This is a genomic window from Oceaniglobus ichthyenteri, assembly GCF_003057885.1.
Lineage (GTDB): Bacteria > Pseudomonadota > Alphaproteobacteria > Rhodobacterales > Rhodobacteraceae > Oceaniglobus > Oceaniglobus ichthyenteri.
The window spans coordinates 1-115,343 of the sequence record NZ_QAGK01000007.1 but is presented as its reverse complement, the minus strand read 5'-3'; the positions used below and the strand labels follow the sequence as shown (position 1 = coordinate 115,343).

Sequence of the window (115,343 nt, the reverse complement as noted above, 5' to 3'; positions counted from 1 at the left end):
AGTGGCAAATACAGGTTTTGCCCAACGGGGAATACGCTCTGATTGGAAATCACGCACCACACGAAACACCGCCACCAAAGCGATCGTGGCAGCGAAAGACATCTGAAACCCCGGCTCGGTTAAACTTTCCGGGCGCAGTATCAGAACGATCATCGCCGCGACCGCCACCGCGCGCAATGTCAGAGCGCGGCGATCAAGTATCACCGCAACCAAGATCACGCTGACCATGATAAAGGCCCGTTGTGTGGCCACATTCCCCCCCGAAAGCGCAAGATAGACCGCCCCCGCCATCAAAGCGCCGCCCGCCGCGATCTTTTTCACGGGCCAGCCCAGGGCGACTGCGGGGATCAGCACCATCAGTGTTCGCAGGACTCCAAACACAAACGTCGTCAATAATCCCATATGCAGCCCGGAAATGGCCAACAAATGCGCCAGGTTGCTTTCGCGCAGTGCGGTGAGTGTGCTGCGCGCCATGCCTGATCTATCGCCGGTGGTAATCGCGACGGCAAAGGCGCCCGCCTCGCCGGGAAGTTTCGCGCGCACCTCGCGGGCGATTGCGGTGCGCCAACGGGCGACGTTTGGAGTGGTGGATGCGGGCGCCAACGCGATGAGCGGCGTACGCGCATATCCGACCGCACCGATACGTTTGAACCACGCCATGCGTTGAAAATCAAAACCGCCGGGTTCAACCGGGCCACCGGGGGGCGACAAATGCGCCGTGATGGCAACCCGTTTTCCCGGAATCGGAACCGTGCCAACGACATCGGGTTGCAGCGATATCCGCACCCGAAAAGGCACACGTTCGGGGCGCATATCTTCAAGCACCACATGATCGAGGGTCAATCGCACACGATCACTGCCAGAGCGGTCAATCGCCACGATCCGCCCTTCAACCGGACCATAATATCGAAAGGTCAATTGCGCCTCAGCCACCAGATATGTGCGCACACCGGCCATCAGAAACCCGACAAGAACGAGAAACAGCGCAAGTGCGATCGGGCGGGTGGTTACGCCGTGCCGGAATGCAACGCCCCCCAAAAGCAATGCGCAGACAACAATCGCGCCCCAGATGCGCAAATCAGGTTCGCGCATGAGCGAAAAGTAAACCCCGATCCCGATGCCCATGCACACCGGAACCCAAGGAAACAACGCCCCACGCTGTCGGTCGATCACGGTGTTCACCCACTCCACGACCGGCGTCACCCTTGTTCTCCTTGGATTATTTCACTAAACCATGCCCAATTCTATTCCCCACTTGGTTTCCAAAAGGTTAACGCGCATGTCCACGCCCGCGGCCCAAAGCCCTGTTGTCACCCGTTTTGCCCCCTCGCCCACCGGTTTTTTGCATATCGGCGGCGCGCGCACGGCATTGTTCAACTGGTTATATGCGCGGGGACGGGGCGGGAAATTCCTGTTGCGAATCGAAGATACCGATCACGCCCGCTCGACCCCAGAGGCGACCGAGGCGATTCTGACCGGGCTCAGGTGGATGGGCCTGGATTGGGATGGCGACGTTGTCAGCCAATCGGCGAACGCCGCCCGACACGCGGCAGTCGCCCACGAAATGTTGGCCAAGGGCACGGCATACAAATGTTTTTCAACACAAGATGAGATTGCGGCATTTCGCGAACAGGCCCAGGCCGAAGGCCGCTCCACGCTGTTTCACTCACCTTGGCGCGATTCTGACCCCGCTGACCACCCCAACGCGCCCTATGCGATTCGTGTGAAAGCCCCCAAAACAGGCGCCACTGTGATTCGCGACCGTGTACAGGGGGATGTTACGATTCAGAATACCCAACTGGATGATATGATTTGTTTACGTTCTGATGGTACGCCCACCTATATGTTGGCAGTGGTGGTTGATGATCACGATATGGGCGTGACCCATGTGATCCGCGGCGATGACCACTTGAACAACGCAGCGCGACAGATGATGGTATATGAGGCCATGGGATGGGAGGTGCCGGTTTGGGCGCACATACCATTGATCCATGGTGAGGATGGCAAGAAATTGAGCAAGCGGCACGGCGCCCTTGGGGTGCATGAATATCAGGCCCTGGGATACCCTGACACTGCGATGCGGAATTATCTGGCGCGCCTTGGCTGGTCGCACGGTGATGATGAGTTTTTCACCGATGATCAGGCAATATCATGGTTTGATCTTGACGGGATCGGCAAGGCGCCCGCGCGGCTGGATTTCAAGAAACTTGCCCACCTGACCGGGCTGCATATTGCGGCCACAGAAGATGGCGCAGTGTTAAAGGGCGTTCAGGGGTATCTTGCCGCTGCCGGTCAGCCGACATTGACCGAAGGTCAGTATGCAGCGTTGATGGCTGCGATGCCATTTATCAAGGAGCGGGCAAAATCCTATGGCGAACTTCTTGAAAAAGCACGGTTCTGTCTGATCGAACGGCCGGTCATCGCAGATGAAAAAGCGGCAAAGGCCCTCGATCCAGTATCCCGTGGTATGCTGAAAGATTTGACGCCGCACCTGCTAAATGCTAATTGGTCGCGGGACAGTCTGGAAGCCGCAGCCACCACGGTGGCTGAGGCCAATGACATCGGATTGGGCAAGATCGCGGCACCGCTGCGTGCCGCTCTTGCTGGTCGCACCGCGACCCCCAGTGTGTTTGATATGATGCTTGTTCTTGGGCGCGACGAAACGCTTGCCCGGCTGAAGGATGTAAGTGCTTGAACTGGTCTTCGCCCGGGTATTACCGGGGCGGTGACAGGGGTAAACCCCAATGAATCAAAGGGCCACGCATTGGCGCGGTCCTCCGATATGGAAGGAACCGCGATGGCTGAAGCCTCGAAAACTGCCAGCCTGACCATCGATGGTCAGACTTATGAATTGCCGATTCACACGCCCACCGTGGGCCCCGATGTGGTCGATATTCGCAAGCTTTACGGTCAGGCGAATGTCTTTACCTATGATCCTGGCTTCACCTCGACCGCAGCGTGTGACAGCGAAATCACCTATATCGATGGCGACGCGGGCATTTTGCTGCACCGCGGCTATCCAATCGACCAACTTGCAGAAAAATCCCATTTTCTGGAAGTGTGCTATTTGCTTCTGTATGGTGAATTGCCCACGGCCGACCAACTGGAAGATTTCGAACATCGCGTCACGCAGCATACCATGTTGCACGAACAGATGGCGTTTTTCTTCCGTGGGTTCCGCCGCGATGCACACCCAATGGCCGTTATGGTGGGTGTGGTTGGCGCGATGTCGGCGTTTTATCACGACAGCACCGACATCACCGATCCTTGGCAGCGCGAAGTTGCCTCGATTCGCCTGATTGCAAAGATGCCGACGATTGCCGCCTGGGCCTATAAATATACCATTGGGCAACCCTTTGTTTATCCACGCAATGATCTGGACTATGCGTCGAACTTCTTGCGCATGTGTTTTTCCGTCCCGGCCGAAGATTATCAGGTGAATCCGATTCTTTCCCGCGCGATGGACCGAATTTTCACGCTGCACGCCGATCATGAGCAGAATGCGTCAACGTCGACCGTGCGCTTGGCGTCGTCCTCGGGCGCGAATCCGTTCGCCTGTATTGCGGCGGGTATTGCGTGCCTATGGGGCCCGGCCCACGGCGGCGCCAATCAAGCGTGCCTCGAAATGCTGGAAGAAATCGGCACGGTTGAGCGTATTCCTGAATTCATCGCCCGCGCCAAGGACAAGAATGATCCCTTCCGTCTGATGGGGTTCGGCCACCGGGTTTACAAAAACTTTGACCCCCGCGCCAAAGTGATGAAACAATCAGCCGATGAGGTGTTGGAGCTGTTGGGCATTGGCGACAATCCCAAGCTTCAGGTCGCGAAAGAGCTGGAAAAACAGGCGCTGAACGATCCGTATTTCGCGGAAAAGAAATTGTTCCCCAACGTCGATTTCTATTCCGGAATCATTCTCGAAGCGATGGGTTTTCCGACATCGATGTTCACGCCCATTTTCGCATTGGCGCGGACTGTGGGATGGATTTCGCAGTGGAAAGAACAGATTTCTGATCCGCAACTAAAAATTGGGCGTCCCCGTCAGTTGTACCAAGGCATGACCGAGCGCGATTATATCGATGTTGAAAACCGCTAAGCGGCTTTGAAACGGATCTGCGCAACCTTGTTTTGGTTGCGCAGATCGCGGCCAATGTGTTTTGGCCAAACCGCGCTGGAAATTTTTATCAGCGCCCTTCGAATTTTGCGGGCCGTTTTTCCAAAAACGCCAAAACGCCCTCTTTGAAATCAAAGCTTTGGCCACAGTCGCCTTGCAGCTGCGCCTCGATCGCAAGCTGTTCATCAAGCGTATGGTCATAGGTTTCGCGAAGCGATTTTTTGACATTGCGATATGCCAATGTGGGCCCGTCGGCCAGTTTCCGGGCGCGTTTTTGCCAATGCTCGGTGAAATCCTCGTCTGCGATCGCCTCCCAGATCATCCCCCAATCCGAAGCTTGCTGCGCAGTGATTGGTTCAGCAAAGAGCGCGGCGCCCATGGCTTTCGCGGCCCCCATCTGACGCGGCAGCCAATAGGTGCCACCAGCGTCGGGAATCAACCCGATCCGGGTGAATGCCTGTAAGAACACAGCACTTTGCGTTGCAATCACAACGTCACAGGCCAATGCCAAATTGGCCCCTGCCCCCGCTGCGGCGCCGTTGACCGCGGCGATTGTCGGGATCGGGCAGTCATATATCGCCTTGAGCATCGGCATGTATTCATCGCGCAGGATACGCTCCAGATCCAGATTTGCAGCGTTGCCGCCGTCACCCAAATCCTGCCCGGAACAAAATGCGCGCCCCTGCCCCGTAATCACAAGCACCCGCGCCTGTTCAGAAGCCGCGCGCACCGCATGAAGGATTTCGGCGCGCATCTGGGTTGAGAGTGCGTTCATCACATCGGGCCGACGCAAGGTCAGCACGGCCATGTTTTCATGAATGGACAGGCGGATCGTTTGATAATGCATGAGAAATCCTTCGGTGGCATTCGCCTGAACATGGGCGATTCCCGCGCCATATAAAAGCGAAACGAAGGGTTATTGGCGCATAATCTTGTCGAGCTCAGCCTGCTCTTCACCGCTCAGCGCCGTGATGGCACCGGGTCGCCGACCGCGCAGATACACAAACGCAATCCCACCGGCAAGCACCAGCATCCCCGGCCCGGCCAACCACAGGATGAGCGTTGATCCCTTTGCAGGGGGATTCAGTAAAACAAATTCGCCGTAGCGTTCAACGATATAACTGACCACCTGTTCGTCAGTGTCACCGGCAACCAATCGTTCCCGCACCAGCAGGCGCAGATCGCGCGCCAGGGTCGCATCGCTCGCGTCGATATGTTCGTTGCGGCAGACCAGACAGCGCAAGCCTTTGGACAAGTCGCGCGCCCGCTGCTCAAGAACCGGATCTGCCAGAATTTCGTCGGGCTCAACCGCGCCCACGGGCGCGGCCAAAAGACACAGTATCAGAACAATCCATCTCATTCGGCAGGCACCGCCCGTGTTTTCCGTGCCCCCGCAGCAACACGCAGCCGACGATCTGACAGGCTGAATATCCCGCCCAAGGCCATGATGATACAGCCCGCCCATATCCAGTTGGCGAACGGTTTTACGAAGGTGCGGACGGTCCAACCGGACCCGTCCTGCTGATCACCGATCACAACATAAAGATCGCGCCAGATGCCGTTGGCGATGGCCGCCTCGGTCGTGGGCATCCGCGCCACCGGATACATCCGTTTTTCCGGGGTCAGAACAATCGTGCGGCCACCTTTTTCCAACGAAATCGTCGCCATGGTGGTAAAGTAATTCGGCCCGCGCCCCTGCTCTACCTTTTCAAGGGTCACGGTGTATCCGGCCACATCAAACGGTTCGTCGATATTGGCAACACGGATGTCTTCGACCTGCCAGGCGGTCATCGCGCAGATACCGAAGATGGTTATCCCAAATCCGAAATGCGCGATTGATTTGCCCCAATCGGCACGCGGCAAGCGCCACAAACGGCGCATTTTCGATCCCAAATCACCGCGCCCCGTGCGCAGCCACAAATCAGCCAGAATGCCGAATGTCACCCACAATGCCAAAACCAACCCGACCGGCGCAAGAAAACTGCGGCCGGTCTGCATGGTCCAGACCAAGGCGCCCAATGCCACGCTTAGCACCAGTGGCCCCCAAAGAGGTTGCGCCACCTTGCTGATCTGGGCGCGTTTCCAGGGCATGATCGCCCCAAACGGCATGATCGCAGCCAGCGCCACCATGAATGGGCTAAACGCCGCGTTGAAAAACGGGGCCCCGACCGAAAGTTTGCGATCAAAAAACATTTCAGCCACCAAAGGCCACATGGTGCCAACGAACACAACAAAACATGAAACAGTTAACAACACGTTGTTGGCGACCAAGGCGCTTTCGCGGCTGACGCTGGAAAACACGCCTTTCGCCTCCATCGCGCCAGCGCGCATCGTATAAAGGATCAACGCACCGCCCATGAAGAACGCCAGAATAGCGAGGATGAAAACACCACGCTCGGGGTCATTGGCGAAGGCATGCACCGAAGTAAGAAGCCCGGACCGCACGATAAACGTACCGATCAGCGAAAATCCAAAAGCCAGAATGGCCAACAGGATGGTCCAAGCCTTCAGTGCCTCGCGTTTTTCCACCACAATGGCCGAATGAAGCAACGCGGCCGAAATCAACCACGGCATGAAGCTGGCATTTTCAACCGGATCCCAGAACCAAAAACCGCCCCAGCCCAATTCGTAATAGGCCCACCATGACCCCAGCGCGATGCCGACAGTCAAAAACAACCAGGCGGCCAATGTCCATGGCCGCACCCAGCGGCCCCAGGCGGCGTCAACGCGCCCCTCAAGCAATGCGGCAATCGCAAAGCTGAATGTCATCGAAAGCCCGACATAGCCAAGATACAAAAACGGCGGATGAAACGCCAACCCCGGATCTTGCAACAACGGATTCAGATCCTGCCCGTCAAAAGGCGGCACTTCGAGGCGAAGAAACGGATTGGAGGTCAGGATCGTAAAGGCCAGGAACGCCACCCCGACCGACCCTTGCACCGCCAGAACCCGGGCCCGCAAACTGGGCGGCAATCCACCGCCAAACCACGCTGCACATGCCCCGAACACCGCAAGAATCAGGCACCACAGCAATAACGATCCTTCGTGATTGCCCCAAACGCCGGATACCTTGTACAGCATCGGTTTCAACGTGTGCGAATTCTGCACAACCAATCGCAAGGAAAAGTCTGACGTAACAAAGGCATACGTGAGCGCACCAAATGAAAATGCGATCAGAAGTGCCTGAGTTTTGGCGGCGGGTTCGGCCATGGCCATCCACCCGCCCCAGCCTTTGTGCGCGCCAATCAATGGCACGACAGTTTGCACACAGGCCACCATAAGGGCCAGAATAAGGGTGAAATGTCCGAGTTCTACTATCATGCGCCATCTTTAGCAGGCTATCGAACCCGCGCCAATCCGGCCAATGGGCCATCACGCATATTGTGTAGTGGACCCATTGACGCAGCGCCCACCGAATTTTCCACAACGCCGGGCGAAGGCAGAAGGCCCGGTCAGATCAGAACCTCGGGATCGCCGTTTGAACAACCAACCCCAGCAGCGCGGCAATCATCCCGCCCAGAATCAACCTTACAAGCCATTTCAGCGTGTCCTCGATCGAACTCAAACGTTTTTCAACGTTCTGCCGATGCACCTCTTCGACGGCATTGCGGGTTTCGGCAACGATCAAGCGCGCCTCGATCGCCTGACGCCAGATCTCATCCATGGCGCGTGCGCCATGCGTCAAGCGCGGCGTTTCCCGAGGGGATACGCGCGGGCGCGATGGTGGCTCCGGATGCTCGGCCCGCCGCCGAGTTGTGTAAGCCATGCGGCGATGGCGCGATCTTGATTGGTTCATCCATCGGTTCCTTTTTTAAATTTGGGGCGGCCGGGGCCAAGGCGTCCAATCCGTTCACAACCTCAGGCATTCGCGCCAGGGTCGTGGCGATAGAGCGTTGAAATTCCTGCCCTTTCACCTGATGGCGCGCACCAAAATAAAACGACACAACAGCACCCAACAACCACCAGAGAGGCTCGGGGATCAACGCCAGGCCCGCCATCCGGCTGGCAAACCAGACAGGTTCGACCATCGCGGCAATAAACAGCCCCAGTGTGCCCAACGCCAAGGCCGGTCGCGGCACCCGGTTCAGTCCGTCCATAAACCGATCAAATCCGGTCTGTCTTGAATACTGAAACTCTGCCGCAAATTGCGTCAGTGCCGCCGCACTGAGCGTGGCACGCCGTTCGGCCGCGCCCTCTGCGTTCTCGCGAAACACTTCGACCGTTTCCGCCACGACATTGCGATTGCCGAATAAAGTGGCCAACACGCGCCCAATCATCCCCATGATGCAACCCTTTGTTTATGTTCAGCCAATGTCAGGTGATACTGCGGCGAAATGAATTGTTCGGCGCGCGTGATCCAACCGCCCTTTCCACCATCTCGGCGCCGTGCATATTTGCGCGACGCGGCGCGCCTGTCGGCCAGATCATAGTAATAATTGCGCCGCGCAATCCCATAGGCATCCACCAGATGATCAGGCGCGACATCGGCAGCCCAGGCCGCGGCACCCACGGTCTGCGGGCCAATCACCCCGTCCACGGCAATCTGCTGCCCCATCTCGTTCAGCAACCGCTGAAGAATACGCACGGCATTGTTTCCGGCGTTGACATACATATCAAAAACACTGGGATGCAGAACGGGCGGCAATGCGCCAATTCCCGGTTTTTCGAAATAATGCTGCACAAAGATCTGTCGCGCCTGATCAAGTGTCAGATGTTTTACATCCGCCGCCGTGACCCGGCCATCGCCGGTCAGATCAAGACCCAACCGCCGCATCGTCCCGATGGTCACGCCATATTTTGTCGCCCCACCGGGATCGTCCGGATCGTTTACATAGCCGCCTTCGCGGTCCACAATTTCCCGAGCAATGTCTTGAACCGACAGCATTTCGCCCCCCTATCGCGCAAATCACACGCAAAGGGTGCAGAATATTCGTTAACTTTGCCGTACCTAACCGGTCGGCTCGACGTAGACGCCTTGTTCTTTCAGCGCGTCGATAACCTCTTTCGGCATATAGGTTTCGTCGTGTCGGGCCAGAATTTCATGGGCCTGAAATACGCCGTCAACATAACGGCCCGTGCCGACCATGCCTTCGCCCTCGCCAAACAGGTCAGGCAAAACGCCGGTATAGCTGACAGGCACAATCGCCGCACCGTCGGTGACAGAAAAGGTAATGGTTTCACCCTGCCCACGCACCAACGTGCCTTCGGCCACCAAACCACCGATGCGAAACACCTCACTGGGCAATGGCGGTTCGGCAAAAATCTGTGCCGGCGAGCGAAAGAAATTGATCCCGTCGCGCATGGCATATCCGATCAGCGCGGTTGATAGTGTCAGCGCCACCGCCGCCACGACAATAACCTGTATCCGCCGCTTTTTCTTCAGACCGCGCATTTCAATCCCCTACGGTAAAACCGGGGTAAAATACTGCCCCTGCCGTACCTTATATCCTAACATCGCCGCCCCAATCTACAAGGCCAGACCGCAATTTCGGGGGTTCAGATTGTCGCACATGGCGGCTTAGGCGGATTGAAATGTGATCTGGCGATGCAGGAACTGCGTCGCGCGGTCTGACACACGGCGCGCATCGCCCGTCGTCAGAAACGCACGTTCCTGGCCCGTGCCCAACATTTCGGGATGCCGACCCAGATAATCGGCCAGGCTTTCCGCCACCAGATCCGCCTGTGAAAACACCGTCACCTGTGGGCCCAAGGCGGCCTGAAACACGTCTTGCAACAACGGATAATGGGTACATCCCAATATGGCGGCCTGAGGTTCGGGCATCTTGCGCAAAAGAGCGTCAACATGGCTGCGCACAAGGGCCTCGGCCAAAATCAGATCACCCTCTTCGATCGCATCCACCACGCCGCCACAGGCTTGCGCCTCGACATCGACGCCGATGGCGCGAAACGCCAATTCCCGTTGAAACGCCCGGCTGCGCACGGTTGCTGGCGTGGCAAACAACGCGACATTCTTGATGGTGACTTCGCGGGGCGGGGAATTGTCGCCCCACTGGCGTTCGGTCAACGCCTCGATCAGCGGCACAAAAACGCCCAGAACCCGCTTATCGCGCGGAATCCAGGATTCCTGCATCCGCCGCAGCGCTGCCGCACTTGCCGTGTTGCATGCCAGAATGACCAAATCACAGCCCGCGTCAAATAACCGTTGCGTCGCAGCAGTGGTCAGCTCGTACACATCCTGCGCATCGCGCACACCATAGGGCGCATGCGCATTGTCGCCCAGATAAACAAACGGCACGTCGGGCAAACGCCGCGCTACGGCATCCAGAACGGTCAGCCCGCCCAGCCCAGAATCAAATACGCCGACTGCCATGATATACCTTGTTTTGTTATGGGTTGGGCCGCCATGGGTCGTATGTGTCAGACGGTAGGCAATAATTATGGTTATTGCTGAAAAATGTCCATCATCACTATCGTTGTGCCTTTATCCGGCGGTCCGCTGCCGGAATGTTTCAGCCCCGCATCCGACCTATTGCGCCGCATGCATCATTGCCTGACCACCGCTGCGAATATGCGCCAACAACTCCTCCCGCCGTTTTGCCGCGCGCTGTTCATTCGCTTGCTTTACCGGCCCGAACCCTCTGATCTGCAAAGGCAGTTCGGCAAGCTCGGCAATCGCGTCGCGGGTTGCATCATTCAGCATGGGCAAAACCTCTGACATGTCACGCTCATACTGGCGGATCAAAGCACGCTCCATCTTGCGCTCGGCGGTGTATCCGAACGGGTCGAACGGCGTGTGCCGCAGCCATTTGAACCAAGCCAGAATCGGCAAAGCGCGCCCCAGCCATGGGCCAAATGCACGTTTGGCGGGGCGACCATCGGGCCCGGTTTTCGACATAATCGGAGGTGCCAGATGATACGACAATTTCAGATCGCCTTCAAAAGCCTGTTCAGCCTGCGCGCGACTGTCTTTCAGCAATCGCGCGACTTCGTATTCATCTTTGTAACTCAATAACTTGTGATACCCACTTAATGCGGAATTATGCACCTTGGCGTCAGAAATGCCGTTCAGGAATTTACGATAACGCGCTGCCAGCCTGCCGCCCTGATATGCGGTCAGATGCGCCGCGCGAAACGCGATCTTGTCTTCTGCACTTTGCGGCAGGGAAATCACGTTTTCGCGCATGATTTCATGCGCTTGTGTGGGATTCAGGGCAACCCAGCGACCGAGTTCAAACGCTTTCCTGTTGCCCCCAACAGCCGTGCCATTCAATTCAATTGCACGTTCGATGGCCGCAAAGGTCAGAGGAATCTGGCCCAACTGCCACGACGCACCAAACAGCACCATGTTTGAATAAATCGCATCGCCCAGTATTTTCTGGGATAACTTCGTACTATCAATGAGTTCAACGCCATTCTTAAAGCATGACGTTAACTTCAGAGATAGCTGATCACCGGGAATACGAAATTCGGTGTCGCGGGTGAATTCACCGGTGATGATCTCATGATTGTTCACCACCGCGCGGCTGACCCCGGTCCGCATCAAACTCAATGTGTTTGCCCCTGCCGATACCACCAGATCGCCACCGATCAACGTGTCGCATTCCCCCGTGGCCACACGTATTGCACTGATGTCGCTGGGCAAATTTGCCACACGGCAATGAATGTGAACCGCGCCACCCTTTTGCGCCAGCCCCGCCATTTCCATCATTGCGGCACCTTTACCGTCGAGATGGGCCGCCATCGCGATCAGCGCACCAATGGTGACCACGCCGGTGCCACCTACGCCGGTGATCACGATATTATGGGTGCCGCCGATCGACGGCAGATCCGGATCGGGCAATTTTCCGATATCGACTGCAACCGATGACTGTTTGCGCGGCACCCCACCCGTTACTGTCAAGAACGACGGACAGAACCCTGATATACAAGAAAAATCCTTGTTACAGCTTGATTGGTCAATGGCCCGTTTTCGGCCCAGCTCTGTCTCGATGGGCACCAATGACACACAATTGCTTTGCACCCCACAATCGCCACATCCTTCGCACACATCGGTATTGATAAGCACCCGGCGGTCAGGATCGGGGTAGTGCCCGCGCTTGCGGCGGCGGCGTTTTTCAGCGGCGCAGGTTTGCACATAAATCAACACGCTGACACCCGGCGTTTCTGCCAGCCGCGCCTGAACCGTGTTCAGATCGCCGCGTTGCGCAATATCAACGCCTTTGGGAAAGGCCGACAGATCAATCTGTTCGTTCGGGTCATGCACGACGGCCACGGTTTTCACCCCCATGGCCAGCATTTCACGGGCGATCTGATCGGCGCTCAGCCCGCCATCGTTGCCTTGGCCGCCCGTCATCGCAACCGCATCGTTATACAGGATTTTATAGGTAACGTTCGTGCCTGCCATCAGGGCAAATCTGATCGCCTGAACCCCAGAGTGGTTATAGGTGCCATCGCCGATATTCTGAAACACATGGGCGCGGGTGGAAAACGGCGCCTCGCCCACCCAATTCGCGCCCTCGCCGCCCATATGGGTGAAACCGCTGGTTTCGCGGTCCATCCATTGGGCCATGAAATGGCACCCGATCCCGGCATAGGCGCGGCTGCCTTGCGGCAGTTTGGTGCTGGAGTTGTGGGGACACCCCGAACAAAAATACGGAACCCGCGTGGCGATGTCAGGCGCATTGTCAGCGCGCCGCGCCTCGGCCAGCTTTGCCATTGCCCCCTCAAGGGCGTCGGTGCGCCGCCCCTCTTCGATCAGGATCTGACCCAGCTTTTCGGCAATCATCACCGGATCAAGGGCAAACCGCACCGGAAACAGCTCATCCGCCGAAAGCCCGCCCTTGCGCCATCCCCAAACCCGGCATCCCTGCCGGTCATCAAACAGCGCCTCTTTGATCTGCCCTTCCAGCAGCTTGCGCTTTTCCTCGATCACAATGATCAGATCAAGGCCCGCGGCCCATTCACCAAACCCGTCGGTGTCCAGTGGAAAGGTCTGCCCCACCTTATAGGTGGTGAGGCCCAACCGTTCGCACGCCGCGTCATCCAGCCCCAAAAGCGCCAGCGCATGAACCAGATCCAACCAATTCTTGCCCGCCGCCACAAATCCGATTTTGGCGCCCGGGCGGCCATGCACGCGCCGATCAATGCGGTTTGCCCGCGCAAATGCCTCTGCCGCAAAGCGTTTGTGGTCGATCAACCGCGCCTCTTGCGCAATCCAATGATCGCCCAGACGGATGTTCAATCCGCCCTCGGGCATCGCAAAATCGGGCGTGGCAAACGCCATCCGATCCGCGCGGCCATCGACAACGCTGGTTACCTCAACCGTGTCCTTCATCAGCTTCAGCCCCGCCCAAAGCCCCGAAAACCGCGACAAGGCAAAACCGTAAAGGCCGAAATCCAGAATTTCCTGCACCCCGGCGGGGGATAACACCGGCATCCCGGCATCGACGGCAGAAAAATCGCTTTGATGGCAAACAGTCGAACTTTCGCCGGTGTGATCATCACCCAAAGCCATGAGAACACCGCCATGGGGTGACGTTCCGGCCATATTGGCGTGGCGCATCACATCGCCCGACCGGTCCACGCCCGGCCCCTTGCCATACCACAGGCCAAACACCCCATCAAACCGCCCCTCGCCACGCAATTCCGCCTGTTGCGTCCCCCACAGTGCGGTTGCGGCCAGATCTTCGTTCAACCCCGGTTGGAACCGAATATCGTTGCCGTTCAAATCCTTGGCGACTTGGGTCATCGCCATATCGACCGCGCCCAAGGGCGATCCGCGATAGCCGGTCACATATCCGGCGGTGTTCAGCCCCGCCGCCCGATCCCGTGCTTTTTGCATCAGCATCAACCGCACCAGGGCCTGGGTGCCAGTGATCAGAACCTGATCCTTTTTCAGATCGTACCGATCATGGAGTGTTACGTCCTGTCGCATTCTCGCCCCCTTTGGCCCGCCATCGTGTCTATTCCAGTATAGGTCAAAAAACCTGACCTACAAAAGCATAATACCGCACCATGGCGTTTGCTATTCGCCCCCTGTCGCGGGTAACACATGGCATAACGTTAGCGCGATCATTCAAGGAGCGGGCGTATCATGGACTGGGATAAGCTAAGAATCTTTCATTCGGTCGCCGACGCGGGCAGCTTGACCCATGCGGGCGATACTCTGCATCTGTCGCAATCGGCGGTATCACGCCAAATTCGCGCGCTTGAAACACAGCTTAACACAACCCTGTTTCACCGCCATGCGCGCGGCCTGATTCTGACCGAACAGGGCGAATTGCTGCACGACGCAACCAGAGCCATGGCGCGCCGCATCGATACCGCCGCAGCCCGGATCAGGGACAGCGAAGAAGAAGTGTTCGGCGAATTGCGCGTCACCACAACCACGGGGTTTGGCTCACTCTGGCTCGCGCCGCGCCTGTCGGCCCTGTATGATAAATACCCAGACCTGAAAATCGATCTGATCCTTGATGAAAAGGTGTTGGATCTTCCCATGCGCGAGGCCGACCTTGCCATTCGCATGAAAGAGCCAAGTCAGGCCGATTTGATTCGCAAACGGTTGTTCACCGTGCGGATGCGGCTTTATGCCTCGCCGGTCTATCTTGCCAAAAACGGCACACCGGAACGTCTGGCCGATCTCAGCACCCACAGACTGATCTGCCAGAATGCAACATCCGCCCAGGTCAGCGCCGGCGCCGCCATGGTGCAAGAGTTGATGAGTTATGACATCCCGTCGTTGCTCAACGTGAACAACTACTTTGGCGTGCTTCAGGCGGTATTGGCCGATCTGGGGGTCGGGGTTTTGCCCGACTACCTGATCGAGGATTTTCCCGAAATGGTGCGGGTGCTGCCCGAATTCGAAAGCGATGAGGTGCCCGTTTACCTCGCCTATCCCGAAGAATTGCGCCAATCCAAACGCATTCACGCCTTTCGCGATTTCGTAACAGACGAACTGATCGCGCGCCGCCAACGACTGAGGGAATCGGCGGAACAGCAATCAGAATGATCAGTCATGCGTATTATGCATAGCTGCGTTGCAGCATTCCGGCCCGATAGTTCTTGAAACGCCCAATACTTAGGCCTAGTTGATCAATCAGACGGCAGCAGCGACGCCTATCGCGGCCTCTGCCTTCTAACCTCCCTGTTGGACTTCCGGCCGAGCCTTAGTGCTCGGCCTTTTTTTTGCGCGCCGTCTATGAACGGCAGGAAAACCGACAGGGTGTCACATTTGTCAGGCAATCTGCCCGTGGGCCTTTCCCCGCCCCCGCCCACGGTCTAAAAGACCGCAACGTTTGGGGGATACGCCATGCAAGAACCACACATCACTGACGAACTGATCGCGGCTCACGGGCTGAACGGCGATGAATATCAGCGCATTCTCGATATCATCGGGCGCACCCCCTCATTTACCGAACTGGGCATCTTTTCGGCCATGTGGAACGAACACTGTTCCTATAAATCGTCCAAGAAATGGTTGCGCACCCTGCCCACCACCGGGCCACAGGTGATTTGCGGGCCGGGCGAAAACGCCGGTGTGGTCGATATCGGCGATGGCCAGGCCGTAGTGTTTAAAATGGAAAGCCACAATCACCCCTCATATATCGAACCCTATCAGGGGGCGGCGACCGGCGTGGGCGGCATTTTACGCGATGTGTTCACCATGGGCGCGCGGCCCGTGGCGGCGATGAATTCACTGTCCTTTGGCAGCCCGGATCATCCGAAGACAAAATCACTGGTGCATGGCGTGGTGGCCGGTGTTGGCGGTTACGGCAACTGTTTCGGCGTGCCAACCGTGGGCGGCGAAGTGCGGTTTGATCCGGCCTATAATGGCAACTGTCTGGTCAATGCCTTTGCCGCCGGGCTGGCAGATGCCGACAAGATTTTCTATTCCGCCGCCAGCGGGGTTGGCATGCCGGTTGTATATCTGGGCGCAAAAACCGGGCGCGATGGTGTGGGCGGCGCCACCATGGCATCTGCCGAATTTGACGACACGATCGAGGAAAAGCGCCCCACAGTGCAGGTTGGTGACCCGTTCACCGAAAAGCGCCTGATGGAGGCCACGTTGGAATTGATGGCCACCGGCGCGGTGATTTCGATTCAGGATATGGGCGCCGCCGGCCTCACCTGTTCTGCCGTTGAAATGGGCGACAAGGGCGATTTGGGCGTGCGTCTGGATCTGGAAAAGGTGCCGGTGCGCGAAACCAACATGACCGCCTATGAAATGATGCTGTCAGAATCCCAGGAACGGATGCTGATGGTTCTGCGCCCCGAGCTTGAGGCACAGGCGAAGGCGGTGTTCGATAAATGGGATCTGGATTTTGCCATCGTCGGTGAAACCATCGCCGAAGACCGGTTTATCGTACAATTGAACGGTGAAACCATGGCCGATCTGCCGCTCAAGGCGCTGTCGGGCAACGCGCCTGAATATGACCGCCCCTGGGTCGCAACCCCGCCCGCCGACCCGTTTACCGAAACGCTTGATATCGACCCGATGGAAGGGCTGCGCGCGCTGATCACATCGCCCAACTATGGCGCGAAACAATGGGTGTACGAACAATACGACACCCAGGTGATGGCCGACACCGTGCGCACGCCCGGTCTGGGCGCGGGTGTGATCCGGGTCCATGGCACCGATAAATTGCTGGCCTTCACGTCTGATGTGACGCCCCGGTACGTCATGGCCAACCCCGAACTGGGCGGGATGCAGGCGGTGGCCGAGGCCTATCGCAATCTGATCGCGGTGGGGGCAACCCCCCTGGCCACAACCGACAACCTGAATTTCGGCAACCCGGAAAAGCCCGAGATCATGGGCCAACTTGTCGGAGCGATCAAAGGCATCGGCGCGGCCTGTGTCGCGCTGGATATGCCGATCGTGTCGGGTAACGTATCCCTGTATAACGAAACCGATGGCACCGGCATTCTGCCCACCCCGACCATCGGCGCGGTCGGTCTGATCGCCCATGGCGATCACATCATCGCGGGCCAGCCAAATGAGGGCGATTATGCGCTGTTGATTGGTGAAACCACCGGGCATTTGGGCCAATCGGCGATTTTGGCAGAAATGCTGGGCCGGGTTGAAGGCGACGCGCCGCTGGTTGATTTTGAGGCTGAAAAGGCAAATGCCGCCTTCCTGCAGGACAATCGCGCCTGGATCAACGCCGCCACCGATCTGGCAGACGGGGGGCTGGCGCTGGCCGCGTTTGAAATGGCCGAAAGCGCGGGCCTTGGCCTTACCTTGGATGATGCCGACCCCGCCATGCTGTTCGGTGAGGATCAGGCGCGGTATCTGGTCGCCTGTACCTTTGATGCGGCCGAGGCGCTGATGCATCACGCCCACAAGGCAGGCGTGCCTGTTGCCATGGTGGGCCGGTTTGGCGGTGACACGGTGACGCTGGGCGCCACCTCAACCCCCATCGCCACCCTGTCGCAACTTTATCGCACCACATTCGAGGCCACGCTGGGCTGACCCCTTTTCTACATGGCGCACTGCAGCGGTGCGCCATCTGACGGCCCAAAACCATTCTCAACACCCGCAATTGCGCAGCGTACTGCCGCCTGTGCGATTGAATTTGGTTGCATTCGGTTCTCAGGTCTGGCATACGACTTTTGCGAACGTTCTTTCTCTTTCGGCCACTGTCCTCTGCATGCAAGGCGCTGTCTTCGATTTAGCACTGACCACGCCAGGCCACCGCACACTGCGGGTGGCGCATACTAGGAGTAGACACGATGGCCAATGGCACCGTGAAATGGTTCAATTCAACCAAAGGTTTTGGGTTCATCGAGCCCGAAGGCGGCAGCAAGGACGTGTTTGTACACATCTCAGCCGTTGAGCGCTCAGGCCTGACCGGCTTGGCCGACAACCAGAAAGTCACCTTCGACATCGAAGCTGGCCGTGACGGACGCGAAAGCGCAGTCAACTTGGCTCTGGCCTAAAGAATTCGGAAAAACCGCCCTTTCGGGGGCGGTTTTTTCTTGCCGCATCGGCCGTGAAATTCCCAAGATTGCGACTTGAATGAACCCTGCTTTGGCGGGGTTTTGCCTGTTGACGCGAAGTCATCAAAAATACTTTACTGTAAATGACAAAGATGGCACACACTATATTTGCGACGTCACCTATATCGACCCTTGCCTGCTTTCCATACGGCTACAGCGCATTCGATCCAGCACTGACTTAGCCAAGCTGTTGCATTTCGCGAACAGCAAGAAAGCGTGAGGAGACCACGGAATGGCCACTGGCACCGTGAAATGGTTCAACACTACAAAGGGTTACGGATTTATCGCGCCCGATACAGGCGGTAAGGATATCTTTGTTCACATCTCGGCAGTTGAACGGTCAGGTCTGACCGGACTGCGGGACGACCAAAAAGTGACCTTCGACATCGAATCAGGTCGTGACGGACGCGAAAGCGCCGTGAATCTGGCCTTGGCATAATCGCCATCGCAAACGAAAGGCGCGCAGATTTCTGTGCGCCTTTTAGCTGATGCGCCCCAGAATTTCGGCCACCAAACGCTCCATTTCGTCTGTCGCGGCGCTTTTTGCGTGCTCTTGCACCCCCCGCCCCAGACCCAGTGTTTCGGCATAGACAACCCGGTTGCCCAATGTTGTTTCGGCCAACGGCACATCCATGCCACGCACCGCCGCCGTAACGTCATGCCCGACGCGGGTGCCCGCCTTGAACCGGTTTAAAACCACCAGCGCGTCGCGCTTTTCACGGCTGACCAGATCCAGAACCGATTCCACCGCCCAAACATCAACCTGGCTAGAGGCGACAGGCACAAGCACCAGATCACTGATCTTCAGCGCCGGGCGCAGATCGGCATCCACCTTTGGCGGCGTATCGAGAATGACGAAATCACAGGATTTCTTCAGCTTTTCACACTCATACCCAACACCCCAGGCGCTGGCGGTGGAAAACTCCATGTCGTCCAAGCCATCGGCGCGGCGCGTCATGAACCACCGCCCCAATGACCCCTGCGGATCCGTGTCAAGAAGAGCCACCCGATGCCCCGCCCGCGTCATCCCCACAGCCAGATTGGCGGCGATGGTTGTTTTGCCTGCCCCGCCCTTTTGCTGGGCAACGGTGATCACTTTCCCAGCCATGGCGGAGCCTCCTGTTTGATTTTCTGCACCGCAGCATAAAGCAAAACCCCCTTATTCACAAGGGGCAATGCCAATCACTAGTTGACAACCTGGCTTACAACAAACACCGGCAGGGTCGCCATAACCGCCCCCAGAATCAGCGCGAGGATCACAAAGAGTCCATCCCGCACCAAAAGACCAACACTCAGCAATACCACCATCAGCCCGATCAGTGACGACGAAAACGGGATCAGCTCCAGAAACGGAATGGTCAAACCCGCCAAAACACACAAGCTATAGCTGAACAGGCTGACCGGTGGTGTGACCAGCACATGCAGTCTGGGCCGTGACGTTCTGTCAAGCCAGTCTGCCACCCAACACAATGCATGTGACGCGCGGTTCAGGGATGCGCCCTGGATCGTGCGCTCCATGATAAACCCCGGCAACCATAACCGGTCACGCCGGGCAATCCTCTGCATCGCGACCACCACAATCCAGATGCCGCAAAAGCTTGAAAACAAGGGAATACCACTCAGCGGTGACACCAGCATCAGCGCCGGGATCAACATCATCGGCAAGAACGAGGTGCGCCCGAAAGATTCGGTAATATCGCCGATGGTGACGCTGTCTTGATGGCTCATCGCCTCTAACCGCTCAACAATCAGGCGCACGGGTTTTTCAATCGGCGTTGCCGACAGATCCGGTGTCAGGGGCGGGCGATCCGCCTCCTGCAAGGTGTCTTCTGGATTGTCCACTTTGACCCCTTGTTGCCTTGAATGGTTTGCGTATGGAATTGAAACTGGGGGTAAATGGCAAATTTTCAATTGGCAAGCACATGATAAATCTGGGGCCTCGCTGTTACGCTCGACCACATCCGCCCAATTGCAAAAAATCAGCCTTTGGTGTGGGTGATCTGTGTCGGCGATATGGTGGTACAACCGGTCAGGGTGATGCGCGACATTCCCAAGGTCAGTACAATATCGCGCCCCGTAACGTTCGGTTCAACATGCGCGGGCCAGTTGATCAATTCAATGCGATCCCGCGCGCCAAAGTCGCTGATTCGCACCACGCCACCATAAACGATGCGATAGGTCGTGGCCCCAGGCCCCCCGGTCAGATCGTTTTCGCCGCTGCCCACGTGAATGGTATCATCGCCACCATGCGAACTGACAATATTGCGGCCCGGCCCCGTGTGAATTTGCGATGATCCGTCGCCATCGGTAATCTTATCGTTACCGTGCCCGCCAAAAATCGTGTTTTTGCCACCGCCGCCGACGATCGTATCGTCACCGGTGCCGCCATCCAGAATGTCCTTTCCCTGCCCGCCTTGCAGGTAATCATTGCCCGACCCGCCATAAAAATGATGCACCGATTTGCCCCGCCCCGAGCGCGCGATCAACCGGTCATTGCCCGCGCCACCGTGAAACGTGGCCCCATCGTATTTCGGCCCGATCAACACATCGTCGCCATCCGATCCGACCATTTCGATCGTGACCCGTTCAGATGTTTCAAACGTGACCGGGCTGGCCGGATGGGCGACGATGCGGATGGTTTTCTGCTGTGTCGTGTCCTCTTCGCGCCGGGCCTGAACCGTGGCAATGCGCACCGCTTCGACATGGGGCGGCAGGGTCAGAACATAATCATCCGGCCCGCCCATGTACCACAGGGTGTCATGGCCGCCGTCGGATTTTTCATCAATCTTTTCAGCGTTATTGCCATAGGCCCAATAATGATTATCGCCCACACCGCCCTGCATCACCACCGTGCCATCCACCGCCATCATCGCCGACACCCCCGCCGCAGGGTCGGCCAATCCGCGCAGATCCAACCCCAGATCCAGCGCGCCACGGATCAACTCATCACGCAATTGCGCCAATGGCGCGCGCGCGGCCAGATTTTCGGTTTCGCCGGGGTCATTGACCACATCGTAAACGTGTTCTTCGCCGTTGGGGTATCGGAAATACCGCAGATGTTGCAGGCCCGGAATACTGGGGCGCACCGATAATGTGCCAAACACACAGGTGATCGGTGATTTCGTGGTGTCAAACGTGCCAAAACTGTCATCAAGCAGCGGCAAAAGGCTTTGCCCCGAAACCCAATGACTGCGCGTCGGCAAACCGGCCAAATCCATGATCGTTTTCGGCAGATTATGCAGCGATACAGGCAGGTCAATCACCCGCCCGGCCAGCCCATTTTCCACCATTCGCGGCGACCAGATGCCAAGGGGCACATGGGCGGCACTGTCCCACTGGCTCATCTTATGGAAACTGTCGTGGGTTCCCAAATTGAATCCGTTGTCAGACAGCAAAACTACCGTGGTATTTTGCCCAATCTCCGACTCCGCAAGCGCATCCATAAAGCGCCCCAAATGGTGATCCATGTGCGAACAGGCCGCGAAATAGCCGCGCACCACCTGTTTCCACCCCTCAGGCCCGGCCTTTTCCGGGGTGAATTGCCCGGTGACGATATAGGCGTTTTCATACACCGCCATGCCGGGGGCTGGCCCGGTAAAATCCGCCTCGGCGGCGATTTTCGGCCAATGAATGGCATCCACATCATAGCGTTGATAAAATCGATCTGGGCACACCAGATCATAATGGGGGTGTTTGAACCCCAGTTGCATCAAATGCCGCTGGGTCGGAGCAAGCGTTTTCAGGTGGTCAATGGCATTTTGCGCCACCCAGTAATCATACAACTTGTTATCCTGGCTGCCGTCGTCAACAGGCGCATTGATGCTGCGCACGCCGGGGCCTTTTTCCAAATACACACGATGGCCCGAGCGTTTGCCATAGGCCTGCGCCTTTACGTCATGGTGAAACAATACCCGGCGGTATTCTTCGGGCATCGGGTTATAGTTTCCATCGGTTTTCCCGGTGGTAAAGGTGTGAAACCCCGCGCGGCGCAAATCGTATTGCCACGCCTCGGTCGGGGGCAACTCATCGCGCCACAACCGGTTCAGATCAACCAATCCGGTGCGAAACGGCGATAACCCGGTGGTCAGCTCGGCGCGGCACGGCGCACATAACGGGATCGTGGCATAGGCGTTGGAAAACCGCACCCCCTGCCCCATCAACCGATCAAGATTCGGTGTTTGGATCGGCACACCATAGGCGTTGCGCCAAGTATAAACATCGATCAGATCGTCGATCCAGATTACCACGATATTGTCATTCGCAACACTGGCGCGCTCAAATCCCATGAAATACCTCGGCTGCATAGGCGCGCAACCGCGCCCGGATCACCGCCGCGTCGGGGGCGCAAATATCACGGTCAGGAAACAAGATCACATCGCCAAGGCGCAGATCGCCCAAGGTGTTCAACAACCCCTGCCGCCCGCGCCGACAGGCAAAAAACACATCGGCCGGCCCGGCGCGAAAGCTGCCCGGAAACTGCGCCTGCACCGCCGGTGCCTCGCCCACGATCAGCGACAGCACGTCGTCGGTGAGTGTCGCAAACGCCACCTGCATCGCACCGCCCGGCACCAAGGGGGCCGAAACCGTGCGTTCGCCCGCGCGGTCGGTCAAATGCACGACCCCGCCGCGTTCCACCAACACCACCGCGCGGTCGCCCTTTTTCGCATCGACACACCACAGGGTTTCGCCCGCGCCGCCGGGCGCGTCAAACACGCAGGCCACGCTGATCGTTTCACATTTCACCCGCTCGCTTAGGACAAAACCACAATTGGTGCGCGGTGTTGTGGCCAACACATCGGCACCGCGATATTGGATCAGGCGCGCGTTGCCGACATTCGCATCGGTCGGGCGGGCATGATTGCCACCGGTGCGGGCGGGCAACCCGGTGATTGTGTCGCCCTGCATCTCGGCCAGGGTCCTGTCAAAACTGAACCAATGTGCCCCCAACTCAGCGATCAGCGTGGTTAACGGGATCGCCCCATCGTCAAGCAACGCGCCAGCGGGAAGATGGCCGGGAACGCTCAGCATTGCCCAACCGTCAGTATCGCAGGCAAGGCCCACCGCCCGGTGTCATCGCGCAGCGCCCCGGCCCGCCCGGCGGCATAAGACAAGGTTGATGGCGCACCCGCCCCGTGATGCAGAATAAGCGCGCGATCATCCCCCGGATCACGGGCGATTTCAGTAATCTCAACCCCGCCCAAGGAAAATCCGTGATCCGCGCCTGTGCCGAATGCGCCATGATCCAACACCAGCGGGGTCAGCGCATCGGTGGTCACGCGTATTTGGCCCGGCGCCATGGTTTCAGCCAGTAAAACGCGCGGGCAGTGCCATGGTTCGCGTTGCAGGGTTGCGTTGATCGCCGCCGCCTCGGCCGCCGCCATCTGCGCCATCGCCTGCGCAGTGGGGCGGAAATTATCGTCAAACTCAAAGGCATATCCGGGGGCGGCGAAGACAAGTTTATGCGCGCCCGGAAACACCGACAGATGCCAATGCTCGTGCACCCGCGCACCGGTTTCATCGCTGCGCATCACAAACACCGGTTCGTGCATGCCATCTGCGCCCAGCTTTGCCGCGATCCGGTCCATCACTGTGCGCATACCAGCGATGTAGGTGTCGTGATCGCTGCACACATCCTCGGCCCCGAAATCCAATGCCACGGCAAGAATGCGCGCGCTTGTGCCCAGTCTGGCAGCGGCAGAAATGGTGTTGGCAATCGCCTGTTCCAGATTTGCCATTGCAATGCCATCGGCCAAATCCGCGGCCGACCCGGCGCAGTCGGTTTCGCACAGCGCCATGATCAACGGCAAGGCGCGCCCTTCGCGCTGCCGGTTCGCCAGCAGGGCATCGGCCAGCAACGTGTCCAACGTGACCTCGCGCGCCTGTTCCAACCCATCGGTTGCCACTGCGGCCTCGGTTCCGGCCACACCGACAGGGCCGATATCATCGGCCGGGCACACCACATGGGCCGGAAATGCCGCCCGCCCCGGTACGGCCCAGGCCCGCCGTGCGCCACCGATTGACAGCACCGCCATCAACGGCCCTGCCGCCTCGGCCACGATATGGCCTCCACTGACGGGTCGGCGAAACCGTCGCGGGTGCGGATAGGTCGGCAGCTTTGCATCAAAGTGATACCAATCGCCATGCCGCGCCACATTCCAGGCATCGATATCGCCAAGAACCTCGGGCGCTATCCATTCGGCGCTGGCCCCCGGCGCATTCAGCGGCCCCAAACGCGCGCGCAGATCATCCACCACCTTATCCGACAGGCGCAGGATCAGACCGGTGGAATCGTAGGCAATGACAGTGCCGTTATCGACCCGCAGCAAAACGCCACTGTCCCCGCGCAACACCGTATCTTGATGATCTGTCATAGTCATGTGTTGCGCAGGCGCGTGGTGAATTCAACAGTTTTCCGGCGGCAACGGCCCTGCCGTGTCGGCCGCACAATCAACGCGACCTTGCAGATGTCAGGTTGTCGGTGAATATGTAATATGGACGGGAACCAAAGTTGCACAGGGGCATCCAACACCGTGAAATTTCGTATCTCCTCATTTTCCGCCTTCGTGTTCAAACTGCACCGTCTCAGCCGCCGATTGTGGGTGCGTGCCAGCCTGGTGGCCGGTCTGGGCCTGATCGCGCCGTTCATATTGGGGGTTTTGTCACCCTTGGTGCCTGATAAGGTGGCCGAGGCGATCAGCGTTGAAGACGTTGAAAGCATTGTGGAAATTCTGGCGTCCAGCATGCTTGCCGTGACCATCTTTTCGCTGTCGGTCATGCTGTCGGCACGCCAATCCGCGTCGTCACAGGTGACCCCGCGCTCGCATCAGATCTTGCTTGAGGATACGACATCACAGACCGTTCAGGCGACGTTCCTTGGCGCGTTCGTGTTTTCGCTGTTTGGCATGATCACACTGACCACCGGATATACCAGCAGCCATGGCGCGGTGGTGATGTTGGGCATGACGTTGTTGGTGATCGCACTGGTGGTTCTGGCGATCCTGCGCTGGATCGATCACCTGACCAGTCTGGGCAGCGTTCTGGAAACCACCCGCCGGGTTGAGGACGCCGCACAGCAGGCGATCAGAACCCGTCTTGAATGGCCCTGTCTGGGTGCCCGCCCGTTGGTTGAGGGCGAAACCGAATTGCCCCCCGGCATGATCGCGGTGCAAGCCCGCAAAACCGGATACGTACAGCACATTGATCTTACGGCCATATCCGAACAGGCCGAGGAAGACGGGTTTGATGCCTATCTCGCCGTGCAACCCGGCAGTTTCGTGTCGCAAGACGATGTTCTGATGTATCACACGGCGCGGTGCAGCAACGATGCGATCAGCGACAGTTTTACCTTGGGTGATGCGCGCCTGTTTGATCAGGATCCCAGATTTGGGGTGATTGTGCTCAGCGAAATCGCCCAGCGGGCATTGTCATCGGGTTTGAACGACCCCGGCACGGCGATTGACGTAATCACCCGCCTGCACCGGCAATTGGCAGACTATAAATATCCCGATACTGACGATGCCATTGAATACCCGCGCGTCTGGATGGCCCCGATCACCGCTGACTCGTTGATGCACGACGGGTTTGAACCCATCGCCCGCGACGGAGCCGCCATGATCGAGGTTCAGGTGCGTCTGCAAAAGGCCCTGAAACGTCTGGCCAACAGCGCCGATCCAAGCATGGCCAAAGCAGCCCGCGCCGCCGCCAAACGGGCGATGGAGCGGGCCGAGAATGCGCTGACCCTGCCCAACGATCTGGAGCGGCTGCGCGGGGTGTATGGCCCGCGCTAACCGTTATTCCGCCGCTTCGCCGTAGGCCTCGATAGGTGGGCAGGTGCACACCAGATTGCGATCACCATAGGCATTGTCGACGCGGTTGACGGGCGGCCAGTATTTATCGACCCGGAACGCCCCTTTGGGGTAACACCCCTGTTCGCGCGAATAGGGCCGATCCCAATCGCCCACCAGATCCTCAACCGTGTGGGGGGCGTTTTTCAACGGATTGTTCTGCGCATTGCCGCCCTCTTCCACCGCGCGAATTTCCTCGCGGATGTGCAGCATGGCGTCACAGAACCTGTCCAGCTCGGCCTTGGTTTCGGATTCGGTGGGTTCAACCATCAGCGTGCCTGCCACAGGCCATGACATGGTGGGCGCGTGAAATCCGTTGTCGATCAACCGCTTGGCAATGTCATCCACCGTGACATTGGCCGACTTTTCGAACGGGCGCGTGTCCAGAATGCACTCATGGGCCACCCGCCCTTGGGTGCCGCGATACAGCACGTCAAACGCGCCCTCCAACCGCTTGGCGATGTAATTGGCGTTCAGAATCGCCACTTTCGTCGCCTGGGTCAGACCCGCACCGCCCATAAGCAAACAATAGGCCCAGGAAATCGGCAGAATGGACGCGCTGCCGTAGGGCGCGCCGCTGACCGGCGCGTCGGTTCCCAGTTCCGGATGCCCCGGCAGGAAAGGTGCCAGATGCGCCTTTACCCCGATCGGGCCCATGCCGGGGCCGCCGCCCCCATGGGGGATGCAAAAGGTTTTGTGCAGGTTCAGGTGCGACACGTCGCTGCCGATTTCGCCGGGCTTTGACAGGCCAACCATGGCGTTCAGGTTGGCACCGTCCAGATACACCTGCCCCCCGTATTGATGGGTGATCTCGCACACCTCTTTCACCGTTTCCTCAAACACGCCATGGGTGCTGGGATAGGTGATCATGCAGGCGGCCAAAGTGTCGCCCGCTGCCTCGGCCTTGGCGCGGAAATCGGCAACATCGATATCGCCGCGTTCGGTGCATTTCACCACCACCACCTTCATGCCGCACATTTGCGCGCTGGCCGGGTTGGTGCCGTGGGCATTCATCGGAATCAGACACACCTTGCGGTCGGTATCGCCATTGGCGCGGTGATAGGCGGCAATGGTCAACAATCCCGCATATTCGCCCTGCGCGCCGCTGTTGGGTTGCAGCGACATGGCATCATAGCCGGTGATCTGGCACAATTTCGCGCTCAGATCGGTCAGCATTTCGGTGTATCCGTCCACCTGATCGACGGGGGCAAAGGGATGGATCAGGCTGAATTCGGGCCAGGTGATCGGCATCATTTCAACCGCCGCGTTCAGTTTCATCGTGCACGACCCCAGCGGAATCATCGCCCGATCCAGCGCCAGATCACGATCCGAAAGGCGGCGCATATAGCGCATCATCTCGGTTTCGGCCCGGTTCATGTGAAACACCGGATGGGTCAGATATTCCGATGTGCGCAGCAATGCATCGGGAATGCGGTATTCCTGGCTCAGATCGTCGCGCTGACCGTGAATGCCGAATGCTTCGTACAAACGCTCAACCGTTTCGGGACGGGTGGTTTCATCCAGGGTGATTCCCAGTTTCGTATCGCCCACAACCCGCAGGTTGATTTTCTGACGCCGCGCCTCATCCAGGATCGCGCCGCGCAGGGGCCCGCATTCCACGGTGATTGTATCGAAAAACTGGCGCGGCATTACCTTGTACCCTTGCGCCTCGAACACTTTGGCCACGCGCACTGCCTTGCGATGAATCCGCTGTGCAATGGCCTTCAGCCCCTCAGGCCCATGGAACACCGCGTAAAACGATGCCATCACCGCCAGCAGCGCCTGCGCGGTACAAACGTTCGATGTCGCCTTTTCACGGCGAATATGCTGTTCGCGGGTCTGCAGCGCTAGACGATACGCCTTGTTGCCGCGCGAATCGATGGACACCCCGACGATACGCCCGGGCATCGACCGCTTCAGCGCATCCTTGCACGCCATATAGGCGGCGTGCGGCCCGCCATACCCCATCGGCACGCCAAACCGCTGGGTGCTGCCCACGGCAATATCGGCGCCCATGGCACCGGGCTCTTTCAACAGGGTCAGCGCCAAAGGATCGGCAATCACGATTCCGAGCGCACCATTGTCATGCAGGCCCGCGATGATATCGGTGAAATCCATCAGATACCCGTGGGTGCCGGGATATTGAAAGACTGCGCCAAACACCGTGGTCGGGTCCAGATCGACCGGATCGCCAACGACGATTTCAATGTCCAACGGTTCGGCCCGGGTGCGGATCACGGCGATGTTTTGCGGATGGCATTCCTGATCGACAAAAAATGTCTTTGATTTCGATTTGCTCGCACGCAGCGCCATGGTCATGGCTTCGGCGGCGGCGGTGGCTTCGTCCAGCAGGCTGGCATTGGCCACGTCAAGACCGGTCAGATCGCTGATCATGGTCTGGTAATTCAACAGCGCCTCAAGCCGCCCCTGACTGATTTCCGGCTGATAGGGGGTATAGGCGGTGTACCATGCCGGGTTTTCCAGGATGTTCCGCTGAATCGCGGGGGGCGTGACCGTTCCGTGATACCCCTGCCCGATCATGCTGGAAAACACCTGGTTCTTCTTGGCGACCTGATTCATGTACCACAGCAATTCCCGTTCGGATTTTGCTTTGCCAAACTCCAGCGGGTCGGCCTGCCGGATGCTTTTGGGCACTGTTTCATCAATCAGAGCATCCAGACTGTCGACCCCAAGCAGGGCCAGCATATCGGCCATTTCCGCCGGTGAGGGGCCGATATGGCGACGGTTGGCAAAATCATAAGGCAGGTAATCAGTAGGAATAAAGGTCATGATCATCTCCGAAGCTTAAAAAAGGCCCCGCTGCGCGCGGCCTGGCCTCCGGCGGGGATATTTTAAGCAAGAAAAAATCCAAGGCATGCTGCTTTTTCTTGCTTAAAATATCCCCGCCGGAGGCTCTTAACCTTTTGGCGCGGCGCCTACACCAAGCTTAACCGATAAATTTCAGATAGGCGTCTTCGTCCAGCATCTCATCCAGCACCGACATATCCTCAAGCTTCATCTTGAAGAACCAGCCGTTGCCGGTGGCATCTTCGTTGACCAGCGCGGGGTTGTCGATCAGGGCGTCGTTCACTTCGACGATTTCGCCGTCAACCGGGGCCATGATGTCGGATGCGGCCTTGACCGATTCGATCACGACGACTTCTTCGTCCTTGACCACGGTGCGCCCTTCTTCGGGCAGTTCGACAAACACCAGATCGCCCAGTTGTTCGGCCGCATGTTCGGTGATGCCGACCACGACCAGGTCATCTTCGACGCGCAACCATTCATGTTCTTCGGTAAATTTCATCATGGGGGGAGTCCTCAATATTTTTGTCTTAGCGTTTGAATGTGGCGGGGCGGAACGGCAGGGTCACGACCCGGGCGGGGGCACGTTTGCCGCGCAATTCGGCAAACAGAACGGTATCAGGCGCGGCATAGTCCGGCGGGACATAGGCCATCGACATTGGCGCCGCAATACTGGGCCCGAATGCCCCCGATGTGACCCGGCCAATCGGATCGCCGCCCGCATCGGTGGCGAACAATTCGGTGCCTTCGCGCATCGGCGCACGGCCTTCGGGGCGCAGCCCGATCCGGGTGCGCGGCGCGCCATTGTCCAGCTGATCCAGAATCACGTCGGCGCCGGGAAACCCGCCTGCCCGCTCACCGCCGGTGCGGCGCACCTTTTGAATGGCCCAGCCCAGCGCCGCCTCAACCGGTGTGGTGGTGGCATCAATGTCATGGCCATACAGGCACAACCCCGCCTCAAGGCGCAGGGAATCGCGCGCCCCCAAACCGATGGGCGCGACATCATCATGGGCCAACAGGGCGCGGGCCAAATCCTCGGCGTGTTGATTGGGCACCGATATTTCAAACCCGTCTTCGCCGGTATAGCCCGAGCGTGACACAATCAGCGGCCCGTATTCTGATTCAACGCCGATCACATCCATGAACCGCATCGCCGCCACATCAGGCACCAGGGCTGACACAACCGTTTCGGCCTTTGGCCCCTGCAACGCCAAAAGCGCACGATCCGACAGTTCGGTGATCGTGCAGGTATCTCCCAGATGGGCGCGCATATGGGCGATGTCGCCCACCTTGCACCCGGCATTGACCACCACGAACAAATGATCGCCCCGGTTGGCAATCATCATATCATCCAGAATGCCGCCCGCATCATTGGTAAACAGGCCATAGCGCTGACGCCCTTCGGCGACGCCGATCACATTCACCGGAACAATCGCTTCCAGCGCGCGCGCCGCGTCTTCCAGATTGCCAGATTTCGGATACACCGCCACCTGCCCCATATGCGACACATCAAACAGACCCGCCGCCGCGCGACAGTGCAAATGCTCTTTCATGACGCCCATGGGATATTGCACCGGCATCGAATACCCGGCAAAGGGCACCATCCTGGCGCCCAGATCAACGTGCAAATCGTGCAAAACCGTTTGCTTCAACTCTTCCGTCACACTGCATCCCCCCCTATGGCGCACGGCGCCGATCATGGCATCGCTCCGGCGCGTCATCGCCTTTTTCATCCCGCCAGAGTGGCCTGTTTCGTCGTCCTTATCAACCGGGTCAAAGCATTTCACGCGCCATTCATGGGCGACATTTATGCGCAGCAAAAACCGGCACGCCGCGGGGGTGGGCGGCGCTGGCGGGGTTGACTATACACACCGATTGACGATTTGAAACACAGACGTGCGTCAGGCGGAAAACGGAAAGGCAAAACAGATGCGTGATCCTTTGTTCTTTGGCTATGGGTCGTTGGTCAACTGCGCCACTCACACCTATCCCGATCTGCGCCCGGCCACATTGCCGGGATGGCGCCGGGTGTGGCGGCAAACCGCGGTGCAGGATGCCGCGTTCCTGACGGCGGTGCCAACCGAGGGGGGCATCATCGACGGGGCGATTGCCCGGGTGCCCAATGCCGATTGGGCGGCGCTGGATGCGCGCGAAATGCACTATGATCGCGCCAGTGCCGAAATCGCAGGCGATTCTGTCGCCGTTTACACCATCGCACAAGATAAACACCCGCTGCCCGCCCGGACACAGCCGATATACCTCAGCTATCTGGATGTGGTGGTACAGGGGTTTGCCCGCCATTTTGGCCCCGACGGCGTGGCACGGTTTTTTGACACCACAGACGGCTGGAACGCGCCGATCCTTGATGACCGCGCCGCGCCTCTTTATCCGCGCCATCAGATTCTGAGTGCGCAAGACCGTGCCTTGGTTGACCGGTATCTGGCGCGCGTCGCCTAACGGCGCATATGCAGCAGCGCCATCAGGCGCGATTGCCGCTGAAACGGATAGCGCGGCGCAGGTCGCTCGGAATGTGAACGTGCCATCACCCGGCGCGCCAGCCAGATTGCCAGCAGGCCAAACACGACCCCGCCGCCCGCCTGTCCGATCAACACGCCCGGCGCGCCAAACATCCACCCACCCCACAGGGCCAGCGGGATTGTGCCCAATGTGTGCCGCCCCCAATTGACCCATGTGGAATAAAACGGATGGCCCAAGTTGTTGAACGCCGCGTTGCCCACAAAGATCACACCGTTGAACCAGAACGCCAGGGCCAGTGGGCCACAGAACAAATACACCAGATCGCGTGTCAGCCCCGTGGCCCCGAACAGCGCAGCAATCGGCGCGCGCAGCGCAAAAAGCAGCGTCGCCATCACCACACAGAAAAGCCCGACAAAAATCAGCGCATCGCGAAATGCCACCTTGACCCGGTCGTGTTGACCGGCGCCGAAATTCTGCCCGATGATCGGCCCCACCGCCCCCGACAGGGCAAACACAACACCAAAGGCCACCGGCGTCATCCGCGCCACGATGGCCATGCCCGCCACCGCCTCTTCGCCGTATTGCGCCATGGCGCGGGTGACAAAGCCCTGCCCGATCGGCGTGGCCATCTGGGTCAGGATTGCTGGGGCCGCAATCGCCGCGACGGGCCGCAAATCGGGCATCAACGCGCGGAGCGAGGGGCGGTCAAACCCGCCATAATAGCGGATGATCGGCAACAGCGCGGTGATCGCAATCGTCACCCGCGCCACGACTGACGCAAGGGCCGCGCCGGTCAGTTCCAGATCAAGCCCAAAGATCAGGATCGGGTCAAGCACCGCATTGACCACTCCGCCATATATGGTGGCCATCATCGCGCGCCGCGCCGCGCCATGGGCGCGCAAAATCGCGCCCCCCACCATGCCCAGCATCGCAAACGGCATCGAAGGCACGACAATCTGTAAATACCCCACGGCCAAGTCCAGGGTTTCATCGCTCGCGCCCAGCAACCCTGCGAGAAAGGCCAGATTCAGCCAGACAAGCGCCGCGAAAATCACCCCAAACGCCACGCCCAGGATCAGGGTGTTGGTGGCCCTGGCCCGCGCCAACCGCACGTCACCCGCACCCAGTGCCCGCGACACCAAGGCCCCCGCAGAAATCGCCATGCCAATGCCAAAGGAGGTGGTGAAAAACAGGATCGCCCCGGCATATCCCACCGCCGCGGCCAATTCGGCCTTGCCCAGCATCGAGATGAAAATCATATCGACGAAATCAACCAGGAAAACAGCGGTCAGCCCCACCGACGCGGTCAGGGACATGACCGTAATATGACGAAACAGATTGCCTGTCAGAAATTTTGCCGGTTGCGCCATTGCTGCCCCCTAAAGGTTGACAGTGCCGTCAATCACCACCGTCGTATGACCACCAATCAGGATATCCGCGCCCCGGCGGCGCACGCTGATCCGGCCCAAACGGCCCAATTTGGTGCCTTGGGCAAAGATAAATCCATCGCCCAGACGGCCCTGATGGTCCAACCACTTGGCCACTGCCGAACACAGGGAACCCGTCACCGGATCCTCGCTCATCCCGCTTGAGGGGGAAATATTGCGCACCTCATAGGCGCAATCGCCGCTGCTGTGGGCGCCCATCACGGCGACGGCCACATGTTCGGGCCAACGCACCAGCGTTTCATCCACGGCCAATGCGGCCTCGGCGCTGGACAGTTCCAGAACCTGCCACACTGGCCCATTATCCAGGATCGCGGCGCGCAAAATATCACCGCGGGCCAGCTTCAGCGCCGTTGCCAAACCATCGCGCTGTGCCCGTGGCATATCGCTGATTGCCGTTGGCGGCGCGACAAAGGCGGGGGTTGGCCCGGTCTGGTCAATTTCGACCAACCCGATCTGACATTCTTGCATCACCCGGCCCGGCGTTTTCGGCGCGCCACCCGTATGCAGCCAGGCGGCACAACTGCCCAGGGTCGGATGCCCGGCAAACGGCATTTCGCGCCCCGGCGTAAAAATCCGCACCCGGTAATCGGCAGCAGGATCGGTGGGTGGCAGGATAAATGTGGTTTCGGCCAGGTTGGTCCACGCGGCAAAGTGTTGCATTTGCTGATCACTCAGCCCGTCAGCGTCAACAATGACAGCCAATCCATTGCCGCGCGTCGCCTGATCGGAAAACACATCGGCCTGAATGAACCGCCGTTTCATGCCTGTGGTTTTGTCTGCAACAGCGGCATCAGTTCGGCCATTTCGGGGCCATGGCTGCGCCCGGTAACCGCATGGCGCAGGGGCATGAACAATCCACGCCCCTTGCGCCCGGTTGCCTCTTTCACCGCTGAAGTCCAGGTGGCCCAGGCATCGGGGCCATAGGGCGGCTCTGGCAACAGGCCAAACGCCTCGGTGATGAATGCGGCGTCTTCCTCGGCCACGGTTGCGCTGGCGCCATCGCGCATCAATGACCACCAATCGGCCATTTCGCCGCGCGTGGCGATGTTGCCCTTTACCACCTCCCAAAACTGCGGCGCAATGTCACCGGGCACGCCCAGCGCGGCAATGTCATCGGCCATTTTATCGAACGGCATCGCCGCCAATGCGCGCGCGGTCAGCGGTTTTAGATCGTCGGCATCGAATTTCGTGGGGGCCGAGCCGAAATTGGAAATATCGAACCCGTCGATCAATTCATCCAGCGACAGGTGCATTTCCACCGGTTGCGACGACCCAAGCCGCGCCATCAGCGACAAAAGCGCCATGGGCTCTACCCCCGCCGCCCGCAAATCGCGCAGGGCCAAGGTGCCAAGGCGTTTTGACAGCGCTTCGCCTTGGGGGCCGGTCAACAGGGAATGGTGGGCAAATTCCGGGTGGCCATGGCCCAGCGCCGCCATGATCTGAATTTGCGTGGCGGTGTTGGTCACATGGTCAGAGCCGCGCACCACATGGGTCACACCCATATCGGTATCATCGACGACCGAGGCGAGGGTATACAAAACCTGGCCATCGCCCCGGATCAAAACCGGGTCACTGACGCTGGCCGCATCAATCGAAATGTCGCCCAATACGCCGTCGGTCCAATTGATCCGCTCTTGATCCAGCTTGAATCGCCAATGGGGGCTGCGCTCGGCGCGCAGCGCCGCCTTCTCATCTTCCGACAGGGCCAGCGCGGCGCGGTCATAGACCGGCGGTTTGCCCATGTTCAGTTGTTTCTTGCGCTTCAGGTCCAACTCAACCGGGGTTTCAAACCCCTCATAAAACCGCCCCTTGTCGCGTAAGCTGTCGGCGGCCGCCATGTAGCGGTCTAACCGGTCGCTTTGCCGTTCAACCCTGTCCCAGGTCAGGCCCAGCCATTCCAGATCTTCCTGAATGGCGTCGGCATATTCCTGTTTGCTGCGCTCGGGGTCAGTGTCATCCAGACGCAGGATGAACGTGCCGCCCGCCTTGCGCGCGATCATGTAATTCATCAGCGCGGTGCGCAGGTTGCCGATGTGGATATATCCGGTGGGCGATGGGGCAAAACGGGTGGTGGTCATTGGGCTCTCCTGGTTGGGGGTTCCATTCCACAGCCGGGCGGGATTGTCCAGAAATCTGACCGATCCGCCCCTTGCACCCGCTTGCCCAGCGCCCATGTGCAACGGATGGATATGCACAGCCTGATTGCCCCCGATATAAATGATTTCGCAACATTGGCCGAAGCGGCGCGCGCCGCCCTGCCCGCTGATCTGCGCGACCGGTCGCGCGATGTCGTGCTGCGGATTGAGGATTTCGCACCCGATTCCATGCTGCGCGCGATGGATATCGACGATCCGTTTTCATTGACCGGGCTTTACGATGGCATCCCGCTGACCGAAAAATCCTTTTTGGATCAGCCCCATGGCCCCGATGTGATCTGGCTGTTTCGCCGCCCGATTCTGGATGAATGGGTGGCGCGGGGCAATATCAGCTTGGGAGAAATCGTGACCCATGTTCTAATCCATGAAATGGCCCATCATTTCGGCTGGAGCGATGGCGACATCGCCCAGATCGACCGCTGGTGGGAATGATCGCAGGGGGCACAATCGCGTGTGTACGCTCGACGACAGGCACCTTTGGCCTAACTGTTCGAAATCATTTTCATTATGTGGAGACAATCAATGCGCTTTCCTTCTCCTTCGCTGACCCGTCGCAGTGCCCTTTTGGGGGCCGCCGCCCTGCCCGCTGCTGCGGCTTTACCGGGGCTTGTGCGCGCCGCAGGCCACAGCGCAGCCGCGCCCGCACCGGTGCACCACGCGTTTTCCATTGGCGATTTCAATGTCTCAACTTTGTTGGCGGGCACCCGCACGGTGGAGGATCCCCAAGGCACCTTTGGCATGAACGTCAGCGCCGAAGAATTTGGCGAAGTCTCGCGCGCCAATTTCATTCCGACGGATGCGTCACAGTTTTTCTTTACCCCAACGGTGGTAAATACCGGCGGCGAAGTTGTGCTGTTTGATACCGGGCTGAACGCCGCAGGCATCACCGCCGCCCTGTCCGCTGCGGGTTATGCGCCCGACGATATCACCGTCGTGGTCATCACCCATATGCACGGCGATCACATTGGTGGGTTGATCGAGGGTGACACGCCCACATTCCCCAACGCGCGCTATGTCACCGGACAGGTGGAATATGACCATTGGTCAAATGCCGATAATGACGGTTTCAAAGCCAAGGTCGCGCCATTGGCCGACAAGATGACATTCATCGCAGATGGCGACGCGCCGGTGTCGGGCATCACCGCAATCGCCGCCTTTGGCCACACACCAGGGCATATGACCTATCACCTTGAATCGGGTGAGGAGCGGTTGCTGCTTATGGCCGACACGGCCAACCATTATGTATGGTCGCTGGCCCACCCCGAATGGGAGGTGCGGTTTGACATGGATAAATCCGCCGCGGCGCAAAGCCGAAAAAAGATATTGGGCATGGTGGCGGCCGAGCGGATTCCGCTGGTTGGCTATCACATGCCGTTTCCCGGTGTCGGCTATGTCGATACCCGTGGTGAGGGCGGATTTGCCTATGTACCGCTGTCCTATCAGATGATGCTGAAAGGCTAAGCCATATGCGCCACGATGGTTCACCCCATCGCGGCGCACATCACGTAGGGTCGCGCCAGCGGTTCACGATGGGATAGCGGCGATCCAGCCAAAAGGATCGTTTGGTCAATCGCGCGCCCGGCGCCGCCTGAAACCTCTTGTATTCCGAGATGTAAATCAGGTGTTCCACCTTTTTCACCACATCGCGGTCATACCCCATGGCGACCACATCGCCCACCGATGCATCCTGATCGATCAACTGTTCCAGGATCGCATCCAACACGTCATAGGGCGGCAATGAATCATCGTCGCGCTGATCGGCGCGCAATTCGGCACTGGGCGGTTTGTCGATGATCCGGGGTGGAATCACCTCGCCGCTTGGCCCCATCATCCAATCGCGGTGGTTGGCGTTGCGCCAGCGGCAGGTTTCAAACACCCGGGTTTTGTACAGCTCTTTGATCGGGTTATACCCCCCCGCCATATCGCCATAGATGGTGGAATAGCCCACCGCCACCTCAGATTTATTGCCTGTGGTCAAAAGCATTTCGCCAAACTTGTTTGACAGCGCCATCAACAGCAAACCGCGCAGGCGCGATTGGATGTTTTCTTCGGTCAGGTCGGGTTTTGTCCCCTCAAACAGCGGCGCAAGGGTGTCGGTGATCGCACCGCGCGCCGCGCCAATCGGCACAAAATCATAGCGCACGCCCAACGCCTGTGCGCAGGCCTTTGCATCGTCCAATGATGCCTGCGAAGTGTATTCCGAGGGCAACATCACACAGCGCACATTTTCCGGGCCTAACGCATCAACCGCGATTGTCGCCACGATCGCGGAATCAATCCCCCCCGACATGCCCAACAACACCTTCTTGAACCCGCTTTTGCCCATATAATCGCGCAAGGCGGTGACCATGACGCGGTAATCCTGCTCCCACGCGTCGGGGATATGCGCCTTTGGGCCGTCATCAATGCGCCAGCCTTCGGCGGTGTTTTGCAGGGTGATATGGGTGATCTCTTCTTCAAACAGCGGCATCTGAAACGCCAATTCGCCACCGGGGTTCAACCCGAAGGATCCGCCATCAAACACCTGATCATCCTGCCCGCCGATCATGTTCAGATAAATCAACGGCAGTCCGGTTTCCACCACCCGCGCCACCATCTGATTGAACCGCGTGTCCAATTTGCCCCGGTAATAGGGGGAGCCATTGGGCACCAATAAAAACTCGGCGCCGGTTTCTTCCAAGGTTTCGGCCACTTCGGGGTGCCAGGCATCTTCGCAAATCGGCGATCCGATCCGCACATCGCCCACGGAATACGGCCCCCCCAATGGCCCGGCGTCAAACACCCGCACCTCATCAAACACGGTTTCATTGGGCAGATCGTGTTTCAGCACCCGGTGCACCACCTTTCCGCCGCGACAGATATGATAGGCGTTGAACAGCCCCGTCCCTTCAACCCACGGCCCACCGATTGCCAGGGCCGGGCCATCGGCACATTCCACCGCCAGGGTTTCGATCATCGCCATCGCCGCCTGATGAAACGCCGGTTTCATCACCAAATCCTGTGCGTCATATCCGGTGATGAACATTTCCGGCAGCGCCACCAGATCGGTGCCCGCCGCGCGCCCTTCTGCCCAAGCCCGGCGCGCCAGATCGGCGTTGCCGGCAATATCGCCCACGGTCGGGTTCATTTGGGCCAAAGTGATGCGAAATGTCTGTGCCATGGGGCGCCTTTCCTGTTCTCTGTGTTCAATTAGCAGATGACGCCGGAATGGAAAGGCCGCGCCAACCCTTGCCGCCCCGGCCAAAAACCGTTGCGGCACGGGCGGGCGGGGGTTAGGTTAATTTCAAAAGTTGGATCAAGGAAACCGCCCAACCGGCGGAGTGGGAGCCTTACGTGTATCAGATCAAACGTGGCCTCGGGCCGATAAAACGTGCGTTGTTCGGTGGGGTGGCGGCACTTGCCCTGTGTACAGCGCCCATGGCGATGGCCCAGACCGGCGATGTCATTACCAAACAATATGATGATGGCGGTGTCTACGAAGGCACGTTCAAGGATGGCCGCCAGCACGGCACCGGCACCTATAAACTGCCCAATGGTTATGAATATACCGGCGATTGGGTCGAGGGTGAAATCCTCGGCCAGGGCACGGCGCGGTTTCCCAACGGTTCGGTCTATGAGGGCGCATTTGCCAAAGGCAAACCCGAGGGCGTGGGCAAAATCACCTTTGCCGATGGCGGCACCTATGAAGGCGAATGGGTGGATGGCAAGATCGAAGGATCGGGCGTTGCCGCCTATGCCAACGGCGTGCGCTATGAAGGCGGATTTCAGAACGCGCTGCACCATGGATTGGGCCGGATGGAAACGCCCAATGGCTATATCTATGATGGCAATTGGGAAAACGGCGCCAAACAGGGGCGCGGCACGATCACCTATCCCGATGGCGCCACCTATGAGGGCGATATGGTGGATGGCGCGCGCGCTGGCACCGGCACCCTGACCATGCCTGACGGTCTGACCTATGTGGGCCAATGGGAGAACGGTGAAATCAACGGCACCGGGATTTTAACCCAGCCCAATGGCGATGTCTACGACGGCACATTGATGGCGGGCGAACGCAGCGGCGAAGGCACCGTGACCTATGCCAATGGTGATTCCTATGTCGGATCGTTCGTGGGCGACCGGCGCGAAGGCAAAGGCGTGTTCACCAACACCGAAGGGTATCGGTACGAAGGCGATTGGGTTGCCGGACGGATCGAGGGGCAAGGCACAGTCACCTATCCCGATGGATCGGTCTATGTGGGCGAGTTTCGCGATGATCTGGCCGATGGAACGGGCAAGATTACATACCCCGATGGCAACACCTATGATGGTGCATGGTCCGGCGGCGTGATCAACGGCGAAGGTGTGGCCACCTATGCCAGCGGTGTGGTGTACGAAGGCGGGTTTCAGGATGCCAAGAACCACGGCCAAGGCACCGTCACCTATCCCGATGGATATACCTATACCGGTGCGTGGCAAAACGGCCAGCGTCACGGCGAGGGCAAAGCCACCTATGCCGATGGCACAGTGTATGAGGGTGAGTTTGTCGAGGGCGCACGCCACGGCCAAGGCACCATCACCATGCCCGATGGGTTTACCTATACCGGCGGCTGGCAGAATGGCGAAATTCACGGCACCGGCACAGCCACCTATTCCAACGGCGATGTCTATGAGGGCGATTTCGTCGAAGGAAAGCGCCAGGGCCAAGGCACGATCAAATACGCCAATGGCGAAGAAGCATCTGGCACCTGGACAAGCGGTGCTTTGACCTCAACCAATTAAGGGGGCCGCGCTACGCGCGGTTTGGCCTGCGGCCTTGGATATTTAGAGCAAGAAAAAGCAGGGGTCGGCGCTAAACAGGCTGGCCTTTAACAGATGTGTTGATGATCGCGACCATCAAAAGGGCGAACGACCACTTCGGGCCAATTTTGATCTTGATCCAACACGCGGCGACAAGGGATCAATGAACATGGGTTTGACTGACTGCGGGAGGTTCACCTGTTCGAGAGGAGTGTGAATGAACACCAATCCGGCCACCGGACAATGTCTTTGTGGGGCAGTAAAATTCCGCATATCAGGAGATTTCGAGAGCTTTTTCCTGTGTCACTGCGGCCGCTGCCGCAAGGATAGCGGCTCGGCCCATTCGGCAAATCTGTTTTCTTCCACTGCCAAGATCACCTGGGTGTCAGGCGAAGAAAACACCAGGACGTTCCAGTTATCCGGGTCACGCCATGTGAAGAGTTTTTGCTTAGACTGCGGGTCCGTGCTGCCAGTTTTCCAGCCGGAGATCGGTTTGCTCGTGGTGCCGGCAGGGTCACTCGACAGCCAGATCGACATGCGACCCGACGCACATATCTGTTGTTCCAGTCGCGCGAAATGGGACAAAGACCTGGCCTCCATCAAAGAGATCAACGGGCTTCCCGGCTGAACGGCAAGCCGCTGATGCATCTGTGACAACAGTCAGACGACAAGGGCGTGAATGTCGGCTTCGTCCCGCACAGCAAACATCCGGGATGATGAAACCGCCCTCGCAGGTTTCAGCGAGGGCGCTGGCCTGCTGAGAACCATGTTGCGTTCGGGATCATACGTGGTCTTTCAGCACATCCGCCAAGAGGCTTGCTTAAATCGGCCGACCTTTGTCCATTCTATCAAGGAATGCGGCGGCTTCGGTTAAAACGGTTTTGCGACGGGGTTCGCCCATCCGATCCCAGGTGCGATACATCTGCGCCATGCGGGGATTTTTGGCGAACCTTTCTCGGTGACGGATCAGAAAATCCCAATACAGCAGGTTGAACGGGCACGCGCCCTGCCCTGTTTTCTTTCTCACATCATAGGCGCAGGATTTGCAGTAATCCGACATTTTCGCAATGTAATTGCCCGATGACACATAGGGTTTGCTGCCGACGATTCCGCCATCGGCAAATTGGCTCATCCCGATGACATTGGGCGCCTCGACCCATTCATAGGCATCGGCATAAACCGCCAGATACCATTCATGCACTTGATAGGGGTCGATCCCGGCCAGCAGGGCGAAATTGCCTGTGACCATGAGGCGTTGAATGTGATGGGCGTAAGCCTCGGTTTTGGTTTGCTCGACCGATTTGGACAGGCACAGCATATCGGTTTTTGCGCCCCAATAGAGACCGGGCAAATCGCGGGTGTGGTTCAGCACGTTGCGCCGGGTATAGTCCGGCCCTTCGAGAAAATAGATCCCGCGCATGTATTCCCGCCAGCCGATGATCTGGCGGATAAACCCTTCGACCGCGTTGATCGGGGCGTGGCCATCGCGCCAGGCCTGTTGCGCGGCATCGCAGATTTCCTGCCAACTCAGCAGCCCGGCGTTGAGATACATGGAAATCACCGCGTGATAGAGGAAGGCGTTATCGCGCAGCATCGCATCCTGAAAATCGCCAAAACGCGGCAGGGCGTAGGTGATGAAGTGGGTCAGGGCGCGGCGGGCCTGTGTGGTGTCGGTGGCAAACCAGAACGGTTCAAGATCGCCAAAATTGTCGGGAAATTTATCGCCCACCAAGCGCAAAACCTGCTGCACCACGTCATCAGGGGTAAATTGCATCGGCCCGGAAAACGCGATGTCTTTCGGGGCCGGTTTGCGGTTGTCGTGATCGAAGTTCCACTGCCCACCTGCGGGGGAGTCGCCCTCCATCAACAGGCCGGTCTTGCGGCGCATGTCGCGATAGAAATACTCCATCCGCAACTGTTTGCGCGCCTCGGCCCAAGTTTCAAATTCGGAATGGGAGGCCAGAAATCTGTCATCCTGTAATTGCGTGATCTTCAGCGGGCAATCATTTAGCGCGCCAATCAAACGCCATTCGCCCGGCTCTGTCGCCAGCACCTCTTGCGCGCCATGCTGTTCGGCGCGGCGTAACAGTTCGCCGGGGATGGATTGGGTGTTGTCGGGATCATCCAGCGTGGAATAGGCCACCTGCCACCCTTCATCGCGTAAGCGGGCGGCGAATTTGCGCATGGCAGCAAACAAAAACGCGATTTTCTTGGGGTGGTGGGCGACATAACTGGCCTCATCCCACACTTCGGCCATGACGATTGTATCGGATTTATCGGCCTGTTTCAGGGCGGCGATATCAGGGCTGAGCTGATCGCCCAGGATCAGGATCAGGCGCTTTACCAAGGGATTTCGCGCCCCGCATAATCGTAAAACCCGCCGGTTTGTGCCGGGGTTAGGCCCGCGATCACATCCAACAGGTTTTGCGCCGCCTGATCCGGCGTTACCTTGTCATGGTCGGGGTAATGGGCAGTAAAATCCGTGGCCACGGTGCCGGGATGCAGACAGACGGCAACCGCCTGTTTGTGACTGCGCGCCAGTTCAATCGCCCCGCCATGGATCAACTGATTCACCCCCGCCTTGGCCGCGCGATAGCTGTGCCAACCGCCAAGCCCATTGTCGCCAATGCTGCCCACCCGCGCCGACAGCACGGCAAACACCGACCGTGCGCGCCGGGGCAAAAGGCGCAGACTGTGTTTCAAAATCAACGCCGGGCCGATGGCGTTTACCGCATATTGGTCGGCCAGACCGGAAACAGACAGTGATTTCAATGACTTTTCAGGTTGATGCCCGTTTATCACCAAGGCGCCCGTTGCCACAAAGATCAAATCAAACGGCCCGCTTAGCGCGTCCAGATGGTGCGCGATGCTGGCCTCAGAGGTGACATCCAATCCGTCCTGCGACCGCGAAAGGGACGTGACCGCGACGCCGCGTGTTTTCAGTTCGTTGACGATGGCTGCGCCGATTCCGCCGCTGGCCCCAATGACAAGTGCTTTTTCCATATCTGGCGAATTAGGCGGAATGCCCCCGCCGTCAAGCCGCGCGCCCGCTTTGATAAATCGCGCTGTCATGGCGTTTTCCGATTTGACGCCGGGAAATCAGTGATTATAGTGACGCCCATGGAAAACCGCGCTCATATCCCGACCCTGCCCGCTTTTGCGGCCAATGGTTTGCGCGGTTTGCTGCTTCTTAGCTGCCTCTGAGCGTGCCTTCGGCGCGACCGCTCAGGGGTGGAATAGCGCCGGGATAACGAAGCACTCCAAGGATAATTATACCATGACCGACCAACCCAAACGCGACCGCGTTGTGATTTTTGACACCACGTTGCGCGACGGCGAACAAAGCCCCGGCGCCACGATGAGCCATGCTGAAAAGCTGGAAATCGCCGAATTGCTGGATGATATGGGCGTTGATATCATCGAAGCCGGCTTTCCCATTGCATCAGATGGCGATTTCAACGCCGTGTCGGAAATTGCCAAACGCAGCAAACAATCGGTGATTTGCGGCCTTGCGCGGGCCAATTTCAAAGATATCGACCGCTGTTGGGAGGCGGTGAAACACGCCGCGCAACCGCGCATTCACACGTTTATCGGCACCTCGCCCCTGCACCGGGCGATACCGAATCTCGACATGGATCAGATGGCCGAGCGGATTCACGATACTGTCACACATGCCCGCAACCTGTGCGATAATGTGCAATGGTCGCCGATGGATGCCACGCGCACCGAGTGGGACTATCTCAAGCGCACGGTCGAAATCGCAATCAAGGCCGGGGCGACCACGATCAACATTCCCGACACCGTGGGCTATACCGCGCCGGTTGAATCTGCCGATCTGATCCGGCGCTTGATTGCCGACGTTCCCGGCGCTGACGAGGTGATTTTTGCCACCCACTGTCACAATGATCTGGGCATGGCGACCGCCAATTCGCTGGCCGCCGTGGCCGGGGGGGCGCGGCAAATTGAATGCACGATCAATGGCTTGGGCGAACGCGCCGGCAACACCGCACTGGAAGAAGTGGTGATGGCGCTGAAGGTGCGCAGCGATATCATGCCCTATGAAACACGGATCGACACCACGAAAATCATGCATATTTCCCGGCGTGTTGCGACTGTTTCCGGTTTTCCGGTGCAATTCAACAAAGCCATCGTCGGCAAGAATGCCTTTGCCCATGAATCCGGGATTCATCAAGACGGCATGCTGAAAAACGCCGAAACGTTTGAAATCATGCGCCCGTCGGACGTGGGTTTGAAAGAAACAAATCTGGTGATGGGCAAACATTCGGGGCGTGCGGCGCTGCGGGCAAAGCTGAAGGAACTGGGGTTCGATCTGGCCGATAACCAGTTGAACGATGTGTTTGTACGGTTCAAATCTCTGGCTGACCGGAAAAAAGAGGTGTTCGAAGAGGATCTGGAAGCGTTGATGCGCGATCAGTCCAAAGGCGACGGCGAACGGATCAAGGTGAAATTCCTGCGGGTGATTTGTGGCACCGAGGCCCCGCAATCGGCCGATCTGACCCTCACGGTTGATGGCGAAGATCATCAGGTTACAGCCACGGGCGACGGGCCGGTTGACGCCACCTTCAAGGCGATCAAACAGATCGTCGGCCATGAGGCGCGGTTGCAACTGTATCAGGTACATGCCGTCACCGAAGGCACCGATGCCCAGGCCACCGTCACCGTGCGGATGGAGGAAAACGGCCTGATCGTGACCGGAGAATCCGCCGATACCGACACCGTGGTGGCCAGCGCAAAAGCCTATGTCGCGGCGCTGAACCGGTTGCTGATGCGGCGCGAAATGGCTGGACCCGACGCAGATGTCAAAGCGATCAGTTACAAGGACGTGGTCTAAAACCCGGCATGGGGCGGCACAAAACTGCCGCCCCATGCTGTGTTCCGCACCCGGGTTCATTTGTTATCCACCTGCGGTTTCGGCGCCAGGATGGCATTGTTTCGCCCCGACAACAGATAATTTACCACAGCGCAAAATTATACAAATCCAACAATTGGCGGCAGAATGTCTGCGGAATTTCCCGCCAACTATACCTTATCCAACAATCGTGCTAAAAAACCGATCCCTGCATGGCAGCTTTGCGCCGAAAACAGGTGCGGCGGCCCTTTCGCGTCGTTCTATGCCTGCTTATAAGCCACACGGTCTGGGGCGGTGAGAGTCGCAGACCCTATAAGAAGCTGGGGGCTTAGATGGGAAGTTTGCAAGGACTGTTTTCGTCCGACATGGCCATTGATCTGGGAACCGCGAACACGCTGGTTTATATCAAGGGCAAGGGCATCGTACTGAATGAACCTTCAGTCGTGGCCTATCATATCAAGGACGGGCGCAAACAGGTATTGGCCGTGGGCGAAGATGCCAAGCTGATGTTGGGCCGCACACCGGGCAGCATTCAGGCGATCCGCCCGATGCGCGAAGGCGTGATTGCCGATTTCGACGTGGCCGAAGAAATGATCAAACATTTCATTCGCAAAGTTCACCGTCGCACGACATTCTCAAAGCCCAAGATCATCGTCTGTGTTCCCCATGGCGCCACCCCGGTGGAAAAACGCGCGATTCGCCAATCGGTTCTGTCGGCGGGCGCGCGGCGGGCGGGCCTGATTGCCGAACCGATTGCCGCCGCGATTGGTGCGGGCATGCCGATTACCGATCCGACCGGCAACATGGTTGTCGACATCGGCGGCGGTACGACCGAAGTTGCGGTGCTGTCCCTGGGTGATATCGTGTATGCGCGGTCCGTGCGCGTGGGCGGTGACCGGATGGATGAGGCGATCATCAGCTATCTGCGCCGCCAGCATAATTTGTTGATCGGTGAGGCAACAGCCGAGCGGATCAAGACCACCATCGGCACATCGCGGATGCCCGACGATGGGCGCGGCGCGGCCTTGCAAATTCGCGGTCGTGATCTGTTGAATGGCGTGCCGAAAGAAACCGAGATCAATCAGGCGCAGGTGGCCGAAGCCCTGTCAGAGCCGGTGCAGCAGATTTGCGAGGCGGTGATGACCGCGCTTGAGGCGACACCGCCCGATCTGGCCGCCGATATTGTGGATCGGGGCGTGATGTTGACCGGAGGTGGGGCGCTGTTGGGCGATCTTGATCTGGCGTTGCGCGAACAAACCGGGTTGGCCGTTTCCGTGGCCGATGAATCGCTGAATTGCGTGGCTCTGGGCACCGGCAAGGCGTTGGAATACGAAAAACAACTGGCCCATGTGATCGATTACGACAGTTAAGCGTAAAGGGTTCGAATGGCGCAAGATCGGCCCAACGGTGACAGTTATACCCGCCCCGTCCGCCGCATTCTGGTGGGTGGGATGGTGCTGCTGTGCCTGGCGATATTCCTGTTCTGGCGCATCGACAGCCCCCGCGCCGAACGGTTTCGCGCACAGATCATCGACACGGTCGTGCCATCCTTTGACTGGGCGTTGGTGCCGGTCACCAAAGTGGCCAACATGGTTCGGGATTTCCAAAGTTACACCCGCATTTACGAGCAAAACCAAGAGCTTCGTCGGGAATTGCAGCAGATGAAAGCCTGGAAAGAGGCGGCGCTGCAACTTGAACAGGAAAACGCCAAGCTGTTGGATCTGAACAAGGTGCGGCTTGATCCATCGCTTACATTCATCACCGGCGTGGTGTTGGCGGATTCGGGGTCACCGTTTCGCCAATCCGTGTTGCTGAACGTCGGCGCGCGGGATGGTATCCAGAACGGCTGGGCCACCACTGACGGGCTGGGCCTTGTGGGGCGGGTTTCGGGTGTGGGCGACACCAGCGCGCGGGTGATCCTGTTGAATGACACCAACAGCCGGATTCCCGTCACCATTCAACCCTCGGGCCAACGCAGCATTCTGGCCGGCGACAACACCGCGCTGCCGCCTCTTGATTTCCTTGAGGCCGCCGAGGCGGTGCGCCCGGGCGACCGTGTGATCAGCAGCGGCGATGGCGGCGTGTTTCCGGCCGGATTGTTGGTGGGTCAGGTGGTGTTGGGCACCGACAAACAGTTGCGCGTGCGTCTGGCCGCCGATTATGAACGTCTGGAGTTTTTGCGCGTGCTGCGCAGCCATCCGGGCGAACGCATCACCGACCCCGGCTCATTGGTTGCGCCAACGCGCCCGCCCCTGCCCCCCGAGGACAGCAATGGTTGATCCGGTTTCGCGCCGCCAATGGGCGTTTCGCGCCCTGTTCGTTGCTCTTGCTGCGGCGGTGGTGTTTTTACAAATTCTGCCGTTTCGCATTGACGGCGATCATTGGCCCGGCCCCGATATATTGACCCTGCTGGCCTTTGCCTGGGTGATGCGGCGGCCCGATTATGTGCCGCCCGTTTTGGTTTTGGCGGTAATGCTGTTCACCGATGTGTTATTCATGCGCCCCCTTGGGTTATGGGCCGCCATCGTGTTAATTGGGTTAGAGTTTCTGCGCGCGCGGCAACAGTTTTCGCGCGATCTGCCGTTTTTGGTGGAATGGATAATGGTGGCAATCGTGATAGCGATGATGACGCTCACAAATACGTTGGTTTTGGCGATATTTCTGGTGGAACAGCCGGTTCTGACGTTAATCACTCTACAGATGATCATTTCAATTCTGTCTTATCCTGTGGTCGTGGCGGTATCGCGCTATGTGATTGGCGTGCGCAAAATGGCCCCGGCCGAGGCAGGCGCATTGGGCTATCGGATATGAGACGTTCACCAAAAGACACCGAAGCCAGCAGCCGGAAAATCACCCGGCGCGGGCTGGTTGTGGGCGGATTGCAGGCGGGCATGCTGGGCGCTTTGGGCTGGCGCATGCGCCAGATGCAGGTTGAACAGGCCGATGAATTTCGCCTGTTGGCCGAAGAAAACCGGATCAACATGCGCCTGATTGCCCCGGCGCGCGGGCTGATCGCCGATCGCAACGGCATTCCTGTCGCCGAGAACACTCAGAACTATCGGATCGTGATCGTGCGCGAAGATGCGGGCGATGTGGATATGGTGATCGACCGGTTGCGCCAGCTGATTTATCTGGACCCCGAAGAGTTGGAGCGCAGCCTGCGCGAAATCAAGCGCCGCTCGCCCTTTGTGCCGGTCACCCTGACCGACCAGCGGTCATGGGAGGATATCGCCACCGTTGCCGTCAACGCGCCAGCCCTGCCGGGAATCATCCCCGATGTGGGGCTGACGCGCTATTATCCACTGGGCGCGGATTTCGCCCATGTGGTTGGCTATGTCGGGCCGGTGTCGGATTACGATCTAAACCGGATCGAAGATGATGATCCGCTGTTGCAGATCCCGAAATTCCAGATCGGCAAAACCGGTGTGGAAAACAAATTCGAACGCCCCCTGCGTGGCAAGGCCGGCAGCAAACGGATTGAGGTAAACGCCGCAGGCCGGGTGATGCGCGAATTGGGCCGGGATGCGGGCATTGCCGGGTCTGATCTGCAACTGACGGTCGATACTGCGCTGCAAAACTTTACCGAGGCGCGCCTGTCGCTGATCAACAGTGCCGCTGCCGTGGTGATGGATACCCGCAATGGCGATCTGTTGGCCGTGGGCAGCACCCCGACGTTTGATCCAAACGCCTTTGTGCGCGGCATTTCGGTGCAGGATTACGCAGAACTGACCGAAAACAAATACCGCCCCTTGGCCAACAAGGCGGTACAGGGCGCCTATCCCCCCGGTTCAACCTTCAAGATGCTGGTCACACTTGCCGGATTGGACAGTGGCGAAATCGGGCCCGAAGACACATTTTATTGCCCCGGATACCATGAATTGGGCAACCGACGGTTTCATTGCTGGAAACGCGGCGGCCACGGCTATGTGAACCTTGAAAAGAGCCTGCAGCAATCTTGCGATGTGTATTATTACGAATTGGCGCAAAAGGTCGGGATTGATAAAATCGCCGAGGTGGCGCGCAAATTCGGCATGGGCGAACGGTTTGACATTCCCATGTCGGCTGTCACCGCCGGCATCATGCCCGACAAGGCCTGGAAATCCGAACGCTACAGCCAGGATTGGCGCGTGGGCGATTCCCTGAATGCCTCGATCGGTCAGGGGTATGTTTTGTCGTCCCCTTTGCAATTGGCGGTGATGACCGCGCGGCTGGCCAGTGGCACAGGCATCATGCCGCGATTGGTCAAATCGATTGATGGCGTGGAAACCCCGATAGAGGGCGCGGAATCGCTGGGGTTTAATGAAAATCACATGCGTCTGGTGCGTAAGGGGATGTATGCGGTCAGCAACACCCGGCGCGGCACGGCCTATTCTTCGCGCATTGCCGATGATCAACTGCGCATGGCAGGCAAAACCGGCACCAGTCAGGTGCGCAATATCACCGTGGCCGAGCGCGCGCGCGGTGTAACCAGCAACGCCGATCTGCCGTGGGAGCGGCGCGATCACGCGCTGTTTGTGGCCTATGCGCCCTATGACAACCCGGCGATTTCGGTGTCGGTGGTGGTGGAACATGGCGGTGGCGGGTCATCTGTGGCGGCACCGGTGGCGCGGGATATCATGCTGTTTGCGTTGCACGGCAAAATGCCGCCGCTGGAATCCTATCCCTCAAACCAACGGGCCGGCATCCGCGAATTGCAACGCAGCCTGCCGGTGCACGATGTGGTGCGCCCCGTCCGCAGTGACCGGGCCTGACAGATGAGTTATCTTGAATATCACGTCAAAACCGTGCCCACGGGATTGTCGAAAATCCTGCGGCTGAACTGGCCGCTGATCCTGTTGCTGATCACGGTCGCCAGTGTCGGGTTTGTGATGCTGTATTCCGTGGCAGGCGGGTCACTGACCCCTTGGGCCGAACCCCAGATCGAACGTTTTGCCGTCGGGCTGGCGGCAATGTTCATTGTGGCGATGGTGCCGATCTGGTTCTGGCGCAATATGGCCGGTCTGGCCTTTGGGGTGTCGATCCTGTTGTTGATCGGCGTTGAATTCTTTGGCGAAACCCGGATGGGCGCGCAACGCTGGATCGATCTGGGATTCATGCGGTTGCAGCCTTCGGAACTGACAAAAATCACCCTGGTGATGATGTTGGCGGCTTATTACGATTGGTTGGATATTCGCAAAACCTCGCATCCCCTATGGGTGGCGATCCCGGTCGTGATGATCCTGATCCCCACATTGCTGGTGCTGCGCCAACCCGATCTGGGCACCGCGCTGTTGTTGGTGGCGGGGGGCGGCGCGATCATGTTTATCGCCGGGGTCAGTTGGTGGTATTTCGGGGTGGTCGCGGCGATGCTGGGCAGTTTGATCACCGCCGTGTTCATGTCACGCGGCACCGATTGGCAAATGTTGAAAGATTATCAATACCGCCGGATCGACACGTTTCTTGACCCGTCAACCGACCCACTTGGCGCCGGATATCACATCACCCAAGCCAAAATCGCCCTTGGGTCGGGCGGTTGGACCGGGCGTGGTTTCATGCAAGGCACGCAATCGCGTTTGAATTTTTTGCCGGAAAAACACACCGATTTCATCTTCACCACTCTGGCCGAGGAATTTGGATTTATTGGCGCGTTTTCACTGTTGGGTCTGTACGGGCTGATCATTCTGTTCTGCTTTAGCTCGGCTTTTGCCAACAAGGATCGGTTCGGATCGTTGCTGACCCTTGGGGTTGGCGTTACATTCTTTTTGTTTTTCGCCGTCAACATGTCGATGGTGATGGGTCTGGCCCCCGTTGTCGGGGTGCCTTTGCCCCTGGTCAGTTATGGAGGATCTGCAATGCTGGTTTTGATGGTGGCCTTTGGCCTGACACAATCCGCCCATGTTCACAGGCCGCGCAGCCGATGATCAACGTCTTGTTTTCCGCCCTGCCCGCCCGTTGGCCCGATTATGCCGAACCGTTGCGCGCGGCCTTTGCCGCCCACGGGATCGACGCGAACCTATCGTGCGATCATCCGCCCGAAGAGGTGGATTATATCGTGTTCGCCCCCAACGGCCCGATCACTGATTTCACCCCCTTCACCCGCTGCAAGGCGGTGCTGGGCCTGTGGGCCGGGGTGGAAACCGTGGTCGATAATGAAACCCTGACCCAACCTTTGGCGCGGATGGTCGACAGCGGCCTGCGCGATGGCATGGTGCAATGGGTGGCTGGCCATGTTTTGCGCCACCATCTTGGATTGGATATTGATATTCTGGGCCAGGACGGCACCTGGACGGTTCGCACCCCACCTTTGGCGCGGGATCGTCGGGTGGGTATTCTGGGCCTTGGCGCGCTTGGCACGGCCTGTGGACAGGCATTGGCGGGACTGGACTTTCCCGTGATGGGATGGAGCCGCCGACCAAAGAAGATTGAAAATATCACCTGTTATTCGGGCGAGGCGGGCCTGCGCAAAACATTGGAAAACAGTGATATTCTGGTTCTGCTTTTGCCGCAAACGCCAGAAACCGAGAACACGCTGAACGCTGACACATTGGCGCTGATGCCGCGCGGTGCCGTGGTTATCAACCCCGGCCGCGGCCCGTTGATTGATGATGACGCCCTGCTTGAGGCGCTGGAGTCGGGGCAGATCGGACATGCGACATTGGATGTGTTCCGCATTGAACCCCTGCCCGAGGATCATCCGTTCTGGGCGCATCCAAACGTGACCGTCACGCCCCACATTGCCAGCGCGACACGCCCGGAAACCGCCAGCACGTTGATTGCCGAAAACATTCAGCGGGTCGAGAACGGCCAATCGCTTCTTAATCAGGTGGATCGCGCTGCGGGGTACTAAGGCGCGCCCCTAGCGCAGCTTTGGCGGCTTGGCCGGGTCCATTCCGGGGTTCGCGCCGGGGGTCGACGAAATTTCGACCTCGGGCAGATCAAACCGCAATCCGACCCGGGCCAAACGGGCGGCGAACGGGTCGGATGCCGAGAAAAAACCAACGTCCAGCACGCCCGCCTCGATTCCGGAAAATGTCAGCGCCTCGCCGGTGGCGCGGGCCAGGGCCGGTTCGGCCCCCGGTGCCGGATCGATGAACGCCAACAGATGCGACGATGTGGTTTCGTATTGCGCCCCGACCAGATAGGCCATGCGCGCCATGCCGCTGGCCGTGGCCAATTTGGCATCCAAAGCGCGCAACAACACCTCGGGCAAACCATGGGGCACGGTGATTTCGCGCGGCCGCGCCTCAACCTCATTCGGGGTTTCGGCAAGGGTTTCGGCCAACCAGGCAATACCATCGGCCGGCACCAGAAACGATGACGGCGCCACATCGGGGTTCAGCGCCAATCCCAACCCCTGCCCTGCCAACATCGCGGCGATCACCCGCCCCGACAGTGCGGCATAGGGGGTGATTTGCCCGGCGAATTGCGCCAATCGTGCCTCGCGGTCGAAAACCAATACAAACCGGCCTTCGCCAGTATCAAAGATCGCAGGCGCGATCTGATCGCCCTCGGGTTCGGCGTCAAGCATCATGAACAGTTCACCATCGGCAAGGCGTTCGTAAAACGCCAACCGTTCGCTATCGCCTCCGGCCTCCATGGCGGCATGGGCGTGATCCAATGGCGTTTGCGTCATGGTTGATCCTCATATTGTGGTTGGCACAGCGGTATGGCCCCGACGCCGCGTGTTCAAGCCAAAGATATATCTCGGTCAGTCCGCAGCAAGAAGGGCGGCGATCCGGCGCTGAATGACCGGCACGATGTCGGCTTCGAACGTGGGATGTTGGCGCAGCCACCGATTGTTGCGCGGGCTGGGATGGGGCAAAACAAGCGTATCATCGGTTTCGGGCGTCGCGCGGTCCAGAATATCGGCAATGTTTTTCGATTTCTGATCCGGCAGATGCCAGGCAATCGCATATCGACCCAACACAAGGGTCAGATCAATCCGGGAAAGCGCGGCAATCACGGTGGCGCGCCAGGTTTGCGCACAAATTGCACGCGGCGGGGCATCGCCGCCCTTGCCCACCCCCGGAAAACACAGCCCCATCGGAAAAATCGCGATTTTTGGATTGTCATAAAACGTATCGCGATCCACCCCCATCCAGGCGCGCAACCGATCCCCCGACGCATCGTCAAACGGGCGGCCGCGCATATGTGTCACCCGCCCCGGCGCCTGACCGGCAAGCAGAATGCGCGCCTTTTCATGCAGTTGAAACAATGGTTTCGGCCCAAGTGGCAGGTCCGCGCAGATTTCACAGCGGGCGATGCGGGATTTAAGGGCGATGAATTCTTCTGACTCGTCCATTCTGTATGGGCCTTGATGGTTTGCGCCCCAGACTTAGCAAACTTTTTCGGGGCTTGCATCAATTCTATATTTCTATAATGATAGAAATATGAAAACATTTCGACAGGCAGACATGACAATCGAAGAAGCGGCATCAACCTTTGCCGCCTTGGGTTCGGAACAACGCCTTGCGGTGCTTGGCACGTTGGTGCGCGCCGGGCCGGATGGGTTAAGCATTGGTCAGTTGGGCGAAAAATCCGGCGTGACCGGATCAACCCTGACCCACCACATGCGCGTGCTGTCGCAGGCCGGTTTGGTCAGCCAGGTGCGCCAGGGGCGGTCGATCATTTGCGCGGCGGTCGAATATGGCCGGGTTGGCGCGCTGTCGGCCTATCTTTTGCGCGAATGCTGCGCCGATTGCGATGATGCAGAAGGGCACAACCATGACTGACCATTCCCATGACACGCCGCTTACCCTGGCGGTTCCTTCGGTGTTTCGCACTGCCTGGACGATCAGCGCGGTGGTTTTGTTGAGTGTTGCCGTGCTCGATTTTCCACAAGTGTGGCCAACCATTACCTTTGCGCTGAACGCGATCCTGCACACTGCGCCGTTCATCATTTTTGCCGTGCTTGCGGTCGCCTATCTCAAGGCGACAGGTGCGGAAAACCTGTTGGCCCGCGCGTTTGAAGGCCGCCAATCGCGGATGATCGTTCTGGCGGCACTGCTGGGCGGCATGGCGCCATTTTGCAGTTGCGAAGTCATCCCCTTTATCGCCGCGCTGTTGGCGGTGGGCGCGCCACTCAGTGCCGTCATGGCGTTTTGGCTGGCCTCGCCGCTGATGGACCCGGCGCAGTTTGCCATCACCGCCGGCACCCTGGGGTTTGATTTTGCCGTGGCCAAAACCTTGGCCGCAGTTGGGCTGGGCCTGCTGGGCGGGTTTACCGTGATGGTGTTCGCCAACACGCCGGTCTTTGCCGATCCGTTAAAACCACAACCCACGCGCAAAGGATGCTGTGGCGCGGCAAAACCATTTTCGGGCCAACCCGTGTGGCGGTTTTGGACCCAAGATGCGCGCCGCGACACGTTCCGCGATACAGCAATCGAAAACGGGCTGTTTCTGACCAAATGGTTGACCCTTGCCTATATCTTCGAGGCGCTGATGCTGCGCTATGTGCCTGCCGATTGGGTGGCCTCGGTGCTTGGCGGTACGGGTATCACCCCAATTTTGCTGGGCGCTGTTGTTGGCGCGCCTGCCTATCTGAACGGTTATGCCGCCGTGCCGCTGGTCGATGCGCTGTTGGCACAGGGGATGGCGCCGGGTGCGGCGATGTCGTTCATGTTGGCGGGTGGAGTCAGCTGTATTCCGGCCGCGATTGCGGTTTGGGCGCTGGTCAGGGGGCGGGTTTTTGCCGCCTATCTGGCGATTGCCATGGTCGGGGCGGTTTTGGCCGGGCTGGTCTGGGCCGCAGTGGTATAACCGCCGCCCTACATCCGCCTATTGCGGTTGCTCTGAACATTCGGCTGATCTAGGTCTCCGTGCGGGCACCATCAGGGGATTTCGGGATGTACCGGGTTTGGAATTACGTCACCAACTATTCGATATTGTTGGTCGTTGGCGCCGCGCTTGCGCTGATCTGGGCAAATGTCGATGCTCAATCCTATCGCCATTTTGTGGAATACCCCCTGTGGTTCAATAACTTTGCCGGTGTCGATACCGCATATTGGATGGAGAATTACGCCGGTAATTTCGGGATTGATTCCATCGGTGATGTCGAACGGGTGATCACCCCGCACTACCTGGTGAACGATGTATTGATGGCCTTCTTCTTTGCTGTCGCGGGCAAAGAAGTATGGGAGGCGGTGATCCTGAAAAACGGCGCCCTGCGCGGCAAAAAGGCAGCCACGCCTTTGGTGGCGACATTGGGCGGCATGCTGGGCCCGGTCGTTGTGTACCTGGGTCTGGCCTATTTCGTGTTCGGGTCTGAAACCTATGACGCTTTGGCGCGTGGCTGGGCCATTCCCACAGCCACGGATATCGCGTTCAGTTATCTTGTGGGGCGCATCGTGTTTGGCGCGGGCCATCCCGCGGTAAGGTTTCTTTTGCTGTTGGCGATCGCCGATGATGCGGCGGGGCTGATCATTCTGGCGGTATTTTATCCGTCGGGCGATTTGGCGCCATTCATGCTGTTATGGTCATTGGCCGCGGCGGTCGCAGTTTTTGTTCTGTTCAACTGGCTGCCGCGCAAGTTGGACAAAGGTAACCAACTGCGTATCAGATCAACCTGGGTGCGCGAAAAACTGTCGTTCTGGCCATATCTTCTGGCGGGTTGCGTCAGCTGGTGGGCATTTCAGAAAAGCGGTCTGCACCCGGCATTGGGGCTGTTGCCGATTGTGCCCACCCTGCCCCATGCCGACCGCGCCTTTGGAATATTCAGCGAGGCAGAACAATATCTGACCGACCTGTTGAACCACACCCAGAACCTGTTGAAACATCCGGTTGAAATCATCCTGTTTCTGTTTGGTTTCTTGAACGCGGGAGTTGAATTTGGTGCAATCGGCGCGCCGACATGGGCGGTTCTGGCCGGGCTGCTGACTGGCAAACCGGCCGGTATATTCCTGTTTGGCTGGTTGGCGGCGGGGCCGATGCGGCTGGGCCTTCCGGCCGGGATGCGGATGGCGGATCTGTTGGTGATCGGCTGCGTCGCGGCGATCGGGTTTACCGTTTCGCTATTCGTGGCCTCGGTTGCGTTTCCGACGGGTCAGATCCAGGATGCGGCGAAAATGGGCGCGCTTTTCAGCTTTGGCGCCGCGCTGTTGGCGATTATTGTCGGCAAATTGACCGGAGTGCGCAAGCAAGGCGGCTGATCTTGCGCGATTGCGCCCAAAAGGCACGCCGATTTACCTAAGATGCTTGGGAAAACCTGTCGGATTTTGGAAAACCGTGTCATAATCTGGCCCAATTGGGCGGGTATGCATGGCGTTAACCACTTTGCGTTAAGGGTGGGCCACCAGAGTAGGCGCCGGGGCGCAGATGATCGAATTTGACAATGTTTCCAAGTCCTTTTGGACAGGATCACACCACAAGGTGATTCTGAACCGCGCGTCGTTTCGCGTGGAGTTGGGCAATTCATTGGGTATTCTGGCCCCCAACGGCACTGGTAAAACCACCCTGATCAACATGATGGCGGGGTTGGAAAAACCCGACGAAGGCACCATCACCCGCACCAGCCGCATTTCGTTTCCTTTGGGATTCATGGGCGGGGTTGTCGGGCGATTGTCGGGCACCGAAAACGCCCGGTTCATCGCCAAACTTTACGCGATGGACCCCGATTACCTTGAGGCATTCTGCCGATGGCTGTGCGGTCTGGGCGAATATTTCGATATGCCCGTGGGCACCTATTCGGCCGGGATGCGGGCGCGATTGTCGTTCGCCCTGCTTTTGGCACTGGAATTTGATATATACCTGATTGATGAGGGCATGCCCTCGACCACCGACGTGGAATTCAACAAAAAGGCAGGCACCATTCTGCGTGAACGGCTCGAAAACTCTACCATCGTGGTGGTATCGCATCAGGCGGAAACGCTTGAGAAATTCTGTCGATCTGCGGCCGTTCTGATGGATGGGCGGTTGCATATGTTTGACACATTGGAAGAGGCGAAGCAGCTTTATGACTACGAAACCCAAAGTTAGAAAGTTCCGCATTCGCCGTTCCAGCCCCCTGGCCACAGGCACGGCTGAGGTTGAGGATGCAGGGGTTGAACCGCAAGAGGCGGCACAGCCCGTGCGCGCCCCGGATATGTCGGATGACATCTTGCAAAAAACCCCCGCTCCCGCGCCAGACCATGAGGTAGACAGCCCAGCAAAGCCCGAAGAAACGTCACCAGACGACGCCATGACCGCCCTGCGCAAAGAGGGTCTGACCGGGCGCCAATTGCGCATGGCACGGCGGCTGGCACAAAAACACGATCTGTCGCCCAGCACTGATTTCGAAGCGGTTTTATTGTTGCGTGCCAAAGGGATAGATCCGTTTGAGCGCGCCAATATGCTAGAGCTTGTGGTGCCACAGCAAGGGTCGGATCAGCCCAACACGGGGCGCGTGCAATTGCCCCAGACCCGGCAGCCCGATCACATGCCATCCACCCAGGTTGGCCTGCCCACATCACCCGGCCCCCTGCCCGATCCGCGCGCCACCCGGGCGCAGGAAATTCAAAGCATTCAGCGCGATATCTCACGCCGCCGCCGCCGCAAGATGGCCCTTTTGTTCAGTCGGCTGGCGTTTTTGGTCGGGCTTCCCACGCTTTTGGCCGGGTATTACTTTTTTGTCATTGCCACACCGATGTATGCCACGAAATCCGAATTTGTGATCCAACAGGCCGATTCCCAGGCCACCGGCGGTTTGGGTGGTCTGTTTTCGGGCACCGGATTTGCCACCAGCCAGGATTCCATCGCCGTGCAAAGTTATTTGATGTCACGCGATGCGATGCTGCGTCTGGATCGGGATTTGGGGTTCAAGGCGCATTTCGCCAACCCCGAAATCGACGCCATTCAACGCCTGCCGGAAAATCCGACCAACGAACAGGCGTACAAAGTGTTCAGCAGCAATGTTGAAATCGGCTATGATCCGTCCGAAGGCATCATCAAGATGGAGGTTGTTGCCGCCAGCCCCGAGGTAAGCGCCGAGTGGTCCGAAAAGCTGATCGAATATGCCGAGGAACAGGTTGATAACCTGACCCAACGCCTGCGCGCCGATCAGATGCAGGGCGCGATGACCAGCTTTGAACAGGCCGAAGAAAAAATGATGAACGCACAGCGCCGCGTTCTTGAATTGCAAGAGCAGTTGGGCGTGCTTGACCCCACCGCAGAAACCGGCGGCGTGATGACACAGATCACCACGTTCGAGGTGCAGTTGGCCGAAAAGCGTCTGCAACTTCAACAGCTTCTTGATAACCGCCGCCCCAATCAGGCGCGCGTTGACGGGGTGCGGGGCGATATCAGCCGGTTGCAGGATCTCATTGCCGCGTTGCGCGGGCAACTTACCGATAACACCGGCACCACATCATCATTGGCCAGCATCAGTGGCGAATTGCGCATGGCCGAGGTTGATCTGCAGACCCGCACCCTGTTGATGCAGCAATCCTTGCAACAGCTTGAAACCGCCCGGATCGAAGCAAACCGCCAAACCCGGTATCTGTCGATGGGTGTCACCCCGATTCCGCCAGACGAGGCGACCTATCCGCGCGCCTTTGAAAACACGTTGTTGGCGTTTTTGATCTTTGCCGGCATTTATCTTCTGATCTCGCTCACCGCGTCGATTCTGCGCGAACAGGTTTCGGCCTAAGGGGGCTTTTCGCCAACACGTCGGCCATCTAACCTGAGCGCAAAGCGTTTAGCGAAAGATGGCCGATGAAACCGTTTGTTTACCTTTTGTCGCTGATCCTTGTGATCGGTGTCACCGCCCCCCTGCCCGCCATTGCCCAGGACACCCCCGAAGCCGAGGTAACGCGCACCCTCACCGATGCGGAACAAAGTCAGGCAACCGATACACGCATCGCTGAACGGATCCGCGCCATCCTGATCGAACTGGACGGATATGAAGGCGTGATGTTTTCCGTGCGATCGGGCATCGTCATATTATCGGGCGAAGTGGTGGATGCCACCGCCCTGGCCCGGTTGGAAGAGCTGATCACCGGCATTGATGGCGTGGTAACCATTCAGGACGAAGTCACAGAAACCACCGATCTTGCCAAACGCCTGAATCCCGCGATTGAACGGATGCAGGTGCGGGTGCGCCAGACCATCGCGGTGCTGCCCCTGTTTGCGGTGGCTGTGGCGGCGGCGGCGTTTGTGTGGTTCATCGGCCTACGCGTCGCCCGGATGCATCAACCTTGGGAACGGTTTGCGCCCAATGCGTTTATCGCCAACATCTATCGCCAAATCGTCGGGCTGGTTTTTATCGTTGTCGGGATCGTGATCGCGTTGGACATCCTGAATGCCACAGCACTTTTGGGCACGATCCTTGGCGCGGCGGGTATCATTGGTCTGGCCATCGGTTTTGCTGTGCGCGACACAGTGGAAAATTTCATCGCCTCGATCATGCTGTCGATTCGCCAACCGTTTCAGCCCAACGATGCGGTGGAAATCAACGGCGATCAGGGCAAGGTCATTCGCCTGACCAGCCGGGCAACCATCCTTTTATCCTTTGACGGCAATCACATCCGCATTCCCAATTCGACCGTGTTCAAAAGCCGGATCGTCAATTTCACCCGTAACCGAGAACGCCGTTTCCTGTTCAAGATCGGCGTTGAATCCGACAGCGATCTGGCCGCCGTGCGCAGCCTGATCGAAGAAACGGTCAGCGCGATGCCGTTCACCCTGGATACGCCGGGCACCTCGGTCTGGATCGAAGACATGACAGATTCGGGCGTGGTGTTTACGGTCACCGGCTGGATCGATCAAAGCAAAACGTCGCTTTTGCGCGCGCGTGGCGAAACGCTGCGCCTTGTCAAACAGGCCATCGAAGAAGCCGGGTTTGCGATTCCCGACACGACATATCGCATCCGCCTCGAAGGCGCGGCCCTGCCCGGCGGTTTCCCGGAAACGGCAACGATTACCGAAACCGAATCCGCTGAAAAACCCGCCCCGACCCCGGAAACCAAAGGGGTGATCGGCGTGAACGCAGTCGACGACGAAGCCCTGGAAAACATGATTGAGGCCGAACGAAACGACGACACAAACCCCGATCTTCTGCGCCGCAATGCGCCGATAGAATAAAATCCACAAAAACAACCAAATGATTGGCTTTTACCCCTTGCACCGCGGGCGCACCAACAGTAGACAACGGCGCACGTTGGGGTGTAGCCAAGCGGTAAGGCATCGGTTTTTGGTACCGTGTATCGTAGGTTCGAATCCTACCACCCCAGCCAACTTTCCAGGATTATCGTTTGGATTCAGAGCGCCCAGCATCTTGGCTGGAATGATCTGAGGCTTTAGTCGCACAAGTGTTTACGCAAATGTCTGCACAAGCGTTTACACGCACCATCGCGTGACCACCGAAAGCCAGGCACTTCGTCCACTGACCTGCCCCCCGCGAAATCCCTCACCGTGATGTAGAGTCTGCGCGAACTTTTAAGGAGCAGACGAATGCGAAAGAGCCGTTTCACCGAGGCGCAGATTATCGGGAATATCAAGGAGCAGGAGGCAGGTATACCGACGGCCGAGGTGTGCCGTAGGCATGGCCTCAGCCCGGCGACGTTCTACAAATTCAAGTTCACGTTTGGCGGCATGGAAGTGTCTGAGGCGGCCAGACTGAAGGCCCTCGAGGACGAGAACGCCAAGCTCAAGCGCCTGTTGGCCGACACCATGTTGAACAATGTCGTGTTGAAGGACCTGCTGGGAAAGAACTGACGACATTGACCAAGCGGCGAGAGGCAGCGCTCAGGGCGATGCGGGATCATGATATCTCGCAGCGTCGGGCCTGCCGGCTTGTCGGTGTCGATCCCAAGACGGTCCGGCGCCAACGCCCGCCGGATTGCCCTGAGATCCGCAAGGAGATGCAGGAGATCGCCGGAAAGCGGCGCCGGTTTGGCTACCGCCGGATCGGCGTACTGCTCGAACGCAAGGGTATGATCATGAACCACAAGAAGCTGTATCGTATCTACCGCGAGGAAGGGCTGTCGGTGAAGCGGCGGCGCGGCCGGAAACGGGCGCGCGGCAGCAAGACACCGCTGCCGGTTGCCGCGCATCGGGGCGCGCGTTGGTCCCTGGACTTCGTATCCGACAGCTTCGGCGCCTCCAGGAAATTCCGGATCTTGGCGGTGATCAACGACTGCACCCGGGAATGCCTGTGCCTCGTGGCGGACACCAGCCTGTCGGGCGCACGAGTGGCCCGGGAACTCAGCGCCCTGATCCGGGTCTACGGCAAGCCCGGCTGCATTGTCAGTGATAATGGGACAGAGTTCACCAGTCGGGCGATCCTGAAATGGGCCGACGAGAACGAGGTCCCATGGCACTATATCGATCCAGGCAAGCCCCAGCAGAACGCCTTCATCGAGAGCTTCAACGGCAGCCTGCGCGATGAACTGCTGAATGAGGAACTATTCGACACCCTGGACGATGCACGGCGCAAGCGGGCCTTGTGGCGCTACGACTACAACACCGTCAGGCCGCACTCATCTCTGGGGAACAAGGCGCCACTGCAAGCGCGCCGAGCATTTGAGCAATTTGAGGGCTCCTCGCCCGGCGCGCTTGCGTCAGACGGAAAACCGGAATACCCAAGTCCAACCTGCAGACTCTCGTTATGAATAAGAGAGCAGCGGGGGGCAGGTCACCTTCTCGAAGCTCAAAGCCGACTCACGACGGATCGGGGCCAGAACCTTCGAAGCCCTGTTGGAGGCGCTCGGTGACATCTGTGACATCTTCGATCCACAGGAATGCTGAAACTTCATCAAAGCTGCCGGATATGCCTCAACATTAAATGCAAACCGCTTTTATCGTTGAACCAGAATGTCTCCGGTAAACCCGGGGCGGTTCAATGTCATCTTGGGCACCTCTGTCGAATATGCTGGTCACCAGGTTGAAGATTAGATCGCCTTCGGCCTCTCCCTCGGTCTCCGGGAAAGTATCCTTGAACAGGCCAATGATGTCGTCTTCGCGGTCTGCATGAACGTTGATGAATTCCGTTATGGCGCCATCCCCGTAGTTAGAAGCGGATTATCAGGGCCACCCCGCCACCGGAAGCGTCGTTCGCGAAGCTATCGCACGCAAATATGGCGCGCCAAAAGCTTTTTCTTGTGAATAGTAGGGAAACAATTTTTCACGGAATCCAAAATACACACAACTTGAAAGTCCGTATATTGACACCTTCGGCCTGATCATCGCAATATATAGCTGCTTTGGTTCCTGTGGCGTGAGTCGCAGGCTAAGAGGGAAGCCGGTGTAATACCGGCGCTGCCCCCGCAACTGTAAGCGGCAAGTTTTGGCCCCATAACCACTGGCGCAGTTGCGTCGGGAAGGTGGGCCGACGCGATTGAGCCGCGAGCCAGGATACCTGCCCAAGCACGATACGACAACCACGAGCGGAGGGCTCGGGGACGTGTTTGTGCTCCTGCCCCTGATCGGGTCAGGTTCCTGCGCGCCCCTGTTTCCTTTTGCTGCAGAATACAGGAACTTGGGCATGAATATCATCGTTTACTCGAAACCGGCTTGTGTGCAATGCACCGCCACCACACGCGCGTTGGATTTACGGGGGCTGGATTACCGCGTCATCGATTTGACCCAAGATGCCAACGCCATGCAGGAAGTGGCCGCGATGGGCTACCGGCAGGCTCCTGTCGTTGTGGCGGATGGCGCGCATTGGGCCGGATTTCGCCCCGATATGATCAGTCAGTTGGTCTGACACATGACTGGGCTGGTCTATTACTCGTCGGTTTCTGGCAATACTGCGCGGCTGGTTAGGTCGCTGGGCATGAACGCCGATCGCATTCCGGTCCGGCCTGCGGAGCCGATGCCATCGCCCGAGCGCCCGTTCGTTTTGATTTGTCCCACATTCGCCGACGGGGCCGGACGTGGCGCTGTTCCAAAACAGGTGATCCGGTTCCTCAACCGTCCGGCCAATCGCGCCCTTTTGCAAGGTGTGATCGGTGCGGGAAACCGCAACTTTGGCGCAACGTTCGCGCTGTCAGCCAAGGTGATCGCCGCCAAATGTAACGTGCCGGTGCTGTATCGCTTTGAGATGGCCGGAACAGAGATAGACATCGCCCGCATCCGTGAGGGGCTTAACAAATTTTGGAGTGCAGAATGCTCGACGATGGTGTGAATACGGCGATGGATTATCACGCGCTCAACGCGATGCTGAACCTTTATGACGATAGTGGTCAAATCCGGTTCGACGCAGACCGAATGGCCGCGCGGCAATATTTTCTACAGCATGTGAACCAGAACACCGTTTTCTTTCACTCGCTGGATGAGAAACTGGGCTATCTGGTGGACGAAGGATATTACGAGGCTGGCGTTCTTGACGCCTATCCGCGCCCGTTTTTGCACAAGATATGGGCCGCTGCTTTTGCTCATAAATTCCGGTTTCCAACCTTTCTTGGCGCGTTCAAGTATTACACGTCCTACACGCTGAAAACCCGCGATGGAAAACGGTATCTTGAACGTTACGAAGACCGTGTGGTGATGGTGGCACTGTCCTTGGCGCAGGGTGATCAGGAACAGGCGATGCGCTTTGTGGAAGAAATCCTGTCGGGCCGGTTCCAGCCCGCTACGCCAACTTTCCTTAATGCTGGCAAGCAGAGCCGGGGCGAATTGATCTCGTGTTTTCTGCTTCGTTTGGAAGACAATATGGAAAGCATCGGGCGCGGCATCAACTCGTCGCTCCAGCTATCCAAACGTGGCGGCGGCGTGGCGCTGATGCTGACCAACATCCGCGAACATGGCGCGCCGATCAAGGGGATCGAAAACCAATCATCAGGTGTCATCCCCGTGATGAAATTGCTCGAGGATTCGTTTTCCTACGCCAACCAACTTGGCGCACGGCAGGGCGCGGGCGCGGTTTATTTACACGCGCATCACCCTGACATCCTGAGTTTTCTTGATACCAAACGCGAAAATGCCGATGAGAAAATACGCATCAAAACCCTGAGCCTTGGGGTGGTCATCCCCGACATCACCTTTGAATTGGCGCGCAACAACGCGGACATGTATTTGTTCTCGCCCCATGATGTGGAGGCTGTTTATGACAGGCCGTTTTCGGAAATTTCGGTAACCGACAAATATGCCGAGATGGTCGACGACAAGCGCATTCGCAAGAAGAAGATTAATGCGCGGCAGTTCTTTCAAACGCTGGCCGAAATCCAGTTCGAAAGCGGCTATCCCTATATCATGTTCGAAGACACGGTAAACCGGGCAAACCCCATTGCGGGACGTATTTCCATGTCCAATCTGTGTTCGGAAATCCTGCAAGTGAATGAGGCCAGCACCTTCCACGACGATCTAAGCTATGATCACATGGGTTCGGATATTTCCTGCAACCTCGGCTCTCTTAACATTGCAAAAACGATGGATGGTCCCGATTTCGGTGCGACTGTCGAAACCGCCATTAGAATGCTGACGGCAGTATCGGAAATGTCGACCATCGATTCAGTTCCGTCAATTCGAAAGGGCAATGATCTAAGCCATGCGATCGGGCTGGGTCAGATGAACCTGCACGGTTATCTGGCGCGCGAACGCATCCATTACGGCAGTCCCGAGGGGATTGAATTCACCTCGGTCTATTTTGCCACAATCACCTATCACGCGATCCGCGCATCAAACCTTTTGGCGCAAGAAAAAGGCCAATCCTTTGAAGGTTTCCAGGCGTCAAAATACGCCGATGGTAGCTTTTTTGGGCGGTATACGACGCGCGACTGGCTGCCCGAAAGCGATGCGGTCAAGGCGCTGTTCAAGGACATGCACCTGCCCACCCGCAACGACTGGTCAAAACTGCGCGACAGCGTGATGAAGCATGGTCTTTACAATCGCAACCTTCAGGCCGTGCCGCCAACAGGTTCGATCAGTTATATCAACAACTCGACCTCTTCTATCCATCCCATCGTGTCCAGGATCGAGATTCGTAAAGAGGGCAAGATCGGCCGCGTCTATTATCCCGCCCCGTTCATGAATAACGATAATCTGGAATTCTACCGCGATGCTTATGAAATCGGACCCGAGGCGATTATCGACACCTACGCGGCGGCGACAGAGCATGTCGATCAGGGCCTGTCGCTGACCCTGTTCTTTCCTGCTGATGCCACAACCCGTGATATCAACCGCGCACAGATCTATGCGTGGAAGAAGGGCATTAAAACCATCTATTACATCCGCCTGCGCCAGACCGCCCTTGAGGGCACCGAGGTCGAAGGCTGCGTTTCCTGCACATTGTGAGAATTGACATGAAAGACTTGAACCATACCACCATCGTGCCGCGCGCCATCAACTGGAATCGCATTCAAGATGACAAGGATCTTGAGGTCTGGAACCGCCTGACCGTCAATTTCTGGCTTCCCGAAAAGGTGCCGCTGTCCAATGATGTTCAAAGCTGGGCCACGCTGACCGACGTCGAACGCACGCTGACGATCCGCGTCCTGACCGGGCTGACCTTGCTGGACACAATCCAGAACACCGTTGGCGCACCGTCGCTGCTGCCCGATGCGCAAACCCCGCACGAAGAGGCGGTGCTGACAAATATCGCGTTCATGGAGGCGGTGCATGCCCGGTCGTATTCCTCGATCTTTTCGACGCTGTGTTCGACGAAAGAAGTAGACGAGGCATTTCGCTGGTCCGAAGAAAACCCGCATCTTCAGTCCAAGTCACGCTTGATCTTGCAGGAATACAATGCCGCGGCCGACCCGAATAAACGCAAGATCGCATCGGTATTTCTGGAAAGCTTCCTGTTCTATTCCGGCTTTTACCTGCCAATGTATTGGTCCAGCCGCGCCAAGCTGACCAACACCGCCGATCTGATCCGACTGATCATTCGCGACGAGGCTATTCACGGCTACTACATCGGTTACAAGTTCCAGCGCGCAACCGAACTCATGTCTGAAACGGAGCGCGCGGCCCTCAAGGATTTCGCCTTCGCGCTGATGTTCGACCTTTACGAAATCGAGGCGCAATATACGGCAGAACTCTATGACGATCTTGGCCTGACCGAGGACGTAAAGGCATTCCTGCATTACAACGCCAACAAGGCGTTGCAAAATTTGGGCTATGAGGCGCTGTTCCCCGCGCAAGCCTGCGAGGTGAACCCCGCGATCCTGGCCGCCCTTTCACCCGACAGCGAAAACCACGATTTCTTTTCCGGCAGCGGGTCGTCATATGTGATCGGCAAGGCAGTCGCGACCGAGGACGAAGATTGGGATTTTTAGGAAACAGCCATCTATCGGACTAAACAATCAAGAGGTGCAGGCGAGCCGATTATGGCGCCGTCGTTTTCGCCAAACTCGTGCTAACCTCATATTCAACATGAATATTTCCACGCTCGGGTTGCGTTGACACGGGGGGCGTTCCGGCCGACCTTGCCGACAGATCAAGGTGCCGGGAAAGCCCCGGGGAAAAGGGAATCTGGTAAGACTGTCGCCAAATCCAGAACTGCCCCCGCAACTGTAGGCGGAAAGCCTGTTCAACATGCTGTCGGCGCAGGTTTTGCGCCTGCTGCGGTTAAACAGTGCGACGATCCGCAAGTCAGGAAACCTGCCTTGATCATTCACCTGTTCCGGCCGCGGTGGGCGTGTCGGGGGCGGCCCATCCGCAAGGTGACATCGCCGCTTCGCGATTTTGCTCGCGAAGAGTATTTGGTTTTCAAGGCTTGCCTGTTCAAGCCGCTCAGAAGGCATGTCAAAATGACAAGAGACCTCGCTTATGCGATCAAGAGCATTCGTTTCGACGAAGATTATCACCCTTCGGACAGCACGCGCGCCACGACCAACTTTGCCAATCTGGCCCGAGGAAATCGCCGGCAAGAGAATTTGCGCAACACCTTCACGATGATCAACAACCGTTTCAACGCGCTGGCCCATTGGGACAATCCCAACGCGGATCGCTATACCGTCGAGCTTGACATCATCACCGCCGAAATCAGCATCGGCGATGGACGCCGCGTGGATGCCTTTCCGTTGATCGAAATGTTGAAGCCGACCATTCTGGACCGGCAAAACAACACACGTATCGACGGGATCGTGGGCAACAACTTTTCCTCCTATGTGCGGGATTACGATTTCAGCGTCCTGCTGCCCCAGCATAACGAGGGGCGGCCACAGTTCAGCGCACCGGCGGATTTCGGTGATCTGCATGGCAACCTGTTCAAAAGTTTCGTGAACTCACCCGACTATAAAAACCACTTCAAAAAGCCGCCCGTTATCTGCCTGAGTGTTTCGAGCAGCAAAACCTATTACCGGACAGAAAACGAACATCCCGTGTTGGGCGTGGAATACCGCCAAGATGAATTTTCAGCGACGGATCGGTATTTCGCCAAGATGGGTTTGCGGGTTCGCTATTTCATGCCTGAAAACAGCGTTGCGCCCTTGGCATTTTATTTCACCGGCGATCTTCTGAATGATTATTCCCCGCTGGAGCTGATCGGCACGATCAGCACGATGGAAACCTTTCAACGGATCTATCGGCCCGAAATCTATAATGCCAACTCCCTTGCCGGAAAATGCTATCGGCCCAGCCTCAAGCATCTGGATTATTCGCTGCCCCAGATCGTTTATGATCGCGAAGAACGTGGTCGGCTCGCTGGTGAACAGGGAAAATTCGCCGAAGAAAACCTCATAAAACCCTACCGCGACATTCTTGAAGAATGGTCCGCCCGGCACGCTGCCTGATCCATACAAACGACAAGGTTACCCATCATGAATAAATTGTTGCCCACCTCAACCGCCGGAAGCCTGCCCAAACCATCCTGGCTTGCGCAGCCCGAAACCCTCTGGTCACCCTGGAAGCTGCAGGGAGAGGAATTGATCGAAGGCAAGCAGGACGCGCTGCGCGTGGTTTTGCACGATCAGCAAAGTTCCGGCATCGACATCGTCAGCGACGGAGAGCAGACACGCCAGCATTTCGTGACCACGTTCATCGAAAACCTCGGCGGGGTCGATTTCGAACAGCGCGAAACCGTCAGGATCCGCGATCGTTACGATGCCAGCGTTCCGACAGTTGTCGGCGCCGTGTCACGCCAAAGACCGGTTTTCGTGGAGGATGCAAAATTCCTGCGCGCACAAACGGATCGCCCGATCAAATGGGCCCTGCCCGGTCCGATGACCATGATCGACACACTTTACGACAACCATTACAAAAGCCGCGAAAAGCTGGCGTGGGAATTTGCAAAGATCCTGAACCAGGAAGCCAAGGAATTGGAAGCGGCGGGTGTCGATATCATCCAGTTCGACGAACCGGCCTTCAACGTCTTCTTTGACGAAGTAAACGATTGGGGGATCGCCGCCCTGGAAAAGGCCGCCGAGGGCCTGAAATGCGAAACGGCGGTTCATATCTGTTACGGGTATGGCATCAAGGCCAACACGGATTGGAAAAAATCCCTTGGCGCGGAATGGCGGCAATACGAAAGCGTTTTCCCCAAATTGCAAAAATCCACCATCGACATGATCTCACTTGAGTGTCAGCATTCGCGCGTTCCGATGGATTTGGGTGTTGGGCTTTCGACGCTGAACAAGTGGGTTCAAAAGCACCCGTTGCCCGGCAGGGCATTGCGCAGCACTGGCCCCAGAGGGAGCATGATGATCTGATGTCGGGTCCGCACGATGATGTTGAGAAGGAGAACGAGCGCCTTCGCAAAGAAGTCTGCCTGCTTCGCGAGGACAGGGAAGTGGAAAAAAGGCGGCGATACACTGACTGGCAGGGCATTGCACAGTAATGTTCCGAGAAGTTTCTCTGCAGGCCAAAGCCGGTGAGCTTTGCTTTTACCGATGCTTGAAAAGAAGTTTGGCCGGTGGAGCTTTTCTGCCGCATCCCGCAGGTCACATTGCGAGGATTTCGCGGGTGGCGAAACCGCCCAATGAGCCGCAGGCACCGCGGTGATATGGTGATCCTGGCGGATATCCGCGCACAGCGCCGCATGAGCCTGCAACGCTATGGTCAACCTCGCATGACCGAAGAACTGCAAGAACTGGGGAATCAAGTTGGGCAATGGCACGTGGGCCGATTGATGCGAGAGAATGGCGTCAAGATTATCAAGACCCAGAAACACAAGGTGAAGAGCATTAAGAATTTGATCTAGTGTCAGGACTCGATCTTGTTTCATAGCCAGAACTTGACGGTTGCGGCGAGAGCGACGGCAGAGAGGAGGACCTTCGGGCATCTGTCGTAGCGGGTGGCGACGCGTCGCCCGTCCTTGAGCTCTCCGGAAATGATTTCGATCCGGTTGCGGCGCTTGTCATGCTTGATGGGCTTGGCGCGAGACTTCCGGCCGAAATGCGGGGCTTTATCCCCGTGTCTTTCAACGCTTCCCTGACCCTAGGGGATCAAATTTATCGACGCAAGACAGACAGCAATCATGTTTTCAACATCGCGCCCAAATTGCCGGATCAGGACTACTTTGCTCCCTCTCATGGTTTATAAGCAAACCACTGCCGGGCAATGGATGGCCCAAACCAAAAATGGGCGGGCGACATTTCCTACATCTGGACCAGTGAGGGCCGGCTGTATCTGGCGGTCATCCTCGGCCGCGTCATTGGCTGGGCGGTCAATGATCGGATGAAGCGGGATCTGGCGATCCGGGCATTGGATATGGCGCTCGACCAATGTCCTCGGACCAATGGCGGACAAGGTCTCGCTGTTGCGACAGCCACCGGTGGGCTGCCTCCCTCACACGGACCGCGGGGCGCACTATTGCTCAGGCGATTATCAGAAAAAGGCCCCACTGGGGCCTTTCCTGATCCTCCTCACTTTACTCAAATACCTCAAGGCGCGCAACCGCTGGGAAACCAGACGCAAAGCCGAAGGGGCAATTTTCAATATATCAATGGGTTCTATAATCCTCGACGACGCCACTCGTCGTTAGCTGGCAAAAGCTCCTTGGCCTTCGAACCAAAGGCTGCCTAAATGAATTGAGAGACCAGAACGCAACCGGGACAGGTCGAATTTGGACTTGCCTCCAAACGGCGAATCGTCACTCAGGCGGTTCAGATAGGCAACTACATCAACATATGACACGCCGCGAAACTTGTCGGCAAAGACGACCGTGCGTTCGTGGGGGTGCGAGGAAAATCTATAGCATAGCGGGATCTGCCCATTGGCGTGCCGACGGTGCCGAAATCGCCAAAAGGTCGATCGCCCGCGCGGCGATCTGATCGACGATATCGGCCACACTTTCGGGAATTAGGTAGAACGCCGGAACCGGTGGTAACAGGATGGCGCCCATTTCGGTGGCGGCGGTCATGTTGCGCAGATGCGCAAGGGTCAGCGGCGCCTCCCGTGTCAGCAGGATCAGGCGGCGGCGCTCTTTCAACTGGACGCTGGCGGCGCGGGTCAGCAGGTTGTCGTCCAGCCCGTGCGCGATGGCGGCAAGACTTCGCATCGAGCAGGGCGCAACAATCATGCCCGCAACCGGAACCGACCCCGAGGCGATGCTGGCGCCGATATCCGCGATGTCATGCCAGCGCGCCACCAGCCTGCGCAGCTCGTCCTGCGCATCTGCGCCGCATTCGGTGATCAGCGTGCGCCCGGCGGCGCTGCTCGTCACCAGATCGACCTCGGCGCCGATCTTTGCCAGTTGGCGGGCAACAGACAGCCCCAGCGCGGCGCCAGACGCCCCGGCAATCCCCAGGACGACGCGGGGCGTGCTCATCGTGCCCCCTCCGGCATCAGCCGCGACAACAGATCGCTGGCGAATGCGGCATCCTCGGGGGCGGTCTGCATCACCTCGCCCCACTCGCGGCCTGTTTCGGTGCCGATCTTGATGGTGGCGTCAATGCCCATCTTTCCCGCCAGTCCGGCCTTGGGAGAGGCAAAATCGAGGTAATCCATCGGTGTATTCTCCATCAGCATAACGTCGCGCGACGGGTCCATGCGTGTCGCCAGCGCCCAAGCGATATCGTCCCAGTTGGAGGGGTTCAGGTCGGCGTCGACCACGATGATCATCTTGGTATAGCTGAACTGCGGCAACATCCCCCACAGCGCCATCATCACGCGCCGGGCCTGACCGGGATAGCGTTTTTCGATGCTGACCACCGCCATCCGATAAGAGCAGGCGGCGGGCGGCAGCCACAAATCGCGGATTTCTGGGATCTGCGCGCGGATGGTTGGCAGCGCCAGCCGGTTGAACACCTCGCCGATGATGGCGGGCTCGTCCGGCGGGCGGCCGGTGTAGGTGGACAGATAGAGCGGATCGCGCCGGTGGGTGATCGCGGTCACCTTCATCACCGGAAACGGCTCGGCCCGGTTGTAATAGCCGGTATGATCGCCAAACGGGCCTTCGGGCGTCAGGGCGGTCGGGGATACCAAACCCTCAAGCACGATTTCGGCATCTGCCGGCACCATGAGATCCACGGTTTTGGCGGGCACCAGCCGGGGGCGCGCATTGTTCAGCGCGCCCGCAAAACTCAGCTCGGACACGGTTTCAGGCAGGGGCAAGGCAGCGGACAGCAAGGTTGCCGGATCGGCTCCAAGGACAATGGCGACCGGAGTAGGCGCGCCATGGCGCGCCCAGCTTTGATGGTGGGCGGCGCCGCCGCGATGGGGCAGCCAGCGCATGATTATCTTGTCGCGGCCCAACACCTGCGCGCGGTAGACACCGGCGTTGTAGCGGTTGATGTCGGCGCCCGCCGTGCCGTGCGGGCGAGTCACCACCACTGGCCAGGTGATCAAAGGGCCTGCATCGCCGGGCCAATGGGTTTGCACCGGGATCATTGACAGATCGACCCTGTCGCCCTCGATGACACGCTCTTGCACCGGGGCCGAGCGGGTGATTTTCGGGCGCGTGGACAGGGCTGCCTTCAGCATTGGCCAGCGCGACAGCGCATCGCGCAGACCGCCGGGCGGCGCGGGCGCGCGCAGCGCCGCAAGAAACGCGCCCAGATCGTCCAACCCGCCCGGCGTGACACCCAGACCCGCCGCCACCCGGCCCGGAGTGCCGAAAAGATTGGCGATGACGGGAATATCCGCCTCTGCGCCGCCCTCCAGCACGGGCCGGTTGAACCGAAGGACCGGGCCGCCGCGCTCCAGCACCGCGCGATGCACGGCCGTCATCTGGTGGCGCACGGGCACGCGGTCGGGAATGCGCTGCAACTGATCGCTTCGCGCGCACCAGTCAAGAAAATCGCGTAAGCTGAGAAACGGGGGAAGAGTGCGCACGAGATTTCCTGTCAGGCGATTTGCCCTGCACCTATCAGCAATGATTCCGGCTGAAATTGACGATCGTCAATTTCATTTGCCAATCACACGGCTAAGACAAAAAAGAATTGCATGATCGCCGATGAAGGAACGCCACGTGTCACCGTCCCCTGGACAAATCCCGCAGTTTCCCGCTGTGCTGGCAACTGCGTTTCGCGCCGCGCCGCTGTCGCCCTTGTCGCTGTCGCTTACCATGTTTTCGCGCGGCATTGCCCGGCGGCATCCGGCGCTGTTTCGCAGATTGGGGGAATACAGCCACACGCGGTTTGTGCTGGACCCCACCGACCTGCCATTCGTGATCGTGCTTGAACCCAATGGCGGTGCGCCGCGTGTCACGCTGATGCGCGGGCCGGGAGAGGGTGCCGCGCGCATTGCGGGGCCGCTGGCGGCGCTGCTGGGGCTGGTGCATGGCGCCTATGACGGCGATGCGCTGTTTTTTTCGCGCGATCTGGTGGTCGAGGGCGACACCTCGGCCGCGCTGGCGCTGCGCAACGCGATTGATGACAGTGAATTGGACCTGTCTGAGGAAATCACGCGCTATTGCGGGCCGATGAAAGGCCCGCTGCATAAGTTTTTCATGCGAATTGAACACTATAGCGGGGTCAGTCTGACCCGCGCGCAAGAGGGGCTGGCATGGTAATGGAAATCGTTTGTCCGGCGGGCACGCCCGCCTCGCTGCGCGCTGCCGTGACGGCCGGGGCGCATACCATCTATTGCGGCTTTGCCGACGAGACGAATGCGCGCAATTTTCCCGGTCTGAATTTCGACCGCTCGGAAATGCGCGAGGGTATCGCGTTCGCACATGCCCGTGGCGCAAAGGTTCTGGTGGCCATCAATACCTTTCCCCGCGCAGGGGACGAGGCGCTGTGGCACCGGGCGGTCGCCGATGCCGAAAGCTGCGGTGCCGATGCGGTCATCTTTGCCGATCTGGGCCTGCTGGATTACGCCGCGCGCCACCATCCCGGGCTGCGCCGGCATCTTTCGGTGCAGGCGGCAGCATCCAACGCCGATGCGCTCAACTTTTACGCCGATACATTCGGGGTCAAGCGCGTGGTGCTGCCGCGTGTCCTGTCAGTGCCGGAAATCGCCGCAATCAATGCCGAAACCGATGTCGAGACCGAGGTTTTCGTTTTTGGCGGCTTGTGCGTCATGGCCGAGGGCCGCTGTTCGCTGTCGTCCTATGCAACGGGGCGCTCGCCCAACATGAACGGCGTCTGCTCGCCTGCCAGCCACGTGGAATACCACGACGAAGGCGGCGTTCTGGATGCACGCCTTGGCGGGTACACGATCCATCGTGTGGGAAAGGACCAACCGGCCCCCTATCCGACGCTGTGCAAGGGCTGTTTCAGCGCCGGCGACAAAACCGGGCATCTGTTCGAGGATCCCGTCAGCCTGAATGCCGAACAACTGATCCCGCAGCTGCAAAAGGCCGGTGTGACCGCGCTTAAAATCGAAGGGCGGCAGCGCTCGCGCTCTTATGTGGCGCAGGTCGTGCGCAATTTCCGCGCCGCGGTGGATGCGCTGGACGCGGGCCTGCCCATGCCCGAGGGAATGCTGGCGCGGCTGTCCGAAGGTCAGGCGATGACCACTGGCGCCTATAAAAAGACGTGGAGATGAGCATATGGAACTGACCGTCGGCCCCAACCAATTCTTCTGGTCGGCAGACCGCTGGAGTGCCTTTTACAACGATCTGGCCAAGGCGCCGGTCGACCGGCTGGTGCTGGGCGAGTTGATCTGCTCCAAACGCCTGCCGTTCTTTCAGGACCGTATTCCCGACGCGATTGAAACGCTGGTTGACGCTGGCAAAGAGGTCGCCCTGACCAGCCTCGCACTGGTCACGCTGAAGCGCGAACGTAAAGCGACGAATGAGTTGGCCGATCTGGGCATTCCTGTCGAGGTCAATGATCTGACCGCGCTGGCCCATTTGCCAGAGGGCGCGCCGTTCTGGGTCGGCCCGATGGTCAACGTCTATAACGAGGGCACGATTACGTGGCTGGCGCGGCGCGGGGCCACGCGCATCTGCCTGCCGCCCGAATTGCCGCTGGAGTCTGTGGCGCGTCTGGCGCGCGGGGGCGGCGATGCTGGCGTCGCGATTGAGGTTTGGGGCCATGGCCGCCTGCCGCTGGCGATTTCGGGCCGCTGCTATCACGCGCGGATGCACGGGCGCACCAAGGATAACTGCCAGTTCGCCTGCGAGGACGACCCCGATGGGCTGGACGTCAAAACGCTCGACGGGCAGCCTTTTATGGCGATGAACGGGGTGCAGACGTTGTCCGACAGCCACGCCTGCGCAGCGCATCAGATCGAGGCCCTTGCAGAGGCTGGCGTCAGCGCGCTGCGCCTGTCACCACAATCAAAGGGATTTGACGCGATATGCGGGCTGTACCGGCAGCGTCTGGACGGGACGCTGGACGCGCACGGGATGGTGGACAAGATTGTGGCGATTGATGCAGGGCTTCGCCTGTCCGACGGCTTCCTGACCGGTGCGCGTGGCGCGGACTGGTCGGGCAATCCCGCACCGCATTGATCGAAGAAACGGGAGAGCGGCGATGAAAATGGCGTCTGTCACATCGGACGAACGCGGCGCAGTCGACCGATTGCTGAGCGACATCGCAGAGCGATTGCAGGCAGACGGCGCCACCCTTGCCGGGATCGTCAAAGACCACAGCCACGACAGCCGCTTTGCCAACGGGTGCGACGCAAAGGTGCGGGTGCTGCCCGAGGGGCCAGTGATCCAGATCACCCAGGATCTGGGCGCAGGGTCCGATGCCTGTCGGCTTGATCCCGGCGCCATCGCCCATGCGGTGGCAACGGTCGAGGCCGCCGCTTTTGAGAACGCCGATTTGTTCATCCTCAACAAGTTCGGCCCCGAAGAGGCCGCCGGGCGCGGGTTCTGCAACGCCATCGCCGCCGCGCTGGAGCACGGCATTCCGGTGCTGGTCGGGGTGGGCAGCGCAAGTAAGCCCGCCTTTGACAGCTTTGCGGGCGGGCTTGCCACAGCACTCGCGCCGCAGCCCGACGCGATCCTTGCGTGGTATCGCAAGGGCACGCGCTGACCCCGCAATTCTGCACGGTAAAACGCCGATCTTTGTGGGTTCGTGCCGTCCGCGGTGATAGGTCGCAATCGACACTGCCCGCGGGTCTCGGTAGCGTGCATGCGCATGGCGCTATGGGGCAGCTGAACGGAAATGATCACCAACACATCGGATCATCCCTGCAAAGGATGCGCCTTTTACCAAGGCAGTGTTTGGCAACCGGTTGAATCTGCCGGGCTGTCTTTCTTGAAACGCGGCTTCATGCGCAAGGAACTGGCAGCCGAGCAGGTGCTTTATGCGCAGGATGACGAGAATCGCGGCGTTTTCTGCGTTTCGGCCGGGTTAATCGCGGTTCGCACGCATCACCCCGACGGAACCTCCACGCTGATCAAGCTGGCCTATCCCGGCGACATCATCGGCTTTCGGTCGTTTCTGGCGAATGCGCCGCACAAGACAGAGGCGCGCGCGCTGGTACCGTCGCGGATCTGCATCGTCGCGCACCGTGATGTATCCAATGTCATTCGCGCAAGCCCCGCGGTCTTGCAAAGAATTGCAGAGCGCTGTGTGACCGAAATTGACAGCAATCACGCCCGGATCATCTCGGCCTCCGTCAAACCGAACCGGGAACGGCTGCGCGATCTTCTGCTGGAATTGATGCAACGCCACGGTCATCGTCATGGCGATCGGCTGTGCATGCACCTGCCGCTGTCACGCTCGGATCTTGCCGATCTGATTGGCGTGCGGCTTGAAACCATGTCACGGCTTTTGCGCCAATTGAAGGATGATGGAACCCTGACCGTTTCGGGGCGCGACATCGGAATGGCCGTTCCCGCATCCTTTTAGACACAGAGGGCAGAGCCGCGACCACAGGCAACCCTTGGGTCGTTTCGGGTGGCGACTTCAACCAAGCATGATCGGCACCCGGCGATATCCTCCGACAGGTGACACCTCGCGTTCCGGGGGATCACCCGCGACGAATTCGAGCCGTTCCGCCGCAGCGAGCAACGCCCGCAATGCAATTCGCAACTGGCAAGTGGCCAGATAACGGCCGGGGCAGACATGCCTGCCGATACCATAGACAAGATTTGCCGCGGCATTGGTGTCGGGCGCGAAATTATTTTCGCCAAACACCGCTTCGTCGCGATTGGCGGATGTCCAGATCAGCTTTATCCGGGCACCGGCCGGAATCTCTCTGCCATTGATCTGAACCGGGCAAGTGGTCACGCGACGGTTGGAAATGAACGGATCGTCCAGCCGCAGGATTTCGTCGATCACACGGTCAACTTCGGCGTCGGACGCCTGGCGCAAATGCCCTGCAAGCTTCGCATCCCCCGCCAAATGTGCGACCAGCACCCCGACACAGAGCGCCATGGACCCCAGATCACCGCCGGTCCAGTTGCGCAGAATTGAGGTGAGCTCGGCCCTGCTCAGCGGGCGGCCATCGACGGTATCGCGACAAAGCTGTGTGGTGACGTCGTCCGGCGCTGCGTCGATATCTGCCAGGCGCGGGGCGAGCACGGAATCGATGATCGAGTCGAAATCCGCAGCAACCTGCGCCGTTCGCTGGTCCTCGCCGGATCTGGTGGCCGCATGGTTCGCTTCCATCCAGCCCAGCAGTCTCGGCTCAAGATCGGCGGGCCATCCCAGCCATGCGCATTGCGCGCGCACCGCAAAAACGGCACCGATGCCCCCAACGGCCTCCAGCGGCTTGCCATGTGGGAGACTGGCCATCAACTGCACGGCCACGTCCTCAAATTTTTGCAGGAACGGCGCCAGTGCGTCTTGGGTCATGTACCGGTCGATAACAGCGCGAAAACGTGTATGATCCGCGCCGTCCAGCCCGTTGGGTATCTGCAAATGGCGTGAAACAGCGCTCGAAAATCGCTCATCGTCCAAGGCGGCGGCAACGACATCCGCATGGCGAAGCAAAACCCAGTCGCCGACATTGTTTCTGATCACCGGATGCAAAGGCCGCAATTGGTCCGTATAGGCCCGCAGATCGCGGCCAGCCGGAGATACATCTTCAGGCATGTGGTCGATCATGGCAGGAGTCCCCTTTTTCCATTTCAGCCTCGATATTTATCTGTTGGCAAAGAGTATATGCAGGTTCAAGCGGCCAATATGACGATTGTCAATTGATGCTATACTTGAATTTAGCCAAGGGTGGTAAAAGGTCGCTGACGGCCTTTGACATTGCAGGCCAAGATTGCCATCGCGGCTCGACACTTTGATCTGTGCAAGGCAACTCAGATCGAGAATACCGGTGTTTCAGCGGGCGAAACCGATGAGAAAGGTGTTCGTTATCGACCGATTTTGAGCCCTGTAAAGTTGGATTATGGGTAAATTCAGGTGTTTGAACCCACGGCGGGATGGTGCCGATCCTTTCTAAAGAATGGAGGGGAGCATTACGAACAGTTTCGTCATGGGTCGCCATAATCACCCACACCGTTAAGGCCCCCCATACAGCCATCACGATTTTCGTTCGCGCAGCTGAACCAAGAGCTGCGCATCAATCCCACGATGGTCGCGGATGGCCAGGAGACCAGCTTGGTCGCAGCCTCCTCGGTTGGGAACGAGCCTCTGGTCGTGATGGATTTCCGGATCACCGGTTTAAAGGCTTTCAATGACATTGATAGGATAGACGATCTTTCGAAGCGCGGGATCACCATCTGCCATGCCCGTCGCCATGTCGGGGCAATCGAGGCGTATTTCCCGGACCATTTTCCCTCATAATCGTCCAACTCGGCGGTCAGCGCACCGTAAATCTGACGCAGGTCGGCGGCCACCGCCTTGCGATCCTTCCATGCGCAGAATTTCAGGGATTGACGGACCAAGTGAACGATGCAGGATGGGGGCGTTTTGGAATTGGTCCAGTGGACCAATTCAGCTTTGCACGGACAGGCCCCGGCTGCACCGCGGTATCGGGAAAGGCGGCCGCGATGGCGTCAGGGAAGCCCTTGAGCCAATATATTACCCGGCTGTGGTTTGCTTACAAACTATAAGAGGGCGCGACAGTGATGAGGATGTCTTGAAACCCGCGATTCGTTCGCTCGTTCATCACCGACAACCAGAATTTGGCGCCCTCGTTCTCGGCGATCCAGAGACTCAGAACCTCATGGACGGCGTCCCGTGAGACGGTGAGCCATTTCGCGCCATTGGTACGAGTGACAACGACAAATGGCCACGTAGACAGCCTTGTTTTTCACCATCCGGCTGTCTACTTCCCGGCAGGGTCATCCGGAGGATGATCCCGAAAGGGGGCATTGCGGATTTTGACCCGAAGCGCATCGAAGATAACGGTGGGATACATTCGGTCAAACGCTCGGCTCTGGCATTCGCGGGCCTTGTCCAGCACGGCATCAGTGACGCGCCTGATCCGATCAGACGAGACCTGAAGGCCATAAACATCCTCAAGGTGGGCGCGAATGTCGCGAACCGTCCCGGTCGAAAGCGAATCCTTGTAGCGATAATTTCGCATGGATGGCATGGCGACCTTGGCCATCGTGGCTACGGTAGCTAAGGGACGATCGTAGACGGCTGAGAACCCGGCGCAGGCGATAACGGTTGCATGGGCCAAGCCACCTTTGGTGTTGCGAAGGGACCGGTAAGCCGCCTGATAAAGCTCGGCCGAGATATCGGCGCGGTAGATGAAAACACCTATCAGAACGAACAGCGGAATCACCGAAAGGTTATAGTTCATCGGATCATCGAGAATGCGCTGCCCGCTCATCAGCATGGCAGGCCCGATGCCCCGCTCGATGGCGAAGCCGACCACGCCCACCAGCAATGTGGCAATGCCGATCCGGACCCCGAAAAAGCAAAGCGCAAGCAGGACGACAATGGCAATCGATGACCCGATCATATTGTTTCTTCCGGTGTATCCGAAGAATTGCGCGCTTCGCGATATCCGGTGATTTCAAAGATCACGGCAACCACCCCGAAAACTGCACCAAGCAGGATGATCCAGGCTTCGGGCCATTACAGAACGATTGAGCGGCGATCGTGTTTCAGGCATGTGGCGTGACGTTTGAAACCTCTACAGACTGATCCGTGTGACGTAAAAGTGTCGTTCATCATTTTGATCTGTTTTCGGATCGAACCCTTGGGTCGCGAAATATCCGCCGGTCTGCCGGATGCACTTGGCTTGGTACGCAACGTAAAGGCACGGCACAGACCCGGCTTTACTCTGATGGACGCTATTATGTACGCAGCAGGACTGTTGTACGTTAACAGTTCAGCTATTGCGCATTGGCCTGATGATCGGCCCTGCGCCGCGACTCTGGTATCGGCAGGTTGATGCGGGTTGCCGATGCGATCAACCCTCGGTAGGTTTTGGTGTGACGAACAATCAATGGGGGAATGACGATGAAACGAGCATTTGTACTGTTGACCAGCGGCGCACTGGCGCTGACGCCGGTCATGGGGGTATCGCAAGAGGCCGCGATTTACAGCGGCATGGATCGCATTCACCCCGCATGGGCCGAAAACGGCATGGTTGTCGCCCAGGAGGAAATCGCGGCGGAGGTCGGGCGTGACATCCTGGAAGCGGGCGGTAATGCGGCCGATGCCGGTGTCGCCGTGGCCTTTGCGCTGGCCGTGACCCTGCCGCGGGCGGGCAACCTTGGCGGTGGCGGCTTCATGATCGTGCATGACGCCGAGACCGGCGAAACCAAGGCCATCGACTATCGCGAGATGGCGCCGATGACCGCGGATCGCGACATGTTCCTTGATGATGCCGGCAATGCCGACAGCGAGAAATCGCGTTTTACCGGGCTTGCAACCGGCGTGCCCGGCACCGTTGCAGGGATGCAGATGGTGTTGGATGAATACGGCACGATGAGCCTGTCAGAGGTGCTGCAACCCGCCATCAAGCTGGCGCGCGACGGCATCGTCGTCACCGCTGATCTGGCCGACAGCCTGAAGGGGTTGGAGCAGCGGCTGAAGAAATGGCCCTCCTCCGAGGCGATCTTTTATAAGGAAGGCGGCGCGTTCTATGAGCCGGGCGACCGGCTGATCCAATCTGATCTGGCGGCAACGCTTCAGCGGATCGCCGATGAAGGCCCCGACGGTTTTTACAAGGGGCAGACCGCACAGGGCATCGTCGATGCGGTGCAGGCCTCGGGCGGTCGGATCACAATGGATGACATGGCGGGCTACAAGGCAATCAACCGCGACCCCGTAAGCGGCACCTATCGCGGGTACGAAATCGTTTCGATGCCGCCGCCGTCGTCGGGCGGGATTCACATCGTGCAGATCCTGAACACACTCGAGGAATATCCCATCGGCTGGCTGGGCCACAACTCGGCCGATACGATTCACCTGATGGCCGAAGCGATGAAGCGCGCCTATGCGGACCGGTCCGAATATCTGGGCGATCCCGAGTTCTATGACGTGCCGCAAGCGGAACTGATGTCCAAGGACTATGCCGCCGACATCCGCAAGGGCATTTCCCTGAGCCGCGCCACGCCGTCGGAAGAGATCAAGCCAGCGGATCTGGCCCCCTATGAAAGCGATCAGACGACCCATTATTCGATCGTGGACAAGGATGGGAACGCGGTATCCAACACCTATACGATCAACTTTTCCTACGGATCGGGCATGGTTGCGGATGGCACCGGCGTGTTGATGAACAACGAGATGGACGATTTCGCCGCCAAGCCCGGCGTGATGAACGCCTATGGCCTTCTTGGGGGCGATGCCAACGCCGTGGAACCCGGCAAACGGCCCCTGTCGTCGATGAGCCCGACCATGGTCATGAAGGATGGCAAGGTGTTCATGGTCACCGGCAGCCCGGGTGGGTCGCGGATCATCACCACGGTGACGCAGATGATCATGAACGTGATCGATCACGGCATGAACGTGGCCGAGGCGACCATTGCACCGCGCATCCACCACCAGTGGTTGCCCGAAGTGGTGCGGGTCGAAGAAGGGCTGAGCCGCGACACCGTCGCCGCCCTTGAGGCCAAGGGCCATGTGGTCGAGGTGATGTCGACCATGGGCTCGGCACAATCGATCCTTGTGGATGACGAAAGCGGCCTGTTGCTGGGCGGTGCCGACACGCGCCAGACCAGTTCGGCGGCACGCGGATATTGATCCCTTGGGGCGGGCGAGCCGAAAATCGCCCGCCCTATTTGCGTTCGGTAACACGGAAATGTCGCCGGCGTTCACCTCGATGATCCTGGCCTGAATGTCGGAACGGTTGCGACGGATCTTGGCATGTCGCGGCGCAACCGCGACAGGATTATCGGCAGCTGCGGAACCAGTTTCCCGAAAGTCATCATGGAAATCCGCCTGCAACGCGCTGCTGAACTTTTGCCCGAGCGGTCGTCAGCCGGCAAGTAGATTACGGAAATCGCGTTCGCCGTGGGCTTTGAGAACCACTCGTTCCTCTCACGCAAGTTCAAAGAGCGGTTCGATATCAGCCCCCGCGACTTCCAAACCATCGGCGAAAAGGCAGACGGCCAACTCAGGACATAAACAGGTCCATCACCGGTACAGCGTCGCGCGTAAGGTCTTTGTCGGCGGGCTTGAGATCAACGGCATCGTCGGCAGGTTGTTCCCCAACGATGAGGATGGACGCGAATGGGCCGATGAGCTCAACGGCTCCCCTGCCCTGTTTGCCACGCACGGTTACGAGGTCGTGCCATCGGGATTCTCTCGCAATCTGACAGAAGATTTCAGCGCGGTTATCGCCCTGTTTGAAGAGCGCGAGTGCCAGATGCTGACCGGTGCGCCACTTCCGCCGGATTTCACAACCTTCTGGACCCAGACCTGCCAGCGCGGCTTTTCGCCCAAGGTGGCGACCATCGCCAAGGCCATCCTGTTCCCGCCCGCGGTCGAGGCTCTTGGCGATCTGGGCCACAACCTTTCCAGCGAAATCTGGTGGTCGGGGTCGCATCCGTTTTCATCGTCGCTGACGGGTCAGCCGACCCAGGCGTTGGCCGAGCATTATGAGCAGGCAACCGGCAAGCAGTGGTCGCAACCCGGATCATCGCCGACGGCAATCCCGACACGGTCATGCAATCGCAGGCCGTACGCGGACCTTAGGAGGGTCGCGATCTGCCAGTTTGCATTTTTCATAACCATCATCCTTAGTTAAACTTGATGGTCTTCGACAAATCCGGGGCGGTTCAAACCTGTCTTCGACCGTGATCGTGATCTCACGCTGCAGCCAACATCATGTTTCCAGAATCATTCCGCCTAAGCCACGGAATCTCGGATTTCCCAACATGGGTGGGAGGTTACGGAGTCACGCTGGCCGAATTTCTCGTGTTGAAAAAAGGATATATGAAAAATCCGTTTATATATTAGGTTCAATGGCTTATGTGACAAGTATGCGGGCGCAGTGCATTGGCAATGTGGGTAACTTATACACCACCTCTATATTCTTCTTGCCGGATGCGCGTGTTCATGGCATTTCCATTCTGACGGCGAAACGCGTCAGGCGTACTTTTGATCGTCAGAATGAGAAAGAGCCTTCGAAAAGGCCACGAGAGGCGGCAGAACATGGATGATCGCAACGCTGGATTTACGCAAGGTGTAGGCTCATCCGATATCGGAGCCTTCGCAGACAATCTGGCCGAGTCACTTGATCGGCAGATGAAAATCGCGTTCGAGCCGGAAGAGCGCAAGTCTTTGAGACGCTTCAGTTCGACTGAAGTCGCGAGTGTGCTCCGCGTCAGCACATCAAACCTGCGCAATCGACATAAGGACGGGAGCTTTCCCGACGTTCACACCGATAATCGCGGCCACAGGTTTTACAGCGCCGAGGAAGTAGACACTCTGCGCGAAATCCTTGGTCGCACCGGAAAGAACGCGGACGCCTATCGTCCCGGACGGCGGGAGGGTGATCACCTTCAGGTGATTTCGGTGGTCAACTTCAAGGGTGGGTCGTCCAAGACGACGGCGACGATTCACCTGGCGCAACGTTATGCTTTGCGAGGCTATCGCGTGCTTGTTCTTGACCTGGACCCTCAGGCCAGCCTGACGACTTTCTTTGGCTTTCGACCTGAACTGGAGTTCGCGGACGGCGGCACCATTTACGACGCTTTGCGGTATGAAGATCAGGTTCCCCTCTCAGAGGTCATTCAAAAGACCTATTTTCACAAGCTCGACATGGTTCCTGCCGGTCTGATGCTTTCCGAGTACGAAACCGAGACCGCAAATGCACTTGCCCGCAGGGCCCAACCGATCTTTGCCGAACGCCTGGCTCTGGCCTTGGAAGAGGTCGATGGCGACTACGATATCGTCCTGATCGACTGCCCCCCTCAATTGGGCTTTTTGACATTGACAGCACTGTCCGCATCGACAGGCCTTCTTGTCACGGTCGTTCCGGGGATGCTCGACATTGCGTCAATGAGCCAATTCCTCAAGCTGGCGTCCGAGACAGTAAAAGCTGTCGAAGAGGCCATCGACAGGCGCGTCACATGGGACTTTGTCAAGTTCCTGGTCACGCGATACGAGCCGTCCGATGGCCCCCAGACACAGATGGCCGGATACCTGCGGTCCATTTTGGCAGGACAAGTCATGACGGAACCGATGTTGAAATCCACCGCGATCTCCGACGCGGGCATGACACAACAGACCATTTACGAGGTAGATCCGAACCAGCTCATCCGGAAAACGCTTGATCGTGCGCTGACGAGTATAAACAGCGTCGCTGATGAGCTGGAACAAACAATTCAGATGGCATGGGGGCGGCGCTGATGGCTCGCAACATCTTTAACCAGCCGCCGAAAGAGGATTTAGAAGTCACGGCCGCCCCCCCTGCCCCGGCAAAAACTTCCAGACTTCCGGGTTCTGTCGGCGGGTTGCGTGATTCCTTGCGCGAGATCACAGCCAATTCAATTCGCGACATTGATCCTGACCGGATTGACATAGACGGTTTGCGTGACCGTCTTATGCTGGAAGACGGCAGTATAAATGAGCTTGCCGAAAGTATTCGAAAGCATGGTCAGCAAGTGCCGATCATGGTCCGCCCTTCGGACCAGCCAGATCGGTATCGTGTCATTTACGGTCGCCGCCGACTTGCTGCCATCCGAAAGGTTGGCGGGACAGTCAAAGCGATTGTGCGAACGTTGGACGACGACGCGTCCCTGATCGCGCAAGGCCAGGAGAACAATCTTAGACTGGACCCGTCTTTCATCGAGAAGGCATTGTTTATCAGAGAGATGCAGGAAGCAGGATACAAGCCCGGTGTCATTCAGGATGCCTTGGGCCTTAGCCGCCAAGGCGTCTCGAACCATCGCGTGGTGATCGAGCAATTGCCAGACGAACTTATCCGCCTCATTGGGCCGGCACATGGCATCGGTCGGCGCCAATGGGGGGATCTGGCCGCGCTGTCCAAGAAAGCTCCCTTGTTGGATATCGCAAGAGAGACACTCTCTTTGGTAAAAAACGATACGCCAAGCCCCGAGAAGTTTCAGGCCGTCTTCGATTCGGCCTCTCGCAAGGCACGTGGTGTCGCAAAACGAAACACCCCAAGTCAGTCCAGTGTGGTCAGAGATGCAAGCGGCGCGCGGCTTGCCATGCTTGCCAGCGATGGTCGATCCGTCGCCATCAAGATCACGCGGAAGGATAACCCGAAATTTGGTCAATGGGTCGAAGAGAACGCCGAAGCAGTGCTTCGCCAGCTTTTCGACCAATGGCGGAATGAGAGAGGCTCGGGGGGCTGACCCCCGGCTACAACCAGAAACACGAGCAGAGGAGAGAGACGAAGGCCAAAAAGAAAAGAGCCCTCCAAGGTTTCCCCCGGAGAGCCCTCATCATCAGTTTTGCACCTATGATGTAGCAATCTCCAACAATGCGGTCAAGAGTCACCGATTCGGTGGACAGCTTTTTATTGCCTTTTCTCGCGCTGACCCGCGGGAGGAGATGGGGAAGGTGTGGGTAAACAGCCCTCGTTCAAATGCACATGACATTCACAAAACTGTCCATCAAACACAGCAAGGCTTACCAAGCCATCGACGAAGCAACATCGAAGACTGAGACCGATATCTGGGTCATCTTCAGGGCTCTCAGAGACTCACACAGCCAATTTGGGCTTCGGCCAAATCACATGCACACACTCCAAGCCATGCTCAGTTTTCTAAAGCCGGGGCAGGGTGAAACGGTGTTTGCCTCAAACTTTCAGATTTGCCGCCGTGTCGGAGGTATTGATGAACGGACTCTTCGCAGACACATCGATCGTTTTGTCGAACTCGGCTTCATGACACGCCGTGACAGCCCGAACCGCAAACGCTATCGTGTTCGTTCCTCAGGCGGTCAATCCATCAGCTATGGGCTGTCCCTTTCTCCTTTGATCGGACGTGCGAACGAGCTCATGGAGATGGCTCAGGAAGTGGAGAACAGGCGGCGTGATTGTATCTTTGTTCGCAAACAAATCCTCACTAGACTTGCCCAGATAGAGGAGTTTTGGCCCGAAAGCACATTTCCATCAGAGGTCCGGAAAACCCTCAGAAGGAAGCTGTCACTGGCTGAGTATCACGCGCTGCATGCCAAGGCACAGGCTGAATGTGATCTGATGTCCACCGCGGTGGACGTGCCCGAAACAACCCATTTGTCCGCCAATGACGGACAAATTGCCCGGCATCATTCTAAGTCAATAAAAGAAGATATAGATTTAGAAAGATCGCAAAAGCCCGAGGTCAGGACTTTAACTTCAATATGCGATCAGGCAACAGCGCTCGCTCCGAAAACACTTAGAACTTGGGAAGATGTGGAACATCATGCCAAAACTTTGGCGCCTATGATGGGCATACACGCCTCGACTTTCGAAAAGGCCAAGAAAGCCATCGGAAATCGAGAAGCTTCCAGTGCTGTTTTCCTCATGCTCAAATTTGGCAATCGCATTCGAAATTTCGGTGCTTATTTCCACAGCATAACGCTGGGCAGACGCGTACATCAGTTCGATCCATCTCGTTTGCTCGAAAGATTGGCAAACTCCGAAGGCGTACCCACATGATGTCCACCGCGGTGGACATCATGCCAGTCTCTTCTCCGTCACGCTGCAGGATCTCACCCATGGCGACGGATAAGTCGCAATCCGACGCTGTGAATGTTGCTGTCCAGGGACGAAAATGGATCGAGGTGTCCTTCGATCTGACCTATGGCTACCACGGACAACTACAATTCTCCGGTGATATTGCATCGATAACCGGTGGGAAGGGCAAGGCCCAAGCCGAACTGTGTTCAGGTATCAATTGCTGGAAGAGGAATACGCTGGCCAGATTCGACACCAGCGTGGGATCGCGGGGCAGGGGGGTGATCTGCCAGACCACAAAAAAGACGGCGGGCATGGTCCGTCGTAAAGGTAAACGAAGTCAGCGCAGGCAGGCAAAGTTTCAATGTGAACTGGCTGAGCGATGAAACGATATACCCGGTGCGAACGGCTGAATATCCGGGCAGGATAATCAAATATATCGGCAGCGTAACAATCAGGATCTATGTCAAGGTATGACTCCTGAATCTGGCTGGTAGCCGATCACAACTGCGCCCAGAACCATATCTGCAACCCTGCTGCGGATGCGTTTTTGTCCGTCATCGGTAAAGAGATTATTCCCGAACGAGGTTGAGAATGTCGCGCGGTTGGAAACATAATAAAAGCTGGCGGAGCTGGTCATCCAGTGTAGCTCAAGCGGTTCAGCATCGTTGCGAAACACGCCGATTGCCTTGCCGCGTTCACAAACTGACGCCAGTTTGTCGATGATCGACTTGTTAAGTTTGGGAATGATCCCGGATTTGCGGACATATTCGGCATTATGGATGTTTTCGATCATGACCAGCCGGACAAACTGGGGATTGCCGACGTGGGAATCAAAGGTGGCCTCGGTCAGCCGGCGCAAGGCCGCTACCGGCTCAAGGTCGGTGACATCAAGCTGCTGCTCTGCCTCACGTAGGGAAGAATAGACCCGTTCCAGCACATGGGTATAAAGACCCTCCTTGTCGCCGAAGTAATAATAAATCATCCGCTTGGAGGTTGATGTCTTGCTCGCGATCTCGTTGATATTGCCGCCCGACAGGCCGTATCTGGCAAACTCTTCGGTAGCGATCGTCAGAATGTTCTCTTTTACCGCTTCTGGGTCTTTCTTCCATGACGTCTTGCGCTTTTGAGTGGCACAGTTACCAATTTTATCCATCGATTCCGCCCTTCCTCAGCTGATTCATATGCTGAATAGCACGAATTGAACCCTGCGGTACATTTGGTTTGACTAATTAACCCCTGGGTACATATAAACGCCGCAGCAGGTGATGGGAGCACAGAATCACCCGCCGAAGAAATCAAAAGGAGGACAGGGATGTCTAAGGCATTAATTGGCGCATTCGTCGCACTTGGACTGGGAGCGACCGTCGCGAGCGCCCAGCAATTTCCGGAAAAAGAAATTCAGGGTATCATCCAATGGGGTGCTGGCGGGTCAACCGACGCCGTCATGCGCGCCGTCACCCCCCACGCCGAAGAGGTGTTGGGCGGCACGGTGGTCATGCAGAATATGACGGGTGCGGTGGGGGCCATTGCACTTAACCATGTGGCAAACTCCGACGCTGACGGGTACACTTTGCTGATGGGCGCGGAAAACCCCCAGCTTTACAAAGTGATGGGGCTTGGCGACAAAGATTATTCAGAGTTTACGCCGATCAACATTCTGGCACGTGGTACACCGATGCTCGTGGCCGGCAAGGATGCACCTTATGACGACTACGCCGGGATGATGGCGTATATTGCCGAGAATCCTGGCGAATTGAGAATGGGCGCCACAGGCCCTGGCGGCCTGCCTTCGGTTATCACAGCCATGATCAACTCTGTTGAGGGCGAGATCGATGTGATCAACGTTCCTTATGATGGCGATGGTCCGGCGTTGACCGCTCTTCAGAGTGGCGCGATTGATGTGTATCCAACGGGTGTGGGTGCCGCGATCGAATACATCCGTGCAGGCAAGATGAAGCCGATCGCGATTTTTGATACCGTGAAAAACACCACGCTCCCTGATGTGGCGCTGATCACCGAAATTGACGAAGCTTACGCCGCGTACCTGCCATGGGGTCCGTTCTTTGGTGTATTCGCTCCAAACGGCACGCCTGACGATGTTGTTGAAAAGCTGAGCGTTGCTTACGCGGAGGCCGCAGCGCACCCTGATTTTGTAAACCTGATGGAAGGTCGCGGATTCACCATGATGGGGATCAGCGGCGCTGAAGCGACCGAGTTCGTTACAAAATGGCAGCGGGTCACCTCATGGCTTTTGCAAGACGCGGGGCTGACCAAAGTATCGCCCGAGGAATTCGGAATCGCACGTCCGTAATCCCCTGACACCTGTTGTCAGGAGGCAGGCCAGTTGGCCTGCCGGTAAAACCGGCGCCGCCCGCGCCCTACAAGGCTTGGGCGGCACTGTGCATTTCGAAAGGGACGCGCACAACTTTCAGGGAGAAGACCTTTATGGATCCGGAATTCAGAGGCGACAGCGACCACCATGACGGAACATCCGACGCGATACCCGGCGGATACCCCAAACAACGCAGGCCCGGAGAATTAGTCTTTGCCCTGTTTCTCACAGCCGCCAGTCTGGGCCTGCTTTATAACGCTTATGGCATCGCGGGGTTTGAATCTCTGTCTTCCGCCGGTTCGGTACCAATGGCTGTCACCCTTGCGATGAGCATTTCGGCCATTGTGATCGTGATCCGCACCGCGCGCCGGCCAATGGTAAAAACCGAGACACTCTCCAAGGATATCCTGCCTGGCACCGCCCTTTTCTTTATCGCGCTACTGGTGGTTTTCAGCGTGCTGCTCAAACCTCTGGGTTTTGTTCCTACCGCGGCGTTGTTTCTCATTGTTTCGATCAAGCTGCTCGCCCGTAAGAGCTGGATTTATACGCTCTCCATATCACTGGGTTCTCTCTTTGTAATCTGGGTCACCTTTCGCGTGGTGTTCACTGTGTTGCTGCCGACAGGCATCTTGCCCGAAGCCGAATTCCTTCAGTTCTTTCGTAATCTGACCGTAGGGGGGCCGTCCTGATGGACACCATGATGGCAATTCTTACAATTTTCACCCACCCCGAACTGCTGTTGCTTGTTGGTGTCGGCACATTTGCCGGTATCTATATCGGGGCGATCCCTGGCTTGTCGGTCACGATGGCCGTTTCCATCCTGATTTCCTTTACATTTTCATGGGACGTATATCCGGCAATCTCGATCATGGTTGGCATTTATATGGGTGGCGTTTTCGGCGGGTCGCGCACAGCGATTCTGCTCAACATTCCGGGCGCGCCTTCGTCCATTGCCACAGCCATGGACGGCTATCCCATGGCGCAGCGCGGTGAGGCAGGAGAAGCCATCGGTGTCACCACCGTGATCTCGTTCTTTGGCGGGTTGATTGGTATTCTTGTTTTGGCGCTTGCCGCTCCTTTTGTGGCTGATTTCGCTCTTACATTCCAACCGCGCGATTACATGCTGCTTGCCGTTCTGGGCATATTACTGGTTGGCTCTCTGTCGACCGGATCACTGGTCAAAGGTATCTTTGCCGGTGCTTTCGGGCTGGCCATCGGGGCGGTGGGGCGCGACCCGCTGACATTCACCGAACGTTTCACCTTTGATCTGCAGATCATGGAGGGTGGAATTTCATTTGTTGCTGTAATGATCGGTATGTTTGGCGTTTCCGAAGCCTTGCTGCAGCTACAGAATATCGACAAGAAATCAGTACGTCAGAAGGTCGACAAGATTATTCCGTCTTTCAGCATAGTCAAAAAATACCTGCCCTTGTCGCTGCAAACCTCGACCATTGGCGTGGTCATTGGGGCGTTGCCCGGCACCGGTGGCGATATCGCGGCCCTTATGGCCTATGACCATGCCAAACGCGTGACAAAGAACCCCGAAGTGCCATTTGGTGAGGGCGCAATGGAAGGGCTGGTGGCCCCCGAATCCGCCAATAACGCGGCCGTCGGCGGCGCATTCATTCCCATGATGACGCTGGGTATTCCGGGCGACGCGGTGACGGCGATCCTGCTGGGTGCGCTGTTTGTTCACGGCCTGAATCCCGGCCCGATGCTTATGATCGATCAGCCTGACATGTTCTGGTTCATCGTCGGCGCCTTGTTCACCGCCAATATTTTCATGCTGGTTTTTGGCCTCACGGGGATCAAGGTCTTTACCAAGATTGTCGAGATGCCTCGCAGCATAATCATTCCGCTGATCCTGCTGCTGTCGATCGTGGGGGCCTATGCGGTCAACAACTCGATCACCGATATTTATTGGATGCTCATCTTTGGTGTTTTTGGATATTTCATGCGCCATTATGGCTATCCGCTTGGCCCGGTGATCCTGGGCGTGATCCTGTCGCGGCTGTTGGATGACAACTGGCGCCGTGCCATCATTTCCGAGCGTGAGGATCTGGGCCGCTTTTTCGAGGGTATCCTGACCAGCCCGCTGTCATTTGTTCTGTTCGTAGCGGTAATCATGATCTTTGTCAGTCAGACACCCTTGTGGACCGCTGTTAAAAAACGGCTGTTCAAACAGGTTGGTCATGACCAAAACGTTTAGCAAGACCGTAAAACTCGGCCTGATCGGGGATAACATCACCCGGTCACAGTCGCCCAGGCTGCATTGCGCTGCCGGGGCCCTGGCGGGATTGAACGTGAGCTATGACAGGTTGATCCCCAAGGATATGGGGCTGTCGTTTGATGAGGTGTTCGATTACGCAAGGACGAGCGGCTTTCGCGGCATCAACGTGACCTATCCATATAAGGAAACGGCCGCGAAACGCGTGACAGTGTCTGATCCGCTGACGCGTGCTATTGGTGCCGTCAATACCGTGATATTTGGTTCTGCAGTCGCGGAAGGATTCAACACGGATTACACGGGCTTCATGAGTGCCTATCGCAGGATTCGCGGCACACAAAACCCCGGCACAGTGTGCCTGATCGGTACAGGCGGCGTGGGAAAGGCGGTTGCCTTTGGCCTGATCGCGCTGAACGCGCGTACGATCCGCTGTGTCGATCTGGTCGCGCCAAAAGCGCGGGCACTGGCGGATGCGCTGACCGCCCTTGGATCAGACACACGTATCGAAACATATGACGATGCAGAAACCGCTGCAAAGGGTGCTGACGGTATCATCAACTGCACACCTTTGGGCATGGTCGGCATTGGCGGAACGCCCCTCGCCCCCGCAGCCCTGCAGGGCGCAACATGGGCTCTGGATGCGGTCTACACCCCCGTGCAGACCGAATTTTTGCAAGCCGCAGACCAACAGGGCCTGACGGTGATCTCAGGCTATGAGTTGTTCTTTGGCCAGGGTGTGGATGCATGGAACATTTTTACCGGTGCGAAATTGGACCACGAAGCCCTACGCGCCGCTATTCAAGGAGAATACCTGTGAAGACATCCATAGCTACCGTCTCGATCGCGGGCAACCTGCGCGAAAAACTGGAAGCCATCGCAGCCGCCGGTTTTGACGGGATCGAGATTTTTGAACAGGATTTCATCGCCCATGATGGCAACCCCCGCGAAGTCGGGGATATGATCCGTGGGATGGGTCTGGAGGTTATGCTTTTTCAACCTTTCAGGGATTTTGAAGGGTTGCCCGAGCCTTTGCGCACGAAAGCGTTTGACCGGGCAGAACACAAGTTTGACCTGATGCAAGAGTTGGGCACGGATATGATGCTTGTCTGCTCCTCTTGTCATCCCGCAGCCCTTGGCGGGATTGACCGCGCGGCGGCAGATTTTCACGAACTGGGGGCCCGTGCGGCAAAACGTGGTATTCGCGTGGGGTTTGAGGCACTGGCGTGGGGGAAACATGTCAACGATCACCGTGACGCATGGGAAATTGTGCGCCGTGCGGATCACGCCAATATCGGAATAATGCTGGACAGTTTTCACACGTTGGCACGTAATATCGACCCCGATACAATCAGACGCATTCCCGGCGACAAGATTTTCTTTGTCCAGCTTGCCGATGCTCCGGCAATCGATATGGATCTGCTGTACTGGTCACGCCACTTTCGCAACATGCCCGGAGATGGTGATCTGGATATCACCGCATTCATGCGAGCGGTGATGGCGACCGGATATAAAGGCCCGATATCGCTGGAAATATTCAATGACCAGTTCCGCAGTGGATGCGCTCGGAATATTGCAAAAGACGGATATCGCTCTTTGATATCGCTGATGGATGATGTGCGCGTCGCAGAGCCGTCGCTCGAAATAGATCTGCCCCCTATGCCAGCACGGGCGAAAACCGAAGGCTTATCCTTTATCGAATTTGCCAGCAGGGGCAGCGAGGCACAAACACTGGAAACCCTGTTGCGCACCCTTGGCTTTCAGCATTCGGCAAACCATGTCAGCAAAAACCTGTCGTTGTGGACACAGAACAACATCCGAATCCTTCTGAACAAGGAAAGCGAAGGATATGCCGGCAACGCCTACACCACACATGGCACCACTGTTTGCGATATTGGCATCGCGGTTAATGACGCGGCGAATACGGTCTTGCGCGCACAACAGTTGGGCGCTGATTTATTCAGTCAACCGGTGGACGCCGGACAGCTTGATATTCCCGCTATTCGGGGGCAAAGCGGAAGCGTTCTGCATTTCATAGATCAGACCAGCGGTATGGCCGAGGTTTGGGATGTCGAATTCACGCCGGTCGAGGCAGACAGCGGACACGCAGGCCTGACCGAAGTTGACCACATCGCCCAGACCATGAGCTATGATGAAATGCTAAGTTGGTCGCTTTTCTATACAACGCTGTTTGACATGACCAAATCGCCGATGGTCGATGTGGTGGACCCTGACGGCCTGGTGCGCAGTCAGGCACTGTCGACACCCGGTGGTGCCCTGCGTGTTACGCTGAACGGGGCCGAAACGCACCGCACCATGGCGGGTAGCTTTCTGGCGGACAGCTTTCATGCGTCTGTCCAGCATATTGCGCTGGCAACCGATGACATATTCGAAACAGCCAAGGCGCTGTCTTCGCGTGGCTTCGAAGCCTTGCCGATCTCATCCAACTATTACGCCGATCTTGCGGCCCGGTTTGATTTTGATCCCGCAGTTCTGGCGCAACTTGAGAGATACAGCATCCTGTATGACGAGGATGCAAACGGCGCCTTTTATCAGCTTTACTCGAAACCCTTTGCCGGCGGGATGTTTTTTGAGATTGTTCAGAGGGAGCCGGGCTATGATGGATACGGTGGCCCGAACGCACCATTCCGTATCGCAGCCCAAAAGCGCCTGATGCGTCCCAAGGGGATACCCAGAACGTAATTGCAAGCGGTGAATTGGATCGTTAGCCGCCGCCCTTGCTGCTTTGTGGCGCTGCTAAAGGTCGGCCAGGATATTCCGGAAAGGAGAGGGTAGGGGCCGCAAAAGCCCACCTGACAGGCGAACCGATCATGGGCATCCTTTACAATAAGACTGATTGTTTGATGGGCAATCTGAGCGATAGGATTGACATCTATACATCAGAAATGATCTATGTGTGAGTTATAGAGGGGATGCCTATAACTCATGGCTTGGAACTGGACACTGCCCGATTGGCCGGATTTCCGGTATGACGCCACCGTTCTGGAAACGTTCGAGCGGAAATTTCTGCTGTCGTCGGGTGAGATCGTCGGTGCCGTGCATCATGTCAGCCAGCCCGAGCGCGAACAACTGCGCATCGAACTTCTCAGCGAAGAAGCGATGCAAACCAGTGCAATCGAGGGCGAAATCCTTGACCGGCTCAGCGTCCAGTCATCTTTGCGCCGCCAAATGGGGCTGGACCCTGACAGCTATCCCGCCAAACCGCGTGAGCAGGGCGTGGCGGAAATGATGGTTGATCTTTATTCGGGCTTTGCTGCCCCGCTCAATCACGAAACACTGTTTCGCTGGCACCGCATGCTCCTGTCCCATGATCGCAGTCTCGAAACCATCGGCGCGTACCGACAGCACCCTGAGGCCATGCAAATCGTCTCGGGCCGCCTTGACCGACTCACGATCCATTTTGAAGCGCCTCCTTCAGTTCAGGTCGCGCCGGAGATGGAGCGTTTCGTTGAATGGTTCAACCAGACCGGACCTGGTGGCGCAAGGCCCCTCTCAGCCCTGACGCGTGCGGGGCTTGGTCACCTGTACTTTGAAAGTATCCATCCGTTCGAGGATGGAAATGGCCGGTTGGGCCGCGCCGTCGCTGAAAAATCCTTGGCGCAGAACATTGGCCAGCCGAGCCTCATCGCGCTTGCCTTCACCATCGAAAAAGAACGCAAGACTTATTACGATCAGCTCGAGTACCATCAGAAAACGCTGGACGTGACAGAGTGGCTCGTGTGGTTCGCGGAGATTGTTCTGAAAGCTCAGCAGGTCACACTTGACCGGGTCGGGTTCTTCATCAGCAAGGCGCATTTTTACGACCGGCACCGCGATCAGTTGAACGAGCGTCAAGGCAAGGTTATCGCGCGGATGTTTCGGGAAGGTCCAGCCGGGTTCAAAGGCGGGCTCAGCGCCGAAAATTACCTCAAGATCACCGGCACCTCGCGCGCAACCGCAACCCGGGATCTGCAAGACCTGGTCGAGAAGGGTGGGTTAAAACGGACCGGTGAACGGCGGCACACGCGATACTGGTTAATTTTCGACCGATAGGTAGAAAAAACAAAAATAGAACAATGAATTATAAAAATATCTATAATGTGAATTATGTAATATATCTACGCACTACGCCTCAAACCCGACCGGTTCCAGGATCCAAGTTTTGACGAGGATCTTGCGAGCATGGAAAATGTACGAGCAATAAGAACCCGGTGTGTCGGCGATGCGATACTCTCCGCAACGACGGTCTGCACTCCCCAATCCGGTTTCAAATGGTGCCCAACGCACCCTTGACTTGGGCGTTTTGACAGTGCTGTTGGCGCCAAACACTCGGTGAGGCAGTTGGTCAGCGCCGCGATTGCCCGGCTATCATCAAGCCCTATCCTGCTCTGATCTTCGGAGTTTAATCACAAGGCGCCACGCCCGACGTAGTGCCGTGAAGGCAGCCCCGATTGTGATCACCCACAAGGCCATGCGCAACACCTGCCCCGTGCCGTTCCACCAAGGTTCGGCCAGGCTGACGATTGTGGCCAGTGTCACCAATGCCATCCGGTGGGGTTTGGCCATTGGCCCGGCAAAGTCGGCACCGACGCCAACGTTGACGCCCAATTCCCGGACATAGGCCGTCAGAAAGGCAAAACCCGTCGCGGCCCAACCAAGCGCGGGACTGCCGATGCAAAGTGCAACGCCCATCAGGATCAGCATGTCCGAGATCCGGTCTGGAAATTCGTTCCAGAACCCCCCATCGGGCGATGCGCGACCGGCCTCAATGGCAACCATGCCATCAAACAGGTTGCACAGCAGCCGAAGCTGCACAAACAGCGCCGCCGCCACGAACAAAAGCGCTCGCAGACCACCGCCTGCGCCACCGGCGGCCCAGAAACAGACTGCGGCAATCAGCGCCGCGACCATTCCGATCATTGAAATCTGGTTCGGGGTGATGCGGGTTCCGGCCAGCCAGCGCGATATCCTGACGGCCCAGCCTGTCTGGCGGCTGGCAAGGGGGCGACGGTTTTTCACCTCGGCCATCATGATCTCCAAAGTGACAGGCTGTAGAGGAAGGCATAGCCGGTCGAGACCATCAGCGGAACAGCAATTGTCGCTGCAATCTCGGGCGTATTGGCAAGACCATGCAGCACAACCAGCAACACGAGCGACACCGAGCCCGCCACCAATGACGGTACGATCAGCGCGGATAGTCCGGCAAGCCGGGCCGCGACTGTCTCAATCATCCGTTTCAGAAACAGCGTGATAACAGCCGAAATCGTCCCTTGCAGCACCCCGGCGACCACCGGTTCGGGCATCGGATGGGCGCGGTTGGCAAAGACCGCCCAGCCACCCATCGCAAGAAACGCCCCTGCCATATGGATCGGCGCCCGTCGGGTAAACGCGGCGCTCAACTCACGCTCCAGAAGTAGCGGCTGAGGTGGAAGAAAACCGGCGCCGCAAAGATCACCGAGTCGAGCCGGTCGATAAATCCGCCGTGGCCCGCGATGCTGTGCCCCCAATCCTTGACGCCACGGTCACGCTTGATCGCAGACATGACCAGACCACCCAGAAAACCCATGATGGTAATAACAAACCCCATCAGACCCGCCTCGACCGGCGAAAATGGTGTCATCCACCACAGGCTTGCCCCGATCAGCGTTGCTGTCAGGCTGCCGCCGACAAAGCCTTCGATGGTTTTTGAGGGTGACAGGCTGGGCGCGATCTTGTGACGCCCGATCAGTTTGCCCCAGACATATTGAAACACGTCGCTCAACTGCACGACGATCACCAGAAACGCGATCAGCAGCACGCCTCGGCCCCTATATTCGGGAATGTCGAGGTTAAGCAGCGCCGGCACATGCGACACGCAATAGACACAGATCATCAGCGCCCACTGCATTTCGGCCACGCGGATCAGGAAATTGCGCGCCTCACCCGAAAGAACCGAGACGATGGGCAGCAGCAAAAACACCCAGACCGGAATGAAAATCGTGAACAGCCCATACCACGAGGTCCAGACCAGATAATATTGCACCGGCAGGACGATGAAAAAAACGGCCGCCAGCGTGTTGTGATCGGCGCGCGATGCGTTGGTCAGCGTCATGAACTCACGCAAGGCCGCAAATGAGCAGAGCGCGAACAGGATCATCACCCCGGCGCGCCCGGCCAGAAATGCCAGCGAAATGGCAATGGCCATCACCCACCATGCCCGGATCCGGGCATTGAGGTTCTCGATCCCGTCGTTCTGTCCGTTGGGTGACAGGCGCCGTTGCAATATAAATCCGATCACGCTGGCCACGACCAATACGCCGCCGATGCCCGCAATCACTGTCATAAGGTCGGAATGGACGGTGTTCATGGGGTGACCTTTGCGGCAGGGCTCAGGGACAGCAGGGCGTCGCGCGATCTTTGCAAAAACTCAGCCTTGGTTTCGTTCTCGGTCAGGTGCAAGGCCGCACCAAAATTCACGTTGCACATCAGAGGCACCGGAATGAACGCCCCTTTCGGTAAAACCCGGTTCAGATTTTCAATCCAGACGGGCACCAGATCAATATCGGGCCGGGTGCGCGCCAGATGAAAAAGGCCGCTCTTGAATGGCAAAAGCACCTCATCCGTCTGGTTGCGCGTGCCTTCGGGAAACAGGATCAGGGATGCGCCATCGTCCAGCGCCCCGGCCATCTGCGCGATCGGATCATTCGTGCGTTCAGCGGCGTTGCGGGTAATCAGCACCGCATTGAAAACGTCCGAGCCGATAAAGCGGCGCAACCGGCCCTGCTCCCAATACTCCGCTCCGGCAACGGGGCGCACCTGTCGGCGCAACCGGGGTGGCAAGGCAGACCAGATCAGAATGAAATCGCCGTGGCTGGCGTGGTTGGCAAAATATACACGCTGACGTTGACGTGTCGGGTCGATCCCTGTCCAGACCGCCTGAACCGCCGTGATTGCGCGCGCGAAAAACGCGATCGCACCACCGACGATTTCTGCTCTCCATCCATTTGTCCGCACGTCTTCACCACCTTCACCACCTCGTCACCGATCGTTCGGCCATTCCTAAAGAAGCGAAATCGCCAGCGCAAACCGGTACGCCAGATTGGGGTACAAGAGTGGCCCGCACAATCGCGCGCGATGCGCCATTTCTTTCGGCTGCATCATCATGCAACCGCAGACAACCGCAATCGCCAAAGAGGCCGGGCACACACCCGCCATGGATAGAAAAGGGCCGACACATGAATCTGTGTCGGCCCCCGGATTTGTAGGATCGCAGGGAGTCAGTGCTGGTGCTCTGGTAGGCTTTTCAACTCATCCTTGGTCATCGCAGTTGTCGCGTGAACCTTGCCGTTTTCATCGCGCATGAAGTTCAGGCTTGAGACATTGAGCGCCACAGGTTTTGCGCCAAGGCCCAAAAATCCGCCGACATCAATGATAGCCTGTGCATTCGGACCCGTCCCGTGAAAATGCGACACGTCCCCGATATGATTGTCATTCGGGCCGTAAACATTTGCGCCTTCGGCGATTGCGGATGTCAGTTCGTCGGCGCGCAGGGGGGTATGTTTGGAATGGTCCATGATAGCCTCACTTTGGTTAATGTTTCCTCTTGCAGGCTCAACCCTTCTCAAAGGTGTGCGGTTCCGGCCGCTAAGAACGGCTGGCGGAAAGTCGCGCGTTGGTGGGAGCGAGAGTTCAGTTGGACTGCCGCGGCATTTGCTCTGCTACAAGCCTTCAGGAGCCGTCAAACAGACCGACCCTGTCGCCGTCCGGGTCCGTAAACCGGCATGGCGCAGGGTATCGAGGCCGTCAATTTTCACCGGTTTCGTCAGGTTCCATTCATGGCAGGACGGCATCGGCGTCCTTCCTGTTCAGGGCTCATCCGATCAGATTTATATTCTGACGTTTCAGCCCGAGTTGCACAGCTGGGTCCGCTTCCAGCCACGTCATGTGCTGTTTCAGTGCCGGATAAGCGGCCCTGTTTGCGCTCGCACTCAAACCTCGATCTTTTCGATATCTTTCAGGACCGCATGTACGGCGAGGCCCGTTTTGGTCAGCCCGTAGGTCACCTTGGGCGGGATCGTGTTTTCCTGTTCGCGCCAGACCAGTCCATCGGCCTCCAACTCGCGCAGGCGCTGGGTCAGGACCTTGGGCGAAATCCCCGTGATCGTCCGGCGCAAGACGCCAAAACGGCAGGCGTGTTGTTCGCCCAGCACATAGATTACATGGGTTTTCCACTGGCCCCAAAGTTTGCGCAGCAGCGTATCGGCGGCGCAGTAATTGTTGATTTCGGCGCCGACATCAGCTGTCAGGTCAGTTTTCCGGGTGGTTTCCATTTGGTAACGACTTTCGCTTGGTGACTTGGGAACTACATATGTCTGCAATCGTTGATCGCAACATCCGTTTCGGCTGTATTCACACCGGCACGCTGTTCCAAAGGAGAAAGCACCATGTCTCGATCCACATCCCCGGCCATTCCCGGCCTGCACCACGTCACCGCCATTTCCGGCCCGCCCCAGGACAACCTTGATTTCTGGATCGGCACGCTGGGTCAGCGTCTGGTCAAACGCACGGTGAACTTTGACGATCCGGGCACCTATCACCTTTATTATGGCGATGCGGATGCGGCGCCGGGATCAATCATGACCTTCTTTCCTTTTGTTGACGCAGGTCCGGGGCGCGCTGGCGCGGGCATGGCCTCTGCCGTTGCCTATGCCATTCCAGACCTTGATCAGCGTATGGGTGACCTTGCCGAAGCCGCGATTGATTTTGACGGCCCGTTCGAGCGTTTCGGCGAACGCGCCATTGCCCTGAAAGACCCCGATGGTCTGCGGGTGGAGTTGATCGAAGGGGGCGCGCGCGACGAAGGCTTCCATTCGGTGACGCTCTGGCTTGATGAGGTCGAACCCACTGCCAAGGTGCTTGAGGCGATGGGTTTCGCGCGAGAGGCCGAAGAGGCCACCGCAACTGGCGGCACGGGCGGCACAGAGACCCGTGTGCGCTATCGCTCCACTGATCCTGAGCGTGGCTCGGCGGTGGATCTGATGACTTCGGATGCCCGCTCGATCGGGCGGTCGGGTGCGGGTACCATTCACCACGTGGCATTCCGCGCGCGCGATGGCGAAGAGCAGCAGGCGTGGCGCAATCGGCTGTCTGACGTGGGGATGCAGGTCACGCCGGTGATTGACCGACAGTATTTCGACGCAATCTATTTCCAGACCCCCGGCGGCGTGTTGTTCGAAATCGCGACCGATCCGCCGGGTTTTGCCGTGGACGAAGACGCCGCTCATCTGGGCGAGGCGCTGAAACTGCCCGAGAAATACGAAGCGCACCGCGCGCGTATCGAGCAGGTTCTGCCAGCCATCCGGGTGCCGTCATGAGCGGCGCGATAGCGGGGAAAACCCGCGGCACTGGCCCGCATGCGGACCAACGGCTGGTCACAGCCGGGGCGCCGCTGCAACGGGCGCGGCTGGCTGTCGTGATGATCCACGGTCGTGGGGGCGCACCCGAAGATATGGTCGGTCTTGCCGACCACCTCGCCCTGCCGGATCTGGCTGTCCTCGCCCCGACAGCGGCGGGCCGATCCTGGTGGCCCGATTCTTTCCTCGCTCCGCTTGGGGCGAACGAACCGGGGTTGACCAGCGGGCTGAGTGTCGTCTCTTCGCTGCTGGACGATCTGGCTGAACAAGGCTTCGGCCCCGAACGGATCGCCCTTGCGGGATTTTCACAAGGGGCCTGCCTCGCCATTGAGGCGGCCGCGCGCTTTGCCCGTCCGTTCCGCACGGTCGCGGCACTTTCCGGTGGGCTCGTCGGCACCGGGGATGCAGGCGGGCCGCCGCTGGCGGAGCTTTACGATCGCCCGGCCAAGCGGTTCGACTACGAAGGTCGGCTCGACAGCGTGCCGGTTCTTTTGGGCTGTCACGAACAGGATCCGCATATCCCGTTGGCACGGGTGCGTGAAAGCGCCAGGGTTTTGGGCGACATGGGCGCTGAGGTTGATACGATCATCATTCCGGGTGCGGGCCATGGTATTGTCGCCGATGAGGCGTCGTGGCTGCGCAAACATTTGAACGAGATGGGAGGCACCGATGAGCGCTGACTTTGATATCACCCGCGAAGAAACCGACAGCAAGGGCCGCTATGCGACCGTTGTCGATGGCCATGAGGCCGAGATGACCTATTCCCGCGTCGGGGCCAGCATGATCATCATCGACCACACGGGCGTACCGGATGCCCTGCGCGGGCGCGGCGTCGGCCAGGCATTGGTGCGCCGTGGCGTCGAGGATGCCCGCGCCGAGGGCCGCAAGATCGTGCCGCTCTGCCCCTTTGCCAAGGCGCAGATCGCCAGACACCCCGAATGGCAGGATGTCCTGCAGGGCTGACGCCTGCAAAACTGAACGGAAAAGAAGGAGAGATATCATGAGCTGGAGCCCTTGCCCCGATCCCGTGCCGGGGGATGCCAAAAGCGTCGATGCCGTGGAGACCCTGATCGTGCCGCGCGCGGTTGATCTGGGGGAAATGGAGGTGCGCCGCGCGCTGCCCTCCGACAAACGCCAGATGGTGGGACCGTTCATCTTCTTCGACCAGATGGGCCCGGCCGAATTCCTGACCGATCAGGGCATCGACGTGCGCCCGCACCCCCACATCAACCTTGCCACGCTGACCTATCTGTTTGAGGGTCAGATCCACCACCGTGATAGCCTCGGGACCGATATGGCGATCGAACCGGGTGCCGTGAACTGGATGAAGGCGGGCAAGGGCATCGTGCATTCCGAACGCACCGCCCCCGAACGCAAGGCGACGGGCCAACGCCTGTTCGGGCTGCAGACCTGGATGGCCTTGCCCGAGAACGAAGAGGAATCCGATCCTGCCTTCATGCATCACGGCAAGGCAGACTTGCCCGAAGTCGAGGCCGAAGGTCTGACCGCGCGGCTGATCGCCGGTTCCGCCTTTGGCGCCACCTCGCCGCTTAAGACGGCATCCGACACGCTTTATGCCGATGTAACGCTGGCCCCCGGTGCCAAGGCCCCTATCGCGGCCAATACCGAAGAACGCGCGCTCTATACCATCCGGGGCAAGATCGAAATCGCCGGAAGCACCTTTGAGCCCGGACAATTGCTTGTCCTGCGCCCGGGCGACGAGATCACAGTCACCGGCGTGTCTGACGGCACCGGCGATCACGCGCGCTTCATGCTGTTTGGCGGCGCGCCGATGGATGGCCCACGCTATATCTGGTGGAATTTCGTGTCGTCGCGGCGCGAACGCATCGAACAGGCGCGCGAAGAATGGCGGCGCGGGCGGTTCGAAACCGTGCCGGGCGACGAGGAAGACTTCATCCCGGCGCCCGTAGGCCGACCCAAAATCCAACGCGCGCAAGGCGGGGTGCATTACCCCTAAGAACTTAGCCGATCCTTTGCACCGCCGTCGCCATTTTCGCGGCAACGGCGGGCTTAAACGTCCCTGACCGTGCTGATGATGCGCGGCATTGATGAGAGCGGCGCCGCAGGCGTTTTGAGCTTGTAAAAGTCCCGCTCAACCATTTGTCGAACTTTTCGGTCAGGCCCCGTCATGGGGTGCGGGTGCGGGCGATCCAAAAAATTCCATCAAGAACAGGGTGATACCTTTCATGTTGTCTACCATGGAAGTGCACCAAAAAATCCTGTTCGACGGCACCTGCAAATGTTCGGAAAAATCTCTGATGCACCGCGGGGGCCGATCGGCAAGGCATAAATCCGCTGACCGAAATCATCCAGGGGCTTGAGTTCCGCGACACGCTCCGGCACGTTCAAACGACGACCTGATCAAGCGTCACCGACTTTTGCGCATATCTTTGTCTGGCAAACCCAAGGGGTTTCGGACACCAATCCAACATGGATGGAAAATCTGGTATGGTCTTTGCAGATGAAACAGCAGCGGATTTATCGGATGCGGGTTCTCCTCTGGACCGGGCTCAGATCCGTGCAGGCGTTTGGGTGGGTGAGGATGGCCGCGGGCGGTTTATCTTATCGGTTCCCGGCATAAAATGTGGTGCATGTGTTGCCAAAATCGAACGGGCACTGAACGCCCGTGACGAAGTGATTTCGGCGCGCGCCAACCTGACCTTGCATCAGGTGAACATCGTACTTGAAAGCCCAGAAAGTGACCCGATGCCGATCGTCAAGGCGCTGGCGGCTTTGGGGTATGTTGCGACCCCGGTTGAAAGCGAGGCTGACACAGCGCCCGATCCAACCGGCAAGGGATTGTTACGGGCCATTGCGGTTGCCGGTTTTGGCGCGATGAACATCATGTTGTTGTCGGTTGGTGTCTGGTCGGGTGCCGAAGGGCAGACACGTGCGACATTCCACCTGGTTTCGGCGCTGATTGCGGTGCCTGTGGTGATTTACGCAGGTCAGCCATTTTTCAGATCGGCCCTTTCGGCATTGCGCGCGCGCCAGTTGAATATGGATGTCCCGATTGCGCTGGCTGTGGCGCTGGCTTTGGCGCTTAGCATTTTTGAGACGGTTCAAGGCGGGGATCATGTGTTTTTCGACGCTGCCGTTACCTTGCTGTTTTTTCTGCTGACCGGGCGTTATTTCGATCATCTGATGCGCGAACGTGCGCGCAGTGCGGTAAGTGGATTGGCGAAGCTGTCACCGCGCGGCGCGATGGTGCGGCAAAAGCACGGCACGCTTGCCTATATGGTGCTGACGGATATCGCGCCCGGTGCGATCCTGTCGATTGCGCCGGATGAACGTGTTCCGCTGGATCTGGAAATCCTGACCGGCAACAGCGATCTTGACCGCTCGCTTGTTACGGGTGAATCCATGGCGGTGGCGATTGGGCCGGGTGACACGCTTGAGGCTGGCACGCTGAACCTGACAGGCGTGATCGAAGGCCGGGTTTTGCGATCATCGCAGGACTCGTTTCTGGCACAGATGATACGGATGCAATCAAATGCCGAAGTGGGCCGCGGGCTTTATGTGCGGATCGCTGATCGGGCGGCGCGGCTTTATGCGCCGGTTGTTCACCTGTTGGCGTTGATCACGTTTATCGGCTGGATAATTGCCACCGGCGGGGATTGGCAGGCATCGTTGTTTATTGCCATCAGCGTTTTGATCATCACCTGTCCATGCGCCTTGGCGCTGGCTGTGCCTGTCGCCCATGTGGTTTCAGCGGGCCGTCTGATGCGCATGGGCGTCTTGATGAAAGATGGCGCAGCCATTGAAAGACTGGCGGAAATCGACGGTATCGTTTTCGACAAGACAGGCACATTGACGACTGGCACGCCAATGATCGGCAGTACCCCTGACGATCCGGTGCTGCGGTCTGGCGCAAAGGCCCTTGCCCTTCGGTCCGGGCATCCGGCGGCGCGGGCGATTACCTTGGGCGTGCGTGATGCCCCATCTGACATCGCCAGGAACAAAGAAGTGCCGGGGTTCGGCGTTGAAGGGGCAATCGGGGGGCGGCGCGCGCGTCTGGGGCGCGCCGAATGGGTTGGCGAGATTACAGATATTGCGGCGGGGGCCGCCAGCCCGGTATTTGGGTTTGAGCGGGGGCCGTCATTTTCATTCGATCTGACCGAGACATTGCGTGAGGGTGCGCATGATGCTGTCACCGACCTGAAGAAAGCCGGGTTCAGCGTTGCGTTATTGTCAGGCGACATGGAAGATCGCGCCCAGGCCGTGGCGATGACACTTGGCATTGAGAACACCCATCACGGCGCCACACCCGCCGACAAGATCGGCGTGCTGGAAACCCTGCGCCGGGACGGGCATCGACCGTTGATGGTGGGAGACGGGTTGAACGATGCGGCGGCACTGGCGGCAGCACATGTTTCCATGGCCCCCTCAAGCGCGTGCGATGCGGGCCGCTCTGCAGCTGATTTTGTATTTTTGCGCGATACCCTTGATGCGGTTCCTGCGACATGGAAAGTTGCGCGTGATACGGCGCGGATTGTACGGCAGAATTTCGCACTGGCCATCGGCTATAACTGTATCGCCATTCCTTTGGCGGTTGCGGGGCTGGTGACGCCTCTTATTGCGGCGCTGGCAATGTCGGGCTCTTCGATCCTGGTGATCGGCAACGCCCTGCGCCTGAACAAGGCGGACGCGAAAGACCGCAATAGGCGGCCTGCTTTCACCGTGAAACGTAAGGAGCTGTCAGCGTGACAATTCTTGTAATTCTGATACCTGTTACACTGTGCATGGGCGTTTTCGCGCTTGCGGTGTTCTTTTGGAGCTTGCGCAACGGCCAGTACGAAGACTTGTCTGGCGATGCCGAACGCATCCTGCATGATGAAGATGTACCGCTCCAGCCGTCAAAGACGACACGCCGGCCCGAGATGACAAAGGAGACCACGCGATGATGTCCAACCTCACCGGTGCCGAGCGCAGCAAGGCGATGATGATCGCGGGTTTGGGTGCCTTGGTCGGGCTGCTTATGGCCATCGTCGGGCGCAATGATCCCATGGGCGCGCATGGCTGGATAATCCTTTTGTTTTTTGGCGCGTTGTTTTTTGTGGTGGGCAATGCGCTTTATGCCCCAGAGCCGACAGAAGACCGCGCAGCATCGTATTATGACGATCCAACCAAGGTCGGGATCATTCTGGCGCTGCTTTGGGCGGTTGTGGGAATGAGCATGGGCGTGTGGGTTGCCTCGCAACTGGCCTGGCCCGATCTGCGCTTTGATGCGGCCTGGTCAAGCTTTGGTCGGTTGCGCCCTGTCCATACCTCCGGTGTGATCTTCGGCTTTGGCGGCAACGCGTTGATCGCAACGTCATACCACATCATGCAGCGCACCAGCCGCGCCCGGATGCCAGACCAGATTTCGCCGTGGTTTGTGCTTTTGGGGTTCAACCTGTTTTGTATTATCGCCGCCAGCGGATATATCATGGGCATCACCCAATCCAAAGAATATGCCGAGCCTGAGTGGTACGCCGATATCTGGCTGGTGGTTGTGTGGGTGGTGTATTTCATCCTGTATATCCGCACATTGGCGCGCCGCAATGAGCCGCATATTTACGTCGCCAACTGGTATTATCTGTCGTTCATTCTGGTCGTGGCAATCTTGCACATCGTCAACAATCTGGCGCTGCCTGCATCGTTGACAGGGGCCAAAAGCTATTCGCTGTTTTCCGGTGTTCAGGATGCGATGACCCAGTGGTGGTATGGCCACAATGCGGTGGCGTTCTTTTTGACCACAGGTTTTCTTGGCATGCTCTATTACTTTTTGCCCAAAAGAGCCGAGCGGCCGATTTATTCCTATCGCCTGTCGATCCTGTCGTTTTGGGGCATCGTGTTTTTCTATATCTGGGTTGGTTCGCACCATTTGCACTACACCGCACTTCCCCATTGGGTGCAAACATTGGGCATGACGTTTTCCATCATGCTGCTGGTGCCCAGTTGGGCGTCGGCGGGGAACGCGCTGATGACGTTGAACGGCGCGTGGCACAAGGTGCGTGACGATGCGACCCTGCGGTTCATGATGGTCGCGGCGGTGTTTTATGGGCTGTCGACATTCGAAGGGTCGTTCATGGCGATCCGCCCGGTCAACGGGTTGTCGCATTATACCGACTGGACTGTGGGGCATGTGCATTCCGGCGCGATGGGATGGGTTGCGCTGATCACATTCGGGTCGATCTATGCGCTTGTTCCGGTTTTGTGGCGCCGCGAGACGATGTATTCATGGAAAGCCGTCGAGTGGCACTTCTGGCTCGCCCTGACCGGCACTGTCATTTACGTCTTTGCGATGTGGAACAGCGGCATCATTCAGGGCCTGATGTGGCGCACCTATAATGAGACAGGCACGTTGCGATATTCCTTTGTCGACTCGCTGGTCGCGATGCATCCCTATTATATCGCGCGTGCTTTCGGGGGGCTTTTGTTTCTGACGGGTGCCTGCATCTGTTTGTGGAATGTTGTGATGACGATCCGGCATGTGCCCCGTGTGACGCCGCGCCTTGATTATCCAACATCCTCCGAAGCTATGGAGCCGGCCGTGCCGGCCGCGGAGTAAGGGCATGTTCAAAAAAATCCTCAAACCCTTCGCAAGAATGTTCGAGTTTCAGGCCCGCACCCATTACCGGATGGAGCGTCACTCCATGGCGCTGACCTTTGGGATCATCATCGCGGCCAGCATCGGTGGCATCGTTGAAATCGCGCCCTTGTTTACCATCGACGAAACCGTCGAGGTTGATCCCGATATGCGCGTCTATACCCCGCTGGAACAGGCCGGGCGCGATATTTATATCCGCGAGGGGTGTTATGCCTGCCACAGCCAGATGATCCGCACCCTGCGCGATGAGGTAGAGCGGTACGGCCCCTATTCGCTGGCGGTGGAATCGCAATACGACCACCCGATGCTGTGGGGGTCAAAACGAACCGGGCCCGATCTGGCGCGGTTGGGGGATAAATATTCCGACGACTGGCAAGTGCGCCATCTGGTGAATCCCCGCGATCTGGTGCCTGAATCGGTGATGCCGCAATATGCATTCTTGCTGGATGAACCCCTGCGCACCGATGATCTTTCAGACCGGCTTGCCGCTTTGCGGGGCGTTGGTGTGCCCTATACCGATGATATGATCCTGAACGCCGCCGATGATGCGGCGGGTCAAGCGCAGCCGGACACAGACAAGGCAGACGGCGTGTTCGAACGCTATGGCGATGCAACAGCTATACGATATTTCGACGGTCGCCGTGACCGCGTGACCGAAATGGATGCGCTGGTGGCATATCTGCAAATCCTTGGAAAGCTCACCGATCTGCCCGCCCAAATGCAACCTGTAGCGGAGGAATAGATCATGGATCTGTCTCACGAATGGTTTGTCGGCGCGGCCAAATCCTTTGGTCTTTTTTATCTGATGGGCCTGTTCATTCTGATCGCCATTTACGCCTATTGGCCGTCGCTGGGCGGGCGGTTCGACAAAGCGGCAAAAAGTATTCTGGATGACGAAGACGGCCCTGTTCAGCACGAGAAGACGGAGGACACGCCATGTCAGTGAAGGAACGTGACCCGCTGACCGGGCACCAGACCACGGGCCATGAATGGAACGGCATAACCGAGCTGAATACCCGCGTGCCGCGCTCGATCTGGTTTTTTATCATCATCACCCATATTTGGGCGCTGATTGCGTGGATTTTACTGCCGACCTGGCCTTTGGTTACGACCTATACCAAGGGGATACTGGGCCTTGATCAACGCGAAGAGGTCGCGGAAAAGGTGATCGCTGCGAATGTGGCGCGGGCGGATTGGGCCGACCGCATCACCGCCGCACCTGTGAGCGAGATATTGAATGATCCTGAGCTTTTGGCGCGTGCAAATGAAACGGCGCACCAGATTTTCGGAGATAATTGCGCGGGCTGTCACGGTTTGGATGCCGGGGGCGGGCCGGGCTTTCCCAGCCTGATTGACGATGCGTGGCTGTGGGGGGGCGACCCCGATACCATCATGGAAACGCTGCGCGTGGGCATCAACGCCACCCACCCCGAGACGCGATACGCCCAGATGCTGGCCTTTGGCCGTGACGGGATATTAGAGCGTGAGGAAATTCGCATTGTCGTGGATTACATCCAATCGCTTTCGGGTGCGGAAATATCGCCCGATCGGGGGGCTGTGGGTGCCGAAATTTATGCTGACACCTGTTCCAGTTGCCACGGCGAAACGGGCGTGGGAGACACCGAGATGGGCGCGCCCAACCTGACCGATGCCTTCTGGATTTACGGCGGCGACGACAAGGCGATGTTCGATACCATCTGGAACGGGCGCCAAGGCTGGATGCCCGCATGGGAAGGACGCCTGACCGAAACAGAGCGTAAGATTCTCACGGTTTACCTCACCGATCTGAGACAGGCAGCCGCACAATGAGCGCCCTCACCCAACACCGCTATTGGACCCGGCCCCGCCTTTTCGCGCTGCTGTGCGTTATCGGCGTTCTTGGGGTTTTTATCGGGGCGAACACGCATCTGATCTATGTCGCCTTTGCCTCAAAACCCGATTGTGTTCTGCAACAAAACACGAAAGGCGCCGCCACCTACCGCGCGGCGAAACCATCATGCTAAGTGATCATGCCGATGCCCCGCCCCCCCCCGACAACCCGAATGCGTCGGATGGGATACCAAAGGTCGTGCCGCCATTGCCGCGCGAAAACCAACGCGCGCTCAATCTGCCGTGGCGCACCGCGTTTGACTGGCTGCGCGCGGGGTGGTCCGATTTGTGGACCAATCCGGTGCCAAGCCTGCTGTATGGTTTCGGAGTTTTTGTCATATCGGCATTGATTGTTTGGGCGTTGTTTTTGTTCAACTATGAATATGCGCTATTTCCCGCGCTTGCAGGTTTCATGGTTGTCGGACCGGTTATTGCCAATGGCCTGTATGAGAAAAGCAGATTGCTTGAGACCGGCGAACGCCCGACATATTTGAAAATGGCATTGGTCAAACCTGAATCCGGGCCTCAGGCTTGGTTCATGGGCGTTATGTTGTTGGGCCTTTTTCTGTTGTGGTTGCGGGCGGCGGTGCTGATCTGGGCGCTGTTTTTCGGTATAAATCCATTCCCAGGGACCGACGAAATCATCCCGATGCTGCTAACCACCCCGACGGGGTGGGCCTTGCTGCTGGTCGGGGGATCTGTTGGCGCGCTTTTTGCGGCATTCTCGTTTGCGATCAGCGTCTTTGCCGTTCCGATGCTGCTGACCGAGAAAACCGATGCGCTTTCTGCTCTTGGGATCAGCATGGCAACGGTGTGGAACAACCTTTCGGTCATGATCGCATGGGGGGCGATTGTTCTTGTTCTTTTCACCCTGTCCATCGCCACCGCATTTATAGGTTTGATCGTGATTTTCCCATTGCTGGGCCATGCCACATGGCACGCTTACCGCACGCTGAGACCCGATAATCGCCAAGATGGAAAAGCAGAGCGGATGTTTGTCCGTCCTGCATAATCGGCAATCGCCCCAAAGCCGCGGTTCGCGGTCACAGGGGGGCAACCGTTTCGCGCCAATGGCGAGCGTTATCGGTGACGAAACTTTGCGGCGCGTCTGCCTCCAGAGCCGGAGCCGGTCAATTCAAAACCCGGCCCCGGCTGAAGATTACATCAAACCACGCGCGATCTATGCATCCGCCTCACTTTGCAGATAGACCTCGAGTGAATCGTCAAGTGCATCTTCCCAAGGGGTGTGATGTTCGGCTGCCATGGTTCCGGTAATCACAGATCTGTAGGATTTGTTGCGGAAATCCATGACGTCGTCTTCCTTGTGGTCGATCCAGGCAAAGAATGCTTCGCAAGCGCCTTGCACATCAAAGCTGGGATAATCAGTTTCCGAAATCAGCTCTTGCACATAGTCGCCCTGGTATTGAATCGCGGCTTTCGCGCCATCGGCTGCGTCTTCGCGCGCGATACGTTCGGTAACGTCCGCTTTGAGAACGCTGATGTCCGATGGGATCTTGATTTTGCCCATGATCGCGTCACGGACCCACCACGCCTGTGCATCGAACATGTTGAACGTGAACCACTGATCCTGCATGCCGAGATAAAACAGCTTGGGGTTTTTGGTAAAAACGACGCCCTTGTAAAGGTCTGCCGTCGCCAATCGGTTCGCTGTTTTCAGGCGCAGATCATCGGGCAGAAAGTTGAAGAAATGCTTGTAGCCGGTGCAAAGGATGATCGCATCCACATCGCGCGACGTGCCATCTTCGAAATATGCGGTGGTCTCATCAACCCGAACCAGGCCTGGAACTTCCTCCCAGTTGTCTGGCCAGTCAAATCCCATCGGCGCGCTGCGATAGGATGTGGTGATCGATTTCGCGCCGTATTTCCAACATTGCGAGCCGATATCCTCGGCGGAATACGACGACCCAAGCAGGAGCAGATCCTTGCCTTCAAATTCGCGCGCATCCCGAAAATCATGGGCATGAAGGATACGGCCGTTGAACTCTTCAAAACCGTCATAATACGGAATGTTCGGCGTGCTGAAATGCCCCGAAGCGCAGATCACATAATCAAACACTTCTTCGTAGGTCGAATCCTTGTCGTGATTGTGGGCGGTTACGGTAAATGTTTCGTCTTTTTCGTTGTAACGCACAAACCGCACGGGCGTGTTGAACCGGATCCAATCGCGAACGTCAGCCTTGTTCATGCGGCCTTCGATATAATCAAACAGGACTGCACGCGGCGGATACGATGCGATTTTGTCACCGAAATGTTCATCAAATGAATAATCGGCAAATTCCAAACCTTCTTTTGGTCCGTTGGACCACAGATAGCGATACATGGACGAATGAACAGGCTCGCCATTCTGATCCAGGCCGGTACGCCAGGTATAGTTCCACAGCCCACCCCAGTTGCGCTGTTTCTCAAAGCACACAATTTCCGGGATTTCTTCGCCCGCGCGACGGGCCGATTGAAAGGCCCGCAATTGTGCCAATCCGGATGGTCCGGCACCGATGATGGCAACCCTCTTCTTTGTCATTACGTTTTCCTTACACGTATGCCCCACATCTTCTTCGCCGACGAAATCCGGAGAAGGGCGCGGTTGGCATTATTTCTGCTCAGTCAGGCAGATCATCCACTCAGAAGCCGGTTTCTCTGCGGCTGTTTGACGGTGACCTGCGCGCAGTTCCAAAGTAATTTCCGGCTCTGCTCGTCTGAACTCAAGGCTCCTTTACCTGTAATTGCGTGGAAGGTGAACCATTTGACGCCAACACAAGGGAGGGTTTCAATAGATTGTCTTTATCAAACAGCCAAAACAACTGTTTCGCAGCGGGCATCGTTTTCGCCAAACCCGTGCTAACCTCATATTCAACATGAATATTTCCACGCTCGGGTTGCGTTGACACGGGGGGCGTTCCGGCCGACCTTGCCGACAGATCAAGGTGCCGGGAAAGCCCCGGGGAAAAGGGAATCTGGTAAGACTGTCGCCAAATCCAGAACTGCCCCCGCAACTGTAGGCGGAAAGCCTGTTCAACATGCTGTCGGCGCAGGTTTTGCGCCTGCTGCGGTTAAACAGTGCGACGATCCGCAAGTCAGGAAACCTGCCTTGATCATTCACCTGTTCCGGCCGCGGTGGGCGTGTCGGGGGCGGCCCATCCGCAAGGTGACATCGCCGCTTCGCGATTTTGCTCGCGAAGAGTATTTGGTTTTCAAGGCTTGCCTGTTCAAGCCGCTCAGAAGGCATGTCAAAATGACAAGAGACCTCGCTTATGCGATCAAGAGCATTCGTTTCGACGAAGATTATCACCCTTCGGACAGCACGCGCGCCACGACCAACTTTGCCAATCTGGCCCGAGGAAATCGCCGGCAAGAGAATTTGCGCAACACCTTCACGATGATCAACAACCGTTTCAACGCGCTGGCCCATTGGGACAATCCCAACGCGGATCGCTATACCGTCGAGCTTGACATCATCACCGCCGAAATCAGCATCGGCGATGGACGCCGCGTGGATGCCTTTCCGTTGATCGAAATGTTGAAGCCGACCATTCTGGACCGGCAAAACAACACACGTATCGACGGGATCGTGGGCAACAACTTTTCCTCCTATGTGCGGGATTACGATTTCAGCGTCCTGCTGCCCCAGCATAACGAGGGGCGGCCACAGTTCAGCGCACCGGCGGATTTCGGTGATCTGCATGGCAACCTGTTCAAAAGTTTCGTGAACTCACCCGACTATAAAAACCACTTCAAAAAGCCGCCCGTTATCTGCCTGAGTGTTTCGAGCAGCAAAACCTATTACCGGACAGAAAACGAACATCCCGTGTTGGGCGTGGAATACCGCCAAGATGAATTTTCAGCGACGGATCGGTATTTCGCCAAGATGGGTTTGCGGGTTCGCTATTTCATGCCTGAAAACAGCGTTGCGCCCTTGGCATTTTATTTCACCGGCGATCTTCTGAATGATTATTCCCCGCTGGAGCTGATCGGCACGATCAGCACGATGGAAACCTTTCAACGGATCTATCGGCCCGAAATCTATAATGCCAACTCCCTTGCCGGAAAATGCTATCGGCCCAGCCTCAAGCATCTGGATTATTCGCTGCCCCAGATCGTTTATGATCGCGAAGAACGTGGTCGGCTCGCTGGTGAACAGGGAAAATTCGCCGAAGAAAACCTCATAAAACCCTACCGCGACATTCTTGAAGAATGGTCCGCCCGGCACGCTGCCTGATCCATACAAACGACAAGGTTACCCATCATGAATAAATTGTTGCCCACCTCAACCGCCGGAAGCCTGCCCAAACCATCCTGGCTTGCGCAGCCCGAAACCCTCTGGTCACCCTGGAAGCTGCAGGGAGAGGAATTGATCGAAGGCAAGCAGGACGCGCTGCGCGTGGTTTTGCACGATCAGCAAAGTTCCGGCATCGACATCGTCAGCGACGGAGAGCAGACACGCCAGCATTTCGTGACCACGTTCATCGAAAACCTCGGCGGGGTCGATTTCGAACAGCGCGAAACCGTCAGGATCCGCGATCGTTACGATGCCAGCGTTCCGACAGTTGTCGGCGCCGTGTCACGCCAAAGACCGGTTTTCGTGGAGGATGCAAAATTCCTGCGCGCACAAACGGATCGCCCGATCAAATGGGCCCTGCCCGGTCCGATGACCATGATCGACACACTTTACGACAACCATTACAAAAGCCGCGAAAAGCTGGCGTGGGAATTTGCAAAGATCCTGAACCAGGAGGCCAAGGAATTGGAAGCGGCGGGTGTCGATATCATCCAGTTCGACGAACCGGCCTTCAACGTCTTCTTTGACGAAGTAAACGATTGGGGAATCGCCGCCCTGGAAAAGGCCGCCGAGGGCCTGAAATGCGAAACGGCGGTTCATATCTGCTATGGCTACGGCATCAAGGCCAACACCGATTGGAAAAAATCCCTTGGCGCGGAATGGCGGCAATACGAAAGCGTTTTCCCCAAACTGCAAAAATCCACCATCGACATGATCTCACTGGAGTGTCAGCACTCGCGCGTTCCGATGGATCTGATCGAACTTCTGCGGGGGAAAAAGGTGATGGTGGGGGCCATTGATGTGGCCACCGATACCATTGAAACGCCCGAAGAGGTCGCCGAAATCCTGCGAAAAGCGCTTCAGTTTGTGGATGCCGACAAGCTTTACCCTTGCACCAATTGCGGCATGGCACCCCTGTCCCGCAGTGTGGCAAGGGGCAAGTTGACAGCGCTAAGCGCGGGCGCCGCCATCGTGCGAAGCGAGATTTCTCGGTGACGATCAGCCGACTTCAGGATCGCAGCCGTGCTTTGAGCGATGGGCGGATTGTTGCAACGCCAATCTTTCCATGCAGGGTTGCGATCCTTGACCGTCTGCACAAGGCCACGCGGGAGATCAAGGCTCTGTTTCTTGCGCTTAAAAGCGAAGATGAGGATACGGCATCAGCAGCGGTGCCGGCAGAATGAGTGATCTGCCCCTCGTCTGAACAAACAGCACACTTGCCGAAGTCGCGCAGGATATAGTCTAACGCTTCACAACGTCCGTTGCGACAACCGAAGACAACCTGAGGCTTCTTCGGATTCAGTTTGTGAATGGCAGCCGTGCGGGCTGTTACCGCAGAATGACAGCACATAGTTGGGTGACCGCTGCGGGCCGCACGGCGCTGCTCTAGAGGGCGTCTAAAGCCAATTGATCCACCCCCATATTCGGCGTCTACAGCGAGCCTTTCCGTCTATAATGATATTATTATAGAAGATATTGGCCTCACCTCTCGGCCTCTTGAAACGAAGGCCCCAGTCAGGGCAAGCAATCAGGTGCTATGCAACGTCCTCCAGAGATCGATAGAATACAGCGTTTCCTGCTACATTGTGACCATTTCCGGACGGATGCACACGATAGCCATCCCTTTTACCGAAGCGATCTGCTTTCGTCGTTACGTCATCTGGGACATGCCAGTGTGGTTCCAAGTTGGCGCGCTTCACGTCAACCGTTAATTTCATCAAGATTGACTTCTTTCTTTCACCAGTCTGCAAAAATCAAAGTTGTAAAGTGCAATTCATACCCGGGACACCGGATACCTATCAAGCAGTTGTAGAGTTTACTGATGATCATCTGGGGCGACCGGTAGGCCATTGTGAACCGCCGCGGGTTTACCGGAGAGTAAAACACTCAAAGGATGAGCCCCATGACGAAGAGACGCTTCACCCCGCCCATCCGGCAGAACTCCGCGAGCGCGGCGTGCGGCTGTTTCGGGAGAATCGCGCCGATTACGCCAGCGACACCGTGGCGTATCGGGCCATAGCGCCAAAGCTTGGCTGCTCGTCTGACAGCTTTCGCGCCTGATTTCCGCAGGCCGAAAGCGATGCGGGGCAACGGGCCGGGCTCACGAGCGCCGAGAAGGATCGGATCAGAGAATTGGAACGGGAGAATCGTGAACTTCGCACCGCCAATGAGATCCTGAAGAAGGTCAGCGCATATTTCGCCGCGGCGGGACACGACCGCCCATTCCGCAAATGATCGCGTTCATCGATGATCAACGTTGTGTCCATGGTGCCGGGCCGATCTGCTGGGTTCTGGGGATCGCACCATCAACATAATATGCCGTCAAAGCTGTGGAGCGCGATCCCGTCCTGGCAGCGGATCGGGTCAGGCAGGCCTGTCAGGACATGGCCGCCATCAAACAGGGCTTCGTGGCAGATATGCCGAACCAGCTTTGGGTCAGCGATTTCACCTATGTCTCGAGCTGGCAGGGCACGGTTTATGTGGCGTTCGTCATCGACGTCTTCGCCCGTAAGGTCGTTGCCTGGCGGGTCTCGACCTCGATGACCACGGGTTTCGTTCTCGATGCCCTGAACCAAGCGATCTACCAACGGGCGCCGTCCGAAATGGACAAGCTGATCCATCACAGCGATCTGGGCAACCTGGGCGGGTTCAACCGGTCGTCGCAGCATCTTGTTGCTGGAGGTATAGATGACAAAAACAGGCAGACGAAAGTCCGAATGTTCGACCGGGGACAAATTAAACTCTCCAGGAAAGCCGCCAGTCTGGCAACGTGAGAATCTATGCCGATTCTGGCGGGCGGTTGCAGAAGGGTTATCCAGTGAGGATGCCGCCGTTGAAGCAGATTTTTTTTCGCCTGTCGGGACGCGATGGTTTCGGAGTTCTGAACCGCCCCGGGTTTACCGGAGAGTAAAACTCTCCAAGGATGAGCCCTATGACACAGAGAAAACCCACCCCGTCCTACACGGCTGAATTTCGCGCACGCGGCGTTCGGCTTTTCAAAGAGAACCG

At 58.0% G+C, this 115,343-nt stretch carries 104 protein-coding genes, 1 tRNA gene, 6 pseudogenes, 3 riboswitches and 1 other annotated feature (1 of these 115 running past the window's edge); of the genes and pseudogenes, 70 read left to right on the top strand and 41 right to left on the bottom strand.

Going from position 1 to position 115,343, the window contains the following annotated elements:
- Positions 1-1,203, bottom strand: partial view of a ComEC/Rec2 family competence protein gene (locus C8265_RS12175; protein WP_240611066.1) — the 5' portion only. 837 nt of this gene lie to the left of the window's left edge; 1,203 of the gene's 2,040 nt are visible here — the first part of the coding sequence; its start codon is at positions 1,201-1,203; its stop codon lies beyond the left edge, outside the window.
- Positions 1,204-1,279: 76 nt separating this feature from the next.
- Here C8265_RS12175 and gltX (C8265_RS12170) point away from each other — a divergent pair, with 76 nt between their 5' ends.
- Complete coding sequence (gene gltX / locus C8265_RS12170; RefSeq protein WP_108484285.1) at positions 1,280-2,695, top strand: glutamate--tRNA ligase; 1,416 nt, start codon at positions 1,280-1,282, stop codon at positions 2,693-2,695.
- A 102-nt stretch (positions 2,696-2,797) separates the two neighbouring features.
- Positions 2,798-4,093 (top strand): citrate synthase, encoded by a 1,296-nt coding sequence (gene gltA, locus C8265_RS12165; protein WP_108484363.1) that lies wholly within the window; start codon positions 2,798-2,800, stop codon positions 4,091-4,093.
- Positions 4,094-4,181: 88 nt separating this feature from the next.
- On the opposite strand, the gene C8265_RS12160 is transcribed toward gltA, so the two are convergent.
- The 9 genes from C8265_RS12160 to C8265_RS12120 all read right to left on the bottom strand — a co-directional run bounded on the left by C8265_RS12160 (position 4,182) and on the right by C8265_RS12120 (position 14,006).
- On the bottom strand, positions 4,182-4,958 hold the full coding sequence (locus C8265_RS12160) for an enoyl-CoA hydratase-related protein (protein WP_108484284.1): 777 nt from the start codon (positions 4,956-4,958) through the stop codon (positions 4,182-4,184).
- Between the two features lie 69 nt (positions 4,959-5,027).
- On the bottom strand, positions 5,028-5,471 hold the full coding sequence (locus C8265_RS12155; RefSeq protein WP_108484283.1) for a cytochrome c-type biogenesis protein: 444 nt from the start codon (positions 5,469-5,471) through the stop codon (positions 5,028-5,030).
- Positions 5,468-7,432, bottom strand: coding sequence for a heme lyase CcmF/NrfE family subunit (locus C8265_RS12150; RefSeq protein WP_108484282.1), 1,965 nt, complete (start codon positions 7,430-7,432; stop codon positions 5,468-5,470). The genes C8265_RS12155 and C8265_RS12150 overlap by 4 nt, the downstream gene beginning before the upstream one ends.
- A 136-nt stretch (positions 7,433-7,568) precedes the next feature.
- On the bottom strand, positions 7,569-7,775 hold the full coding sequence (locus C8265_RS12145) for a hemolysin XhlA family protein (protein WP_108484281.1): 207 nt from the start codon (positions 7,773-7,775) through the stop codon (positions 7,569-7,571).
- Positions 7,768-8,394, bottom strand: a complete 627-nt coding sequence (locus C8265_RS12140) for a holin family protein (RefSeq protein WP_108484280.1) — start codon at positions 8,392-8,394, stop codon at positions 7,768-7,770. The genes C8265_RS12145 and C8265_RS12140 overlap by 8 nt, the downstream gene beginning before the upstream one ends.
- Positions 8,385-8,996 carry a holin-associated N-acetylmuramidase gene (locus C8265_RS12135; RefSeq protein WP_108484279.1) on the bottom strand — a complete coding sequence of 204 codons (612 nt, stop codon included), beginning with the start codon at positions 8,994-8,996 and terminating at the stop codon, positions 8,385-8,387. The genes C8265_RS12140 and C8265_RS12135 overlap by 10 nt, the downstream gene beginning before the upstream one ends.
- A gap of 63 nt (positions 8,997-9,059) precedes the next feature.
- Positions 9,060-9,503: a cytochrome c maturation protein CcmE gene (gene ccmE, locus C8265_RS12130; RefSeq protein ID WP_108484278.1), complete on the bottom strand. Its 444-nt coding sequence runs from the start codon at positions 9,501-9,503 to the stop codon at positions 9,060-9,062.
- A 126-nt stretch (positions 9,504-9,629) separates the two neighbouring features.
- Positions 9,630-10,442: a glutamate racemase gene (locus tag C8265_RS12125; RefSeq protein ID WP_108484277.1), complete on the bottom strand. Its 813-nt coding sequence runs from the start codon at positions 10,440-10,442 to the stop codon at positions 9,630-9,632.
- Between the two features lie 156 nt (positions 10,443-10,598).
- Positions 10,599-14,006, bottom strand: a complete 3,408-nt coding sequence (locus tag C8265_RS12120; RefSeq protein ID WP_108484276.1) for an indolepyruvate ferredoxin oxidoreductase family protein — start codon at positions 14,004-14,006, stop codon at positions 10,599-10,601.
- A gap of 159 nt (positions 14,007-14,165) precedes the next feature.
- Here C8265_RS12120 and C8265_RS12115 point away from each other — a divergent pair, with 159 nt between their 5' ends.
- From C8265_RS12115 to C8265_RS12095, 4 genes are all read left to right on the top strand, one after another.
- On the top strand, positions 14,166-15,080 hold the full coding sequence (locus C8265_RS12115; protein WP_108484275.1) for a LysR family transcriptional regulator: 915 nt from the start codon (positions 14,166-14,168) through the stop codon (positions 15,078-15,080).
- 300 nt (positions 15,081-15,380) lie between these two features.
- Positions 15,381-17,540 (top strand): phosphoribosylformylglycinamidine synthase subunit PurL, encoded by a 2,160-nt coding sequence (gene purL, locus C8265_RS12110; protein WP_108484274.1) that lies wholly within the window; start codon positions 15,381-15,383, stop codon positions 17,538-17,540.
- A gap of 260 nt (positions 17,541-17,800) precedes the next feature.
- Positions 17,801-18,007 (top strand): cold-shock protein, encoded by a 207-nt coding sequence (locus C8265_RS12105; protein WP_108484273.1) that lies wholly within the window; start codon positions 17,801-17,803, stop codon positions 18,005-18,007.
- Between the two features lie 292 nt (positions 18,008-18,299).
- Entirely contained in the window at positions 18,300-18,506 is a 207-nt protein-coding gene (locus C8265_RS12095) for a cold-shock protein (protein ID WP_108484271.1), read from the top strand.
- A 42-nt stretch (positions 18,507-18,548) separates the two neighbouring features.
- On the opposite strand, the gene parA is transcribed toward C8265_RS12095, so the two are convergent.
- The 5 genes from parA to C8265_RS12070 all read right to left on the bottom strand — a co-directional run bounded on the left by parA (position 18,549) and on the right by C8265_RS12070 (position 24,438).
- Positions 18,549-19,175 (bottom strand): ParA family partition ATPase, encoded by a 627-nt coding sequence (parA, locus tag C8265_RS12090; protein WP_108484270.1) that lies wholly within the window; start codon positions 19,173-19,175, stop codon positions 18,549-18,551.
- A 77-nt stretch (positions 19,176-19,252) separates the two neighbouring features.
- Entirely contained in the window at positions 19,253-19,909 is a 657-nt protein-coding gene (locus C8265_RS12085; protein ID WP_240611065.1) for an exopolysaccharide biosynthesis protein, read from the bottom strand.
- Between the two features lie 137 nt (positions 19,910-20,046).
- Positions 20,047-22,353 (bottom strand): sulfatase-like hydrolase/transferase, encoded by a 2,307-nt coding sequence (locus C8265_RS12080; protein ID WP_108484269.1) that lies wholly within the window; start codon positions 22,351-22,353, stop codon positions 20,047-20,049.
- Positions 22,343-23,095, bottom strand: coding sequence for a hypothetical protein (locus C8265_RS12075; protein WP_108484268.1), 753 nt, complete (start codon positions 23,093-23,095; stop codon positions 22,343-22,345). Before C8265_RS12075 ends, C8265_RS12080 begins: the two co-directional genes overlap by 11 nt.
- Complete coding sequence (locus tag C8265_RS12070; RefSeq protein ID WP_126623172.1) at positions 23,089-24,438, bottom strand: hypothetical protein; 1,350 nt, start codon at positions 24,436-24,438, stop codon at positions 23,089-23,091. Before C8265_RS12070 ends, C8265_RS12075 begins: the two co-directional genes overlap by 7 nt.
- Before the next feature lie 159 nt (positions 24,439-24,597).
- On the opposite strand from C8265_RS12070, the gene C8265_RS12065 reads away from it, so the two are divergent.
- Positions 24,598-25,854, top strand: coding sequence for a DUF2254 domain-containing protein (locus C8265_RS12065; RefSeq protein WP_164512322.1), 1,257 nt, complete (start codon positions 24,598-24,600; stop codon positions 25,852-25,854).
- Between the two features lie 3 nt (positions 25,855-25,857).
- Here the strand turns inward: C8265_RS12065 and gcvP are convergent, their stop codons facing one another.
- From gcvP to gcvT, 3 genes are all read right to left on the bottom strand, one after another.
- Complete coding sequence (gene gcvP, locus C8265_RS12060) at positions 25,858-28,701, bottom strand: aminomethyl-transferring glycine dehydrogenase (protein ID WP_108484265.1); 2,844 nt, start codon at positions 28,699-28,701, stop codon at positions 25,858-25,860.
- A 157-nt stretch (positions 28,702-28,858) separates the two neighbouring features.
- Entirely contained in the window at positions 28,859-29,218 is a 360-nt protein-coding gene (gcvH, locus tag C8265_RS12055) for a glycine cleavage system protein GcvH (protein WP_108484361.1), read from the bottom strand.
- A 28-nt stretch (positions 29,219-29,246) separates the two neighbouring features.
- Positions 29,247-30,416 carry a glycine cleavage system aminomethyltransferase GcvT gene (gcvT, locus tag C8265_RS12050; protein ID WP_108484264.1) on the bottom strand — a complete coding sequence of 390 codons (1,170 nt, stop codon included), beginning with the start codon at positions 30,414-30,416 and terminating at the stop codon, positions 29,247-29,249.
- A 229-nt stretch (positions 30,417-30,645) separates the two neighbouring features.
- Between gcvT and C8265_RS12040 the strand changes: the two genes are divergently transcribed.
- Entirely contained in the window at positions 30,646-31,173 is a 528-nt protein-coding gene (locus C8265_RS12040) for a gamma-glutamylcyclotransferase family protein (protein ID WP_108484360.1), read from the top strand.
- On the opposite strand, the gene C8265_RS12035 is transcribed toward C8265_RS12040, so the two are convergent.
- Genes C8265_RS12035 through gltX (C8265_RS12025) form a run of 3 tightly spaced genes read right to left on the bottom strand, consistent with a single transcriptional unit; the run spans position 31,170 to position 34,720 of the window.
- Positions 31,170-32,564, bottom strand: a complete 1,395-nt coding sequence (locus C8265_RS12035) for an MATE family efflux transporter (protein WP_108484262.1) — start codon at positions 32,562-32,564, stop codon at positions 31,170-31,172. The two genes, C8265_RS12040 and C8265_RS12035, sit on opposite strands and share 4 nt — an antisense overlap.
- A gap of 9 nt (positions 32,565-32,573) precedes the next feature.
- Complete coding sequence (locus tag C8265_RS12030) at positions 32,574-33,404, bottom strand: PhzF family phenazine biosynthesis protein (protein WP_108484261.1); 831 nt, start codon at positions 33,402-33,404, stop codon at positions 32,574-32,576.
- Complete coding sequence (gltX, locus tag C8265_RS12025) at positions 33,401-34,720, bottom strand: glutamate--tRNA ligase (RefSeq protein WP_108484359.1); 1,320 nt, start codon at positions 34,718-34,720, stop codon at positions 33,401-33,403. The genes C8265_RS12030 and gltX (C8265_RS12025) overlap by 4 nt, the downstream gene beginning before the upstream one ends.
- 111 nt (positions 34,721-34,831) lie before the next feature.
- Here gltX (C8265_RS12025) and C8265_RS12020 point away from each other — a divergent pair, with 111 nt between their 5' ends.
- Both C8265_RS12020 and C8265_RS12015 read left to right on the top strand, forming a co-directional pair.
- Positions 34,832-35,230, top strand: coding sequence for a metallopeptidase family protein (locus C8265_RS12020; protein ID WP_108484358.1), 399 nt, complete (start codon positions 34,832-34,834; stop codon positions 35,228-35,230).
- Between the two features lie 90 nt (positions 35,231-35,320).
- Complete coding sequence (locus C8265_RS12015; protein ID WP_108484260.1) at positions 35,321-36,259, top strand: MBL fold metallo-hydrolase; 939 nt, start codon at positions 35,321-35,323, stop codon at positions 36,257-36,259.
- A gap of 40 nt (positions 36,260-36,299) precedes the next feature.
- Here the strand turns inward: C8265_RS12015 and C8265_RS12010 are convergent, their stop codons facing one another.
- Positions 36,300-37,958, bottom strand: coding sequence for an NAD+ synthase (locus C8265_RS12010; RefSeq protein WP_108484357.1), 1,659 nt, complete (start codon positions 37,956-37,958; stop codon positions 36,300-36,302).
- A gap of 257 nt (positions 37,959-38,215) precedes the next feature.
- Here C8265_RS12010 and C8265_RS12005 point away from each other — a divergent pair, with 257 nt between their 5' ends.
- The gene (locus C8265_RS12005) at positions 38,216-39,559 is read left to right on the top strand and encodes an MORN repeat-containing protein (protein WP_108484356.1); all 1,344 of its coding nucleotides are present in this window, start codon (positions 38,216-38,218) and stop codon (positions 39,557-39,559) included.
- A gap of 235 nt (positions 39,560-39,794) precedes the next feature.
- On the top strand, positions 39,795-40,205 hold the full coding sequence (locus tag C8265_RS12000) for a GFA family protein (RefSeq protein WP_108484259.1): 411 nt from the start codon (positions 39,795-39,797) through the stop codon (positions 40,203-40,205).
- 192 nt (positions 40,206-40,397) lie between these two features.
- Here C8265_RS12000 and C8265_RS11995 read toward each other — a convergent pair whose 3' ends face one another.
- The gene (locus C8265_RS11995) at positions 40,398-41,924 is read right to left on the bottom strand and encodes a cryptochrome/photolyase family protein (protein ID WP_108484258.1); all 1,527 of its coding nucleotides are present in this window, start codon (positions 41,922-41,924) and stop codon (positions 40,398-40,400) included.
- Positions 41,918-42,580, bottom strand: a complete 663-nt coding sequence (locus C8265_RS11990; protein WP_108484355.1) for an SDR family NAD(P)-dependent oxidoreductase — start codon at positions 42,578-42,580, stop codon at positions 41,918-41,920. The genes C8265_RS11995 and C8265_RS11990 overlap by 7 nt, the downstream gene beginning before the upstream one ends.
- Before the next feature lie 274 nt (positions 42,581-42,854).
- Here C8265_RS11990 and C8265_RS11985 point away from each other — a divergent pair, with 274 nt between their 5' ends.
- The 7 genes from C8265_RS11985 (at position 42,855) to C8265_RS11955 (ending at position 51,273) form a co-directional block, all read left to right on the top strand.
- A complete protein-coding gene (locus tag C8265_RS11985; RefSeq protein ID WP_108484257.1) occupies positions 42,855-44,429 on the top strand; it encodes a 2-isopropylmalate synthase in 1,575 nt (524 codons plus the stop codon).
- Between the two features lie 350 nt (positions 44,430-44,779).
- Positions 44,780-45,817, top strand: coding sequence for a rod shape-determining protein (locus C8265_RS11980; protein ID WP_108484256.1), 1,038 nt, complete (start codon positions 44,780-44,782; stop codon positions 45,815-45,817).
- 15 nt (positions 45,818-45,832) lie between these two features.
- Positions 45,833-46,726 carry a rod shape-determining protein MreC gene (mreC, locus tag C8265_RS11975; RefSeq protein WP_108484255.1) on the top strand — a complete coding sequence of 298 codons (894 nt, stop codon included), beginning with the start codon at positions 45,833-45,835 and terminating at the stop codon, positions 46,724-46,726.
- Positions 46,719-47,258 (top strand): rod shape-determining protein MreD, encoded by a 540-nt coding sequence (locus C8265_RS11970; protein WP_108484254.1) that lies wholly within the window; start codon positions 46,719-46,721, stop codon positions 47,256-47,258. Before mreC ends, C8265_RS11970 begins: the two co-directional genes overlap by 8 nt.
- Positions 47,255-49,198 (top strand): penicillin-binding protein 2, encoded by a 1,944-nt coding sequence (gene mrdA, locus C8265_RS11965; protein WP_108484253.1) that lies wholly within the window; start codon positions 47,255-47,257, stop codon positions 49,196-49,198. Before C8265_RS11970 ends, mrdA begins: the two co-directional genes overlap by 4 nt.
- Before the next feature lie 3 nt (positions 49,199-49,201).
- Positions 49,202-50,347: a rod shape-determining protein RodA gene (gene rodA, locus C8265_RS11960; protein WP_108484252.1), complete on the top strand. Its 1,146-nt coding sequence runs from the start codon at positions 49,202-49,204 to the stop codon at positions 50,345-50,347.
- Positions 50,344-51,273 (top strand): 2-hydroxyacid dehydrogenase, encoded by a 930-nt coding sequence (locus C8265_RS11955; RefSeq protein WP_108484251.1) that lies wholly within the window; start codon positions 50,344-50,346, stop codon positions 51,271-51,273. Before rodA ends, C8265_RS11955 begins: the two co-directional genes overlap by 4 nt.
- Positions 51,274-51,282: 9 nt before the next feature.
- Here the strand turns inward: C8265_RS11955 and C8265_RS11950 are convergent, their stop codons facing one another.
- The gene (locus tag C8265_RS11950; protein WP_108484250.1) at positions 51,283-52,059 is read right to left on the bottom strand and encodes an SseB family protein; all 777 of its coding nucleotides are present in this window, start codon (positions 52,057-52,059) and stop codon (positions 51,283-51,285) included.
- Positions 52,060-52,134: 75 nt separating this feature from the next.
- Positions 52,135-52,728, bottom strand: coding sequence for a uracil-DNA glycosylase family protein (locus C8265_RS11945; RefSeq protein WP_108484249.1), 594 nt, complete (start codon positions 52,726-52,728; stop codon positions 52,135-52,137).
- Between the two features lie 88 nt (positions 52,729-52,816).
- Between C8265_RS11945 and C8265_RS11940 the strand changes: the two genes are divergently transcribed.
- The 14 genes from C8265_RS11940 (at position 52,817) to C8265_RS11875 (ending at position 67,987) form a co-directional block, all read left to right on the top strand.
- A complete protein-coding gene (locus tag C8265_RS11940) occupies positions 52,817-53,158 on the top strand; it encodes an ArsR/SmtB family transcription factor (RefSeq protein WP_240611064.1) in 342 nt (113 codons plus the stop codon).
- Positions 53,151-54,185, top strand: a complete 1,035-nt coding sequence (locus C8265_RS11935) for a permease (protein WP_108484247.1) — start codon at positions 53,151-53,153, stop codon at positions 54,183-54,185. Before C8265_RS11940 ends, C8265_RS11935 begins: the two co-directional genes overlap by 8 nt.
- A gap of 86 nt (positions 54,186-54,271) precedes the next feature.
- On the top strand, positions 54,272-55,573 hold the full coding sequence (locus tag C8265_RS11930) for a Na+/H+ antiporter NhaA (protein WP_108484246.1): 1,302 nt from the start codon (positions 54,272-54,274) through the stop codon (positions 55,571-55,573).
- Between the two features lie 166 nt (positions 55,574-55,739).
- The gene (locus C8265_RS11925; RefSeq protein WP_108484245.1) at positions 55,740-56,399 is read left to right on the top strand and encodes an ABC transporter ATP-binding protein; all 660 of its coding nucleotides are present in this window, start codon (positions 55,740-55,742) and stop codon (positions 56,397-56,399) included.
- Entirely contained in the window at positions 56,377-58,047 is a 1,671-nt protein-coding gene (locus tag C8265_RS11920) for a KpsE/RkpR family capsule polysaccharide export protein (RefSeq protein WP_108484244.1), read from the top strand. Before C8265_RS11925 ends, C8265_RS11920 begins: the two co-directional genes overlap by 23 nt.
- Before the next feature lie 65 nt (positions 58,048-58,112).
- On the top strand, positions 58,113-59,480 hold the full coding sequence (locus C8265_RS11915) for a mechanosensitive ion channel family protein (RefSeq protein WP_108484243.1): 1,368 nt from the start codon (positions 58,113-58,115) through the stop codon (positions 59,478-59,480).
- 77 nt (positions 59,481-59,557) lie between these two features.
- Positions 59,558-59,632, top strand: a tRNA-Gln gene (locus tag C8265_RS11910).
- Positions 59,633-59,849: 217 nt separating this feature from the next.
- Positions 59,850-61,009, top strand: a protein-coding gene (locus tag C8265_RS11905; protein ID WP_240611063.1) for an IS3 family transposase whose coding sequence is annotated in 2 segments (ribosomal slippage) — positions 59,850-60,099 and positions 60,099-61,009 — 1,161 coding nt in all. Because the reading frame shifts where the segments join, the coding sequence is not laid out codon by codon here.
- A 575-nt stretch (positions 61,010-61,584) separates the two neighbouring features.
- Positions 61,585-61,777, top strand: a riboswitch (cobalamin riboswitch).
- A gap of 104 nt (positions 61,778-61,881) precedes the next feature.
- Complete coding sequence (nrdH, locus tag C8265_RS11900) at positions 61,882-62,103, top strand: glutaredoxin-like protein NrdH (protein ID WP_108484354.1); 222 nt, start codon at positions 61,882-61,884, stop codon at positions 62,101-62,103.
- A gap of 3 nt (positions 62,104-62,106) precedes the next feature.
- Positions 62,107-62,523: a class Ib ribonucleoside-diphosphate reductase assembly flavoprotein NrdI gene (gene nrdI / locus C8265_RS11895; RefSeq protein ID WP_108484242.1), complete on the top strand. Its 417-nt coding sequence runs from the start codon at positions 62,107-62,109 to the stop codon at positions 62,521-62,523.
- A complete protein-coding gene (gene nrdE / locus C8265_RS11890; protein WP_108484241.1) occupies positions 62,505-64,631 on the top strand; it encodes a class 1b ribonucleoside-diphosphate reductase subunit alpha in 2,127 nt (708 codons plus the stop codon). The genes nrdI and nrdE overlap by 19 nt, the downstream gene beginning before the upstream one ends.
- Positions 64,632-64,639: 8 nt before the next feature.
- Positions 64,640-65,614 carry a class 1b ribonucleoside-diphosphate reductase subunit beta gene (gene nrdF, locus C8265_RS11885; protein WP_108484240.1) on the top strand — a complete coding sequence of 325 codons (975 nt, stop codon included), beginning with the start codon at positions 64,640-64,642 and terminating at the stop codon, positions 65,612-65,614.
- Between the two features lie 147 nt (positions 65,615-65,761).
- A riboswitch (cobalamin riboswitch) is annotated at positions 65,762-65,961 on the top strand.
- Positions 65,962-66,088: 127 nt separating this feature from the next.
- Positions 66,089-67,072, top strand: a complete 984-nt coding sequence (locus C8265_RS11880) for a DUF1852 domain-containing protein (RefSeq protein WP_108484198.1) — start codon at positions 66,089-66,091, stop codon at positions 67,070-67,072.
- Between the two features lie 27 nt (positions 67,073-67,099).
- A complete protein-coding gene (locus C8265_RS11875) occupies positions 67,100-67,987 on the top strand; it encodes a methionine synthase (RefSeq protein WP_240611062.1) in 888 nt (295 codons plus the stop codon).
- On the opposite strand, the gene C8265_RS20055 is transcribed toward C8265_RS11875, so the two are convergent.
- Together C8265_RS20055 and C8265_RS11865 are read right to left on the bottom strand one after the other, a co-directional pair.
- Positions 67,921-68,502, bottom strand: coding sequence for a hypothetical protein (locus C8265_RS20055; protein ID WP_240611061.1), 582 nt, complete (start codon positions 68,500-68,502; stop codon positions 67,921-67,923). The genes C8265_RS11875 and C8265_RS20055 overlap by 67 nt on opposite strands.
- Positions 68,499-68,710: pseudogene (locus C8265_RS11865) on the bottom strand (IS5/IS1182 family transposase); the annotation flags it as partial. The gene C8265_RS20055 and the pseudogene C8265_RS11865, both read right to left, overlap by 4 nt.
- Positions 68,711-68,741: 31 nt before the next feature.
- On the opposite strand from C8265_RS11865, the pseudogene C8265_RS19775 reads away from it, so the two are divergent.
- Positions 68,742-69,302: pseudogene (locus tag C8265_RS19775) on the top strand (transposase family protein); the annotation flags it as partial.
- A gap of 166 nt (positions 69,303-69,468) precedes the next feature.
- Here the strand turns inward: C8265_RS19775 and C8265_RS11850 are convergent.
- Both C8265_RS11850 and C8265_RS11845 read right to left on the bottom strand, forming a co-directional pair.
- A complete protein-coding gene (locus tag C8265_RS11850) occupies positions 69,469-70,047 on the bottom strand; it encodes a UbiX family flavin prenyltransferase (protein WP_108484236.1) in 579 nt (192 codons plus the stop codon).
- Complete coding sequence (locus C8265_RS11845) at positions 70,044-71,552, bottom strand: UbiD family decarboxylase (RefSeq protein ID WP_108484235.1); 1,509 nt, start codon at positions 71,550-71,552, stop codon at positions 70,044-70,046. The genes C8265_RS11850 and C8265_RS11845 overlap by 4 nt, the downstream gene beginning before the upstream one ends.
- A gap of 136 nt (positions 71,553-71,688) precedes the next feature.
- Between C8265_RS11845 and ubiT the strand changes: the two genes are divergently transcribed.
- The 5 genes from ubiT (at position 71,689) to C8265_RS11820 (ending at position 75,469) form a co-directional block, all read left to right on the top strand.
- On the top strand, positions 71,689-72,231 hold the full coding sequence (ubiT, locus tag C8265_RS11840) for a ubiquinone anaerobic biosynthesis accessory factor UbiT (protein ID WP_240611060.1): 543 nt from the start codon (positions 71,689-71,691) through the stop codon (positions 72,229-72,231).
- The gene (ubiU, locus tag C8265_RS11835) at positions 72,231-73,208 is read left to right on the top strand and encodes a ubiquinone anaerobic biosynthesis protein UbiU (RefSeq protein ID WP_108484233.1); all 978 of its coding nucleotides are present in this window, start codon (positions 72,231-72,233) and stop codon (positions 73,206-73,208) included. The genes ubiT and ubiU overlap by 1 nt, the downstream gene beginning before the upstream one ends.
- Before the next feature lie 4 nt (positions 73,209-73,212).
- Positions 73,213-74,118 (top strand): ubiquinone anaerobic biosynthesis protein UbiV, encoded by a 906-nt coding sequence (gene ubiV / locus C8265_RS11830; RefSeq protein ID WP_108484232.1) that lies wholly within the window; start codon positions 73,213-73,215, stop codon positions 74,116-74,118.
- Between the two features lie 22 nt (positions 74,119-74,140).
- On the top strand, positions 74,141-74,647 hold the full coding sequence (locus C8265_RS11825; RefSeq protein WP_108484231.1) for a DUF2478 domain-containing protein: 507 nt from the start codon (positions 74,141-74,143) through the stop codon (positions 74,645-74,647).
- 240 nt (positions 74,648-74,887) lie between these two features.
- Complete coding sequence (locus C8265_RS11820) at positions 74,888-75,469, top strand: Crp/Fnr family transcriptional regulator (protein WP_240611059.1); 582 nt, start codon at positions 74,888-74,890, stop codon at positions 75,467-75,469.
- A 57-nt stretch (positions 75,470-75,526) separates the two neighbouring features.
- Here the strand turns inward: C8265_RS11820 and C8265_RS11815 are convergent, their stop codons facing one another.
- From C8265_RS11815 to C8265_RS19765, 3 genes and pseudogenes are all read right to left on the bottom strand, one after another.
- Positions 75,527-76,669: a cytochrome P450 gene (locus C8265_RS11815; RefSeq protein WP_108484229.1), complete on the bottom strand. Its 1,143-nt coding sequence runs from the start codon at positions 76,667-76,669 to the stop codon at positions 75,527-75,529.
- A 377-nt stretch (positions 76,670-77,046) separates the two neighbouring features.
- Complete coding sequence (locus C8265_RS19770; RefSeq protein WP_240611058.1) at positions 77,047-77,460, bottom strand: transposase; 414 nt, start codon at positions 77,458-77,460, stop codon at positions 77,047-77,049.
- A gap of 155 nt (positions 77,461-77,615) precedes the next feature.
- Positions 77,616-78,488: pseudogene (locus tag C8265_RS19765) on the bottom strand (transposase).
- 503 nt (positions 78,489-78,991) lie between these two features.
- On the opposite strand from C8265_RS19765, the gene ggt reads away from it, so the two are divergent.
- From ggt to C8265_RS11780, 8 genes are all read left to right on the top strand, one after another.
- On the top strand, positions 78,992-80,719 hold the full coding sequence (gene ggt, locus C8265_RS11805) for a gamma-glutamyltransferase (RefSeq protein WP_108484353.1): 1,728 nt from the start codon (positions 78,992-78,994) through the stop codon (positions 80,717-80,719).
- A 123-nt stretch (positions 80,720-80,842) separates the two neighbouring features.
- Entirely contained in the window at positions 80,843-80,968 is a 126-nt protein-coding gene (locus C8265_RS19910) for a hypothetical protein (protein ID WP_276308501.1), read from the top strand.
- 21 nt (positions 80,969-80,989) lie between these two features.
- Positions 80,990-81,103: a hypothetical protein gene (locus C8265_RS19980; RefSeq protein ID WP_420818869.1), complete on the top strand. Its 114-nt coding sequence runs from the start codon at positions 80,990-80,992 to the stop codon at positions 81,101-81,103.
- Between the two features lie 76 nt (positions 81,104-81,179).
- Positions 81,180-81,725, top strand: a complete 546-nt coding sequence (locus C8265_RS11800; protein ID WP_420818868.1) for a type 1 periplasmic-binding domain-containing protein — start codon at positions 81,180-81,182, stop codon at positions 81,723-81,725.
- 407 nt (positions 81,726-82,132) lie between these two features.
- A complete protein-coding gene (repA, locus tag C8265_RS11795; RefSeq protein WP_108484227.1) occupies positions 82,133-83,332 on the top strand; it encodes a plasmid partitioning protein RepA in 1,200 nt (399 codons plus the stop codon).
- Positions 83,332-84,300 (top strand): plasmid partitioning protein RepB, encoded by a 969-nt coding sequence (gene repB / locus C8265_RS11790; protein WP_240611057.1) that lies wholly within the window; start codon positions 83,332-83,334, stop codon positions 84,298-84,300. The genes repA and repB overlap by 1 nt, the downstream gene beginning before the upstream one ends.
- Before the next feature lie 233 nt (positions 84,301-84,533).
- The gene (gene repC / locus C8265_RS11785) at positions 84,534-85,589 is read left to right on the top strand and encodes a plasmid replication protein RepC (RefSeq protein ID WP_240611056.1); all 1,056 of its coding nucleotides are present in this window, start codon (positions 84,534-84,536) and stop codon (positions 85,587-85,589) included.
- Between the two features lie 59 nt (positions 85,590-85,648).
- Positions 85,649-85,993, top strand: a complete 345-nt coding sequence (locus tag C8265_RS11780) for a hypothetical protein (RefSeq protein ID WP_126623170.1) — start codon at positions 85,649-85,651, stop codon at positions 85,991-85,993.
- An 80-nt stretch (positions 85,994-86,073) separates the two neighbouring features.
- Here the strand turns inward: C8265_RS11780 and C8265_RS11775 are convergent, their stop codons facing one another.
- Positions 86,074-86,763 (bottom strand): TetR/AcrR family transcriptional regulator, encoded by a 690-nt coding sequence (locus C8265_RS11775; RefSeq protein WP_108484223.1) that lies wholly within the window; start codon positions 86,761-86,763, stop codon positions 86,074-86,076.
- A 291-nt stretch (positions 86,764-87,054) separates the two neighbouring features.
- On the opposite strand from C8265_RS11775, the gene C8265_RS11770 reads away from it, so the two are divergent.
- The 6 genes from C8265_RS11770 (at position 87,055) to C8265_RS11745 (ending at position 94,219) form a co-directional block, all read left to right on the top strand.
- Positions 87,055-87,921: a tripartite tricarboxylate transporter substrate binding protein gene (locus tag C8265_RS11770; protein ID WP_240611055.1), complete on the top strand. Its 867-nt coding sequence runs from the start codon at positions 87,055-87,057 to the stop codon at positions 87,919-87,921.
- Between the two features lie 134 nt (positions 87,922-88,055).
- Positions 88,056-88,631 carry a tripartite tricarboxylate transporter TctB family protein gene (locus C8265_RS11765; RefSeq protein WP_108484221.1) on the top strand — a complete coding sequence of 192 codons (576 nt, stop codon included), beginning with the start codon at positions 88,056-88,058 and terminating at the stop codon, positions 88,629-88,631.
- Positions 88,631-90,151 carry a tripartite tricarboxylate transporter permease gene (locus tag C8265_RS11760; RefSeq protein WP_108484220.1) on the top strand — a complete coding sequence of 507 codons (1,521 nt, stop codon included), beginning with the start codon at positions 88,631-88,633 and terminating at the stop codon, positions 90,149-90,151. The genes C8265_RS11765 and C8265_RS11760 overlap by 1 nt, the downstream gene beginning before the upstream one ends.
- Positions 90,135-90,986: a shikimate dehydrogenase family protein gene (locus C8265_RS11755; protein ID WP_108484219.1), complete on the top strand. Its 852-nt coding sequence runs from the start codon at positions 90,135-90,137 to the stop codon at positions 90,984-90,986. Before C8265_RS11760 ends, C8265_RS11755 begins: the two co-directional genes overlap by 17 nt.
- Positions 90,983-92,869 carry a bifunctional sugar phosphate isomerase/epimerase/4-hydroxyphenylpyruvate dioxygenase family protein gene (locus tag C8265_RS11750; RefSeq protein ID WP_108484218.1) on the top strand — a complete coding sequence of 629 codons (1,887 nt, stop codon included), beginning with the start codon at positions 90,983-90,985 and terminating at the stop codon, positions 92,867-92,869. The genes C8265_RS11755 and C8265_RS11750 overlap by 4 nt, the downstream gene beginning before the upstream one ends.
- A gap of 243 nt (positions 92,870-93,112) precedes the next feature.
- Positions 93,113-94,219 (top strand): Fic family protein, encoded by a 1,107-nt coding sequence (locus C8265_RS11745; RefSeq protein WP_108484217.1) that lies wholly within the window; start codon positions 93,113-93,115, stop codon positions 94,217-94,219.
- A 318-nt stretch (positions 94,220-94,537) separates the two neighbouring features.
- Here C8265_RS11745 and C8265_RS11740 read toward each other — a convergent pair whose 3' ends face one another.
- The 6 genes from C8265_RS11740 to C8265_RS11715 form a co-directional block, all read right to left on the bottom strand.
- A complete protein-coding gene (locus C8265_RS11740) occupies positions 94,538-95,194 on the bottom strand; it encodes a CDP-alcohol phosphatidyltransferase family protein (protein WP_108484352.1) in 657 nt (218 codons plus the stop codon).
- Positions 95,194-95,565 carry a hypothetical protein gene (locus C8265_RS11735; protein ID WP_206050334.1) on the bottom strand — a complete coding sequence of 124 codons (372 nt, stop codon included), beginning with the start codon at positions 95,563-95,565 and terminating at the stop codon, positions 95,194-95,196. Before C8265_RS11735 ends, C8265_RS11740 begins: the two co-directional genes overlap by 1 nt.
- Positions 95,562-96,512, bottom strand: coding sequence for a phosphatidate cytidylyltransferase (locus tag C8265_RS11730; protein ID WP_108484215.1), 951 nt, complete (start codon positions 96,510-96,512; stop codon positions 95,562-95,564). Before C8265_RS11730 ends, C8265_RS11735 begins: the two co-directional genes overlap by 4 nt.
- Positions 96,509-97,159 carry a lysophospholipid acyltransferase family protein gene (locus tag C8265_RS11725; protein ID WP_108484214.1) on the bottom strand — a complete coding sequence of 217 codons (651 nt, stop codon included), beginning with the start codon at positions 97,157-97,159 and terminating at the stop codon, positions 96,509-96,511. Before C8265_RS11725 ends, C8265_RS11730 begins: the two co-directional genes overlap by 4 nt.
- 263 nt (positions 97,160-97,422) lie before the next feature.
- The gene (locus C8265_RS11720) at positions 97,423-97,719 is read right to left on the bottom strand and encodes a photosystem reaction center subunit H (protein WP_108484213.1); all 297 of its coding nucleotides are present in this window, start codon (positions 97,717-97,719) and stop codon (positions 97,423-97,425) included.
- 414 nt (positions 97,720-98,133) lie between these two features.
- Positions 98,134-98,475 carry a winged helix-turn-helix transcriptional regulator gene (locus C8265_RS11715; protein WP_108484212.1) on the bottom strand — a complete coding sequence of 114 codons (342 nt, stop codon included), beginning with the start codon at positions 98,473-98,475 and terminating at the stop codon, positions 98,134-98,136.
- A 114-nt stretch (positions 98,476-98,589) separates the two neighbouring features.
- Here C8265_RS11715 and C8265_RS11710 point away from each other — a divergent pair, with 114 nt between their 5' ends.
- From C8265_RS11710 to C8265_RS11655, 12 genes are all read left to right on the top strand, one after another.
- Positions 98,590-99,519, top strand: coding sequence for a ring-cleaving dioxygenase (locus tag C8265_RS11710; protein ID WP_108484211.1), 930 nt, complete (start codon positions 98,590-98,592; stop codon positions 99,517-99,519).
- The gene (locus C8265_RS11705; RefSeq protein WP_108484210.1) at positions 99,516-100,238 is read left to right on the top strand and encodes an alpha/beta hydrolase; all 723 of its coding nucleotides are present in this window, start codon (positions 99,516-99,518) and stop codon (positions 100,236-100,238) included. The genes C8265_RS11710 and C8265_RS11705 overlap by 4 nt, the downstream gene beginning before the upstream one ends.
- Positions 100,228-100,521: a GNAT family N-acetyltransferase gene (locus C8265_RS11700; RefSeq protein ID WP_108484209.1), complete on the top strand. Its 294-nt coding sequence runs from the start codon at positions 100,228-100,230 to the stop codon at positions 100,519-100,521. Before C8265_RS11705 ends, C8265_RS11700 begins: the two co-directional genes overlap by 11 nt.
- 37 nt (positions 100,522-100,558) lie before the next feature.
- Positions 100,559-101,536 (top strand): pirin family protein, encoded by a 978-nt coding sequence (locus C8265_RS11695; protein WP_108484208.1) that lies wholly within the window; start codon positions 100,559-100,561, stop codon positions 101,534-101,536.
- A 491-nt stretch (positions 101,537-102,027) separates the two neighbouring features.
- Positions 102,028-104,286 (top strand): heavy metal translocating P-type ATPase, encoded by a 2,259-nt coding sequence (locus C8265_RS11690; protein ID WP_164512320.1) that lies wholly within the window; start codon positions 102,028-102,030, stop codon positions 104,284-104,286.
- Positions 104,283-104,483, top strand: coding sequence for a cbb3-type cytochrome oxidase assembly protein CcoS (ccoS, locus tag C8265_RS11685; protein WP_108484206.1), 201 nt, complete (start codon positions 104,283-104,285; stop codon positions 104,481-104,483). Before C8265_RS11690 ends, ccoS begins: the two co-directional genes overlap by 4 nt.
- Positions 104,480-106,132 carry a cytochrome-c oxidase, cbb3-type subunit I gene (gene ccoN / locus C8265_RS11680; protein ID WP_108484205.1) on the top strand — a complete coding sequence of 551 codons (1,653 nt, stop codon included), beginning with the start codon at positions 104,480-104,482 and terminating at the stop codon, positions 106,130-106,132. The genes ccoS and ccoN overlap by 4 nt, the downstream gene beginning before the upstream one ends.
- Positions 106,133-106,136: 4 nt before the next feature.
- Positions 106,137-106,913, top strand: a complete 777-nt coding sequence (gene ccoO / locus C8265_RS11675) for a cytochrome-c oxidase, cbb3-type subunit II (RefSeq protein WP_276308500.1) — start codon at positions 106,137-106,139, stop codon at positions 106,911-106,913.
- Between the two features lie 3 nt (positions 106,914-106,916).
- Positions 106,917-107,117 (top strand): cbb3-type cytochrome oxidase subunit 3, encoded by a 201-nt coding sequence (locus C8265_RS11670; RefSeq protein ID WP_108484203.1) that lies wholly within the window; start codon positions 106,917-106,919, stop codon positions 107,115-107,117.
- Positions 107,108-107,980 (top strand): cytochrome-c oxidase, cbb3-type subunit III, encoded by an 873-nt coding sequence (ccoP, locus tag C8265_RS11665; RefSeq protein ID WP_108484202.1) that lies wholly within the window; start codon positions 107,108-107,110, stop codon positions 107,978-107,980. Before C8265_RS11670 ends, ccoP begins: the two co-directional genes overlap by 10 nt.
- Complete coding sequence (locus C8265_RS11660; protein WP_108484201.1) at positions 107,977-108,174, top strand: hypothetical protein; 198 nt, start codon at positions 107,977-107,979, stop codon at positions 108,172-108,174. Before ccoP ends, C8265_RS11660 begins: the two co-directional genes overlap by 4 nt.
- The gene (locus C8265_RS11655) at positions 108,168-109,052 is read left to right on the top strand and encodes a DUF2189 domain-containing protein (protein WP_108484200.1); all 885 of its coding nucleotides are present in this window, start codon (positions 108,168-108,170) and stop codon (positions 109,050-109,052) included. Before C8265_RS11660 ends, C8265_RS11655 begins: the two co-directional genes overlap by 7 nt.
- Positions 109,053-109,220: 168 nt before the next feature.
- On the opposite strand, the gene C8265_RS11650 is transcribed toward C8265_RS11655, so the two are convergent.
- Positions 109,221-110,579, bottom strand: coding sequence for an NAD(P)-binding domain-containing protein (locus C8265_RS11650; RefSeq protein ID WP_108484199.1), 1,359 nt, complete (start codon positions 110,577-110,579; stop codon positions 109,221-109,223).
- 384 nt (positions 110,580-110,963) lie between these two features.
- Positions 110,964-111,163, top strand: a riboswitch (cobalamin riboswitch).
- Between the two features lie 127 nt (positions 111,164-111,290).
- On the opposite strand from C8265_RS11650, the gene C8265_RS11645 reads away from it, so the two are divergent.
- From C8265_RS11645 to C8265_RS19970, 5 genes and pseudogenes are all read left to right on the top strand, one after another.
- On the top strand, positions 111,291-112,274 hold the full coding sequence (locus tag C8265_RS11645; protein WP_108484198.1) for a DUF1852 domain-containing protein: 984 nt from the start codon (positions 111,291-111,293) through the stop codon (positions 112,272-112,274).
- A 27-nt stretch (positions 112,275-112,301) separates the two neighbouring features.
- Positions 112,302-113,330, top strand: coding sequence for a methionine synthase (locus tag C8265_RS11640; protein ID WP_206050333.1), 1,029 nt, complete (start codon positions 112,302-112,304; stop codon positions 113,328-113,330).
- A gap of 1,125 nt (positions 113,331-114,455) precedes the next feature.
- Positions 114,456-114,646: pseudogene (locus tag C8265_RS19975) on the top strand (IS3 family transposase); the annotation flags it as partial.
- Positions 114,524-114,640, top strand: a sequence feature (AL1L pseudoknot). It overlaps the preceding pseudogene by 117 nt.
- Before the next feature lie 108 nt (positions 114,647-114,754).
- Positions 114,755-114,970 (top strand): annotated as a pseudogene (locus C8265_RS19760) (DDE-type integrase/transposase/recombinase); the annotation flags it as partial.
- A gap of 52 nt (positions 114,971-115,022) precedes the next feature.
- Positions 115,023-115,217: pseudogene (locus C8265_RS19970) on the top strand (IS30 family transposase); the annotation flags it as partial.
- Between the last annotated feature and the right edge of the window lie 126 nt (positions 115,218-115,343).

Excerpts from the sequence above, each read along its gene's own strand:
- gltX (WP_108484285.1), top strand. The coding sequence starts at position 1,280 with ATGTCCACGCCCGCGGCCCAAAGCCCTGTTGTCACCCGTTTTGCCCCC.
- gltA (WP_108484363.1), top strand. The coding sequence starts at position 2,798 with ATGGCTGAAGCCTCGAAAACTGCCAGCCTGACCATCGATGGTCAGACT.
- C8265_RS12160 (WP_108484284.1), bottom strand. The coding sequence starts at position 4,958 with ATGCATTATCAAACGATCCGCCTGTCCATTCATGAAAACATGGCCGTG.
- C8265_RS12155 (WP_108484283.1), bottom strand. The coding sequence starts at position 5,471 with ATGAGATGGATTGTTCTGATACTGTGTCTTTTGGCCGCGCCCGTGGGC.
- C8265_RS12150 (WP_108484282.1), bottom strand. The coding sequence starts at position 7,432 with ATGATAGTAGAACTCGGACATTTCACCCTTATTCTGGCCCTTATGGTG.
- C8265_RS12145 (WP_108484281.1), bottom strand. The coding sequence starts at position 7,775 with ATGGATGAGATCTGGCGTCAGGCGATCGAGGCGCGCTTGATCGTTGCC.
- C8265_RS12140 (WP_108484280.1), bottom strand. The coding sequence starts at position 8,394 with ATGGGGATGATTGGGCGCGTGTTGGCCACTTTATTCGGCAATCGCAAT.
- C8265_RS12135 (WP_108484279.1), bottom strand. The coding sequence starts at position 8,996 with ATGCTGTCGGTTCAAGACATTGCTCGGGAAATTGTGGACCGCGAAGGC.
- ccmE (WP_108484278.1), bottom strand. The coding sequence starts at position 9,503 with ATGCGCGGTCTGAAGAAAAAGCGGCGGATACAGGTTATTGTCGTGGCG.
- C8265_RS12125 (WP_108484277.1), bottom strand. The coding sequence starts at position 10,442 with ATGGCAGTCGGCGTATTTGATTCTGGGCTGGGCGGGCTGACCGTTCTG.
- C8265_RS12120 (WP_108484276.1), bottom strand. The coding sequence starts at position 14,006 with ATGCGACAGGACGTAACACTCCATGATCGGTACGATCTGAAAAAGGAT.
- C8265_RS12115 (WP_108484275.1), top strand. The coding sequence starts at position 14,166 with ATGGACTGGGATAAGCTAAGAATCTTTCATTCGGTCGCCGACGCGGGC.
- purL (WP_108484274.1), top strand. The coding sequence starts at position 15,381 with ATGCAAGAACCACACATCACTGACGAACTGATCGCGGCTCACGGGCTG.
- C8265_RS12105 (WP_108484273.1), top strand. The coding sequence starts at position 17,801 with ATGGCCAATGGCACCGTGAAATGGTTCAATTCAACCAAAGGTTTTGGG.
- C8265_RS12095 (WP_108484271.1), top strand. The coding sequence starts at position 18,300 with ATGGCCACTGGCACCGTGAAATGGTTCAACACTACAAAGGGTTACGGA.
- parA (WP_108484270.1), bottom strand. The coding sequence starts at position 19,175 with ATGGCTGGGAAAGTGATCACCGTTGCCCAGCAAAAGGGCGGGGCAGGC.
- C8265_RS12080 (WP_108484269.1), bottom strand. The coding sequence starts at position 22,353 with ATGGGATTTGAGCGCGCCAGTGTTGCGAATGACAATATCGTGGTAATC.
- C8265_RS12075 (WP_108484268.1), bottom strand. The coding sequence starts at position 23,095 with ATGCTGAGCGTTCCCGGCCATCTTCCCGCTGGCGCGTTGCTTGACGAT.
- C8265_RS12070 (WP_126623172.1), bottom strand. The coding sequence starts at position 24,438 with ATGACAGATCATCAAGATACGGTGTTGCGCGGGGACAGTGGCGTTTTG.
- gcvP (WP_108484265.1), bottom strand. The coding sequence starts at position 28,701 with ATGACCTTTATTCCTACTGATTACCTGCCTTATGATTTTGCCAACCGT.
- gcvH (WP_108484361.1), bottom strand. The coding sequence starts at position 29,218 with ATGAAATTTACCGAAGAACATGAATGGTTGCGCGTCGAAGATGACCTG.
- gcvT (WP_108484264.1), bottom strand. The coding sequence starts at position 30,416 with ATGATCGGCGCCGTGCGCCATAGGGGGGGATGCAGTGTGACGGAAGAG.
- C8265_RS12040 (WP_108484360.1), top strand. The coding sequence starts at position 30,646 with ATGCGTGATCCTTTGTTCTTTGGCTATGGGTCGTTGGTCAACTGCGCC.
- C8265_RS12035 (WP_108484262.1), bottom strand. The coding sequence starts at position 32,564 with ATGGCGCAACCGGCAAAATTTCTGACAGGCAATCTGTTTCGTCATATT.
- C8265_RS12030 (WP_108484261.1), bottom strand. The coding sequence starts at position 33,404 with ATGAAACGGCGGTTCATTCAGGCCGATGTGTTTTCCGATCAGGCGACG.
- gltX (WP_108484359.1), bottom strand. The coding sequence starts at position 34,720 with ATGACCACCACCCGTTTTGCCCCATCGCCCACCGGATATATCCACATC.
- C8265_RS12020 (WP_108484358.1), top strand. The coding sequence starts at position 34,832 with ATGCACAGCCTGATTGCCCCCGATATAAATGATTTCGCAACATTGGCC.
- C8265_RS12015 (WP_108484260.1), top strand. The coding sequence starts at position 35,321 with ATGCGCTTTCCTTCTCCTTCGCTGACCCGTCGCAGTGCCCTTTTGGGG.
- C8265_RS12010 (WP_108484357.1), bottom strand. The coding sequence starts at position 37,958 with ATGGCACAGACATTTCGCATCACTTTGGCCCAAATGAACCCGACCGTG.
- C8265_RS12005 (WP_108484356.1), top strand. The coding sequence starts at position 38,216 with ATGGCGATGGCCCAGACCGGCGATGTCATTACCAAACAATATGATGAT.
- C8265_RS12000 (WP_108484259.1), top strand. The coding sequence starts at position 39,795 with ATGAACACCAATCCGGCCACCGGACAATGTCTTTGTGGGGCAGTAAAA.
- C8265_RS11990 (WP_108484355.1), bottom strand. The coding sequence starts at position 42,580 with ATGGAAAAAGCACTTGTCATTGGGGCCAGCGGCGGAATCGGCGCAGCC.
- C8265_RS11985 (WP_108484257.1), top strand. The coding sequence starts at position 42,855 with ATGACCGACCAACCCAAACGCGACCGCGTTGTGATTTTTGACACCACG.
- C8265_RS11980 (WP_108484256.1), top strand. The coding sequence starts at position 44,780 with ATGGGAAGTTTGCAAGGACTGTTTTCGTCCGACATGGCCATTGATCTG.
- mreC (WP_108484255.1), top strand. The coding sequence starts at position 45,833 with ATGGCGCAAGATCGGCCCAACGGTGACAGTTATACCCGCCCCGTCCGC.
- C8265_RS11970 (WP_108484254.1), top strand. The coding sequence starts at position 46,719 with ATGGTTGATCCGGTTTCGCGCCGCCAATGGGCGTTTCGCGCCCTGTTC.
- mrdA (WP_108484253.1), top strand. The coding sequence starts at position 47,255 with ATGAGACGTTCACCAAAAGACACCGAAGCCAGCAGCCGGAAAATCACC.
- rodA (WP_108484252.1), top strand. The coding sequence starts at position 49,202 with ATGAGTTATCTTGAATATCACGTCAAAACCGTGCCCACGGGATTGTCG.
- C8265_RS11955 (WP_108484251.1), top strand. The coding sequence starts at position 50,344 with ATGATCAACGTCTTGTTTTCCGCCCTGCCCGCCCGTTGGCCCGATTAT.
- C8265_RS11950 (WP_108484250.1), bottom strand. The coding sequence starts at position 52,059 with ATGACGCAAACGCCATTGGATCACGCCCATGCCGCCATGGAGGCCGGA.
- C8265_RS11945 (WP_108484249.1), bottom strand. The coding sequence starts at position 52,728 with ATGGACGAGTCAGAAGAATTCATCGCCCTTAAATCCCGCATCGCCCGC.
- C8265_RS11940 (WP_240611064.1), top strand. The coding sequence starts at position 52,817 with ATGAAAACATTTCGACAGGCAGACATGACAATCGAAGAAGCGGCATCA.
- C8265_RS11935 (WP_108484247.1), top strand. The coding sequence starts at position 53,151 with ATGACTGACCATTCCCATGACACGCCGCTTACCCTGGCGGTTCCTTCG.
- C8265_RS11930 (WP_108484246.1), top strand. The coding sequence starts at position 54,272 with ATGTACCGGGTTTGGAATTACGTCACCAACTATTCGATATTGTTGGTC.
- C8265_RS11925 (WP_108484245.1), top strand. The coding sequence starts at position 55,740 with ATGATCGAATTTGACAATGTTTCCAAGTCCTTTTGGACAGGATCACAC.
- C8265_RS11920 (WP_108484244.1), top strand. The coding sequence starts at position 56,377 with ATGACTACGAAACCCAAAGTTAGAAAGTTCCGCATTCGCCGTTCCAGC.
- C8265_RS11915 (WP_108484243.1), top strand. The coding sequence starts at position 58,113 with ATGAAACCGTTTGTTTACCTTTTGTCGCTGATCCTTGTGATCGGTGTC.
- nrdH (WP_108484354.1), top strand. The coding sequence starts at position 61,882 with ATGAATATCATCGTTTACTCGAAACCGGCTTGTGTGCAATGCACCGCC.
- nrdI (WP_108484242.1), top strand. The coding sequence starts at position 62,107 with ATGACTGGGCTGGTCTATTACTCGTCGGTTTCTGGCAATACTGCGCGG.
- nrdE (WP_108484241.1), top strand. The coding sequence starts at position 62,505 with ATGCTCGACGATGGTGTGAATACGGCGATGGATTATCACGCGCTCAAC.
- nrdF (WP_108484240.1), top strand. The coding sequence starts at position 64,640 with ATGAAAGACTTGAACCATACCACCATCGTGCCGCGCGCCATCAACTGG.
- C8265_RS11880 (WP_108484198.1), top strand. The coding sequence starts at position 66,089 with ATGACAAGAGACCTCGCTTATGCGATCAAGAGCATTCGTTTCGACGAA.
- C8265_RS11875 (WP_240611062.1), top strand. The coding sequence starts at position 67,100 with ATGAATAAATTGTTGCCCACCTCAACCGCCGGAAGCCTGCCCAAACCA.
- C8265_RS20055 (WP_240611061.1), bottom strand. The coding sequence starts at position 68,502 with ATGAAACAAGATCGAGTCCTGACACTAGATCAAATTCTTAATGCTCTT.
- C8265_RS11850 (WP_108484236.1), bottom strand. The coding sequence starts at position 70,047 with ATGAGCACGCCCCGCGTCGTCCTGGGGATTGCCGGGGCGTCTGGCGCC.
- ubiU (WP_108484233.1), top strand. The coding sequence starts at position 72,231 with ATGGAAATCGTTTGTCCGGCGGGCACGCCCGCCTCGCTGCGCGCTGCC.
- ubiV (WP_108484232.1), top strand. The coding sequence starts at position 73,213 with ATGGAACTGACCGTCGGCCCCAACCAATTCTTCTGGTCGGCAGACCGC.
- C8265_RS11825 (WP_108484231.1), top strand. The coding sequence starts at position 74,141 with ATGAAAATGGCGTCTGTCACATCGGACGAACGCGGCGCAGTCGACCGA.
- C8265_RS11820 (WP_240611059.1), top strand. The coding sequence starts at position 74,888 with ATGCGCAAGGAACTGGCAGCCGAGCAGGTGCTTTATGCGCAGGATGAC.
- C8265_RS11815 (WP_108484229.1), bottom strand. The coding sequence starts at position 76,669 with ATGATCGACCACATGCCTGAAGATGTATCTCCGGCTGGCCGCGATCTG.
- ggt (WP_108484353.1), top strand. The coding sequence starts at position 78,992 with ATGAAACGAGCATTTGTACTGTTGACCAGCGGCGCACTGGCGCTGACG.
- C8265_RS19910 (WP_276308501.1), top strand. The coding sequence starts at position 80,843 with ATGTCGCGGCGCAACCGCGACAGGATTATCGGCAGCTGCGGAACCAGT.
- repA (WP_108484227.1), top strand. The coding sequence starts at position 82,133 with ATGGATGATCGCAACGCTGGATTTACGCAAGGTGTAGGCTCATCCGAT.
- repB (WP_240611057.1), top strand. The coding sequence starts at position 83,332 with ATGGCTCGCAACATCTTTAACCAGCCGCCGAAAGAGGATTTAGAAGTC.
- repC (WP_240611056.1), top strand. The coding sequence starts at position 84,534 with ATGCACATGACATTCACAAAACTGTCCATCAAACACAGCAAGGCTTAC.
- C8265_RS11780 (WP_126623170.1), top strand. The coding sequence starts at position 85,649 with ATGGCGACGGATAAGTCGCAATCCGACGCTGTGAATGTTGCTGTCCAG.
- C8265_RS11775 (WP_108484223.1), bottom strand. The coding sequence starts at position 86,763 with ATGGATAAAATTGGTAACTGTGCCACTCAAAAGCGCAAGACGTCATGG.
- C8265_RS11770 (WP_240611055.1), top strand. The coding sequence starts at position 87,055 with ATGCGCGCCGTCACCCCCCACGCCGAAGAGGTGTTGGGCGGCACGGTG.
- C8265_RS11765 (WP_108484221.1), top strand. The coding sequence starts at position 88,056 with ATGGATCCGGAATTCAGAGGCGACAGCGACCACCATGACGGAACATCC.
- C8265_RS11760 (WP_108484220.1), top strand. The coding sequence starts at position 88,631 with ATGGACACCATGATGGCAATTCTTACAATTTTCACCCACCCCGAACTG.
- C8265_RS11755 (WP_108484219.1), top strand. The coding sequence starts at position 90,135 with ATGACCAAAACGTTTAGCAAGACCGTAAAACTCGGCCTGATCGGGGAT.
- C8265_RS11745 (WP_108484217.1), top strand. The coding sequence starts at position 93,113 with ATGGCTTGGAACTGGACACTGCCCGATTGGCCGGATTTCCGGTATGAC.
- C8265_RS11740 (WP_108484352.1), bottom strand. The coding sequence starts at position 95,194 with ATGGCCGAGGTGAAAAACCGTCGCCCCCTTGCCAGCCGCCAGACAGGC.
- C8265_RS11730 (WP_108484215.1), bottom strand. The coding sequence starts at position 96,512 with ATGAACACCGTCCATTCCGACCTTATGACAGTGATTGCGGGCATCGGC.
- C8265_RS11720 (WP_108484213.1), bottom strand. The coding sequence starts at position 97,719 with ATGGACCATTCCAAACATACCCCCCTGCGCGCCGACGAACTGACATCC.
- C8265_RS11715 (WP_108484212.1), bottom strand. The coding sequence starts at position 98,475 with ATGGAAACCACCCGGAAAACTGACCTGACAGCTGATGTCGGCGCCGAA.
- C8265_RS11710 (WP_108484211.1), top strand. The coding sequence starts at position 98,590 with ATGTCTCGATCCACATCCCCGGCCATTCCCGGCCTGCACCACGTCACC.
- C8265_RS11705 (WP_108484210.1), top strand. The coding sequence starts at position 99,516 with ATGAGCGGCGCGATAGCGGGGAAAACCCGCGGCACTGGCCCGCATGCG.
- C8265_RS11700 (WP_108484209.1), top strand. The coding sequence starts at position 100,228 with ATGAGCGCTGACTTTGATATCACCCGCGAAGAAACCGACAGCAAGGGC.
- C8265_RS11695 (WP_108484208.1), top strand. The coding sequence starts at position 100,559 with ATGAGCTGGAGCCCTTGCCCCGATCCCGTGCCGGGGGATGCCAAAAGC.
- C8265_RS11690 (WP_164512320.1), top strand. The coding sequence starts at position 102,028 with ATGGTCTTTGCAGATGAAACAGCAGCGGATTTATCGGATGCGGGTTCT.
- ccoN (WP_108484205.1), top strand. The coding sequence starts at position 104,480 with ATGATGTCCAACCTCACCGGTGCCGAGCGCAGCAAGGCGATGATGATC.
- ccoO (WP_276308500.1), top strand. The coding sequence starts at position 106,137 with ATGTTCAAAAAAATCCTCAAACCCTTCGCAAGAATGTTCGAGTTTCAG.
- C8265_RS11670 (WP_108484203.1), top strand. The coding sequence starts at position 106,917 with ATGGATCTGTCTCACGAATGGTTTGTCGGCGCGGCCAAATCCTTTGGT.
- ccoP (WP_108484202.1), top strand. The coding sequence starts at position 107,108 with ATGTCAGTGAAGGAACGTGACCCGCTGACCGGGCACCAGACCACGGGC.
- C8265_RS11660 (WP_108484201.1), top strand. The coding sequence starts at position 107,977 with ATGAGCGCCCTCACCCAACACCGCTATTGGACCCGGCCCCGCCTTTTC.
- C8265_RS11655 (WP_108484200.1), top strand. The coding sequence starts at position 108,168 with ATGCTAAGTGATCATGCCGATGCCCCGCCCCCCCCCGACAACCCGAAT.
- C8265_RS11650 (WP_108484199.1), bottom strand. The coding sequence starts at position 110,579 with ATGACAAAGAAGAGGGTTGCCATCATCGGTGCCGGACCATCCGGATTG.
- C8265_RS11645 (WP_108484198.1), top strand. The coding sequence starts at position 111,291 with ATGACAAGAGACCTCGCTTATGCGATCAAGAGCATTCGTTTCGACGAA.
- C8265_RS11640 (WP_206050333.1), top strand. The coding sequence starts at position 112,302 with ATGAATAAATTGTTGCCCACCTCAACCGCCGGAAGCCTGCCCAAACCA.